105 protein-coding genes and 5 tRNA genes (2 of these 110 cut by a window edge) are annotated in these 115,343 nt (G+C 36.0%); 36 read left to right on the top strand and 74 right to left on the bottom strand.

Annotated elements, in window-relative coordinates; all coding sequences use genetic code 11:
- Positions 1 to 90, bottom strand: partial view of an MFS transporter gene (locus J3U74_RS01025; RefSeq protein ID WP_220217970.1) — the 5' portion only. 1,422 nt of this gene lie to the left of the window's left edge; the window shows 90 of its 1,512 coding nt (coding positions 1-90); its start codon is at positions 88 to 90; its stop codon lies off the left edge, out of view.
- Between the two features lie 158 nt (positions 91 to 248).
- On the bottom strand, positions 249 to 599 hold the full coding sequence (locus tag J3U74_RS01020; RefSeq protein ID WP_267329959.1) for a hypothetical protein: 351 nt from the start codon (positions 597 to 599) through the stop codon (positions 249 to 251).
- 532 nt (positions 600 to 1,131) lie between these two features.
- Here J3U74_RS01020 and J3U74_RS01015 point away from each other — a divergent pair.
- Both J3U74_RS01015 and pabB read left to right on the top strand, forming a co-directional pair.
- Positions 1,132 to 1,707, top strand: a complete 576-nt coding sequence (locus J3U74_RS01015) for an anthranilate synthase component II (protein WP_267329958.1) — start codon at positions 1,132 to 1,134, stop codon at positions 1,705 to 1,707.
- Position 1,708: 1 nt separating this feature from the next.
- Positions 1,709 to 3,445: an aminodeoxychorismate synthase component I gene (pabB, locus tag J3U74_RS01010; protein WP_267329957.1), complete on the top strand. Its 1,737-nt coding sequence runs from the start codon at positions 1,709 to 1,711 to the stop codon at positions 3,443 to 3,445.
- Positions 3,446 to 3,511: 66 nt separating this feature from the next.
- Here the strand turns inward: pabB and J3U74_RS01005 are convergent, their stop codons facing one another.
- The 3 genes from J3U74_RS01005 to J3U74_RS00995 are packed head-to-tail and all read right to left on the bottom strand — an operon-like array spanning position 3,512 to position 6,990.
- Positions 3,512 to 4,096, bottom strand: coding sequence for a PqiC family protein (locus tag J3U74_RS01005; RefSeq protein WP_220217974.1), 585 nt, complete (start codon positions 4,094 to 4,096; stop codon positions 3,512 to 3,514).
- Complete coding sequence (gene pqiB / locus J3U74_RS01000; protein WP_267329956.1) at positions 4,089 to 5,732, bottom strand: intermembrane transport protein PqiB; 1,644 nt, start codon at positions 5,730 to 5,732, stop codon at positions 4,089 to 4,091. The genes J3U74_RS01005 and pqiB overlap by 8 nt, the downstream gene beginning before the upstream one ends.
- A gap of 10 nt (positions 5,733 to 5,742) precedes the next feature.
- Entirely contained in the window at positions 5,743 to 6,990 is a 1,248-nt protein-coding gene (locus tag J3U74_RS00995; RefSeq protein ID WP_267329955.1) for a PqiA/YebS family transporter subunit, read from the bottom strand.
- Between the two features lie 518 nt (positions 6,991 to 7,508).
- Here J3U74_RS00995 and recA point away from each other — a divergent pair.
- From recA to J3U74_RS00955, 8 genes are all read left to right on the top strand, one after another.
- Positions 7,509 to 8,552, top strand: a complete 1,044-nt coding sequence (recA, locus tag J3U74_RS00990; protein ID WP_220217977.1) for a recombinase RecA — start codon at positions 7,509 to 7,511, stop codon at positions 8,550 to 8,552.
- Positions 8,553 to 8,554: 2 nt separating this feature from the next.
- Entirely contained in the window at positions 8,555 to 9,055 is a 501-nt protein-coding gene (locus J3U74_RS00985) for a regulatory protein RecX (RefSeq protein ID WP_267329954.1), read from the top strand.
- Between the two features lie 204 nt (positions 9,056 to 9,259).
- Positions 9,260 to 11,893 (top strand): alanine--tRNA ligase, encoded by a 2,634-nt coding sequence (gene alaS / locus J3U74_RS00980; RefSeq protein ID WP_267329953.1) that lies wholly within the window; start codon positions 9,260 to 9,262, stop codon positions 11,891 to 11,893.
- 140 nt (positions 11,894 to 12,033) lie between these two features.
- Positions 12,034 to 12,234, top strand: a complete 201-nt coding sequence (csrA, locus tag J3U74_RS00975) for a carbon storage regulator CsrA (RefSeq protein ID WP_220217980.1) — start codon at positions 12,034 to 12,036, stop codon at positions 12,232 to 12,234.
- Positions 12,235 to 12,355: 121 nt separating this feature from the next.
- Positions 12,356 to 12,448: transfer RNA gene (locus J3U74_RS00970), tRNA-Ser, on the top strand.
- A gap of 20 nt (positions 12,449 to 12,468) precedes the next feature.
- Positions 12,469 to 12,545, top strand: a tRNA-Arg gene (locus J3U74_RS00965).
- A gap of 18 nt (positions 12,546 to 12,563) precedes the next feature.
- Positions 12,564 to 12,640: transfer RNA gene (locus J3U74_RS00960), tRNA-Arg, on the top strand.
- Between the two features lie 20 nt (positions 12,641 to 12,660).
- A tRNA-Arg gene (locus J3U74_RS00955) sits at positions 12,661 to 12,737 on the top strand.
- A gap of 496 nt (positions 12,738 to 13,233) precedes the next feature.
- On the opposite strand, the gene J3U74_RS00950 is transcribed toward J3U74_RS00955, so the two are convergent.
- Positions 13,234 to 13,515 (bottom strand): DUF4190 domain-containing protein, encoded by a 282-nt coding sequence (locus J3U74_RS00950; protein WP_267329952.1) that lies wholly within the window; start codon positions 13,513 to 13,515, stop codon positions 13,234 to 13,236.
- Between the two features lie 593 nt (positions 13,516 to 14,108).
- On the opposite strand from J3U74_RS00950, the gene serS reads away from it, so the two are divergent.
- Both serS and rarD read left to right on the top strand, forming a co-directional pair.
- Entirely contained in the window at positions 14,109 to 15,401 is a 1,293-nt protein-coding gene (serS, locus tag J3U74_RS00945; protein WP_220217982.1) for a serine--tRNA ligase, read from the top strand.
- 78 nt (positions 15,402 to 15,479) lie between these two features.
- Positions 15,480 to 16,376 (top strand): EamA family transporter RarD, encoded by an 897-nt coding sequence (gene rarD / locus J3U74_RS00940; protein ID WP_267329951.1) that lies wholly within the window; start codon positions 15,480 to 15,482, stop codon positions 16,374 to 16,376.
- Between the two features lie 52 nt (positions 16,377 to 16,428).
- On the opposite strand, the gene pflA is transcribed toward rarD, so the two are convergent.
- From pflA to J3U74_RS00915, 5 genes are all read right to left on the bottom strand, one after another.
- Positions 16,429 to 17,187: a pyruvate formate lyase 1-activating protein gene (gene pflA / locus J3U74_RS00935; protein WP_267329950.1), complete on the bottom strand. Its 759-nt coding sequence runs from the start codon at positions 17,185 to 17,187 to the stop codon at positions 16,429 to 16,431.
- A gap of 274 nt (positions 17,188 to 17,461) precedes the next feature.
- On the bottom strand, positions 17,462 to 19,744 hold the full coding sequence (pflB, locus tag J3U74_RS00930; protein WP_220217985.1) for a formate C-acetyltransferase: 2,283 nt from the start codon (positions 19,742 to 19,744) through the stop codon (positions 17,462 to 17,464).
- Between the two features lie 64 nt (positions 19,745 to 19,808).
- On the bottom strand, positions 19,809 to 20,657 hold the full coding sequence (gene focA / locus J3U74_RS00925) for a formate transporter FocA (protein WP_220217986.1): 849 nt from the start codon (positions 20,655 to 20,657) through the stop codon (positions 19,809 to 19,811).
- Positions 20,658 to 20,857: 200 nt separating this feature from the next.
- Positions 20,858 to 21,928, bottom strand: a complete 1,071-nt coding sequence (mltC, locus tag J3U74_RS00920; RefSeq protein ID WP_220217987.1) for a membrane-bound lytic murein transglycosylase MltC — start codon at positions 21,926 to 21,928, stop codon at positions 20,858 to 20,860.
- Between the two features lie 8 nt (positions 21,929 to 21,936).
- Positions 21,937 to 22,206 carry an oxidative damage protection protein gene (locus J3U74_RS00915; protein WP_220217988.1) on the bottom strand — a complete coding sequence of 90 codons (270 nt, stop codon included), beginning with the start codon at positions 22,204 to 22,206 and terminating at the stop codon, positions 21,937 to 21,939.
- 217 nt (positions 22,207 to 22,423) lie between these two features.
- Between J3U74_RS00915 and argD the strand changes: the two genes are divergently transcribed.
- The 3 genes from argD (at position 22,424) to J3U74_RS00900 (ending at position 25,313) form a co-directional block, all read left to right on the top strand.
- Positions 22,424 to 23,635 (top strand): bifunctional acetylornithine/succinyldiaminopimelate transaminase, encoded by a 1,212-nt coding sequence (argD, locus tag J3U74_RS00910; RefSeq protein WP_267329949.1) that lies wholly within the window; start codon positions 22,424 to 22,426, stop codon positions 23,633 to 23,635.
- A 67-nt stretch (positions 23,636 to 23,702) separates the two neighbouring features.
- Positions 23,703 to 24,314, top strand: a complete 612-nt coding sequence (yihA, locus tag J3U74_RS00905; protein ID WP_065562307.1) for a ribosome biogenesis GTP-binding protein YihA/YsxC — start codon at positions 23,703 to 23,705, stop codon at positions 24,312 to 24,314.
- 12 nt (positions 24,315 to 24,326) lie between these two features.
- Complete coding sequence (locus J3U74_RS00900; protein ID WP_267329948.1) at positions 24,327 to 25,313, top strand: serine/threonine protein kinase; 987 nt, start codon at positions 24,327 to 24,329, stop codon at positions 25,311 to 25,313.
- An 89-nt stretch (positions 25,314 to 25,402) separates the two neighbouring features.
- Here the strand turns inward: J3U74_RS00900 and J3U74_RS00895 are convergent, their stop codons facing one another.
- The 10 genes from J3U74_RS00895 to J3U74_RS00850 all read right to left on the bottom strand — a co-directional run bounded on the left by J3U74_RS00895 (position 25,403) and on the right by J3U74_RS00850 (position 33,353).
- Positions 25,403 to 25,699 carry a GIY-YIG nuclease family protein gene (locus tag J3U74_RS00895; RefSeq protein WP_267329947.1) on the bottom strand — a complete coding sequence of 99 codons (297 nt, stop codon included), beginning with the start codon at positions 25,697 to 25,699 and terminating at the stop codon, positions 25,403 to 25,405.
- Positions 25,700 to 25,782: 83 nt separating this feature from the next.
- Complete coding sequence (locus J3U74_RS00890) at positions 25,783 to 26,418, bottom strand: histidine phosphatase family protein (protein WP_267329946.1); 636 nt, start codon at positions 26,416 to 26,418, stop codon at positions 25,783 to 25,785.
- A gap of 14 nt (positions 26,419 to 26,432) precedes the next feature.
- Entirely contained in the window at positions 26,433 to 26,804 is a 372-nt protein-coding gene (locus J3U74_RS00885; RefSeq protein WP_267329945.1) for a hypothetical protein, read from the bottom strand.
- Positions 26,805 to 26,886: 82 nt separating this feature from the next.
- Complete coding sequence (locus tag J3U74_RS00880; RefSeq protein WP_267329944.1) at positions 26,887 to 27,921, bottom strand: zinc-dependent dehydrogenase; 1,035 nt, start codon at positions 27,919 to 27,921, stop codon at positions 26,887 to 26,889.
- Complete coding sequence (locus tag J3U74_RS00875) at positions 27,899 to 29,431, bottom strand: FGGY-family carbohydrate kinase (protein ID WP_267329943.1); 1,533 nt, start codon at positions 29,429 to 29,431, stop codon at positions 27,899 to 27,901. The genes J3U74_RS00880 and J3U74_RS00875 overlap by 23 nt, the downstream gene beginning before the upstream one ends.
- Positions 29,432 to 29,631: 200 nt before the next feature.
- Positions 29,632 to 30,978 (bottom strand): PTS galactitol transporter subunit IIC, encoded by a 1,347-nt coding sequence (locus tag J3U74_RS00870; RefSeq protein ID WP_220217995.1) that lies wholly within the window; start codon positions 30,976 to 30,978, stop codon positions 29,632 to 29,634.
- A 2-nt stretch (positions 30,979 to 30,980) separates the two neighbouring features.
- Positions 30,981 to 31,268: a PTS sugar transporter subunit IIB gene (locus tag J3U74_RS00865; protein ID WP_220217996.1), complete on the bottom strand. Its 288-nt coding sequence runs from the start codon at positions 31,266 to 31,268 to the stop codon at positions 30,981 to 30,983.
- A gap of 11 nt (positions 31,269 to 31,279) precedes the next feature.
- Complete coding sequence (locus J3U74_RS00860) at positions 31,280 to 31,738, bottom strand: PTS sugar transporter subunit IIA (RefSeq protein ID WP_267329942.1); 459 nt, start codon at positions 31,736 to 31,738, stop codon at positions 31,280 to 31,282.
- A gap of 22 nt (positions 31,739 to 31,760) precedes the next feature.
- The gene (locus J3U74_RS00855) at positions 31,761 to 32,609 is read right to left on the bottom strand and encodes a class II aldolase (protein ID WP_220217998.1); all 849 of its coding nucleotides are present in this window, start codon (positions 32,607 to 32,609) and stop codon (positions 31,761 to 31,763) included.
- A 9-nt stretch (positions 32,610 to 32,618) separates the two neighbouring features.
- Positions 32,619 to 33,353: a GntR family transcriptional regulator gene (locus J3U74_RS00850; protein ID WP_220217999.1), complete on the bottom strand. Its 735-nt coding sequence runs from the start codon at positions 33,351 to 33,353 to the stop codon at positions 32,619 to 32,621.
- A 529-nt stretch (positions 33,354 to 33,882) separates the two neighbouring features.
- On the opposite strand from J3U74_RS00850, the gene J3U74_RS00845 reads away from it, so the two are divergent.
- From J3U74_RS00845 to J3U74_RS00810, 8 genes are all read left to right on the top strand, one after another.
- Entirely contained in the window at positions 33,883 to 34,587 is a 705-nt protein-coding gene (locus J3U74_RS00845) for a lipopolysaccharide core heptose(II) kinase RfaY (protein ID WP_220218000.1), read from the top strand.
- Positions 34,588 to 34,777: 190 nt separating this feature from the next.
- The gene (locus J3U74_RS00840; protein WP_267329941.1) at positions 34,778 to 35,362 is read left to right on the top strand and encodes a hypothetical protein; all 585 of its coding nucleotides are present in this window, start codon (positions 34,778 to 34,780) and stop codon (positions 35,360 to 35,362) included.
- Positions 35,363 to 35,462: 100 nt separating this feature from the next.
- Complete coding sequence (locus tag J3U74_RS00835; RefSeq protein ID WP_267337928.1) at positions 35,463 to 35,906, top strand: hypothetical protein; 444 nt, start codon at positions 35,463 to 35,465, stop codon at positions 35,904 to 35,906.
- Between the two features lie 235 nt (positions 35,907 to 36,141).
- On the top strand, positions 36,142 to 36,585 hold the full coding sequence (locus tag J3U74_RS00830; RefSeq protein WP_220218003.1) for a hypothetical protein: 444 nt from the start codon (positions 36,142 to 36,144) through the stop codon (positions 36,583 to 36,585).
- Between the two features lie 813 nt (positions 36,586 to 37,398).
- A complete protein-coding gene (locus J3U74_RS00825; RefSeq protein ID WP_267329939.1) occupies positions 37,399 to 38,694 on the top strand; it encodes a 2-hydroxycarboxylate transporter family protein in 1,296 nt (431 codons plus the stop codon).
- Between the two features lie 84 nt (positions 38,695 to 38,778).
- Positions 38,779 to 39,936 carry an NAD(P)-dependent malic enzyme gene (locus J3U74_RS00820; protein ID WP_267329938.1) on the top strand — a complete coding sequence of 386 codons (1,158 nt, stop codon included), beginning with the start codon at positions 38,779 to 38,781 and terminating at the stop codon, positions 39,934 to 39,936.
- 119 nt (positions 39,937 to 40,055) lie between these two features.
- Positions 40,056 to 41,699 (top strand): DcuS/MalK family sensor histidine kinase, encoded by a 1,644-nt coding sequence (dcuS, locus tag J3U74_RS00815; protein ID WP_267329937.1) that lies wholly within the window; start codon positions 40,056 to 40,058, stop codon positions 41,697 to 41,699.
- Positions 41,677 to 42,348, top strand: coding sequence for a response regulator (locus J3U74_RS00810; protein WP_220218007.1), 672 nt, complete (start codon positions 41,677 to 41,679; stop codon positions 42,346 to 42,348). Before dcuS ends, J3U74_RS00810 begins: the two co-directional genes overlap by 23 nt.
- A gap of 111 nt (positions 42,349 to 42,459) precedes the next feature.
- Here the strand turns inward: J3U74_RS00810 and yfbR are convergent, their stop codons facing one another.
- From yfbR to J3U74_RS00705, 21 genes are all read right to left on the bottom strand, one after another.
- Positions 42,460 to 43,050, bottom strand: a complete 591-nt coding sequence (yfbR, locus tag J3U74_RS00805) for a 5'-deoxynucleotidase (protein ID WP_220218008.1) — start codon at positions 43,048 to 43,050, stop codon at positions 42,460 to 42,462.
- A gap of 79 nt (positions 43,051 to 43,129) precedes the next feature.
- Positions 43,130 to 44,044: a UDP-3-O-acyl-N-acetylglucosamine deacetylase gene (lpxC, locus tag J3U74_RS00800; RefSeq protein ID WP_220218009.1), complete on the bottom strand. Its 915-nt coding sequence runs from the start codon at positions 44,042 to 44,044 to the stop codon at positions 43,130 to 43,132.
- A gap of 65 nt (positions 44,045 to 44,109) precedes the next feature.
- Positions 44,110 to 45,237 carry a cell division protein FtsZ gene (ftsZ, locus tag J3U74_RS00795; protein ID WP_370634068.1) on the bottom strand — a complete coding sequence of 376 codons (1,128 nt, stop codon included), beginning with the start codon at positions 45,235 to 45,237 and terminating at the stop codon, positions 44,110 to 44,112.
- A gap of 92 nt (positions 45,238 to 45,329) precedes the next feature.
- Positions 45,330 to 46,583: a cell division protein FtsA gene (gene ftsA / locus J3U74_RS00790; RefSeq protein ID WP_220218011.1), complete on the bottom strand. Its 1,254-nt coding sequence runs from the start codon at positions 46,581 to 46,583 to the stop codon at positions 45,330 to 45,332.
- Between the two features lie 21 nt (positions 46,584 to 46,604).
- Complete coding sequence (locus tag J3U74_RS00785; RefSeq protein WP_220218012.1) at positions 46,605 to 47,438, bottom strand: FtsQ-type POTRA domain-containing protein; 834 nt, start codon at positions 47,436 to 47,438, stop codon at positions 46,605 to 46,607.
- Positions 47,439 to 47,452: 14 nt separating this feature from the next.
- Positions 47,453 to 48,361: a D-alanine--D-alanine ligase gene (locus J3U74_RS00780; RefSeq protein ID WP_267329936.1), complete on the bottom strand. Its 909-nt coding sequence runs from the start codon at positions 48,359 to 48,361 to the stop codon at positions 47,453 to 47,455.
- Positions 48,362 to 48,363: 2 nt separating this feature from the next.
- On the bottom strand, positions 48,364 to 49,812 hold the full coding sequence (murC, locus tag J3U74_RS00775) for a UDP-N-acetylmuramate--L-alanine ligase (RefSeq protein WP_366518667.1): 1,449 nt from the start codon (positions 49,810 to 49,812) through the stop codon (positions 48,364 to 48,366).
- A 169-nt stretch (positions 49,813 to 49,981) separates the two neighbouring features.
- Positions 49,982 to 51,034 (bottom strand): undecaprenyldiphospho-muramoylpentapeptide beta-N-acetylglucosaminyltransferase, encoded by a 1,053-nt coding sequence (murG, locus tag J3U74_RS00770; RefSeq protein WP_220218014.1) that lies wholly within the window; start codon positions 51,032 to 51,034, stop codon positions 49,982 to 49,984.
- Positions 51,034 to 52,185, bottom strand: coding sequence for a cell division protein FtsW (ftsW, locus tag J3U74_RS00765; RefSeq protein ID WP_267329935.1), 1,152 nt, complete (start codon positions 52,183 to 52,185; stop codon positions 51,034 to 51,036). Before ftsW ends, murG begins: the two co-directional genes overlap by 1 nt.
- A complete protein-coding gene (murD, locus tag J3U74_RS00760) occupies positions 52,182 to 53,516 on the bottom strand; it encodes a UDP-N-acetylmuramoyl-L-alanine--D-glutamate ligase (protein ID WP_267329934.1) in 1,335 nt (444 codons plus the stop codon). The genes ftsW and murD overlap by 4 nt, the downstream gene beginning before the upstream one ends.
- Positions 53,517 to 53,540: 24 nt before the next feature.
- Positions 53,541 to 54,623: a phospho-N-acetylmuramoyl-pentapeptide-transferase gene (mraY, locus tag J3U74_RS00755; RefSeq protein ID WP_267329933.1), complete on the bottom strand. Its 1,083-nt coding sequence runs from the start codon at positions 54,621 to 54,623 to the stop codon at positions 53,541 to 53,543.
- Positions 54,624 to 54,645: 22 nt separating this feature from the next.
- Positions 54,646 to 56,001: a UDP-N-acetylmuramoyl-tripeptide--D-alanyl-D-alanine ligase gene (murF, locus tag J3U74_RS00750; RefSeq protein WP_267329932.1), complete on the bottom strand. Its 1,356-nt coding sequence runs from the start codon at positions 55,999 to 56,001 to the stop codon at positions 54,646 to 54,648.
- The gene (murE, locus tag J3U74_RS00745; RefSeq protein WP_220218019.1) at positions 55,998 to 57,551 is read right to left on the bottom strand and encodes a UDP-N-acetylmuramoyl-L-alanyl-D-glutamate--2,6-diaminopimelate ligase; all 1,554 of its coding nucleotides are present in this window, start codon (positions 57,549 to 57,551) and stop codon (positions 55,998 to 56,000) included. Before murE ends, murF begins: the two co-directional genes overlap by 4 nt.
- 12 nt (positions 57,552 to 57,563) lie before the next feature.
- The gene (gene ftsI, locus J3U74_RS00740) at positions 57,564 to 59,336 is read right to left on the bottom strand and encodes a peptidoglycan glycosyltransferase FtsI (protein WP_267329931.1); all 1,773 of its coding nucleotides are present in this window, start codon (positions 59,334 to 59,336) and stop codon (positions 57,564 to 57,566) included.
- The gene (gene ftsL, locus J3U74_RS00735; protein ID WP_220218021.1) at positions 59,336 to 59,698 is read right to left on the bottom strand and encodes a cell division protein FtsL; all 363 of its coding nucleotides are present in this window, start codon (positions 59,696 to 59,698) and stop codon (positions 59,336 to 59,338) included. The genes ftsI and ftsL overlap by 1 nt, the downstream gene beginning before the upstream one ends.
- Entirely contained in the window at positions 59,688 to 60,626 is a 939-nt protein-coding gene (rsmH, locus tag J3U74_RS00730) for a 16S rRNA (cytosine(1402)-N(4))-methyltransferase RsmH (protein ID WP_267329930.1), read from the bottom strand. The genes ftsL and rsmH overlap by 11 nt, the downstream gene beginning before the upstream one ends.
- A 15-nt stretch (positions 60,627 to 60,641) precedes the next feature.
- Positions 60,642 to 61,088 carry a division/cell wall cluster transcriptional repressor MraZ gene (gene mraZ / locus J3U74_RS00725; protein ID WP_220218022.1) on the bottom strand — a complete coding sequence of 149 codons (447 nt, stop codon included), beginning with the start codon at positions 61,086 to 61,088 and terminating at the stop codon, positions 60,642 to 60,644.
- 371 nt (positions 61,089 to 61,459) lie between these two features.
- Complete coding sequence (gene pgl, locus J3U74_RS00720) at positions 61,460 to 62,158, bottom strand: 6-phosphogluconolactonase (RefSeq protein ID WP_220218023.1); 699 nt, start codon at positions 62,156 to 62,158, stop codon at positions 61,460 to 61,462.
- 12 nt (positions 62,159 to 62,170) lie between these two features.
- Positions 62,171 to 63,631: a glucose-6-phosphate dehydrogenase gene (gene zwf, locus J3U74_RS00715; protein ID WP_220218024.1), complete on the bottom strand. Its 1,461-nt coding sequence runs from the start codon at positions 63,629 to 63,631 to the stop codon at positions 62,171 to 62,173.
- Positions 63,632 to 63,813: 182 nt separating this feature from the next.
- Positions 63,814 to 64,098: a 50S ribosomal protein L25 gene (gene rplY / locus J3U74_RS00710; RefSeq protein ID WP_220218025.1), complete on the bottom strand. Its 285-nt coding sequence runs from the start codon at positions 64,096 to 64,098 to the stop codon at positions 63,814 to 63,816.
- 186 nt (positions 64,099 to 64,284) lie between these two features.
- Complete coding sequence (locus tag J3U74_RS00705) at positions 64,285 to 65,157, bottom strand: D-hexose-6-phosphate mutarotase (RefSeq protein WP_267329929.1); 873 nt, start codon at positions 65,155 to 65,157, stop codon at positions 64,285 to 64,287.
- A gap of 203 nt (positions 65,158 to 65,360) precedes the next feature.
- Here J3U74_RS00705 and hemW point away from each other — a divergent pair, with 203 nt between their 5' ends.
- Positions 65,361 to 66,494, top strand: a complete 1,134-nt coding sequence (gene hemW / locus J3U74_RS00700) for a radical SAM family heme chaperone HemW (RefSeq protein WP_267329928.1) — start codon at positions 65,361 to 65,363, stop codon at positions 66,492 to 66,494.
- A 240-nt stretch (positions 66,495 to 66,734) separates the two neighbouring features.
- On the opposite strand, the gene J3U74_RS00695 is transcribed toward hemW, so the two are convergent.
- Together J3U74_RS00695 and J3U74_RS00690 are read right to left on the bottom strand one after the other, a co-directional pair.
- Positions 66,735 to 67,700 (bottom strand): sugar kinase, encoded by a 966-nt coding sequence (locus J3U74_RS00695; protein WP_220218028.1) that lies wholly within the window; start codon positions 67,698 to 67,700, stop codon positions 66,735 to 66,737.
- A gap of 1 nt (position 67,701) precedes the next feature.
- A complete protein-coding gene (locus J3U74_RS00690) occupies positions 67,702 to 68,526 on the bottom strand; it encodes a DeoR/GlpR family DNA-binding transcription regulator (RefSeq protein ID WP_267329927.1) in 825 nt (274 codons plus the stop codon).
- A gap of 333 nt (positions 68,527 to 68,859) precedes the next feature.
- Here J3U74_RS00690 and J3U74_RS00685 point away from each other — a divergent pair, with 333 nt between their 5' ends.
- The 4 genes from J3U74_RS00685 (at position 68,860) to J3U74_RS00670 (ending at position 72,565) form a co-directional block, all read left to right on the top strand.
- The gene (locus tag J3U74_RS00685) at positions 68,860 to 69,714 is read left to right on the top strand and encodes a tagatose bisphosphate family class II aldolase (RefSeq protein ID WP_220218030.1); all 855 of its coding nucleotides are present in this window, start codon (positions 68,860 to 68,862) and stop codon (positions 69,712 to 69,714) included.
- Between the two features lie 8 nt (positions 69,715 to 69,722).
- Positions 69,723 to 70,646 carry a 1-phosphofructokinase family hexose kinase gene (locus J3U74_RS00680; protein WP_220218031.1) on the top strand — a complete coding sequence of 308 codons (924 nt, stop codon included), beginning with the start codon at positions 69,723 to 69,725 and terminating at the stop codon, positions 70,644 to 70,646.
- An 11-nt stretch (positions 70,647 to 70,657) separates the two neighbouring features.
- Positions 70,658 to 72,061, top strand: coding sequence for a PTS fructose transporter subunit IIC (locus tag J3U74_RS00675; protein WP_220218032.1), 1,404 nt, complete (start codon positions 70,658 to 70,660; stop codon positions 72,059 to 72,061).
- 66 nt (positions 72,062 to 72,127) lie between these two features.
- On the top strand, positions 72,128 to 72,565 hold the full coding sequence (locus tag J3U74_RS00670) for a PTS sugar transporter subunit IIA (protein WP_267329926.1): 438 nt from the start codon (positions 72,128 to 72,130) through the stop codon (positions 72,563 to 72,565).
- A gap of 156 nt (positions 72,566 to 72,721) precedes the next feature.
- Here the strand turns inward: J3U74_RS00670 and ribD are convergent, their stop codons facing one another.
- From ribD to rpsU, 13 genes are all read right to left on the bottom strand, one after another.
- Entirely contained in the window at positions 72,722 to 73,828 is a 1,107-nt protein-coding gene (gene ribD, locus J3U74_RS00665; RefSeq protein ID WP_267329925.1) for a bifunctional diaminohydroxyphosphoribosylaminopyrimidine deaminase/5-amino-6-(5-phosphoribosylamino)uracil reductase RibD, read from the bottom strand.
- A gap of 17 nt (positions 73,829 to 73,845) precedes the next feature.
- Positions 73,846 to 74,298, bottom strand: a complete 453-nt coding sequence (nrdR, locus tag J3U74_RS00660) for a transcriptional regulator NrdR (RefSeq protein WP_220218035.1) — start codon at positions 74,296 to 74,298, stop codon at positions 73,846 to 73,848.
- Between the two features lie 162 nt (positions 74,299 to 74,460).
- Positions 74,461 to 75,750: a threonine synthase gene (thrC, locus tag J3U74_RS00655; RefSeq protein WP_267329924.1), complete on the bottom strand. Its 1,290-nt coding sequence runs from the start codon at positions 75,748 to 75,750 to the stop codon at positions 74,461 to 74,463.
- A 112-nt stretch (positions 75,751 to 75,862) separates the two neighbouring features.
- Complete coding sequence (thrB, locus tag J3U74_RS00650) at positions 75,863 to 76,801, bottom strand: homoserine kinase (RefSeq protein WP_220218037.1); 939 nt, start codon at positions 76,799 to 76,801, stop codon at positions 75,863 to 75,865.
- The gene (gene thrA / locus J3U74_RS00645; RefSeq protein ID WP_220218038.1) at positions 76,802 to 79,258 is read right to left on the bottom strand and encodes a bifunctional aspartate kinase/homoserine dehydrogenase I; all 2,457 of its coding nucleotides are present in this window, start codon (positions 79,256 to 79,258) and stop codon (positions 76,802 to 76,804) included.
- A 291-nt stretch (positions 79,259 to 79,549) separates the two neighbouring features.
- Complete coding sequence (locus J3U74_RS00640) at positions 79,550 to 79,879, bottom strand: hypothetical protein (protein WP_220218039.1); 330 nt, start codon at positions 79,877 to 79,879, stop codon at positions 79,550 to 79,552.
- Positions 79,880 to 80,025: 146 nt separating this feature from the next.
- The gene (locus J3U74_RS00635) at positions 80,026 to 80,778 is read right to left on the bottom strand and encodes an SDR family NAD(P)-dependent oxidoreductase (RefSeq protein WP_220218040.1); all 753 of its coding nucleotides are present in this window, start codon (positions 80,776 to 80,778) and stop codon (positions 80,026 to 80,028) included.
- A 178-nt stretch (positions 80,779 to 80,956) separates the two neighbouring features.
- Complete coding sequence (uspA, locus tag J3U74_RS00630) at positions 80,957 to 81,409, bottom strand: universal stress protein UspA (RefSeq protein ID WP_220218041.1); 453 nt, start codon at positions 81,407 to 81,409, stop codon at positions 80,957 to 80,959.
- A 66-nt stretch (positions 81,410 to 81,475) separates the two neighbouring features.
- Entirely contained in the window at positions 81,476 to 82,990 is a 1,515-nt protein-coding gene (pitA, locus tag J3U74_RS00625; protein ID WP_220218042.1) for an inorganic phosphate transporter PitA, read from the bottom strand.
- A 68-nt stretch (positions 82,991 to 83,058) separates the two neighbouring features.
- Complete coding sequence (locus tag J3U74_RS00620; RefSeq protein WP_267329923.1) at positions 83,059 to 84,030, bottom strand: bile acid:sodium symporter family protein; 972 nt, start codon at positions 84,028 to 84,030, stop codon at positions 83,059 to 83,061.
- A 64-nt stretch (positions 84,031 to 84,094) separates the two neighbouring features.
- Positions 84,095 to 85,933: an RNA polymerase sigma factor RpoD gene (rpoD, locus tag J3U74_RS00615; protein WP_267329922.1), complete on the bottom strand. Its 1,839-nt coding sequence runs from the start codon at positions 85,931 to 85,933 to the stop codon at positions 84,095 to 84,097.
- A gap of 83 nt (positions 85,934 to 86,016) precedes the next feature.
- Positions 86,017 to 87,798 carry a DNA primase gene (gene dnaG, locus J3U74_RS00610; RefSeq protein WP_220218045.1) on the bottom strand — a complete coding sequence of 594 codons (1,782 nt, stop codon included), beginning with the start codon at positions 87,796 to 87,798 and terminating at the stop codon, positions 86,017 to 86,019.
- Between the two features lie 134 nt (positions 87,799 to 87,932).
- A complete protein-coding gene (rpsU, locus tag J3U74_RS00605; protein WP_024495180.1) occupies positions 87,933 to 88,148 on the bottom strand; it encodes a 30S ribosomal protein S21 in 216 nt (71 codons plus the stop codon).
- A 183-nt stretch (positions 88,149 to 88,331) separates the two neighbouring features.
- Here rpsU and hemB point away from each other — a divergent pair, with 183 nt between their 5' ends.
- The 3 genes from hemB (at position 88,332) to J3U74_RS00590 (ending at position 91,417) form a co-directional block, all read left to right on the top strand.
- Entirely contained in the window at positions 88,332 to 89,342 is a 1,011-nt protein-coding gene (gene hemB / locus J3U74_RS00600) for a porphobilinogen synthase (protein ID WP_267329921.1), read from the top strand.
- A 306-nt stretch (positions 89,343 to 89,648) separates the two neighbouring features.
- Entirely contained in the window at positions 89,649 to 90,419 is a 771-nt protein-coding gene (locus J3U74_RS00595; RefSeq protein WP_220218047.1) for a hypothetical protein, read from the top strand.
- A gap of 101 nt (positions 90,420 to 90,520) precedes the next feature.
- Positions 90,521 to 91,417, top strand: a complete 897-nt coding sequence (locus J3U74_RS00590) for a hypothetical protein (RefSeq protein ID WP_220218048.1) — start codon at positions 90,521 to 90,523, stop codon at positions 91,415 to 91,417.
- Positions 91,418 to 91,448: 31 nt separating this feature from the next.
- Here J3U74_RS00590 and nudC read toward each other — a convergent pair whose 3' ends face one another.
- The 6 genes from nudC to epmB form a co-directional block, all read right to left on the bottom strand.
- On the bottom strand, positions 91,449 to 92,252 hold the full coding sequence (gene nudC, locus J3U74_RS00585; protein WP_267329920.1) for an NAD(+) diphosphatase: 804 nt from the start codon (positions 92,250 to 92,252) through the stop codon (positions 91,449 to 91,451).
- 66 nt (positions 92,253 to 92,318) lie between these two features.
- On the bottom strand, positions 92,319 to 93,947 hold the full coding sequence (gene yidC / locus J3U74_RS00580) for a membrane protein insertase YidC (RefSeq protein WP_267329919.1): 1,629 nt from the start codon (positions 93,945 to 93,947) through the stop codon (positions 92,319 to 92,321).
- Positions 93,947 to 94,189 (bottom strand): membrane protein insertion efficiency factor YidD, encoded by a 243-nt coding sequence (gene yidD, locus J3U74_RS00575; protein WP_255556236.1) that lies wholly within the window; start codon positions 94,187 to 94,189, stop codon positions 93,947 to 93,949. The genes yidC and yidD overlap by 1 nt, the downstream gene beginning before the upstream one ends.
- Positions 94,190 to 94,236: 47 nt before the next feature.
- Entirely contained in the window at positions 94,237 to 94,593 is a 357-nt protein-coding gene (gene rnpA, locus J3U74_RS00570; RefSeq protein ID WP_267329918.1) for a ribonuclease P protein component, read from the bottom strand.
- An 11-nt stretch (positions 94,594 to 94,604) separates the two neighbouring features.
- A complete protein-coding gene (rpmH, locus tag J3U74_RS00565; protein ID WP_034944344.1) occupies positions 94,605 to 94,745 on the bottom strand; it encodes a 50S ribosomal protein L34 in 141 nt (46 codons plus the stop codon).
- Between the two features lie 304 nt (positions 94,746 to 95,049).
- Positions 95,050 to 96,075, bottom strand: a complete 1,026-nt coding sequence (gene epmB, locus J3U74_RS00560) for an EF-P beta-lysylation protein EpmB (RefSeq protein ID WP_267329917.1) — start codon at positions 96,073 to 96,075, stop codon at positions 95,050 to 95,052.
- Between the two features lie 32 nt (positions 96,076 to 96,107).
- On the opposite strand from epmB, the gene efp reads away from it, so the two are divergent.
- Complete coding sequence (efp, locus tag J3U74_RS00555) at positions 96,108 to 96,674, top strand: elongation factor P (RefSeq protein ID WP_034882790.1); 567 nt, start codon at positions 96,108 to 96,110, stop codon at positions 96,672 to 96,674.
- A 114-nt stretch (positions 96,675 to 96,788) separates the two neighbouring features.
- Here efp and trmL read toward each other — a convergent pair whose 3' ends face one another.
- The 4 genes from trmL to thiI all read right to left on the bottom strand — a co-directional run bounded on the left by trmL (position 96,789) and on the right by thiI (position 100,994).
- Positions 96,789 to 97,274 (bottom strand): tRNA (uridine(34)/cytosine(34)/5-carboxymethylaminomethyluridine(34)-2'-O)-methyltransferase TrmL, encoded by a 486-nt coding sequence (gene trmL, locus J3U74_RS00550; RefSeq protein ID WP_324099774.1) that lies wholly within the window; start codon positions 97,272 to 97,274, stop codon positions 96,789 to 96,791.
- A 19-nt stretch (positions 97,275 to 97,293) separates the two neighbouring features.
- On the bottom strand, positions 97,294 to 98,670 hold the full coding sequence (cpxA, locus tag J3U74_RS00545; protein WP_267329979.1) for an envelope stress sensor histidine kinase CpxA: 1,377 nt from the start codon (positions 98,668 to 98,670) through the stop codon (positions 97,294 to 97,296).
- Between the two features lie 38 nt (positions 98,671 to 98,708).
- Positions 98,709 to 99,419 (bottom strand): response regulator, encoded by a 711-nt coding sequence (locus tag J3U74_RS00540; RefSeq protein WP_220218055.1) that lies wholly within the window; start codon positions 99,417 to 99,419, stop codon positions 98,709 to 98,711.
- Between the two features lie 126 nt (positions 99,420 to 99,545).
- Positions 99,546 to 100,994 (bottom strand): tRNA uracil 4-sulfurtransferase ThiI, encoded by a 1,449-nt coding sequence (thiI, locus tag J3U74_RS00535; protein ID WP_220218056.1) that lies wholly within the window; start codon positions 100,992 to 100,994, stop codon positions 99,546 to 99,548.
- Between the two features lie 177 nt (positions 100,995 to 101,171).
- Between thiI and secG the strand changes: the two genes are divergently transcribed.
- The 4 genes from secG to J3U74_RS00515 all read left to right on the top strand — a co-directional run bounded on the left by secG (position 101,172) and on the right by J3U74_RS00515 (position 103,049).
- Positions 101,172 to 101,546 carry a preprotein translocase subunit SecG gene (secG, locus tag J3U74_RS00530; protein ID WP_220218057.1) on the top strand — a complete coding sequence of 125 codons (375 nt, stop codon included), beginning with the start codon at positions 101,172 to 101,174 and terminating at the stop codon, positions 101,544 to 101,546.
- Positions 101,547 to 101,554: 8 nt separating this feature from the next.
- Positions 101,555 to 101,639: transfer RNA gene (locus J3U74_RS00525), tRNA-Leu, on the top strand.
- A 609-nt stretch (positions 101,640 to 102,248) separates the two neighbouring features.
- Entirely contained in the window at positions 102,249 to 102,509 is a 261-nt protein-coding gene (locus J3U74_RS00520) for an EexN family lipoprotein (protein WP_267329916.1), read from the top strand.
- A gap of 162 nt (positions 102,510 to 102,671) precedes the next feature.
- On the top strand, positions 102,672 to 103,049 hold the full coding sequence (locus tag J3U74_RS00515) for a hypothetical protein (protein WP_267329915.1): 378 nt from the start codon (positions 102,672 to 102,674) through the stop codon (positions 103,047 to 103,049).
- Between the two features lie 350 nt (positions 103,050 to 103,399).
- Here the strand turns inward: J3U74_RS00515 and J3U74_RS00510 are convergent, their stop codons facing one another.
- The 7 genes from J3U74_RS00510 to mukB all read right to left on the bottom strand — a co-directional run.
- On the bottom strand, positions 103,400 to 104,638 hold the full coding sequence (locus tag J3U74_RS00510; protein ID WP_267329914.1) for a hypothetical protein: 1,239 nt from the start codon (positions 104,636 to 104,638) through the stop codon (positions 103,400 to 103,402).
- Entirely contained in the window at positions 104,638 to 104,910 is a 273-nt protein-coding gene (locus tag J3U74_RS00505; RefSeq protein ID WP_220218061.1) for a PAAR domain-containing protein, read from the bottom strand. The genes J3U74_RS00510 and J3U74_RS00505 overlap by 1 nt, the downstream gene beginning before the upstream one ends.
- A 23-nt stretch (positions 104,911 to 104,933) precedes the next feature.
- Positions 104,934 to 105,755 carry a DUF6708 domain-containing protein gene (locus tag J3U74_RS00500; RefSeq protein ID WP_267329913.1) on the bottom strand — a complete coding sequence of 274 codons (822 nt, stop codon included), beginning with the start codon at positions 105,753 to 105,755 and terminating at the stop codon, positions 104,934 to 104,936.
- A 25-nt stretch (positions 105,756 to 105,780) separates the two neighbouring features.
- A complete protein-coding gene (locus tag J3U74_RS00495; protein ID WP_267368621.1) occupies positions 105,781 to 109,446 on the bottom strand; it encodes a toxin VasX in 3,666 nt (1,221 codons plus the stop codon).
- Between the two features lie 15 nt (positions 109,447 to 109,461).
- Positions 109,462 to 110,343 (bottom strand): hypothetical protein, encoded by an 882-nt coding sequence (locus tag J3U74_RS00490; RefSeq protein WP_267329911.1) that lies wholly within the window; start codon positions 110,341 to 110,343, stop codon positions 109,462 to 109,464.
- The gene (locus J3U74_RS00485; protein WP_267329910.1) at positions 110,343 to 112,754 is read right to left on the bottom strand and encodes a type VI secretion system Vgr family protein; all 2,412 of its coding nucleotides are present in this window, start codon (positions 112,752 to 112,754) and stop codon (positions 110,343 to 110,345) included. Before J3U74_RS00485 ends, J3U74_RS00490 begins: the two co-directional genes overlap by 1 nt.
- A 1,124-nt stretch (positions 112,755 to 113,878) precedes the next feature.
- Positions 113,879 to 115,343 carry the 3' end of a chromosome partition protein MukB gene (mukB, locus tag J3U74_RS00480; RefSeq protein ID WP_267329909.1) on the bottom strand. It continues 2,954 nt past the right edge of the window, so the window shows 1,465 of its 4,419 coding nt (coding positions 2,955-4,419); its start codon lies beyond the right edge, outside the window; it ends in the stop codon at positions 113,879 to 113,881.

Here is a 115,343-nt window from a genome sequence, read left to right as displayed (position 1 = left end):
AAATGCGCCCCCGCCCATGATATCTGTAAGACCATAACCAATTGCTATAGGAAGCGTTACTTTCCTATTTTTAATCATTTTAGTGTCCATTGTTAATTCCTTCCGTTTATCAAAAACATTGTGACTATTTATCTCTTCTCATCGCTTTGCTTGCTCTAGCCACTCAAAATGTAAAACCAGCTTGAGTATTTCCAGGCAATCGGTCAGGGTAAGCAATGCGGTAATCGCAAGCCAATTGACCAACAAAGTTATCTAAAAAAGTTATCTAAAATTGAGTGAGAATATTGAACAGCACCACCAACACTTAAACGTTCTAACACTGTTCGCATGCGAACATATGGCATCGATAGTTTAGGAACAGTAAGTAGGGTGAAATGCGTTTGCGCAGTTGTTTGAGTATCAATAAAGCTCCGCAGTGAACGGTTGAGTCTGTTCGATCTAGCTATTTTGATTTTTTGATAATCAACCATGGGGATTGAGTAACAATTTACGCTCCGATCAAAACCGCAATCTAACAGAAGTAAAGGTCGGTGGAACAGCAGACATGGCTTTTGATCTACTTGATTGTTTAATCGAAAAGTTTGATGAATAAAAGCCATAACCTACTCCTTTAACACCTTCACCATTTTCTTTAACTCAATGTGAAATGAATAAACCGCCTCTATTTTTCATTCTGCGCTTTGGTTGATTCGTCAGAAAGATGAGTTAATTGTCAAATAATCCTGATTAATCAATTTAATATTTAGACAGCAGTTATTTGGGGATAAACGCAGGTAACTTAGCGAAGCCATGGTAGTCATATCTTTCAGATGCGCTATTAGCGTTGATCCGTTTCATTTCAAACCGTTCATGTCAATTTCAGCAATGACAAAATAACTACCTAGACACTACCATACAAGTAGAGTTGTATATTTTTGTGAAAGCAATCACAAAAACGACGCTAATCTTGTCAAAAACTTTCAGAAAATGCAGGTGTTTAAGTAAAAAAACCATAAAACACGTATTTATTATTGGTCGTCTCTCTTTTTTTAGTGGCGTTATTTGTATAATGAAAGCTATCTGGTTAATTTTGGAGTAAATAAAATTAATCATCGACAACGCGTTAATTTGCTATTTTCAACGGATAAAACTTTGATACTACTTATTGATAACTACGATTCTTTTACCTTTAATATTTATGATTACCTATGCCGAGCGGGTGCCAATGTTGTGGTTACCAAAAATGATGAAAAAACCATTGAACAGTTAAAACAGCTCACGTTTTCTAAAATTGTTATTTCACCGGGACCGGGCGAGCCAAATAGTGCTGGCATCTCGCTGGCTGTAGTTGATGAGTTTGCCGGAAAATGCCCAATACTTGGGATCTGTTTAGGTCATCAAGTCATTGCGCAATATTATGGTTATTCAATTATCAAAGCGCCGATGCCAATGCATGGCAAGATTGATACCATTGTCCATGATGAGCAAGGACTATTTAAAGGGCTTAAAAATCCATTGTCAGTGGTGCGCTATCATTCACTGATAGCGGATAATCAGGCACCCCCGCATCAGTCACCTTTAATGGTCACCGCCCAAAATAAGCAAGGATTAATTATGGGATTGCGCCATAAAACACAGCCGATTGAATCGGTACAATTTCACCCCGAAGCGATCAAAACTGAGTTTGGTTTACAAATGATCCACAATTTTGTTAATGAGCAACCGTAATATGAAAATTTATATCGATTTTGAAGGCGAGCGTCGTTATTTTTGCGATCCGATCAAAATAGTTAAAACCGATAATCCCAACGCTATCAAACAACAGATTGATGAGATCGAAAAGTTTACCGATCAAGGTTATTATGCGGTTGGCTATCTGGCTTATGAAAGTGCGACAGGTTTTAATTTGGCAATGAAAACCAAATCCCCTTGTAAGCATGATGCCCCTCTTGTGCTATTTGGTATTTTTGACGGCTATAGTACCCAACAACCACCCTATTTTGATGACTATACCCCGCCTGCGTTTGACTTAGTCAGTGATACCACGATTGATCAATATCAGCAAAAAATAGATTATATTCGACAGCAAATCGCCTCCGGCAATACTTATCAAACTAACTATACGATTAAATTAACTGCCCCGTTTAATGATAACCCTATTGATTATTATCATTTTTTGCAAAAAAATAACCATGCCGGTTATTGTGCTTATATCGAATTTGATAATTATTGTATTTTATCCATTTCGCCGGAGCTTTTTTTTAAGTTAGATAAGCAAACTATCACCACCAAACCGATGAAGGGAACAACCCCAAGAGGCATGAGTTATCAACACGATGAGCAACAATTAGCGCTGTTGATGTCAGATAAAAATCAAGCTGAAAATATGATGATAGTTGATTTACTGCGCAATGATTTAAGCCAAATTTCCAGACCCGGTACCGTTCACGTACCTAAGCTGTTTACCGCCGAGAAATATCCAACGGTTTGGCAGCTAACCTCCACCGTTGAAGGCCAATTAAAGCCGCAGACCAATTTATATCAAATCTTTCAAGCGCTATTTCCTTGTGGCTCAATTACCGGCGCCCCCAAAACCAGCACCATGCAAATTATTGCTAATATTGAAAACTCAGCACGAGGCGTTTACTGTGGCACTATTGGGTATATTGAACCGTTAAAAAATAAAGCCATATTTAATATTCCTATTCGCACCTTAACCATACATGATGGGCAGTTACATTATGGCGTCGGCGGTGGGATCACCTGGGATTCAACATCACAAGATGAATATGACGAGGTTTTGGCTAAAAGCGCCATTTTAACTCGCACCGCTTGCACACCGGACGCGATTATTGAGTCATTATTGCTTGAAAACGGACAAATTTGGTTGCCCGATGAGCATTTAACCCGCTTAACTCAGTCTGCGCATTATTTCGACTTTAACTGTGATATTACCGATATCAAACAGCAACTGGCTCAGATTGCTAATAGTTATGCTCAAGGTCGCTATAAATTGCGTATCGAGCAACCTGCACAAGGCAATGCTTTGATCACTATCGATGCTATATCGGCGCCAATGCAGATCAATAAGCTGGCTTTTGCGCCACAGTGCGTCAATAGCAATAATGTTTATCTTTATCATAAAACCAGCAATCGCCACCATTTCCCGACGTTATCAACAGGAAAAGAGTACATTAATTTCAACCAAAACGACGAGATAACCGAATTTGTCAATGGCAATATTGTTGTACTAATCAATCAACAATGGTTTACCCCTAAAATCAGTAGTGGACTGTTGCCGGGCACTATGCGGCAATACTATTTAGATAACCAAAAAATATTGGAAAAAACCATTAGTAAAAACGAACTATTGCAAGCCGAAAAAATCGCCTTTATTAATAGTGTCAGAAAGTGGGTCGAGATTGATAACAGCGTGTTTGAAGAGTTTAAAAAAGCGTACCGATAACAATTGAATGGATATTGATTAGGTAGCACATTCCGTCAATCACTTGACGGAATGTTTAGAGCTAGCTTATTGTCTAATCGAATTAGCAAAATCGAACTCGATATCTTGCCAACCTCTTGATAGGGCTTTAACTAATGCATCATAACCATTTCTTGTTAGTGGAACATGGCGCTCAAAAGCTTTAGTATAGAGTCTATCTCGGCTATCACCCACTACCCAGCGACCTTTTATCACTGCATCACCGGTATAACTACCGTAAAAAGCATCAATATAGAGTTTTACTCTAAGTGTTGGCGTTGCGATAGCTTGATTTGATACCAAATAATTTGGCAACAATCGCATTAAGTCTTGTTCTAAACGATCGCGTAATTGTTGCGAAAGTGTTGATACCCATAAATGGTTATTGGCAGTAACATAATTTATGTCTCTTGTTTGCAAAACAATGCCCGGTTTATTGAGAAAATCGGCAACTTCAACCGACTCAATCCACATAAAGTTTTTCTTGGTTTGCATAGTTTGGGTAAGCACATTACTAATGTTACTGGAAAGTTGATAATAACTCTTACCTATCGATTTCGATGAACAGCCGGCTAATAACCCGGTTGTCGTTAAACATGCCGTGACAACTAACGTCTTGATAAATTTATTCATTGTTTATTCCTCTTGCTTTAGGTTCTTCGTCTTTTTTATTTGGGGCTGAAAAAATCAACGCATTACTTTTACTGTTAAGCGTCTTAAGTAACGGTGTTAATTCATCCATAACCTGTTGAGCTTTTTGTAAACTCTCTTTCATCTGGTTATTCAGTTCTGAACCCGGTTGCAATCCTTTCATGGTTTCATTTAAAGACCGTATTGTCTTTTGTAACTCTTTTGGCATATTTTGCATCTCTTTACTCGCCATAATTTTATTTAATGAATCCATTAAACGCTGGCTTGACGCTAAAGATTGATTAAACTCAGTCATGGTGTTATTGAGTGGTAAATTATTAAAATTATCCAACAGATGCAATATTTTAGCTTGTATTTGAGCAAATCCGGTCGACGTTGCTTCAATGGTATCATAACCATATTGATGCGCTAAATTTGGATCGTATTTATCTTTTAAGTCAGGATAAAAATCCAAATCAATATACAGCGCACCAGTGAACATGTTTGAGGTTTTCAATGAAGCTCTTAAACCATTTTTTTGCTCTTCAATAATCAAATTGGCAATGTCAATTTTATCATCGACTAATTCCGATAAACGATCCGGCTCTATTCTAATTAACACTGGCACTTTTTGATTTAAAATTGACGTGCTTTTCAACATATCCGGGGTATAAAACGGAACTTTGCTCACGGTACCAAGTCTTATACCATGATACTCAACGGATGTTCCTTCAGATAATCCCGATATTGAATCATTAAGCATGATAAGAAACTCTTTATAATTGGTATATTGAGAATCTTGAATTGATTTTTTACCTTCATACAATTTATACACATCGTACTGCTTAGCCGGGTCGCCTAATTTTGCGCCGTCAGGTAAGTCAAAACTAATACCACCGGACATAAGGACATCTAAAGAAGGTAAATCAAGGCTGGCACCTTGAGAAGATAACGAGAAATTAACGCCCCCTTCTTTCCAAAATCTGACATTTTCGGTTACTAACGAGTCATAAGGTGTAGTGATAAAAACTTGATATTTCATTCTTCGGTTTTCGACATCAAATTCAGAGGTTTCGACATTACCAACACGATAACCTTTAAACATCACCGAAGCACCACGAGGAACAACCCCATTTTGATCGCTCTCTAAATATAATCGAATGCCTTTTATACTTGGGTCAGATAACGGCGGGTTATCAGATAGGATAAAAGGATTATTTTTGAAACTATGCGTATCATTGCCAGCGGCTAATTCAATATAGACGCCCGATAAAATAGTACCTAAGCCGGTCACACCATCGCGACCAATTTCGGGTTTAACCACCCAAAAGATAGAATCATTTTTTAACAAAGGTTCCATATCATTATAGATACGACCTTTGATGACAACTTGTTTAAAATCGTCAGACAGGGTAACTTCATCGACAATACCCACATCGACACTCCGATTTTTTATCACCGTTTTACCGGCCACAATGCCACTTGCATCTTTTGCCAGTAAAGTAAAAGAGGTGCCTCGGTCAGCAAAATGAGAATAGATAATCCAAAGCCCAACAATGGCTGTAACAATAGGAATAATCCATATTGCTGAAATGGCTCTAATTTTAATAATTTTTGCTGATTTACTTGTTGTTACCATATTGTTCCTATTATTTTATTTTTTTATCGGTGTGATCCCAAATTAAACGAGGATCAAACTTTTGCGATGCGATCATAGTAATAATGACCACCGTTGCAAAAAAAGTCACACCAATATCGGGATAAACGCCCATCATTTGTTGGCTTCTGACTAATGAGCAGACGACTGATACAACAAAAATGTCAATCATTGACCATTTACCAATAAATTCAACCGCATTATATAATTTCTTCATTTTTAGGCAATCGTGTTTATTTTTATGTTTCACTGCTAAAGCAAAATAACAAAGCCAGCTTAATGATATGATCTTTAAAATGGGAATCACCACACTGGCGGTAAAAATCACCAAAGCAACAGGGATATCGCCCGCTTGCCACATATATATCACCCCATCCATAATGGTCGATGAAGATGACGAGCCAAACACGACAGTTATCATAATCCCAAATACATTCGCCGGGATGTAAATAATTAAAGAGGTAACCAATAGCGCTATTGTCCACTGTATTTTGCTTCGCCCTCTTAGTTCACTCTTTTGTTTACATCTTGGGCATTTAGCATAATGCGCCGGCAAAATAGCCTGACAACAGGTACAAAGTTTTAAATGTTGGCTAATACCGGTTTTGCCTGTCTTTAAGGTATCAGATGCAAAATTATTGGTAAGAATCTCATTCCAAATCGTTTCGGGCGTAAAAATAACCGTGGCTTTAATATAAAAAAAGACAAATAAACAAAACGCCCAAAAAGTCCCGGTTACACCGATATTGCCATAACTCATCAATTTAACAAAACTCACCAACACACCAGTCAGAAAAATTTCCGGCATACACCAGTGTTGAAATTTTTCATAAACGATTAGAAAATCTCGTTTACGATACTTTGTTAAAGTTAACTTCGAGCAAAGTAAAATAATAATTAATAAGTTTAATACAGGAAAAACTAATACGAAAAAAATAAACAGCGCTGAAATATAACTATATTTGTCTACATATAAGATCTGAGGAATGTCTAAAACACTCACGCCATTAAAATTACCGACTAATCGTATATCAATAAAGATAAAGCCGCAGGCGATAATAATCATAATTAAAGAACAAATTGCATACATGCTTGCTCGTAATTTCATCTGAATATTATTTTTGGCTAAGGTGGTATGACATCGCGGGCAAATGGCTTTGTGCCCCATACCAACATTTGTCAGTTCAATGACTAAATCACAATGCGAACATAAAGCATAATGTTGTTTATCAAAGACCATTATTTAATTTCATCTCTTAGATTGATATTTATATGTAAAGATATTTCAGAATAGTATAACGTTTATGTAGAAAACTGAATAATTAAATTTTATACAGCAATGAAGAGTGATCACCACTTTAATCGATTGTAAATGATTAAAACTTATTCACTCATCATATCAAATGGTGTTTTTTAAAGAAAGTGTTAACGGTAAAAATCGTCAAAATTGATTATTTTAGCTTGGTGATTATCGACCTTTTAGCTCATCCAATCTCATTACCAATAAAAGGTGACGGTTAAATGGCGTGTTGATAAATATTGTTACAATCACGGTCGTTCAAATTGTGGTAAAATGGTTCGATTTTCTACACGTAATATCCGTTAGCTTGTCAGATCACATATAGCCTGTCTCTCTATTAATCCCCTACTTCACCAATAAGCATTAACTAAATGATTAATGTGTATAAAAAAAGCTTGATACTGTATAACAATACAGTATAATATGCCTCATATCCTTACTCATTGGAATTTTATAATATGAATGAAAACAAACAACGTGCACTTTCAGCTGCATTAAGTCAAATCGAAAAACAATTTGGTAAAGGTTCAATTATGCGTTTAGGTGATACCCAAACGCTAGATGTTGATGCGGTTTCTACTGGCTCCTTAGGACTCGATATAGCACTAGGTATCGGTGGTTTGCCAATGGGTAGAATCGTTGAAATCTTTGGGCCAGAATCTTCCGGTAAAACAACACTAACCTTATCGGTTATTGCGCAAGCCCAAAAAGAAGGGAAAACATGTGCATTTATTGATGCTGAACATGCATTAGATCCAATTTATGCTGCTAAATTAGGCGTGCAAGTTGATGATCTATTAGTTTCACAACCTGATACTGGCGAACAAGCGCTAGAAATTTGTGATGCACTGGTTCGCTCTGGTGCTGTTGATGTCATTATTGTTGACTCCGTTGCTGCATTAACACCAAAAGCCGAAATCGAAGGCGAAATGGGTGACTCTCATATGGGCTTACAAGCAAGATTGATGTCTCAAGCATTACGAAAATTAACCGCCAATATTAAAAACGCCAACTGCTTAGTTGTTTTCATTAACCAAATTCGTATGAAAATCGGCGTTATGTTCGGTAATCCGGAAACAACAACGGGTGGTAATGCCCTAAAATTCTACGCCTCTGTGCGTTTAGATATCCGTCGTACCGGTGCTGTTAAAGAAGGCGAAGATGTGATTGGTAGTGATACCCGTGTCAAAGTCGTTAAAAATAAAGTGGCGGCGCCATTTAGACAAGCTGAATTCCAAATTCTTTATGGTTGTGGTATCTCCAAAGAAGGCGAATTAATTGATTTAGGTGTTAAACATAAATTAGTGGATAAAGCTGGTGCTTGGTACAGCTATAACGGTGAAAAAGTTGGTCAAGGTAAAGCTAATTCCATTAAGTTTTTACAAGAACACCCTGAAGTTGCTAACGAACTTGAAGCCAAACTTCGTGACTTATTACTCAACAGCCCAGCGGTATTTTCTGCTGACGACCAAGAGACAATAACCGAGGAAGAAAGCTTTTAATAATGGACCAAAAGCTCGATAAATCAATTTTAAATAAAGCTGTGCAATTACTTGCACAGCGTGATCACTCATCCTACGAATTAACCCAAAAACTCGTCTTGTTTTTTTCCCGAAAATTAAATCGTGATGATGAAGATTATCCGGAACTTAAACAGCAATTAAAACAAGAGGTTAGCCACACAATTGAATATTGCATTTGTCAAAATTGGATAAATGATACACAATATATCGAAAAATACATTACCATGCGCGCTAACAAAGGTTATGGCAGGCAAAAAATCGCAGTTGAGTTAAAACAACGTGGTTTACCAGAACAGGTAAGCCGTCAGCTTTTGAATGCATCGGATATTGATTGGGCAGCGCTGGCTTATCAACAATTACAGAAAAAGTTTAAACAAATCGATCTTAAAAATAATCTGCAAAAACAAAAAAGTATTCAGTTTTTAATTTACCGAGGTTATACACAAAGTGATGTAAAAACTATGTATACTTTATTGACTTAAATAAGTATAGTCCCTACAATACAACACATAAAACTAAGCCGTACCCATTACGAATAAAGCTCGCTAGATCATTTAATTTTATTCCTTATTTACTTATAAAAGTAACTAGATCAACCGCTGTAATAAGAATATTTACTTTTCAACTTAAGTTGTAACGGGTATATTACTATGTTTAAAAATTTATCGTTTAATATGGAAGCATAAATGAAAAGTACTGCAGAAATTCGTCAAAGTTTTCTTGACTTTTTCCATAGCAAAGGACACGAAATTGTCGCAAGTAGTTCCCTTGTTCCACACAATGATCCAACTCTTTTATTTACAAATGCGGGAATGAATCAATTTAAAGATGTTTTTCTCGGTATTGATAAACGCCCTTATACCAGAGCAACGACATCACAACGTTGTGTTCGTGCAGGCGGTAAACATAATGATTTAGATAACGTTGGTTATACAGCTCGTCACCATACATTTTTTGAAATGCTTGGAAATTTTAGTTTCGGTGACTATTTTAAACGTGACGCAATCCATTTTGCCTGGGAATTATTAACCAGCAAACAGTGGTTTAATTTACCGAAAGAAAAACTAACCGTCACTGTTTATGCTACCGATGATGAAGCTTACGATATCTGGCAAAATGAGATTGGTGTACCACAAGAGCGCATAATTCGCATCGGCGATAACAAAGGTGCGCCGTATGCATCAGATAACTTCTGGCAAATGGGTGATACCGGCCCTTGTGGTCCTTGTACTGAAATTTTCTATGACCATGGCGATCATATTTATGGTGGCCCACCGGGTAGTGCCGATGAAGACGGTGACAGATTTATCGAGATTTGGAATCTGGTGTTTATGCAATTCAATCGCTTACCAGATGGCACCATGGAGCCACTACCTAAACCGTCGGTTGATACCGGCATGGGCTTAGAACGTATTGCCGCCGTTTTACAGCATGTCAATTCTAATTACGATATTGACCTGTTTAAAAAATTAATTAAAGATGCTGCTGAAATTATTCAGACCAACGATTTAGAAAGTAAATCATTACGTGTTATTGCCGACCATATTCGCTCTTGCGCGTTTTTAGTATCTGACGGTGTGGTGCCGTCTAATGAAGGTCGTGGTTACGTTTTACGCCGCATTATTCGCCGAGCAGTACGCCACGGGCATATGCTAGGTGCTAAAGATATATTCTTCTATAAATTAGTGAAATCACTAATTGAAGTTATGGGTAGTGCTGCGGTTGAGTTAGTCAAAAACCAAAAATTGGTTGAAGACACCCTTAAAATTGAAGAAGAACAGTTCTTAAAAACGCTTGAACGCGGTTTATTGATGTTAGATCAAGAACTAGGTAAAATCTCAGATTCTGTCTTACCTGGCGATGTGGCGTTTAAACTTTATGATACTTATGGATTCCCATTAGATTTAACGGCTGATGTTTGTCGAGAAAAAAATATCACTATCGATGAAGACGGATTTAATCGATGCATGGAAGAGCAACGTAAACGAGCTCGTGAATCAAGTTCTTTTAGTGTTGATTATAGTAACGTCATTAAGCTCGACGACCAAACAGAGTTTTTAGGTTACCAAGCCACAGAAGCATCCGGCAAAGTGATCGCAATTTTCCAAAATGGCCAAAAAGTTCAAAGTATTGATAGCGGCGAACAAGCCATTGTTGTTTTAGACAAAACGCCATTTTATGGCGAATCAGGCGGCCAAGTGGGTGATAAAGGCTTACTAACGGCTGCAAACCTTGAGTTTAAAGTTACCGACAGTCAAAAATATGGTAAAAGCATTGGCCATATAGGTAAGATCGTTAAAGGATCTTTAAAAGTTGGTGATATAGTGACTGCAGCTATTGATATTGAAATACGTGATCGTATTCGTCGTAATCATTCAGCAACACATTTACTGCAAGCAGCACTACAACAAATTTTAGGTAATCATGTTCATCAGAAAGGTTCATTAGTTAATGATAGCTATCTGCGTTTTGACTTTTCACATAATCAAGCCATTACGCCGGAGCAGATCACTGAAATTGAAAACCTTGTCAATCAACAAATACGTCGTAATTTGATAGTAGATATTGAATTAATGCCAATTCAAGATGCTAAAGATAGAGGTGCTATGGCGCTATTTGGTGAGAAGTATGAGGATATAGTTAGGGTTCTGACAATGGGTGATTTCTCAATTGAACTTTGTGGAGGAACACACGTAGATAGAACTGGAGATATAGGATTATTTAAAATAACTTCTGAATCAAGCATTGCATCAGGAGTACGTCGTATTGAGGCTACAACCGGTCAAAATGCGATGGATTATATTCACCATGAATCTCATTTGTTAACGCAAATTGGACAATTGGTAAAAAGTGATAAAGCAGCCTTATTATCACGAATTGAGCAAATGCTCGAACAAACAAAACTGTTAGAAAAAACCATTGAACAGTTAAAAGCACAAAAAGCTAGCCAACAAAGTGCGCAATTACTGGATCAATGCATAACAGTTAATAATAAAAATATACTAATTGCTAAACTTGATAACGTCGAAGCTAAATTATTACGCTCAATGATTGATGATCTTAAAAATCAATTAAAAACCGGTGTTATTATTTTAGCGGCTGTTAACGACGGTAAAATCAATTTAGCGGCTGGTGTTACCAATGACTTAATCGGTATTGTTAAAGCTGGCGAATTAGTTTCTCAATTAGCATTAAAAGTAGGTGGTAAGGGCGGTGGGCGGCCTGATTTCGCCCAAGCAGGTGGAATGGATCTTTCGGCGTTACCAGAAGCGTTATCTTCTGTAAAAAAGGAAATCAGTAATAAATTACAAGCAAGTTAGCCAGATATACTCAAGTGATTGTTAATTAAACATTGGGTATATTCTGTAAAATTCCGTCTTTCTGTCTTATTGATGGAAGGCTGACGAAGCTATATCTTAAAATTGTTTGGATATATACTTAACTGATATTAGGAGATCTAATGTTAATTTTAACTAGGAGAGTAGGTGAAACACTTATCATTGGTGACGATGTTGTTATTACCATTTTAGGCGTGAAGGGTAATCAGGTCAGAATTGGTATTAACGCACCTAAAGAAGTTTCTATTCATAGAGAAGAAATCTACAATAGAATTCATCAATCGCAAGACAAAAATGATGAATCTACTGAGCCCAAAGAGTAATATTGGGCAGGAAATAAACAACTAGCGCGCATAAGCGAAAAAATGTTTGACTTATTTTTTCTAGAACGTAATATGTGCGCCACACATTATGATTTTGTTCAAACATAATCGTAGTTGTTTTGGTGAGATGGCCGAGAGGCTGAAGGCGCTCCCCTGCTAAGGGAGTATGCGGTCAAAAGCTGCATCGAGGGTTCGAATCCCTCTCTCACCGCCATTTTTAAAAAATTAAAATATGCATCCGTAGCTCAGCTGGATAGAGTACCCGGCTACGAACCGGGCGGTCAGGGGTTCGAATCCCTTCGGATGCACCATTTTAAAAAATTCAAAACGCATCCGTAGCTCAGCTGGATAGAGTACCCGGCTACGAACCGGGCGGTCAGGGGTTCGAATCCCTTCGGATGCACCATTTTTTTTACGAACTTGCACGCATCCGTAGCTCAGCTGGATAGAGCACTCGGCTTCGAACCGAGCGGTCAGGGGTTCGAATCCCTTCGGGTGCGCCATTTAAGCATCCTAAAAACCTTCTTCAATTTATAATGCCAATTAAACGTTATATTGAATATCATAAAAGGTTATACTCATTAACAATGCTATTTACTTTTTATAGCTTATTAGGACTACAAACTATTTTAAAAACGTTGAATGCTATAAATCACTATACAAAGCTTTTTCTGTTTTACCTTAAATATTACCCTACCCGCTCTTAAAAAGCTTCGTACAAGCTTAAATTTTAAATTGGCAATAATAAAATTAAAGTACATCGACTTAAAAAAATAAAGTTATAAAAAGAACATCAAGGACAAACGAAAATAATTACTTAAAAGCTTTGTTTATACTTTCAATGATGAAATTAAAGAATTAAATATTGAGAAGCCAATATATTGAATATTTGATATGAAATGCATTTATCACTGAAACTGTTGGGTATTTATTAGAATACAATCTTGTATTTATAATAAACTGACGTTGTCAGCTTTTAATTCACCGTAACTTTATTCTTTATGCATGAGAAGAAATAACTGAAAGCATTACACTGCCTATTGCCAGAATGAACAAAAACCAAAATACAAGGGTAATGACTCCACAAACTATTCCTACCGTTGCAAAACCGGAACCCCTTTTATTACTAGCTTTTATATCACTCTTAGCAACTGCACTTAATACTATAGCTATAACAGCTAATATAATGCTTATATGACCGAGAGGAATTAGTGATATAATTCCACAAGTCATCCCAGCTATAGCTAAACCACTTATTACTTGATATTGTCGTTGATTCACTTATCTTTTGCTCCGTAAAGGTTTCGAAAAGTAAGACAAAATGTGACTAAGTATATTATTATCGGTTTAGCAGATCAATTCAAGATAGATTCCACTTTACCAATGCAAATGATAATAATTTATTTTTTCCATTAAATATTTTTATAAGATTTGGATCAGCAAAAGTATACATATAACATTAAATAAATGGGTTAAAAGTTGATTTACACTTTGAAATACAGAAAAATAGACTTCAACTACAGAATGTAGCATTGGTATTATAAATTTTACTAAAAAATGATTGTTAATAACTTGTATTTGTTTTTTCTTTTATGAATAATAGTCAAGATAAAATATTCAGCAGTATAAGTAAGAAAAAATAGTTTTATAAAAATTATTTTTATCCAATTGAACTACATAGATTGACGAACATCAGTTAGATTTTTTTGGGTGTACCGCTTCGGTTGAATCCCGATATAAATCGAGTATACTAAGCTCACATTTTAAATATTTATATTTAGTCTGCTTTTTTTATTTTAAATATACTCGTTGCTATAATAAAATAACCATTAAAGTAGATAGATACCTTTAATTAATCATAATGGACTTTTTTTATGTTGGACCCAAATTTACTTCGAAATGAATTGGATCTTGTCGCTAAAAAATTAGCACGTCGTGGATTTAAGTTAGATGTTGATACCCTAGGTCAACTAGAAGAGAAACGCAAAGTATTACAAGTTGAAACTGAAAGCTTACAAGCAGAGCGTAATGCTCGTTCTAAAGCTATTGGTGAAGCTAAAGCACGTGGCGAGGATATTACTGCCGTACGTGAAGAAGTGAATAAACTCGGCGATAAACTCAATACCGCTAAAGCAGAGCTTGAAATCCTGCTTAACCAAATCAAAGATATTGCCGCAAACATACCAAATATCCCTGATGATTCTGTGCCGGACGGTAAAGACGAAAATGATAACGTTGAGATCTCACGTTTTGGTACGCCAAGAACTTTCGACTTTCCTGTTCAAGACCATGTCGCATTAGGCGAGCGTTTTGGCGGTCTCGACTTTGCAGCAGGGGTTAAGCTTACCGGCGCACGCTTTGTTGTAATGCGTTCGCAAATTGCCCGTTTACATCGTGCGATTACTCAGTTCATGTTAGATCTGCACACTGAGCAACATGGCTACGCTGAAATCTATGTACCTTACCTTGTTAACAAAGCAACCCTATTTGGTACTGGTCAATTACCGAAATTTGCCGGTGATCTGTTCCATACGAAACCTTTAGATGAAGAGGCCGATAGCAGTAATTATGCATTAATTCCGACCGCAGAAGTGCCGGTAACTAACTTAGTGCGTGATGAGATACTTGATGAAAGCCAGCTTCCGATGAAAATGACTGCTCATACACCTTGTTTCCGTTCTGAAGCAGGCTCTTATGGCAAAGATACCCGTGGCTTAATTCGTATGCATCAGTTTGATAAAGTCGAACTTGTGCAAATTGTTAAACCGGAAGAATCAATGAAAGCTTTAGAAGAGCTGACAGCGCATGCGGAAAAGGTTTTGCAGCTACTTGAATTGCCATACCGTAAAATCGTATTGTGTACCGGTGATATGGGCTTTGGTTCATGCAAAACTTACGATCTTGAAGTTTGGGTACCGGCTCAAAACACTTATCGAGAAATCTCGTCTTGTTCTAATATGTGGGATTTCCAAGCTCGCCGAATGCAAGCTCGATATCGTAATAAAGCGGATAACAAAACCTATTTAGTCCATACCTTAAATGGCTCTGGATTAGCTGTTGGGCGTACCTTAGTGGCAATCATGGAAAACTACCAACAAGCAGACGGAAGCATTAAAGTTCCTTCTGTTTTAGTGCCATATATGAATGGTGTTGAAGTGATAGGTTAACCCTGTTATTTACTAAAAGTTTGCTTACTTCATTTTAGCGCTATTAATTAGCGCTATTTTTTTATGAAAGGTGAAAAAATGATTAAAGGTGTTGTTCTTTCAATACTCGCATCATGCCTTTTTGGCTTACTTTACTACTATCCGGTTTTACTACAGCCTCTTCCTGTGGTTGACATCTTTTGCTGGCGTTTATTAACCTCGTTTCCAGCCATAGTAGTGTTAGTCTTTATTGAACACCAGTGGCCTGCAATTGGGGCTCTATTTAAGCGTATTAGAGAGCAACCGATGATTTTAGTCGGATTGATCTTTTCCTCCCTATTGTTAACTATTCAGATGTTAATTTTCATTTGGGCACCGCTTAATGGGCATGGATTATCGGCTTCTTTAGGTTATTTCTTATTACCATTAACCATGGTGATTTCAGGTCAGATTTTTTACCAGGAAAAACTCAGCTTTTTGCAAAAAATTGCTGTTTGCCTTGCTGCTATCGGCGTAGCCGTTGAAATCTATACCACAGGCGCATTTTCGTGGGAAACAGCAGTGGTTGCATTGGGTTACCCCATTTACTTTATTACACGCCGTAAATTGCAAATAGAAGGGATTTGTGGCACCTTTTCCGACTTCTTTTTTATATTTATTGGCTGCGTGATTTATTTCGCCTTTAATTACCCATTTAGCCAGATTGTGAGAGATATTACGCACTTTCACATTTTTATCCCAATGCTGGGGATCATTACTGCTATCGCTTTTGCTATGTACTTTTTAGCAAGACGACTATTACCTTTGGGATTATTTGGTTTGCTTGGATATGTTGAACCCGTTTTATTAACGCTTGTGTCAGTCCTATTTTTGCATGAATCGATCTCGGCACAACATATTATCTCTTACGGCTTTATTTGGTTGTCAGTATGTGTACTTGCGTTGGAGGGAACGATTTTTGTTTTGCGGGCAATAAAGCGTAAAAGAATTAAATAAAAAAGATAGCAACTAAAAAGGCACCCTAGCTGGTACCTTTTTTATTATCATGTTATTTACTAAATGTAACCGATTGACCATAACTTTCTATGATCTGTTGTATTCTGTCTAAGGTTTCTCGTGGTGGCGCCTCTACCCCTTCTAACTGATATTTATCCCCTATTGTATCCCATTTGTAAGCGCCCATTTTATGATAGGGTAATAACTCTACTCGCTCAATATTCTCCATACCTTGAATAAATTGCCCTAAAAGATGTGCTGAATTATCATCATCAGTCCACCCCGGAACGACCACATATCGTATCCATGTTCGCTTATTAATTTTTTGTAGATATTTAGCAAACTCAAGCACACGTTTATTAGGTACGCCAACTAGTTTCTGATGTATTTCATCATTGATTTGTTTAAGATCTAACATGACTAAGTCTGTCACTTCCATAAGTGCTTCAACTGTGTGATCTAACTGTCTTGCATAACCATTGGTATCTAAGCATGTATGAATACCTTCTTGATGACAAGCTTTAAACCATTCAGTGATAAACTCAGATTGTAGTGTCGCTTCGCCGCCAGAAGCGGTTACGCCCCCGCCATTAGGCATAATAAAACTTTTGTAAGTAACGATCTCTTTCATTAGTTCGTCAACAGTGACTTCACGGCCAGCTTTTAAATCCCAGGTATCACGGTTGTGGCAGTACAAGCAACGCATCAAGCAACCCTGAAAAAAAACAATGAAACGTATACCCGGCCCATCTACAGTACCAAATGACTCATAGGAGTGGATGCGACCTTTGATTGGTTGCTTTGTTGTCATAATAATATTTTGTTCCATAAAAGTTCTCTAGTAATTGCTCATATTACTTTTTTTATCGTTTTAGGTATTTTAACTCATATGATACTTTCTTACACCAATTGTATTAATCGGATAATCGCTTATTAAAACCAATGATGAAAATAACGCTCAATATCGGTTAAAAAACGCTATTTTTTTATAGCGTTGTTATGGTGTTTGCAAAGCTTAAGCTTATGCTGATAAAAAAATAGCGCCTTAATGAGGCGCTATTTCAAGTCAGTATCAGTTAACTAAATTACATTGACTGAGTAAAAGTACGTGTAATAACGTCTTTTTGTTGTTCTTTAGTTAATGAGTTAAAACGTACTGCATATCCAGAAACACGAATAGTTAATTGTGGATATTTTTCAGGATGTTCCATTGCATCTAATAATGTTTCACGGTTTAAAACGTTAACATTTAAGTGCTGACCACCTTCAACAGTTGCTTCGTGGTGGAAGTAACCATCCATTAAACCAGCTAAGTTACGTTTACGTGCACTATCATCTTTACCTAATGCATTTGGTACGATAGAGAAAGTATAAGAAATACCGTCTTTAGCATAAGCAAATGGTAGTTTAGCAACAGATGTTAATGAAGCAACCGCACCTTTTTGGTCACGTCCGTGCATTGGGTTAGCACCTGGTCCAAATGGTGCACCAGCACGACGACCGTCTGGAGTGTTACCTGTTTTCTTACCATAAACAACGTTTGAAGTAATGGTTAAAACAGATTGTGTAGGAATTGCATTACGATAAGTTTTAAGTTTTTGAATTTTCTTCATGAAACGTTCAACTAAATCAACTGCGATATCATCTACACGTGGATCGTTGTTACCGAATTGTGGGTATTCACCTTCGATTTCAAAATCTACAGCTAAACCGTCTTCATCACGAATCGTTTTCACTTTTGCATATTTAATAGCAGATAATGAGTCAGCAGCAACCGATAGACCAGCAATACCACATGCCATTGTACGAATAACGTCACGATCGTGTAGTGCCATTAATGATGCTTCGTAGCTGTATTTGTCATGCATATAGTGAATTGCATTTAGTGCAGTTACGTATTGTTTTGCTAACCAATCCATAAAGTGATCTAAACGAGCAAATACTTTGTCAAAATCAAGGTATTCGTCAGTGATTGGATCTTCTTTTGGTCCAACTTGCATTTTAAGTTTTTCGTCCACACCGCCATTGATTGCGTATAGAAGAGTTTTAGCAAGGTTGGCACGTGCGCCGAAGAATTGCATTTGTTTACCAACAATCATCGGGCTTACACAACATGCGATTGCATAGTCATCGTTATTAAAGTCAGGACGCATTAAATCATCATTTTCATATTGTAATGATGAGGTATCAATAGATACTTTAGATGCGAACTCTTTAAATCCACTTGGTAACTGTTCTGACCAAAGAATAGTCATGTTAGGCTCAGGTGAAGGACCCATTGTATATAGTGTATTTAAGAAACGGAATGAAGTTTTAGTAACTAAAGTACGTCCGTCAACACCCATACCTGCGATTGATTCAGTTGCCCAAATTGGGTCACCAGAGAATAATTCATCATATTCAGGCGTACGTAAGAAACGAACCATGCGTAATTTCATAACGAAATGGTCAACAATTTCTTGAGCGTCTTGTTCAGTAATTAAGCCTGCTTCAAGGTCACGTTGGAAGTAGATATCAAAGAATGTAGAAGTACGACCAAGAGACATTGCCGCACCGTTTTGAGATTTAACTGCCGCTAAGTAACCGAAGTATGTCCATTGCACCGCTTCTTGAGCTGTTTTAGCTGGACCAGAGATATCGTAGCCATATTTAGCTGCCATTTCTTTGATTTGACCAAGAGCACGATGTTGTTCAGCGATTTCTTCACGACGTTGCATAGTCATAGCTAAGTCAACACCATTTTCGAAATCAGCTTGTAATGAGTTGAATTGTGCAAATTTATCTTGCATTAAAAAGTCGATACCGTAAAGCGCAACACGACGGTAGTCACCAATGATACGACCACGACCATAAGCATCTGGAAGACCAGTGATAACACCTGATTTACGACAACGAAGGATATCCGGAGTATAGATGTCAAACACACCTTGGTTATGTGTTTTACGATAGTCAGTAAAGATTTTTTTGACTAATGGATCAAGCGTTCTGTTGTATGCTTTACAAGAATTCTCGATCATTTTGATTCCACCAAACGGGATAATCGCACGTTTTAATGGTTTTTCAGTTTGTAAGCCAACAATCTTTTCTAAATCTTTTTCAATGTAACCTGCATCATGAGCAGTAATTGTCGAAATAACACTTGTATCAAAATCCACAGGAGCATGGGTAGCATTTTCAACTTTAATGCCTTCCATTACCTTAGCCCATAACTTAGTTGTCGCATCCGTTGCGCCCGCTAAGAAAGACTCATCACCTTCATATGGCGTGTAGTTCTTTTGAATGAAATCGCGGACATTAACATTATTTTGCCAATCACCATCTTTAAATCCTTTCCAAGCAGTTGCTTGTACTTCGTTTAAATTACTCATAGTTTTTCACCTCAGGTTTACAAAAATATCTATCTACTCATACATAAGGGCAGATATTATAAAATCAATGTGGCTTACGTAAATATAAAGCCCAATAAGGTAGCGCTACTGCTAAACCACCCAAAATATTCCCGATTGTCACAGGAATTAAATTATTCAATATAAAATGCTCAACTGTTAATTCTTTAAACGCATCGGGTGAAACGCCAACTGCCGTCCAAAACTCAGGAGAAGCAAAATTATTAATCACAATACCCATAGGGATCATAAACATATTGGCAATACTATGTTCAAAACCACTTGCAACAAACATCGCCACCGGTAATACCATGATTAACATCTTATCTAATAAACTGCGACCAGCATAACTCATCCAAGCCGCTAAACACACCATTAAGTTAGCAAGTAAGCCCAGAAATACGGCTTCAACAAATGTGTGATGTAATTTATGATCAGCGGTCTGTAGTACATTTAAACCCCACAATCCGTTAGCTACCATATACTGTCCGGAAAACCAGATAACTGCAACAAACAGTATAGCACCAATAAAGTTACCAATATACACAAAAATCCAATTGCGTATCATTTTAAACCAACTGACTTTGTGCGTCATTCTCGGCAAAATTGTCAGTACGGTAGAAGTAAAAAGATCAGCGCCACAACAAACAACAAGCATCAGTCCTAACGAGAAACAGATACCACCAACCAATTTGGCTAAACCAAAAGCAACGGTTGCCGTTCCGGTTGTAACAGTGATATAAAAAACAAAAGCGATTGAAATGAAAACACCGGCAATGATGGCTGAAAGAATTGTGCTACTAGGGTGTTTATTTACTTTGTAATTGCCAATCTCTTCGGCAATTTGGGTCATTTGTGCGGGAGATAACGAGTCCACAAGCTTATCATTACTCAAGTTGACATCCTCAAAAAAACTAGGGTTTTATGAGACGCATAGTATACTCAAAATTTGAAGCAGATCACGTTTTTTTTGTTAAAAAACTTTAAAACTTAAAAAAACATTGTGAGAGCGAAAATCAAGGCTCAACCGCATAACCACCTTATCTAACCATGATTAGGGAAGATAAAATGGCTTACGGCGATTACTAGCAAAGATTATCTATTGTCGAGTATCTTACTGACTTTTATTAAATAGTTACGTGACTCTTGAGATACGTGCGATGTTACCAGTTTTCGATACACTTGTTGTGGGGTCATTGAGTTAATTATATTAATAGCCTCATTACGATCACTTGAGAAAGTTCTTAATACACTTCCTGCACCACCATTGTAAGATGTGATCATGGCATATCTTAATGAGATAGGATTATTAATACCGGCTAAATATTTCGTTTTCAGCAATGACAAATAAGCTGTTCCCATATCGACATTATTACGAGGGTCAAGTAAATATTGTCGGCTCGGTTCACCCGATTTACCCCGTAACTTGAAGATATCACGACCAGCGGTATGTTGTTGAACTTGCATAAGCCCTAGCGCATCAGTTCGACTTACCGCAAATGGGTTAAATGCTGATTCAACTTCCATAATAGCTAAAATTAATCGCTCATCAATTAAGTAGCGGTTAGAAGCTTGAGTGACAAGCGGTAGGAATTTTCGAGCACGTTGGTTGATATGGTTGGGAACGAGTTTAATTTCAACGTAAGTGATTCTATGTGAACCGGAGTTACGGGTTTTCATGTTATTGCTTATCAGATAATCAGCAAAACTATTGGCTCGCCCGCTCCAACGTATTGGTTGGCGATCTTGGTCTAATACCTGATTATATAAAAAGGGTTCTTCTGATAAATCTTGGCTAACTTTATCTCGTCGAATAATCTCGACCGGTTCAGGCATCAATAGTGTTGAGACAATTGCCTCTTTTAAATTAATTTCCGGCGTATCGGATAACGTTTCAATGGTAATAACGCCGGAAACAAAGTTAATATGCACCCGTGTTCTTAAATTATCTTCATATTGCACATAATCTTTGGGCCCAGCAATAAGCACTTCTTTTGGTCCCCAAATCTGTTCTATATTATTCGCATATTGACTTATTAAGATATTAAATGCATTGGTATCTTTAACATAATAATCTTCATCTTCTTTCTTTGAATTAGGACCGGGACAAGCGGTTAAAAGACTTACTGTTACCAGCAGTGTAATGATTTTTATTTTATTTTTCATGTTAGCTCTCAATGTTCTGGTTTATACCCATCAATAACGACATCTTCACCTTCAAATAAAAACTTAACCATTTCAGATTCAATTTTTTTACGATGCTCAGCATTCATCATATTAAGTTTGTTTTCGTTAATTAACATTGTTTGTTTTTTAAGCCATTCTTGCCAAGCTGTTTTGGAAATCTCATTGTAGATACGTTTACCAAGCTCACCAGGATAGAGCTGAAAGTCTAAGCCTTCGGCATCTTTTTTTAAATAATGACAATAAATAATACGACTCATATTTAATCCTGTTTTAGAAACTATTATTTGTTAAGCGCTGATTATAACCGAAAATAAATCGAGAAAAGAATAAAATTATTTAATATCTCAATTTATACCGAATCGTTACATAAATGAATTTTAATTCAAAATAAATGAATAAATATTTACTTTACACCCTTATAAAAAGGCATAAAATAGAATAAAAAGGCTTAAAACAGAATATAAGGACTGAATAATGCAATCCAATGTGACTCGAGAATTATTTGATAAAGTGATATTACCCGTTTATGCTCCTGCTCAATTTATTCCGGTAAAAGGAAGTGGTAGTCGTGTTTGGGATCAAAATGGCGAAGAGTATATTGATTTTGCCGGTGGCATTGCAGTTAACGCTTTGGGGCACTGTCATCCACGATTGATCAAAGCTCTACAACAACAAAGTGAAAAGTTATGGCATGTTAGCAATGTGTTTACTAATGAACCGGCTTTAAGTTTAGCCAAAAAGCTTATCGATAATACCTTTGCTGATCGTGTTTTTTTTGCTAACTCAGGTGCCGAAGCCAATGAAGCAGCTTTCAAATTGGCTCGTTATTATGCCACGCAAAAATACAGTCCTTATAAAACCAAAATCATCGCTTTCAATCAGTCTTTTCATGGGCGAACTTTTTTTACTGTTTCAGTCGGTGGGCAGGCTAAATATTCCGACGGTTTTGGACCCAAACCGGCAGATATTATCCATGTACCTTTTAATGATCTTGATGCAGTTAAAGCGGTTATGGATGATCATACTTGTGCAGTTGTACTGGAACCGGTACAAGGTGAAGGAGGTTTAAGTTCAGCAACAACTGAATTTTTAACCGGCGTTCGAGCGTTATGCGATGAATATAAAGCGCTACTGGTATTTGATGAAGTGCAGTGCGGAATGGGACGAACCGGCAGCTTGTATACCTATCAACAATATGGCGTTATACCCGATATCTTAACTTCAGCAAAAGCATTAGGTGGCGGTTTTCCGATAAGTGCGATGTTAACAACCGAAGATATTGCATCAGTTATGCATCCGGGTGTACATGGCACCACTTATGGCGGAAATCCTTTAGCTTGCGCTGTAGGCTGTGAAGCGTTTGATATTATCAACTCACCAGAAGTACTTGCAGGTGTAGAAAAGCGTCGAGCAATATTTATTGAGCATCTTGAAAATATAAATCAACAATTTAACGTATTTAGGGAGTATCGTGGCAAAGGTCTATTATTAGGTGCTTACTTACAACCTGAATATCACAGTAAAGCCCGCGACTTTTTAAATGCCGCAGCTGAATGTAAAGTAATGATTTTAAATGCTGGCCCGGATGTATTGCGTTTTACACCGTCTTTAATTATAAGTGAAAACGAAATTCAAGCCGGAATGGAACGCTTGTCAAAAGCAGTCGAAAAAGTTGTCAATTCCTAAGTTTTTCTATACAGTAACGGCATTTTAAGTGATTAAGTGCCGTTAATGCACTTAAAGGACATTTTTTATGACCGACATTCGACCATTAAACTATGCTAAAACGCATTTTATTTTAAGTGCACCCGATATTTCACATTTACCAATTGATAGTGGCGTTGAAGTTGCCTTTGCCGGCAGATCTAATGCCGGTAAATCAAGTGCACTTAACACATTAACCAATCAAAAATCTTTAGCAAGAACCAGTAAAACACCGGGACGAACGCAACTTATTAACCTATTTGAAGTGGAAGAAAATTGTCGTTTAGTCGATTTACCGGGCTATGGTTATGCACAAGTTCCGGAAGCGATTAAACGCAAATGGCAAAAATCATTAGGCGAATATCTGCAAAAACGAGAAAGCTTAAAAGGCTTAATTGTATTAATGGATGTTCGGCATCCGCTTAAAGATCTCGACCAACAAATGATTGAGTGGGCTGTATCAGTTGATATTCCTGTTATGCTACTGTTAACTAAAGCCGATAAACTCGCTTCAGGCGCATTAAAAAAACAGGTTAACATGGTTAAAGAAGCTATCTTACCTTTTCAAGGTGATATTACTGTTGCACCGTTTTCATCGCCAAAACGTATCGGCTTAGAGCCTTTGAAACAGAAATTAGACCAATGGTTCAGCCAGCAATAAAGGAACGTTAAAATGGATAGTTCAGCCTTTTCATTTCAATCATTATCACCCGACGTTATTTTTGCTAGTTTGGCAACCGTTGGTATTCGGGTTGATTCGGGGCTGACTGCTTTAAATAGTTATGAAAATCGTGTCTATCAATTTTCTGATGAGGATCGCATACGATATGTCGCCAAATACTATCGCCCCTATCGTTGGAATCAGGCACAAATTCTTGAAGAGCATCAATTTACTAAGCAACTATCAGAAGCTGATATTCCTGTCGCTGCGCCATTAACCTTTAATGGTCAAACTTTGCATGAATATGAAGGCTACCTATTTGCTCTGTTCCCAAGTGTGGGTGGACGGCAATATGAAAGTGATAATATCGAGCAAATGGAATCGGTAGCCACTTTGCTGGGACGTATTCATCAAATTGGTGCAAAACAACCTTTTATTTATCGCCCTACAATTGGACTGGAAGCATATCTTTATCAGCCTAAAGAAGTTTTGTTAACCTCTAATTTGATCCCTATGAAAATCCATGACGAACTCAAGACCCGTTTAACCCACTTAATACAGATTGTTGAGCAGCATTGGCATACCGATTGGAAACCAATTCGCCTGCATGCTGATTGCCATGCCGGTAATATATTATGGCGTGATAGTGCCATGTTTGTCGATTTTGATGATGCACGTAATGGACCAGCGATTCAAGATATTTGGATGTTACTCAATGGCGATCGAAAAGCGCAACAATTGCAACTTGATAGCATTCTTGAATGCTATCAAGAGTTTTATCATTTTGATATAAACCAACTGAGTTTAATTGAACCACTTAGAGCAATGAGAATGGTGCACTACCTAGCTTGGATAGTTCAGCGTTGGCAAGACAGAGCTTTTCCAATCGCATTTCCTTGGATACGCGATGCTGATTTTTGGTATCAGCAATTAGCTGAATTTAATCGGCAAAGTCAAGCCATTAAAGCGCCACCGCTACAATTGATGTCAATGTTTTAAATTGAGCAGTATCAAGAATCAATCACGCCAAATAACCTCTATTGCAAATCAGGACAATAATATCATTCAATATTCTGCAATTGAGCAAATCATCGATTGATCAAGGTTAATAAATTCACTAAGTCGGGAGCGTTTGCCACCAGTTGCTCTTTTTTCTGTTTAGAAAGCTGTTTTATACGATACTCAAGTTTCAATGCGGTTGATCTGTCACCGACACTGATTTGATAAACAACGGTTAAACTATGATGCCCTTTAAGGTGTTTAGCACCTTTACCATTTTGATGCTGGCGTAAACGCCTGGCGACATCAGTTGTGATACCGGTATATAAAGAGTGTTTAGCCGTTCTGATAATATACAAAAACCAAATAGCAGAATGATTACCCATAACCAACTTTAAAACGCAGATGTAATTTAGATGGATATAATACGCTGTTTAACCAATTTAATCAGTAAAGTCCCGTTCAATTATTAGAGATGATTGGTTTGATTAATCGATGTCAACGTAAAATAACCACACGAGTCAATATCATCTTGTTTATAATTAATAATGCTAATGCTGGTATTTGCTAAAATTTCTGTATTTTGTAAATGTTCTTGCCAATTTCCACCCGTAAGAACATAAATCAGTTGTCTTAACAATGAACCATGCGAAACAATTAAAATATTTCCATGATGATTTTCAGTTATGATATCGTCAATTGCCTGTATGGAACGCATAAATACACTTCTAAAATCTTCTCCTTGATTGTCAGCTATTGAATATTTTTGGGCATCAGTTTGTAAATAGATAAAGTTTGGATCAGCATAATAATCGGGCACAAATTTACCCTCCCATTGACCAAAATCAATCTCTTTTAATCCTTCATGCAAATTTAAGGAAATATCTCGGTTATTAATAATAAGCTTTGCAGTATCAACAGCCCTCTTTTGTGGGCTTACGTAAGCGTTAACAAAATTCACCTTGTCTACTGCTTTAGCAGTTAATTTTGCTTGATTAATACCATTTAAAGTGAGTTGAGAATCTGATGATCCTTGAAATAACTGTAATTGATTCCATTTTGTTTCACCATGGCGGACAAAATAAAGATTGATGTTTTTAAACATAAAGTTGTTACCTTTCAATTTTTTGAAGTAGAGAAATATTTTTTAAGGCTGATTGATTTGATGACATAAATAAATAGTGAAAAATAGATCAAAAAATAAATCATATTGTTACCTGTACCGATTTGCTGTGAAGATAAATAGATAATCTCTACCGTTGTGGTAATTAAGCAAAGAAAAAAGTAAAAAGTGAGATAAATTGGCGTGTTCTGATTTTTTTTGATAATCAAATAAATCAACAGCGCAATACAGCACAGTATGACCAAGTAAAGCAGTGTTGAAAAAACATCTAATTGAGAATGAGCAAAATTCGAATATAAACCATAACTGATAGAATAAAAGTTAATCAACAACACAACTAAAATAAGAATAATCGATACTTTTTTCATCTGTTCTACCTTATTAATACTAAATTTTGCTCATCTCATCATTGCCAATGATTGTGCTGTTTTAAACAAAGTAATTGGCTTGTTATAGTTCAGTTTTTATGACAACTTTTAATACTGATTGTTTAGGATCAGTCGATAAGTCAATCGCTTCGCTTAATTTATCTAAAGGAAAAACGTGCGTTATCATTTCTTGAGTGTTGAGTTTTTTCTTCTCAAGCAGATCTAACGCTTCCGGGAACTCATAAGGAGTCACCGAATAAGTGCCGATAATACTAATTTCATCCTTAAAGAAACGGCTGGCATCAATATTCACCATTTTATTTTTATCAAACCCGGAAAAGACAATGATTTTCCCCGCCCTTCTTACCAGATTAATTGCATCAGACACTAATGATGAAACCCCGGCAGCAATAACAACGACATCAACACCTTGCCCATGGGTAATTTTATTCACTTCTTCAAAAATATTTTTCTCTGCAATATTAATTGCATAATCACATCCTACTTTTAGTGCTGTTTGTAATTTAAATTCAGACATATCACTAATAATGACTTTATTTGCGCCTTTAATTTTGGCTAACTGCGCATGTAAGATGCCGATTGTTCCGGCGCCCATAATAAGTACACTATCATTAGTTCTAATATCTGCTTGCTTAAGACCATGCAAACAACAAGCAATAGGTTCAATTAAGGTAGCTTCTTCATCTGTAACACTATCGGAAACCTTATGGGTCAAATGCTTTAAATGTAATTCGGGAATACGAATAAATTGGGCAAAACCACCGGGATCGATATTATTTGTTCTAAATTGCTCACAAATTGTGTAATGTCCTTTATTACAATAGTGGCAAGTAAAACAAGGAACATGTATTGCGGTGATAACTCTATCGCCCAGCTCAAAACGATCAACGTTTTGGCCTTTTTTAACAATCTCACCGACTACTTCATGTCCTAGCACGGTAGGCTTATTAACACTATCGCCCCTAATTTTTTGAGTATCGGTACCACACAAACCACAGGCGAGCATTTTTATCAATACTTCATTATCAGAAATATCAGGAATCGGAAGATCCTCTGTTCTTAAATCGTTTTGTTTATAACATACTGACGCTTTCATCTTTATTGTCCTTTTTACTTTGAAATTCTAAACGGTTTTTTAAATCAAAAAATGGCTGGTAATAGTGTTTAAAAACGGAATTGTAATAGTGATTTATTTGCAAATTAGGGATATACCGAACCATATAGTTATCACTCTGCTTATCTGAATGTTTATCAATATAGTGATTTTGATATCCGGCTAACATGACTGCACCTTTGCAAACCGCTTCTTTGATATTACACGATATGATTTCTCGACCAAGAATGTCGGCTTTTAACTGCAACCACAGTGGATTTTTTGCCGCCGCACCGATTACCTTTATTATGGGGTGATAGCTTGCAGTTAATTGCTCAATAGTGGTCAAGGTATTTTTTAATTCAAAACACAATCCTTGAAAAACAGCCAATAATATATTTGATAAAGTGCTGTTTTCATCAAACCCATACCAAAGCCCTTTGGCATCAATGTTACGCTTAGGTGGTCCACTTCCCCGCAAATGCGGAATAAAGATTGATAGGTTTGCTTTGAGGTAAGGTAAATCGGTCAGTTTGCCAAGCAATGAATCGATTAATTGATTAAATTCATCATCACTCACCGAAAAAGATCGTTTAAACCACTCAATGCTATATCCCGCTGACGGAAGCGAAGCATAAAGCGTATATAAATCATCAATAACATATTGCCCATTTGATAGATGACTATCTAAAAAACCGTTGTCAAAATTGGCTTGATTACGTAATAACAGTAATCCTTCAGTGGTGCCGGTTGAGTTTAGAATTTCACCCGGTTTAAGTTCGGCTGCGATCGAACCACACATATGGTCATGACCACCAATTGAAACCATGATTGACTGACTACAATTGAGTTTTTGGGCCAACGCTGGTTTAAGTTTCGCAATATTTTTGCCGGATTGAACAAGATCGCAAAATAGACGATTGAGCGCAAAAGCTGACGCAATTTTTTGTGACCAACAATGATTTTTCAGATCATAAACCAGCGTTCTTGACGCAAGTGAAGGCTCTGCTCTTTTTACATCAGTCAATTTATAAGCCATATATTCGGCAATACATAACCATTTAACTTTATCGATATCCAAATCAATGTTTTTTCGAATCCATAAGATTTTAGTTAAACTATAGTTACTATGCACAGGAATACCGGTAATTGCATAAAGCTCATCATCGGTGAATTTTTGATTAATTTCTGCTACATTTTTCTTAGTTCTGGTGTCATACCAAGTAATTGCCGGGCCTACCACCTCACCTTTTTCATTAATCAGTACACCTGATTCACCTACGCTTGCAATAACGATATTTTTGACATTTTGCGCTTGAGAAGATGAACCAATAAGCGTAATGATAGCCTTTTCAAGCTGGTTATATAACGATGTAATATCAAAGTCCGATCCATATTCTGAAATCACTTTAGGGGTTTGAAAAGCAACGCTATCAACCAGTTTTAGTGAAGGCAATTCAAAAACACATAATTTACAATTTGTTGTCCCGATATCGATCCCAATCGAGTACATATTAACCTCCTTACTTACCCTTGCGCTCGATAGTTTTCAAGCAAATTGAGTGTACACCCACTATAAAATAACAAATTAATCATATAGTTAAATTTATTCATCTTGAAAAAAAGTGTAGCTGTCTCCATTCCGATAAGTTGCCTTATCAAATTCATTACCTTAATTAAAAGTGTTATTTATAGTGGGTATACGTTATTTTTTTAGGCCAGATCCCATGTTTTTTTAGTGTGGCGATACAATAAAAGACAAGTGATGAAAATTATTGGAATTAACGCTAAAGCGATATAATTTCCTTCAAATACTTTCACTGCCCAAAAACGGTAGGGATTACCACCATCTAATAAGCTTGAAAATTCACCGTCGGTTTTTACCGGGAAATTAATACTTTTTGCAATGTTGGTAATTATCGGCGCCACTGCTGAAGCAACATAAAGATTCACAATTAAGCAAGGTATGCCGATAATAAATGATCTCACAATATTGCCACGACAAGCCAATACCACCATGGAAATAGGTACCCAAATATTGGTTAAATCGCCAAGTGGTAATAACCTATTACCGGGTAATATGATTGATAAAATCAATCCAACGGGAATAAGTAAAAGTGCAGTAGAAAGCACCGATGGATGCCCAACAGCAACAGCAATATCTAAACCAATGTATAAATTTTTTCGGTTAGGAAATTTTTTATTTAAAAATTGCTTCACTGCATCGGATAATGGTAACAATCCTTCCATGAGTAATTTAACCATTCTTGGCATAATTAACATGACAGCACCAAGATTAATCGCTAAGTTTAAAATCCCTTTAACATCATAACCCGCCGCTATACCAATTGCGCCACCTATGACAAATCCAATCATCATCGGTTCGCCAAAGATACCAAATCTTTTTTGTATCGTTTGAGGATCGGCATGCAATTTTTGTAATCCCGGTATTTTATCTAAGATAAGATTACCTAACACACCAATAGGAAAGAAGATAACAGATGATAGTGTCGGAAGTGATATACCGGGTAACTCAAAATACTTTTGAATCATAGGCGCACACCAGTCAGCCAAAACAAAAGTTATCACGGCAGTAACCCCTGCTATAATCAATCCATAGACAAAGCTGCCAGTACTGCTATAAACCAGCGCACCAACAAAGGTAAAATGCCAGAAATTCCATAAATCAATATCGACAGTTTTAGTCCAATTAACGGTTAACATCACAATATTGATAATAATGGTCATTGGAATTACAAAAGGGGCAATCGGTGAAGCCCAAGCAATTGCTGCTAACGGTGGCCACCCAAGATCAATGACGGGTAAATCAATTCCGGCATGTTCAACTAAATCAGTTGTTGCACTGCCAAGACTGGTTCCTAACAAGTCAAAAATAACAAAGATACCAACAAAGCCCATTCCAATGGTTAATGATGAACGAATTGCCCGCCCTATTTTTACCCCTAAACACAGTGCCATTATAAAGATGACAACAGGTAACATGACGGTCGGCCCGAAGCCCAAAATATATTGGACAACTTCAAGTAACTTATCAGCCATAATCAATCTCCTTGCAAGATCCTAACGATTTCGGCTAAGACTTCTTCTTCACCTATAGTGGTAATTAAAGGTACGCCATTGATAATTGGTGTTTTCTCTAATTGATAAGACACTTTAGAAGTCACGATAATTAAATCAGCCATACCGTCTTGAGATTGTACAGTTGCGACATCAGACTGAATGTTTTCAACCTCAATACCATGCTCGGCACAATAATTTTTAACTTTCTCAGTTGCAATAGTTGAAGTTGCAATACCACTGGTACAGGCAAAAATGATTCTTTTTTTCATAATAAAGCTCCTTATTTCAAAATATCTTTTAAGATTTTTTTGATTTCAAATTTGTTATTACTTTCAACTATTTTTTGCAAAATCTGATCATTGCTGAACGATGATGCTAATTTCATTAAAAAAGTTAAGTGGGTATCGGATTGTTTTAACAGTAAACCAAATACGATATTGACGGAGAGGTCTTCATCAGTTTCGGCATTTTTAAAAATAATGCCTTGTTTACTGGTCACAACAAACATGCCATCTTTTTTTACAAACTCACTGTCAACATGAGGCATCGCAACATTAAGGGTTTTTAATTTAAATCCGGTTGGATGTTCATTTTCTCGTTCAATAACTTTTTGTAAGTATTGTTCTGTAACATAATGATTTGCTAATAATTCATGGCTAATGGCTTCAAACATTGCTTCTCGGCTTTCAAAGCTTTTGTTTAAAAAAATAATATTGTCATCCAATTGTTCTAATTGCATATTTACCACCTATGACGTTAGTTTAACGATGAATGTTTAATAAATTCATAGATAGTATTTTGTTGTAAACAACTTGCTTCACATCGCCTTTTGCTTTTAACAATACTTTAATAAGATTATATTCATTATTATTAGCGACATATTGTTTACCAATTGAACTGATATAAGCTCTACGCAAATCACCACCGACATTGAGTTTAACAACATTATATTGGCTAATTTTTTGCAAAGTTTGATCATCAATTCCTGAACCACCATGGATGACCAATGATACGGGGGAAATGTCGGATAGTTTGCCAAGTAAATCAAAGTCTATTTTGGGCTGTTGTTCAAAACCGTGCACATTACCAACTGATACAGCCAAAGTTGCACAGCCAGTTCGTTTAACAAATTCTTGAACTTGGTTAGGATCGGTTTTGCGATCGGCTTCATTAACTTCATCGTCCTCTTTACCGGTGATGGCGCCTAACTCTGCTTCTACCGGAATATTGTATCCACCACAAAAATCGACCACTTTTTTTGTCAATTGAATATTTTCTTCAAAAGGTAAATGAGAGCCGTCAATCATAATTGAGGTAAAACCAGCCTCAACCGCTTGCTTAACATCTTCAAAAGTTTTGCCATGATCCAAATGCAGACAAAATGGTGTCTTCATGGTACTAGCTCGATTACGAACCATATCGACAATATATTTATAACCCGATAATACGATGTTTGTCGGTGCAATCTGCACCATGCTTGGTATGTTGCTCTCTTCAATTGCATCTAATATGGCTAAAGTTGTTTCCAAATTTGTTGTATTAAATGCGCCAGCTAATGTTTTTTGTTTTTTAGCTTCACCTAATAAAGTATACCCATTGACTAATGCCATAACTAACTCCTACTTTCGTCTAAGTGTTGTCCCCAAGTAGTTTACGTTTGATTTTAGCCATACATTACCAAACTCGATTGGTAGACCATTATCAAGGTAAACTAATTGTTCTAAATGAAGAACGGGGGAGATATCACTAATATTTAATATATCTGCCCGCTCCTTACCTACCACTCGGGCTGAATAACGGCAGTCCGAATGATCTATTTTTTTATGGGTAATGCGTTCAATTTGGTTAAATAAACTATGTTTAGTAAAATCGACCTGCTCTATTTCAGGACATAAAGCTAAATTGATTCGGTTTTCAATAAACATGATTTTTTCACCATTGACGCTTCTTACCCTTTCCATATAAAAAATATTTGCGTTAAGCGGAACTTGTAATTTTCCACTAATATATTCGTTTGCTTTCTCTACTCTTTTGGTGATAACCTCGGTGGTGAACTTGACGTGCTGCATTTCTAACGATTCGGCAAATGACTGTAGTCCATAACCTAATTGATAAGAGATGTTTTCAGCTTTTACATACGTTCCTTTACCTTGAATCTGTTCCAGCACAGATTCATTAATCAGTAACTCTACCGCTTTTCGAACTGTGCCTCGACTAACAGAAAGTAGGCTCATGATCTCGTTTTCCGACGGGATTCTGTCGCCCGCTTTTAAATCATTACGATAAATCTGATTTCTTATCCACTCTTTGACTTGTACATAAAGAGGTGTGCTAGAAAATTTGTTGATACTCATTGGTTACCCCAAATATTAGTTAAGTTAAATATACATCCATAGACAACTATGTACAACTATGGACAACTGGTTTTTAAACAAAATGTGAGTTTAATCACATTTTAATATTTATCAATAAAATTTAGATAATTGACTGTATTTAGTTCTGATATAACTTAAAGATAATAAGATGCTAAATAACAATAAGGAATTGTTGAAGAAATAAAATTATTTTGCAAATAAAAAAGTCATATTTCAAAGCGCTATTTAGCGATAAGTTTATTTTTATTCGATAGCCAGGCTAAATTACTTGGCAGATTAAAGATAGATTTAACATTATTAATAGTAAACACACGGAGGCATAAATAAAAACGGCATCCAACAAATGGGTTACTTACCTTTAACAATTTTTAAGCTAATTACATTTGAGCTAGCTAGTAACCGATATCTTTTCGTATGCATCGCCCGTTAATATCGACTGTTTCATTTACTTTAAGCTTGATAGTGTTTAAGATAAACTCATTTTTGATGTATCTTAGGACTTTAAAACTTGAATAACTTTGCAAACATTATTGAAATCGAGCGCGGCAATATGAAGTTCGCTTACGTACAAAATGATGAGATAAATTATTTGGAACTTTTTGACCAATTTTTGTCCGAAGAAGGACATCATGAGCTACTCGATCCAAGTGATAAAATTGAGAGATATACTTATCTAATTAATCACAATCAATCTAAATTTATTTTCAAAATAGATGGCGGTGTTGAGCATCGTTTAGAACGTCGACTTATTGCTAAAATCACTGGTGATTTTTATTTTAATCTAATTCGTAAGCTGGCTAAAATTTCGTTGGATAAATGCGATATCGCTTATGAACTCTATTTAGTCGCTTTTGATAAAACCACCAATCGCCACTATATGATCTTTAATTTTATAGAAGGACGTTCATTAACATGGGATGAAATGCGTGAATATGGAGAGCAAGTTAAAGCATGTATTGAAAAACTGCATAGTTATAATCTTGTTTCAAACGATGTTCATGGTGGTAACTTTATTTTAACTCCAGAGGGTAAAATCAAAGCAATCGACTTAACTAACTCCGGTTTTATTTGGTTAACTAAAGCCAATGATGCAATCGAATTGCGTGAGCGTTTTGGCATTAAAATTAACGTTCCTTTCCTGGCTATGGCAATTAAAAAATTTACTCACGGATTTAAACGGTTATCACGTAAAATTCGCGGTAAAGAAGATTAATAAATCAAATGAGAGAAAAACAAACTTCTCTCATTTTTCTTTAAAAAATTATAACTAATTCACTATAATAAATAGAATTTTTTTGATAGTTTCTAGTGCTAAAAAATATCTAAATCCTTCTGTTTTAAATACTGGTAAATACTTTTATAACCGTTTAGAATTAAACTAATCAAGCAAAGAAGGATGAGTTATGAGAAAGTTAATTGGTTTTACTGTTTTAGTTGCGTTGCTAACTGGTTGTTCTTCTCAGAAAATGCTGTCAATCTATCAAATAGAAGGTGTAGAAATTACTCAAAACACGTCTGGTGTGGATATCATAAATAAATACAGTACTTCACAACCTATTACGGTCCTTCATTCTTCTTTATCACTCTGTATTGCGCAAGAACTTGATAATAGCCCAGTGGTTTTGAACCGTGAAAACTATCTCAGTTCAGCATGGTGGCCATATTATAATATGCCTACTCAACAAGCAATTACGATAAATGGTGGCGATACTATCAAATTAGTTGAAGGTAATAATGTTGTTGCTAACGCTGTTACCAATTATCAATCACAATCCAAATACTTTGTTAGTTATACATTAACCGCTACTCGCAATGCCAAAAATATCCGTTACCTATTTAGCAATATCAAACAAGCTCAACAATATACTGGTTCTATTGGCAATGAAGGGTTTGAAAATGTAAAAACCTTAGAAAGAGCCCACCCAGATTTAGTTATTGATGCACTCAATAAAGAAGTCGATAAAATTCAAGCTTGTTTATTACATTAATACTGCATCCTCAAAAAAAGTTACAGTTGAGGAACGGTTTTTTTTAGTCTAAAATCTATACACAATTCTTATCAAGACTTTTTAAAAAGTAAAACTCATTATGAAAAAAATTCTTTTTTTATTATTGGTTCCATTTTATGGCTTTGCACAAAATGACATAAATGACTTTTGGAAAAATGATCTTTGGCAAATTAATAAAGTAGTAAATCATGAATTGGATTTATTTGAGTTATCCAATCCCCCCGCTGAAAGATTACAGATACGTTCAGATGGAACGAAATTTATTTACGGTAACTCTTTAACTTTTAATACTAATGGTACTTTCATATCAAAATACTCTGCTGATTGCGGTAACGATTGTTTTAACCGTTCGGAAGGTACTTTTGAAAAAATTGATGAAACACATCTTCGATTACAAATCAATTTATTCGCGCGTTCTGGCTGGTGTGAAGGCGTAGAAGATAGAACACTTCGAGATTTAGGAACTTTTGAAATTAAACCAACTAAAAATGGCTATCAATTAGTTAAATTAAAGGATGAATGAAGACTAGCTATAAAATAATAAGCTAAGAAGCTAATAAGCAAGTAATATCCTTCTTTTCAGTATATTAATTAAACTAACTCCTTAATTTATTATTCCCTAAATTATTATTTATCTATTAGATAAATAATACAAAAATAGTTGATTCATTGATGTATAAAAAGTTGAGGAACGGTTTTTTTTAGTCTAAAATCTATACACAATTCTTATCAAGACTTATTAAAAAGTAAAACTCATCATGAAAAAAATTCTTTTTTTATTATTGCTTCCATTTTATAGCTTTGCACAAAATGACATAAATGACTTTTGGAAAAATGATCTTTGGCAAATTAATAAAGTAGTAAATCATGAATTGGATTTATTTGAGTTATCCAATCCCCCCGCTGAAAGATTACATATAAGTTCGGATGGAACGAAATTTATTTACGGTAACTCTTTAACTTTTAATACTAATGGTACTTTCTTATCAAAATACTCTGCTAGGTGTGGTAACGATTGTTTTACCGGTTCGGAAGGTACTTTTGAAAAAATTGATGAAACACATCTTCGATTACAGATCAATTTATTCCAGCGTTCTGGCGACTGTGAAGGCGTAGAAGATAAAACAGTTCGAGATTTAGGAACCTTTGAAATTAAACCAACTGAAAATGGCTTTCAATTAATTAAAATAAGGGATGAATAAAAAACTTGTCATTCAGTTATAAGTTAACAAGCAAGCAAATATCTTTTTTTTTACATTAATTGAACTAAACTTTTAACTATTTTTACATCTTTCCTTATTACTCATTATCTGCAGGACAAAAAAGCAAAACTGTCGGACATTTGATTTAAAATTTTGCGGTGCATGGTTTTTAAATGATAAATAGGCAAAATTAGGCATCAATCCATTTTTTAATTAAAATGCTTATAACACTCTTTCTTTTCTATTACATTAGTCATTACTAATTTCTTCCATTTTAAAGATAGCTAAAACTTAAAAGTCTCGATAAATCAATCATAAAATTAATAAGACACTTAATTTAATTACTAAACTAATTATACTAACTTTCTTATTTTTATAATTTCTTTCTGCATTGCTTTACTGCATGCTATAAAAATCGTTTCAGTATAAATTATGGACTAATATGCGCTCTCGTTTCTGATGTTTATCTTTTTTTAAGAAATTGGATAATCTTCCCCATTACCATGTAATAAAATTAATCGAACACCTATGCCACTCTTATGATAAAACAAGTTGGCACTGTCAATATAAATATAGCTTATTGCTCTTTTCCTTTTGCATCTAATAATCAGGCTAATTAAATATTTTTTTGATTTAATTCAAATTTTATACACTTATTAAACCCACTTTAATGACTGTTACTGCTGCTAATTATTTAAACTAACTTACATTAATTACAAAACTAGTTAGTTAACTTTCTTAATCTTCTGATTTCTTGTTCCTTAACTATACTAGATTTGTACTATAAAAAACTATCTTACAAGAGGTTTAGCTATGAGCATGATGCAACAGTTAAAAGAAAACAAAATCTACATCGGATCATTACCCCTACCTATTTTTATCGTTTGTTCAATTATCGTTATCATCGCCGCACAATTAGATATGCTACCAAGAACATTAATTGGTGGTTTCGCGGTGATTTTACCACTCGGTTGGTGCCTAGGTACCTTAGGACAAAATATTCCTTTTTTCAAAAAATTTGGTGCACCTGCAATATTATCGTTAATTGTGCCCTCTTTATTAGTCTATTATGGCGTATTTGATGACAATACCTTAGCAGCAACTAAAATGCTAATGAAGGAATCTAATTTTCTGTTGTTTTATATTGCAAGTTTAGTTTGTGGCAGTATTCTTGGCATGCATCGCGTTATTTTGATACAAGGTTTTATTCGCATGATGATCCCAATGTTGCTCGGCATGTGCTTGGCAGCATTAGTTGGGGTGTCAGTCGCAGTAGCGTTTGGCGATACGTGGGAACATGCTTTTTTCTATACGGTATCACCGGTTATGGCTGGTGGAATTGGTGAAGGTGTATTACAACTTTCTAATGCCTATAGTAATATTTTAAACCAAGATTATGATTCATTTGTCAGTGCATTAATACCAGCAACTGTTGTGGGTAACTTTTTTGCTATCACCTTCACCGCTATTATCAGCCGAATTGGTGAAGTTAAACCTCATTTGAGTGGTCAAGGTCAATTGGTCAAAATCGAATTTGACGGGCTAGCTGATGCCCTAAAAGAAGACAAAACACCATTGGATGCTCGGGCAATGAGTGGGGCTGTTATGATTTTAGCTACACTAATTATTTTTGGTATGATTTTAGAAAAAATCACTCACTTTCCGGGACCAGTGTTAATGATTATTGCAACGGCTGTGGTGAAATATTTTCGCTTATTACCACAAAGCGTTGAGCGCGGTAGCCAGCAATGGTACAAATTTATCTCAGGCAACTTTACCTTTCCATTAATGGCGGGATTAGGCTTGTTATATATTGATCTAGCAAGTGTAGTTAAAGTACTAACCATCCCATATTTTATTACCATTATCTCGGTTGTATTTACCGTTTCTATGACTGGTTTTGTCTGTAGCTTCTTCTTAAAAATGCATCCGGTTGAAGCCTCTATTATTTCGTCTTGCCAAAGCGGCATGGGCGGAACAGGTGATGTAGCAATACTTTCAACCGCAAATCGAATGAACTTAATGCCTTTTGCACAGGTTGCAACAAGGTTAGGTGGAGCGTTAATGGTGATTTGTACTACTGCGCTATTAAGATACCTACATATGTAATAGCAAAATTTAACAATGTAGATTAAATGTAAAATATTCTAAGTTTGATTAGGATTTATTAAGTGTAATTAGAAGGGAAGAATCATGACAACAGTTCAAGAAAAAGCGTTAGCAATTAGTAAACAAATGCACGGGAAGTTTGAAGTTCACTCAAAAGTACCGGTTAATTCAATGTCAGATCTTAGTGTCGCTTACACCCCAGGCGTTGCAGCGGTGTGTACCGAAATTGCTAAAAATCCCGAATCTGTGTATGAATATACCAGCAAACGTAATTTAGTTGCTGTAATTACTGACGGCTCAGCGGTATTAGGATTGGGTAATATTGGGCCTGAAGCAGCAATTCCGGTTATGGAAGGAAAAGCAATATTATTTAAACAGTTTGCCAATGTTGATGCAATCCCATTATCGCTTAATACTCAAGACCCAGATGAACTTGTAAGCCATATTGCGGCGCTGGCCCCGTCCTTTGGCGGCATCAATCTTGAAGATATTAGTGCGCCACGTTGTTTTGAAATAGAAAAAAGATTGCAGGAAATTCTAGATATCCCTGTTTTTCATGATGATCAACATGGCACTGCAATTGTAGTTTTAGCGGCATTATATAATGCACTTAAAGTTGCAGGGAAAACAATTGAATCAGCAAAAATTGTGATAAATGGTGGTGGCGCAGCCGGTTTAGCAATAGCTGATATGCTTTTGGCGGCAGGCGTTACCGATTTAAAAATTGTCGATAAAATCGGTATTTTATCGGAGGATGATGCATCGTTACCGCCACACCATTTGGCTATGGCTCGTCGAACCAACCATTCAAAACAAAAAGGCACTTTACAAGATGCCATTAAAGGTGCCGATGTGTTTATTGGTGTCTCTGCGCCGGGTGTATTAAAACCGGAATGGGTATCAACTATGGCAGAAAAATCGATAGTTTTTGCCATGGCTAATCCAACACCAGAAATATTCCCTGAGGAAGCCAAAGCAGCAGGCGCTTTTGTGGTGGGCACCGGAAGGAGCGATTATCCAAATCAAATCAATAATGTGTTAGCTTTCCCGGGTATTTTCAGAGGAGCTTTAGATGCCAGAGCAAAAAACATCACTTTAGCTATGCAACTAGCAGCTGCTAAAGGGTTGGCCAATATTGTTACTCAAGACAAATTATCCGAAAACTGCATATTACCTAACGCATTTGAACCTAACGTTGCCAAAGTGGTTGCCGAAAGTGTTAGAAACGCAGCGGTAGACTAATCATTACCGACCTTAATTGAACTTGAAAAAAACCTACTGATAAAAACAAATTATTAGTAGGTTTTCTTATCAATCTGTTTATATTAGTATGCATAAGGATTTCGTCTTGAGTTTGTAATATGAACTACTTTTTTAATCGGTTATCGCTTAAAGTCAAATTAATCAGTTTAATTTGTTTGGTTTTTATATTATCAGTTATTGCACAGAATATTTATATTATTCATGTTGTTAACGATGAATACTTAAACCTTTCTCGCCAGCGCACCGAAAATATAGCCACTATCATCTCTACATCAGATAGCATTATTGAAAATTTACAAAATCCGACGGCCAATAATCTTGAATTTATTCAGAACTATACCGAGCAAGCCAGAACATTTGCTCAAGTAGATTATATCGTTATTTTTAATATGCAAGGCATACGATATTCTCATCCAAATAAAGATAAAATTGGTCAACTTATTGTTGGCGGGGACGAGCAAAGAGCGTTACAAGGCGAGTCTTATACATCGATAGCCAAAGGTACGTTAGGTGATGCGATACGTGCATTTAGCCCTATTTATAATAAGCAACAACAACAAATTGGAGCGGTTTTAGTTGGGCAAACACTGCAAAAAATTAATCATTTAGTAGCCAGAACAAGTCAGCCTATATGGCTGTCACTTATTGCATCATTAGCCATTGCGATTTTATTAGCCTCATTATTATCCCGTAACATAAAAAAGATATTGTATGGACTTGAACCGTTAGAAATGGCTCAACTTTTTGAAGAAAGAGATGCAATTATTAGAACGGTCAAAGAAGGAATTGTTGTGATTAACCGAGAAGGTTGTATCACTCAAATAAATAATGAGGCAAGAAGAATATTACGTATTGAAGGTAAAAAAGAAAATATTATTGGTCAACAAATTGCTGATGTGATCCCTAATACCCGTTTATACGAAGTTATGATGACCGGCATAGCCGAATATGATTGTGAACAAAATATTAATGGGGTTGTAATTTTAACTAATCGTACTCCTTTATTTGTTAACGATTCGTTAGTTGGGGCAATTGCCTCATTCAGAGATATGACAGAAGTTCGATCACTGGCAGAAAACCTTACCGGCGTCAATCGTTATGCTGATGCTTTACGTTCACAGTCGCATGAATTTAATAACAAATTACATGTAATTTACGGATTGGCATTTAACAATAATAAACAGGAACTTATCGATTATCTTGAAGAGATAATTGGTAACAAACAAGCTGAATCGAATATCATCAGCCAAGCAATTAAAGATCCGATCGTGGCAGGTTTTCTTAATAGTAAATTTAGTCGAGCACGTGAATTAGGTGTGTCATTATCTTTTAATGTGAGTGGGATCTTAGCACCGATTCCCGATTCTCAAGTTACCCATAGTCTGGTGACTATTTTTGGTAACCTTATCGATAATGGCTTAGATGCAGTCCAATTTTTAGATAATAAACAGATTCAAGTAAATTTATCGATTAATGAAGAAGCGTTTATCTTTGAAGTCAATGATAATGGAGAAGGCATTAGCGAAAAAGATATGCAGCATATCTTCAAAAAAGGTTTTTCAACCAAAGGAGACAATCGAGGGATTGGTCTCTACTTAGTTGTAGCTAGTATTGATGAGCTTAATGGTCATATTCAATTATGTGATCAAATTAATAAAAAAGGAACGTGTTTTAAAGTATCATTACCACTTAAACAGCTTTATAGAGGAAAAAACTGTCATGGTAGACGTACTGATTGTTGAAGATGACCCAATGGTGGCAGAATTAAATAAAAAGTATTTGCATATGGTACCGGGTTTTAATTTAGTTGCTAATGTGGTTAATGGTGAACAAGCTTTACATTTTATTCATGATAATCATGTTGACTTAATCTTGCTTGATGTATTTATGCCCAAATTAAACGGGCTTGAGCTATTACAACATATTCGTATTAGTTACCCTAAAATTGATATTATTATGGTAACAGCCGCTTGTAATACCAATGATATTCAAGCAGCTTTACGTCTGGGCGTGATTGATTATATCGTAAAACCATTCACATTTGGCAGGCTCAGAACAGCACTTATTTCTTATCAAGAACGGATACGGTTATTGTCCTCAAGCAAAATATTAAATCAAGATCAGTTAGATGATCGCATTTTTGCCAAACCCGTTAGCCAAAATAAAAGTCTACCCAAAGGGATTGATAGACAGACATTGAAAAAAGTGCGGGAAGTAATCATCGAATATAATAAAGAATTTTCAATGAGCGATATTGTCGAATTAATCCCATTATCTCGTATATCATTGAAAAAATATCTCGATTATTTGGAAGATCTTGGCGAACTGGAAAGCCATTTAACTTACTTATCAATAGGTCGACCAGTTAAATGTTATATTTATCAAAAATAAAGTATTTATGTTGTCAATTTGCCTATGAACGAATTCAATGATAATAATCAGTGATTCAATCAATGACAATTGAATTAACTCGTGGGTAAAATCGCTTATTTAATAGCATATTTATTCCATGCTTATTTCGTCTAATGACAGGCTAAAACTAGGTACAAATACTTCCAAAAAGTAGTCCATTTCCGGGCTATTTCGTTCTGATAATGTTTTTTTCAATCTTTGTTCGGCTAATCGAAATTCATTGTTACCAGCGCTAAGCTCTTCTATAGTCTTTAAATAAGCACATAAGGCATCAGCTTGCTTGACAATACTTTTCTCTGACTCGTCATAATAATCATCATCAATCAACGTTCTAAAGTCGTCTTGTAACTCTTGTGGCAACATATCGATAAGTTTATGTTGTGCAATTTTTTCAATCTTTTTATATTCAGTTGTGATTTGCGGATTGTAATATTTAGTGGGTGTCGGTAAATCACCGGTTAACACCTCTGATGCATCATGATACATAGCAAGCAATGCTATGCGCTCAGGATTGACTTTGCCATTAAATCGTTTATTTTTGATAATTGCTAATGCGTGTGCCACAAAAGCGACTTGAAGGCTATGCTCAGAAACATTTTCAGTACGGACATTTCGCATTAATGGCCAACGGCTAATCAATTTTAATCGTGAAAGATGAGCAAAAAAATGGCTATTATTCATAATAATTATCTCATGCGGTTAAAAATAAAAAACGCCCCCAAATGGAAGCGTTTATATTGTTATCAACGTTATATTTGATTTAGGCTAAAACAAGTTGTTGTGTACCTAATGCTAATGGAACAGGCTGATCTTCTGTAAAAGTAACATATTCCCAAGCTTCTTGTTTTGCTAATAACGCCTGTAATAACTGATTATTCAAAGCATGACCAGATTTATAACAAACCACTTCACCGATCATGTTATGACCACTCATGTATAAATCACCAATAGTATCAAGCATTTTATGACGTACAAACTCGTCTTCAAAACGTAAACCGTCTTCATTTAAAACTTTATAGTCATCAACTACAATCGCACAATCTAAGCTACCACCAAGGCATAAGCCTTTTGATTGCAATGCTTCGATATCACGCATAAAACCGAATGTTCTTGCGCGACTAATTTGGCGAATAAAAGATTCAGATGAAAAATCCAATTGATAACGTTGTGAACTGCTATCGATAGCAGGATGATGAAAATCAATGGTAAAATCTAATCTAAATCCACTATATGGTCTAACTTCTGCCCATTTGTCGCCGTTCTCAACTCGTACAGTTTGTTTAACTCGTAAGAATTTTTTCAGTGCATTTTGTTCAGTAATGCCTGCATCTAACAACAAATAAACAAAAGGGCTTGCGCTACCATCCATAATTGGAATTTCTGGCGCATCAACTTCGATAATAATATTATCAATACCAAGTCCAGCTAATGCCGAATTGATATGCTCAACAGTAGAAATACGCACATTATCTTCGTTAACTAAACAAGTACAAAGCATAGTATCACGTACTGATTTAGCATCAACCGGAAAATCGACATACGGATTTAAATCTGTACGACGATAGATAACGCCTGTATTTTCTGGTGCAGGACGTAATGTCAAAGTAACTTTTTTACCGGTATGTAAACCTACACCAGTTGCTTGAATCGTCTTTTTTAAGGTTCTTTGTTTCACTTTGCACCTACTCTTTTATTTGTTTCTATTGATATTTGACAATAAAAAACCAAATAAGTTCAATACTAATTAGCCTGCTTACGGATGAAAGCAGGGATATCTAAAATTTTGTGTTCTTCAAGAGGAGAAACAGCGGGTTCATTAACTACTTTCGCTAATTTTTCTTCTTGTTGCCCAAGTGTATTACTTTGGGTAAATAATGAGTTATGAGCCATTGGCTTAGAGATTTTTGCTTCCGGACGTTTATCCATGCCAATACCTGTAGCAACAACAGTAACACGAATCTCATCAGACATGTCAGGGTCAAAAGTTGTACCCACAACCACAGTTGCATTATCAGATGCAAACGCTCTCACTGTACTACCAACGGTTTCGAACTCTTCTAAACCTAAATCTAAGCCAGCGGTGACATTGACTAAAACACCACGTGCACCAGATAAATCAATATCTTCAAGTAACGGGCTTGAAATAGCCATTTCTGCTGCTTCTTCGGCACGGTTATCACCGCTTGCACGACCAGATCCCATCATAGCATAACCCATTTCAGACATCACTGTTCTTACGTCAGCAAAGTCAACATTGATATGACCAGGTTTAGTAATAAGCTCGGCAATCCCTTGTACAGCACCTTTTAATACGCCGTTAGCGGCAGCAAAAGCATCAAGTAGTTTAACACCACGACCTAATACTTTTAATAATTTATCATTTGGAATCGTAATTAATGAGTCAACATGTTTTGCTAATTCAGCGATACCTTGTTCAGCAAAAGCCATACGCTTTTTACCTTCAAAACCAAAAGGTTTAGTAACGACTGCAACAGTTAAAATACCGAGTTCTTTAGCAATTTCAGCGACAACTGGAGCTGCACCGGTTCCGGTACCACCGCCCATACCTGCTGCAATAAAAACCATATCGGCACCTTCAATCGCATTACGAATGACTTCACGATCTTCTTCTGCAGAGTTTCGACCAACTTCCGGATTAGCACCTGCACCAAGCCCTTTAGTAACATTAGTACCAATTTGGATAGTTTGACCTACCTTTATTCTTTTCAATGCTTGTGCATCAGTATTTGCCGCAAAAAACTCAACACCCTCAATATGCTCAGCAATCATATGCTCGACAGCATTACCGCCGCCACCACCGACACCAATAACTTTAATGACTGCTGCTGGTTCATCATCTGCAACCATAGGCTCAAACATAACTTATCTCCAAATTTACGATCTAATAACATTGTACAGATAACGGTCTACAATGTCCACGAAGTTCTTAAATATATTAGCTAAAATTCTTTTTTAAACCAACCGGTCAATCGTTTAGCTATCCCTTTTAATGATGATTTATGACTATCTTTAGCATCATCACTTAATAAACTTTGTTTTCCGTAATGCAATAACCCAACTGTTGTTGAACAATAAGGCTTTTGTACATAATCGGTTAAACCAGATATATTTAATGGTTGCCCAATACGAACTTGATTTTGAAAAACTTTCTCAGCACACTCAACCATTCCTTTAATTTGTGCTGCTCCACCGGTTAAAACAATCCCTGCTGCCAATTGATATTTAACATTTTGTTTTTTCAGTTCATCTTGCAAAACAAGTAACTCTTTTTGCACAAGTGAAAGCAACTCAGAATAACGAGGCTCAATCACATCTGCTAATGTTTGTCTTTGTAATGAACGTGAAGGTCGTCCACCAACACTTGGCACATCGATAACTTCATCTTTGCCGACTAATGAACCAACAGCACAACCATAACGAATCTTGATATTTTCCGCATCCATTGGTGGTGCACCAAATGCGTAAGCGATATCACTCGTAACAACATTGCCAGCGTAAGGAATAACCACCGAATGGCGTAATGCGCCACCAGTATAGACAGTAACATCCATTGTACCGCCGCCAATATCAATAACACATACACCTAGCTCTTTTTCATCGTCGGTCAATACAGCATAACTCGATGCCAGACCAGAAAATATGAGCTGATCAACTTTTAGTCCACAACGCTCAACCGCTTTAACAATGTTTCTTGCCATATCATTATGACAGGTGATCAAGTGAACTTTTGCTTTCATCCGCACGCCTGAAAGACCAATTGGATTTTTAATTCCTTCTTGCAGGTCAATTGAATACTCTTGGGCTATTACATGTAATATCCGATGTTCATCAAGAATTCTGACCGATTTAGCAGTATGCACGACATTGTCGACATCTTCAGCCGTCACTTCTTCGTCAGCAATTGGCACCATGCCAATTTCGTTTTGGCAACGAATATGTTTACCCGATAGGCTTAAATAAACAGAAGATATTTGACAATCAGCCATAAGCTCGGCTTGGTCAATTGCACGTTGAATTGACTTGACCACAGATTCAAGATCGTTTACACCACCTTTATCCACACCTTTTGATGGGCAATGACCTACGCCGATAATATTGACAATACCATCAGGAAGAACTTCACCAACAAGGGCAAGAACTTTGGATGTACCAACTTCTAGTCCGACAACCAATTTTTTTTCTGTTGCTTTCATACTTCAGCCTTTATTTATTCCTTACTGCGCTAGTTTTTCTCTTTGCACTGATATACCATTTTCATAACGTAAATCAGCCACCGTGATTTTTTCGTCTACCGGTATTCTAGATTGAATTTCAGGGAATAATTTAATAAATCGGTTATAACGTTCTTCAATATGTTCGCTTCCTAGCATTAATTTAATATCCTGATTTTCTAAACATAAACCGGCTATACATTGTTTTACCATCAGTTGCCATGCATTACGTTCATCTGATATTGCAGCAGTGATTTGTAATGCTAACTGATTATTAGCTAATTTCTTAGAAAGATTTTCTAAACTATAATATGTTTCAAGCATTGACTTAGCCTTACCTTCAGGCCCATAAATCCTTGGTAATGGCAATTCACCTATTCTATCTAGTGGCACACTAAACACATTGCCACTTTTATCTAATAAAAATAAGTCATTCCAATAAAAAGCAGGTTTGTACTCTTCGATGTAAACAACTAATCTATCTGGCCATTGTTTACGAACACTTACTTGTTTTACCCATGGAAATCGCATGACTTCTTGCTGGATATCATCAACATCTTGCCCAATATAGGTATTGGGTAATCCTAATCCTAAAATTGCCTCTCTTAAATCATCTTCGGTTGTATAAGTATGTTCACCACTTAGTGTTAACTGGGACAAAACCATTTGTTCAGGGTCGTCCATCCAATTTTTAAAACTATGTACGACCCAAGTACTGATAAATATAATCATAATAAAGAACAAAAAACCTATCAACTGTTCTGTATTACGAAAAACAAGCAACCGCCGTCTATTTCTACTTTCTCGTCGATGCGCTGCTTGTCTGACTTGTTTCATAAAGATTTAGCCAATTATATTGTTGCCAAATTTAGAATACGATTAACAAGCTCACTGAAAGACCAACCGTGCTGTTTTGCAGCCATTGGTACCAGACTGTGATCTGTCATACCCGGAGCAGTATTGACCTCAAGTAAATAAGGTTTTTCGTTTTGATCGAACATAATATCTACTCGACCCCAGCCCCGACAGCCTACAGCTTTATAGGCTTCAAGTGCTAATTGGCGTATTTCACGCTCTTTATCTTCAGTTAAACCACTTGGGCAAAAATATTGGGTTGAGTCAGATAAATACTTTGCATCATAATCATAAAAATTTGTAGCAGGCTTAATGTAAATAGAAGGTAAAACTTCTTCACCAACTATTGCTACAGTAAATTCCGGACCGGCTAGAAATGATTCAACCATGACAACATCATCGTATTGAAAAGCAACCTCGATGGCAGCTTTTAATTCAGATACTTCATTTACACGAGTCATGCCAACGCTTGACCCTTCATGACTTGGTTTTACAAATAGCGGTAAATTAAGTTGTTTAACAATAGCATTGACATCTATAGATTGAGACTTGTCTACCATGACATAATCAGCTACTGGCAAGCCTAACGCTTTCCAGACTAATTTTGTTTTTAATTTATCCATTGTAAGCGCTGAAGATAAAACATCGCTTCCAGTATAAGGTATTTTTTGATAAGTTAAAATGGCTTGTGCAATTCCATCTTCTCCACCACGACCATGTAAAATAATAAAGGCTTTAGTATATCCTTCATCTTTTAAACTAGTTATAGGGTGATCTTTAGTATCAATAAGATGTGCATCAATACCATTTGCTAATAATCCTGCTAATACAGCCTTACCCGATTTGAGCGATACTTCTCGCTCAGCAGAGGTTCCACCATACAATACAGCAACTTTATCAACCATTTTTATAAAACCTCTTTTGCAAATAATTGAGAGTTGGCTAATTGGCGAGCAATTCGACCAACACTACCAGCACCTTGTGTAATTAATAAATCGCCACCTTGTAATATTTCTTGCATTATTTCCGGTAGCAGATCTAAGTCAGAAACATAAATAGGATCAACTTTACCTCGATTACGAATCGAACGGCATAATGATCGGCTATCTGCACCAGCAATTGGTTGTTCACCAGCTGAATACACATCTAACATAACCAGCGCATCGACTTGTGAAAGCACTTGCGCAAAATCATCAAATAAGTCTCGAGTACGTGTATATCGGTGCGGCTGAAATATCATTACCAAACGGCGGTCTGCCCAACCATTTCTGGCTGCTTGAATCGTAGCATTCACTTCACTTGGGTGATGTCCATAATCATCAACCATCATAATATCTTTGCCATTAGCATGTGGAAAATGGCCTATCAAATCGAAACGTCGACTTGTTCCGGCAAATTTTGCTAATGCATTGATAATTGATTGATCATCAATCCCATCTTCAGTGGCGGCAATAATAGCAGCCGCAGAATTTAATGCATTATGTTTACCCGGAGCATTTAATTCAATTTGCAGATCATCACGATCCGGACGACATACCGTGTAATAACTAACCCCACGTTCTTGACGGTAATTTTTGATAACAACATCAGCTTCTTCGCTAAACCCATAAGTAATAATCTTACGTCCAACTACCGGCAATAATTCCCGATTAATCGGATCGTCGTAGCACATAATTGCCAGACCATAAAAAGGAAGATTACGCAAAAACGAAATAAAGGTCTGTTTAAGATTCTCAACACTACCTTGGTAAGTATCCATATGGTCTGGTTCAATATTTGTAACAATTGAGACCATTGGTTGCAAATGCAAAAATGAAGCATCACTCTCATCAGCTTCAGCAATAAAGTAACGGCTTGTACCTAATTTCGCATGCGTTCCAGCCGCTTTTACTAATCCACCGTTTACAAAAGTTGGATCAAGTTTAGCTTCCGCATAAATGGCGGTAACCATTGCGGTTGTTGTGGTTTTACCATGTGTACCTGCAATAGCAATACCATAGCGAAAACGCATTAGCTCAGCTAACATTTCAGCACGTTGAATGACAGGAATACGTGCCTCACGCGCAGCGATGACTTCAATATTATCTTGTGATATAGCCGAAGATATCACAACCACACTTGAATTAAGTACATTTTCCGCTGCATGTCCTATAATGATTTTTGCACCTAAAGTTTCTAAATGTTCTGTTACGGCATTTTGAGCGATGTCAGACCCACTTATTTGATACCCTTCATTAGCAAGAACTTCAGCAATACCTCCCATGCCGGCTCCACCGATACCGACAAAATGGATATGTTTGACTCGTTTCATTTCTGGAATAATTGCTCTTAATTCAGCTAATTCCTTTGTATTCACAATCTAACCCCTAATTCGTCTATTTTTGCCTGAAGTTTTCATCTAATATAATCGATTTTGCATTTATAGAATTATTATTTGAGATAACTCAATTTATTATTGACTCAAACATATACTAAACTTGAAATCTTTTGACAAGATTATTACACAAAATTGGATATAAAACTAACTATTTTACCACTGATACCAGTGTTTCCGCCACTTTTTCTGTGGAATCCAGGACAGCCAAACTTTTAGCTTTAACCGCCATTTCAAGCAAATCTTCTCTAGTCAAATTTGCAAGTAAATTAAGTAGTGACTCTACATTAAAATCGGGTTGTTCTATTATTTTAGCTGCACCAATATCAGCCAACGATTTTGCATTCCAAAATTGTTGGCGATCTTTATGCATAAATGGCACAAAAATCGCACCAATACCCACTGCTTCAATTTCACTTACCGTTAAAGCACCACTACGACATATCACAATGTCTGCCCAACTATAAGCCTCTTTCACATCAGTAATAAACTCGGTAACTTTATTATTCGTCATATCACAATGTTGATAAGCTTTAATCACCTCATCAAGCATCCCTTTACCGGTTTGGTGCCAGACTATATATTTATCGGACAATTTCGTTATCACTTGAGGTACAACATCATTAATTACTTTTGCACCTTGACTACCACCCATAACTAATACACGTATAGGACCTTGTCGCTGTTTAAATCTTTCTGTTGGCTCTGCAACGGTTAATAAATCACGACGCACCGGGTTACCAACGACTTGTGCATTAGCAAACGCCGTTGGGAAAGCTTGTAAAACCTTAGTTGCAATTTTAGCGAGCGATTTATTCGTTAAACCAGCTATCCCATTTTGTTCGTGTAAAACAACAGGTATACCTAACGTTTTAGCGGCTATACCGCCGGGTCCAGATACATACCCGCCCATTCCTAGCACAACATCGGGTTTATAAGCTTTTAAAATTTTTCTAGCTTGAAAAACCGCTTTTGATATTTTGTACGGCGCTTTTAATAATGCCATTATCCCTTTGCCACGCAGGCCTGAAATTTCTATAAAATCAATATCAATACCATTTTCAGGCACGAGTTGTGCTTCCATTCTGTCAGCGGTACCTAACCACCTTACTTGCCAGCCCTGCTTCATTAAATAATGCGCAACTGCAATTCCTGGAAAAACATGACCGCCGGTACCCCCAGCCATTACTAATAACTTTTTCATTATTTTATTGACCTTATTCTTGCTTGCGCTTGTTGTTGTCTAAATTCAAAATCGATTCGCAATAAGATTGCGACCGCAATACTCATTACAATAAGACTAGAGCCACCATAACTAATAAATGGTAGTGTTAGCCCCTTAGTGGGTAACATGCCAGATGTCACACCGACATTGACAAAAGTTTGGAAACCAAACCATATTCCAATTTCACAAGCTAAATAACCGGAAAATTGAGAACCTTCATTGAGTGCGCGGTAACCAATAGCTAGCGCTTTGAATGTCAATAAAAATAATAATGACAATAACGCTACTACGCCGATATATCCGTATTCTTCAGAGATAATTGAAAATATGAAATCTGTATGACATTCAGGTAAATAACCTAATTTTAGGATAGAATTGCCCATGCCTTGGCCACTTATTCCGCCACTACCTATCGCCATTAAAGAAGCTACAAGCTGATACCCCGATCCTGTTGCATCTTGCCATGGATCAAGAAACGTTAATAATCGTGTTAAACGGTAGGATTCATATAATATAAGGCAAATTACGGCGCCAACGCCTGTTAATAATATTGCAATAAATTGCCATAATTGTGCACCAGCAATAAATAAAATACCAATTGTGACCATAAATAACACAATAACGGTGCCCAAATCGGGTTGTTTTAATAACAAAATAGAAAGAACGGCCATAACCACCATTGGTTTAAAAAAGCCCCAAAATCTATTTTGCACTTCATCTGATTTTCGAGTTAAATAACTGGCTAAAAATATAAATAATGATAACTTAGCAAGTTCTGCTGGCTGAAAATTAAAAACGCCAAGCGGAATCCAACGAGAAGCACCATTAATCGATGATCCAATCCCCAACACCATTACTAACATAATAATGGCGATAATTAATAGTATTGAGCCAAATTGTTGCCAGCGTTGCATTGGGATATAGAGCGTAATGAACATTAAAAACAGCGAAATACCCAGCTGAATAAGTTCACGTTGCGTATAAAAGAAAGGGTTACTTTCACTAAATGACATAGACGAAGAAGTCACCATAATTAACCCAAATATCATTAAGCCAATTACCGTCCAGAGTAATTGGTTATCAAAAGGTATATTCGGATTAACTTGTTTTTTGATGGCAAACAGTGTCATTTTCCACTCCTGTGACCGTACTGCTTAGCAAGTTGCGTAAATTGATTTCCGCGATCAATATAGTTTTTGAATTGATCTAAGCTCGCACAAGCAGGCGACAGTAATACCACATCATTTTTTTCTACTTTTTGAGCAATAATTTCTATCGCTTGAGCCATTGTCTCGGTAACTGTGGTGTTATCCGGCAATAATTTGGCTAATAAATTGCGATCTCGTCCAAAACAGAAAATTTCAATATTTCTATTTTGTAAGTATCGAATTAATGGAGAAAAATCAGCCGCTTTCCCATCCCCACCTAAGAGCAAGAAAAGCTTACCATGACACACAACGCTTTTTAATGCAGCTTCAGTGCTACCGACATTCGTCGCTTTAGAGTCGTTGATCCAGATAACACCATTGTCTTCAAATACCTGTTCAAAGCGATGCGGTAAACCTTGAAATGAAGCTATTGTTGCCAAGCTTGAAGTGCGAGGAATATTTAATTTATCGCTGATTGCTAACGCAGCCAATGCATTAAGATAGTTATGGCAACCGATTAATTTCATATCCTTAGTTGATAACACCGGACATTGTTGAGCAATTAAATGTTGATACTGACTATCTAAGTGGTAATCGCCATGAATTAACCCAAAAGAAACACATTGATGATGATTCACCGTAGGCACAGTTAGTTTATCATCAGCGTTAATGACACAATATTTTGCATTTTGATAAATACGTTGTTTTGCTTGTGTATATTGCATCAATCCTTGCGGATAACGATCCATATGATCTTCGGTAATATTTAATATTGTTGCAACAGTTGCATGCAAACTATAAGTGGTTTCTAATTGAAAGCTCGATAGTTCAAGCACATATATATCACAATTTTGCTGTAACAATGTTAGAGCTGGTTGACCAATATTTCCACCGACTCCAACTTTAATACCTGCAGATTTGATAATATCGCCAACTAATGTAGTGACAGTGGTTTTACCATTAGCGCCAGTAATTGCCACAATTTTTTTATTGGTTTGAAGATTCACTTCCCGACAAAAAAGTTCAATATCACCGACTATCTCAATTCCCTTTTCAGCAGCTAGTTGTAATTCTGGAGTAGATAAAGCCATTCCGGGACTGGCAATAATTAAATCAGCTTCATATAACCAATCAACATTTAAATCGCCTAAGTGATAAATAACACGCTCATCTAGTTGATCTAAACCGGATGGTGATAATCGAGTATCAATTACTTTTGGAATAACATTTTGAGCAAGGAAATAATTAACACAAGAAAGCCCTGTGATACCTAATCCAATAATAACAATATTTTTACCCTGATAACTCACCATGATTCAATCCTACTCTTGTTTTTACTAACGTAGTTTTAAGGTTAATAAACCAATTAGTACCAGCATTAACGAAATAATCCAGAAACGGACAATAACTCGAGGCTCCGGCCAGCCTTTTAATTCATAATGATGATGAATAGGCGCCATTCTAAATATTCGTTTACCACGTAATTTAAACGAACCAACTTGCAAAATCACCGATACGGTTTCAATCACAAAAATGCCACCCATGATGAATAATAAAAATTCTTGACGCAGTAAAACCGCAATAATACCAAACACACCACCTAATGCTAATGAACCAACATCACCCATGAAAACCATTGCAGGGTAAGTGTTAAACCATAAAAAACCTAATCCAGCACCAATAATAGCTGTACAAACAATCATTAATTCGCCACTAAATTTGATATAAGGTATATGTAAATAGGCTGCAAAATTGACATTACCCGTCGCCCATGAAACCAAAGCAAAACCGGCTGCAACAAAAACTGTTGGCATAATGGCTAGCCCATCGAGTCCGTCAGTTAAATTAACAGCATTGCCAGCCCCAACTATTACCACGTAAGCTACTAAGATGTACCATAATCCTAACTGTGGCATCACATCTTTAAAAAATGGCACAACCAGTACTGTCACTGAAGTATCTTTACCATAAGCATAAAGTCCAAAAGCAACAATTAATGCAATTAGCGATTGCCAAAAATATTTCCAACGAGCAATCAAGCCGTCAGTATTTTTACGAATCACTTTTAAGTAATCATCAGCAAATCCAATAATTCCATAACCGATTAAAACAAATAGCGTTACCCAAACATAAGGATTACGAAGATCTGCCCATAAAAAAACGGATAATGTAATTGACGCTAAAATAAGCGTTCCACCCATGGTTGGTGTGCCTTTTTTACTTAAATGAGATTCAGGCCCGTCATGACGAATGACTTGACCGATTTGTAATTTTTGCAACCAATCAATAACTTTTTGCCCAAAGATTAATGAAATGGTTAATGAGGTTAATAACCCTAATATTGCTCTAACAGTTAGATAAGAGAGCACATTAAAAAAGGAAAAATATTTAATTAAATATTCTGAAATCCAAACCAACATAGTTTTAATCCTGACTTATATTTTATTGTTCATTTTTAATTTGTTCTATCACATCTTCCATTTTGGCACTACGAGAACCTTTAACTAACATAGTTAAAGTGAAATGTTGATGTAACAGTGTTAACAGATATTTCACAGCATCTTGTTTGTGGGTAAAATGGTGACCAACACCACTGTAATCACTAATATATTGACTTAACTGCCCGACACTCACAACACAATCAATTTTTTGACGTTGTGCCAATTCACCAATTTGTTGATGATATTTAGCTGCATCATTGCCAAGCTCAGCCATATCACCAACTACTAACACTTTAAATCCTGGTTGAGTAGATAAAACATCAATGGCTGCTGACATCGAGCCGACATTGGCATTATAAGAGTCATCCCAAATTAGTTGATTTTGTTTTAATCTTATTGGGTATAACCGCCCTTTAACAGGTTGCAATGTTTGTAAACCTTGCTTAATTTGATCAAAGCTCGCCCCGACAGAAATCGCTAAAGCCGAAGCAGCAATAGCATTGGATATGTTATGTTTACCAACTAAAGGTAAAACAATTTCACATTCACCATGAGGCGTATGTAAGGTAAACAGACTCTTTTCACCAAATTGAATATTGCTAGCATAAAAATTTGCTGCTGAATTATTTAATGAAAAAGTCCATACTGTTTTATCTTTTAACTGATCAAACCATTTATCACTGCAACTATCTAAATTGATAATGGCTATGCCATTTTCTGGTAGCCCTAAAAAAATCTCACCTTTAGCACTTGCCACACCAGCAAGAGAACCAAAACCTTCAATATGTGCTTCAGCAATATTATTAATTAATGCTGTTTGAGGTTTAACTAGCTTGGTGGTATAAGCAATCTCACCAATATGATTTGCCCCTAATTCAATTACGGCATACTGATCTTGTTTAGTTAAACGAAATAGTGTTAAAGGAACACCTATATCATTATTAAAGTTGCCTTGTGTATAAAGGGTCGGTCCGCAACACTGTAAAATAGCAGCAGTCATCTCTTTAACCGAAGTTTTACCGGATGATCCTGTCAATGCAACAATTTTAGCTGAGCATTGTTGACGAATATAAGTAGCAATAGCGCCAAGTGCCCAATGGGTATCTTTTACAACGATTTGAGGAATATTACTGTCAATTTTATGATTGACAACAACAGCTATTGCCCCCGCTTTTATCGCTTGCTCGGCAAATAAATGTCCATCAAAATTTTCACCGACTAACGCAATAAATAATGATTTAGCAACAATCTTTCTCGAATCAGTGCATATACTATCAATAGCAACGCTTTGATCTTCTATAGCATAACTTTCGCCATTAACGACTGTTATAATCTGCCCAATATTTAAAGGAATCATACTTGATTCTCTACTCCTAAAAGCTGTTTGACTGTTTGTTGATCCGAAAAGTGGTGTTTTGTTTTACCAATAATTTGATAATCTTCATGTCCTTTACCGGAAATTAATATCACATCATTTACATCCGCTTGTGCCAATGTTTGTTTAATCGCTTGAACTCTATCAGTAATCACTTGAACATCTTTTTTAACAGCTTGAAAACCTTGTTCAATATCGTGGATAATTTTCATTTCATCTTCTGTGCGTGGATTATCATTAGTAAGCACAATCTTATCGGCAAACTGTTCAGCCACTTGAGCCATCAGCGGTCTTTTGCCAGTATCTCTGTCACCACCACAACCGAAAATCACCCATAAATTTCCTTTGCAATGAATACGGCTGGCTTGCAATGCTTTTTGTAGTGCATCAGGCGTATGGGCGTAATCAACAATCACTGTTGGACTATTGTTAACATGAATAACTTCCATTCGCCCACAGATAGGTTTAAGAAAAGAAGCCATATTAACAACTGCATAAAATGGGTAATTAAGCGTTAAAAGTGTGGCGACAGCTAATAATAAGTTTGATACATTAAATTCACCTAACAATCGACTATTGATAACTGCATTGCCCCAACTCGATTCCATATGAATCTTGGCACCCTTATCATGATATTCAATCATTGACACACCAACATACTCCATATTAAGTGCCTTTAATCGTCGTAATGACTTAGGTTGACATGATACAGCGGTAACCTGTGACAGTTTTTCAATCCAGCGTTTACCATACGGATCATCATAATTGATGATCGGTTTTCCTGAACTTATAACTTGCCTTTCTTTCTCATCCGGACTGAATAATGACCATTTCGCCTTAGCGTATTTATTCATCGTTTTATGATAATCAAGATGATCACGGCTTAAATTACTAAACACAGTCGCACTAAAGTGTAACCCTTTTACTCTATTCATGGATAAGCCATGGGAAGATATTTCCATGGTAGCGACTGTAACATCTTTTTTTACAAAATCAGCTAATAAAGATTGAATATCAACAGCAGATAAAGTTGTGTTAGTGGAAGGTTCAAGTTTATCGTAAATACCATTACCTATCGTGCCCATAATTGCAACTTTTTCATTTAATAATGCTGTACATTGAGCAATCAACTGCGTGATAGTTGTTTTGCCATTTGTTCCGGTCACGCCAATCAATGATAAGTGATTTGATGGTGAGTGATAATAATCATTAGCAATAGTTGAAACTTTTTGAGCAAGACGATAAACACTAATTTGCGGAACCACTGGCTTGTTGTCTTGTTTAATATAACTGATTTTTAAATCATTCAACTTTCTATTTGTTTCAGTTAAAACAACTACTGCTCCGGCTGAAATAGCTTGCGGTATAAAATCCCGACCATCAACGGTGAAACCTTTAATAGCAATAAACACATCATCTTTATTTACATTGCGACTATCTATTTTCAAATTATTGAGTGGAAAATCATTGACCTTGATTTTCTGATTTACACCCAATAATTTAAGTAAATTTTTAAAAGTGTTTATAGCCATCACTACCACCTATTAATATATAATCATTTGCCCATCGACTTGGCGATCGGGTTTTACATTCATTGTTCTCAGTACGCCGCCCATAATACGACTAAATACTGGAGCGGAAACTGAGCCGCCATAATACTGTCCGGCTTTTGGGTTATCGATCACTACCACCAAAGAGTATTTTGGTGCTGAAGCAGGTGCAATACCTGCTGTATAAGCTAAATATTGATTAACATACCTGCCACCCGACAATTTTTTCGCTGTACCGGTTTTTACACCAACGCTGTAGCCGGGCACTGATGCTTTAGTTCCGCCACCAGTTACAGCTACGGCTTCCATTAATTGAACAACCGTTTTAGCAATTTTTTCAGAAACCACTCGTTCGCCTTCAACAGATTGCGTTACTTTTAAAATAGAAACCGGTCGATAAATACCATAACTGCCAATAGTTGCATAAGCTCTGGCTAGTTGCACTGGAGTTACACTTAATCCATAGCCGAAAGCAAAAGTCGCACGTTCAATATCCGCCCATTTACGCGTTCTATCGGCTGCAATTGATCCACTCACTTCGCCGCCCAAGCCTAACTCGGTAGGTTGTCCTAACCCAAAGCGACTATAAAATTCGACTAAGTCACCGGACTGCATTTTTAAAGCCAACTTACTTACGCCAACGTTACTCGATTTTTCTAAAATACCTGCTAGATTAAGTGATTTCTGATATGACACATCTTTAATTTCATATCGATTAACTAAAAAAGGTCTGGTATCAATGACAGTATTTAAATCTGCAATTTTTTTCTCTAAAGCTGCCATAACAACAAGAGGTTTAACTGTTGACCCTGGCTCAAAAGCGTCTGTTACGGCACGATTTCTCAGTAAGCTATAATCAATTGATGATCGGTTATTTGGGTTATAAGACGGGCTTGTGGCCATAGCTAATATTTCACCCGTATGCACATCAACTAGTACCGCAGTTCCACTATCTGCTTTATTAAATTCAACTGCTTGGCTAAGCTCGCTATAAACTAAAGATTGCAATCGTTCATCAATACTTAATGTTAAATCAGAAGCTACTTCACTTTCTGTTCGTTGTAGTTCTTCAATAACACGACCCAGTCGGTCACGTCTAACTACACGTTGTCCTGACTCACCAGTTAACCACTTATTAAAGCTTTTTTCGATTCCTTCTGAACCTTTTTCAGTGCCATTTTGATCAATATCGGTTAGTCCAATTAACTGAGCAATATTTTGCGCTGCGGGGTAATAACGTTTTGATGTTTTAGCAAACGAAATTCCCGGTAATTTCAACTTTTTTAAGTAATCCGATATTGTCGGTGTTATTTGCTTAGACAAATAAACAAAACGCATAGAGGGATTGCTTAATTTCTCTTCAAGCGTCGACATAGGTATATTTAATGTTTTTGCTAAACCTTGCCACCTTATATCATCAGCTTTTACACCACCTTTTTGTACAACAATTTTTGGATCTGCCCAAACATCATACATAGGCACACTAACAGCAAGTGCTCGACCATTACGATCGGTAATCATTGCCCTTGGTGCGTCCATTTCCTGATGACGGATTGAACGTTTGTTGCCTTCTGAAATTAACCTCTCCGGCTCAATAATCTGTAAAATTGCCATTCGAACAATCAAGCTAATAATGGCAACTATGATAAAACCGTAAACTATATAAAAGCGATTAGGTGTAAAAAACTGTTTTTTACTGTTTAGTTTATTCGGTTTATTTGTCCTTACTGAGTTCTTATCTTTTTTATGTTTAGTGACAGATTTCATCATTTACTCTTTATCACAATAACGGTTTCATTTTGAGGTGTCACATAAGACATCCCTAATTGATTTTTCGCTTTATCTTCAACTCGTTTTGGATCTGCAAGAACATTTTCTTCAATAACTAAATTTCGCCACTCGCTTTCTAGCACATCCTGTTCTAATAAAAGCTGCTCTCTTTCAAATAATTGTTTACGCACTTGTTGCGTTGTGATTAAAACCGCACCAGCAGAAAGAACAACAAAAATAAGCAATAATAGAGACAATTTTTGGTGACCAAAAAGATCACCTACAATCAAACCAAATAAACTTTGAATTGGTCTTTTTGTGTTGTCTACATAATGACTATTATTTTGATTACTGTTCATGTTTTCTTTCAGCTACCCTCAATATTGCACTACGTGAACGTGGATTATTATCAATTTCAACAGTAGTTGGCTTAATTTTGCCTAGTGAAGCTAACTTAGCAGTACCATATTGTTTTATCTGCTGTTGAGTTAATGGTAATCCCGCAGGAATATCTGGCCCTTTACTCTGTTTATTCATAAATTGTTTAACAATTCTATCTTCTAAAGAGTGAAAACTAATTATGGCTAATCTTCCCTTATCGGCAAGTACGGACAAGCTACTATCTAATGCTTGTTCAACTTCTTCCAATTCACTATTAATGTAAATACGAATAGCTTGAAAACTACGTGTAGCAGGGTGTTTGTGCTTATCTTTTTTGGGTGTTGCTTTCTCAATTAAATTAGCTAACTCTAATGTGCGCGTTATTGGTGTAACTTTGTTTTGTTCCACAATTGCTCGGGCAATACGCTTGGCAAATTTTTCTTCGCCAAATGTTTTCAATACCCATGCAATATCATCTTCATCACTTCTTAATAACCATTCGCTAGCAGTTAAGCCTTTATGATTATTCATACGCATATCAAGTGGACCATCTCGCATAAATGAAAACCCTCTTTGAGGATCATCTAATTGTGGAGATGAGACACCAAGATCGAGCAAAAATCCGTCTATTTTACCGATTAATCCTAAATCATCGAGATATTGATAAATATTTGAAAACTCACCTCGAATAAAATGAAATCGGGGATCATCTATTTTTTCAGCCTCTTGCTGTGCTCGCTCATCACGATCTATCGCAATAAGTTTTCCGTTTTTACCTAGTTTTTCGAGTATAAGACGAGAATGCCCACCACGACCGAAAGTACCATCAACATAAATACCATTTTCTTTGATATTTAATGCAGAAACAGCTTCATTTAATAGTACCGTTGTATGTTGATAATTCATCACGCTTTTACTCTTTTAAATTGTTAAATTTTTTAAATTATCGGATAAGTTTTCAACATCTGCTGATATCGCAGCGATATCATCACTAATTTGTTGATACCAAATCGCTTCATCCCAAATTTCAAATTTGTTAGATTGGCCAACAAACATTGTATGTTTTTCTAATTTTGCATAGGTGCGTAGAGTTGGTGGCAACAATATTCTTCCGGCACTGTCCATTGGGCACTCTGTTGCATAACCGAGTAATAACCTTTTAATTCGCCGTTCAGCTTCAACAACAGAGGATAAAGTTGATAATTGTTTCTCTATTTGTTGCCATTCTGAAAGTGAGTAAAGTGTTAAACATGGGTGGTATAAGCCAATGGTACATACCATACCTTCGGACAAAAATTCACGATAACGAGTGGGAATAGCCATTCGCCCTTTGCTATCTAAATTGACCGAAATTGCACCACTAAACATGAAAGCACCATTTGTTATTAATTTTATTATTTTTAAAATGATTTAAAATCAAACAGTTAAATATTTTTTATATTTTTACCACTTAACCCCACTTTTTACCACAAAAGTAACAAAAATAATAGGTATTTAATCAATTAATTTCAGACGTTTTATTTATAAAGATCATGATTGATGTTTATTTAATAAAATTCAAACTTGAATTAGAAATTAATTATTTAAAATCAAAATATTACTAAATATCGAATGGCTATTTTATTCAAGATAAAAAATCACATTTTCTTAATAAGAAAGAGTTGGATTAGATTTAATGTTCAATCGAGATAGGAGGATTTAATTTAGTTAGCCGACTTTTGTCGGCTAATCTGACTAATTTATGAAGCAGCCCAAAATCCAATAACATTGACTATATTTTGTTTTATCACTGCACGTATCGGCATCTCATCAATATCATCACCTTTTTCTGCCCGTTCAAGTACATCTAATTTACTTTCACCAACTAAATGTAAATAGATATTTTTACTATCTAAAATTGTTGGTAAAGTTAAGGTAATGCGATCAAGAGGTGCAGTTAATGGAGTCATGCCAATAACTTTTCGACCAGAGTTCATATCCAATCCAGCCATTAAGTTAGCCGCTCCAGGGAATAGTGATGCCGTATGCCCGTCTTCTCCCATACCTAGAATGACTACATCTAAAGGCATTGGCACTTTAGTTAACTCTTTTTCAGTCAATTGAGCACCATCAAATGGGTTATCGCAACTGTTTTTTAAGCCGACAAAATTAGCCAGCTTTGCTTTATTTTGCAACAGATAAGTCATCACTAATTTTTCATTACTGGCATCATCAGTATCATCTACCCATCTATCATCCACCAAAGTAATAAAAATACGATTCCATTCTAAATCTTGCTCACTGAGCATAGTAAATAAAGGAATAGGTGTTTTTCCGCCAGAAACAGCTAGAGAAGCATGCCCCTTTTCAGCAATCGCTTGTTTTAACGCATTGACAATATGTGAAATAAGGTCTTTATTAAGTAATTGGCTATTATCATATTTATTTAATGTAAACATAGTTATGTTCCTTTATTCAAATTCATGCCATGAATAACCATCTTTAGTAACCAAAGCAACTGAAGCAACAGGGCCCCATGTGCCAGCCTGATAGGTTTTAGGTGATTCGTTATCAGCATTCCACGCCTTAATGATTGAGTCAACCCATTTCCATGCAGCTTCTACTTCATCACGATGTACAAATAGAGCTTGTCGCCCTCGCATTACTTCCAGTAATAAACGCTCGTAAGCATCCGCACTAGGTTGGTGGAAAGTCTCACTAAAACTTAAATCGAGTTTAGTTGTTTGAAGATTATGAGTACTATCTAAACCAGGCACTTTATTTAAAATTTCAATATCCATGCCTTCATCCGGTTGCAACCGAATCGTTAATTTATTTTGTGGAAGCTTAGAATAAGATTCACTAAATAAGTTAAGTGGTAATGGCTTAAAGTAAACGACAACTTCTGAGCATTTGCTTGGCAATCGTTTTCCGGTTCGCAAATAGAATGGTACACCAGCCCAACGCCAATTATCAATATCAACACGAATAGCAACAAATGTTTCAGTATGGCTTTCTTTATTTGCTCCGTCTTCTTCTAAATAGCCCGGAACATTAATACCATTTACAAAGCCTGCGGTATATTGCCCACGTACAACTTTTTCATGAAGATTGCTTTTATTGATCGGCCTTAATGCATTTAATACCGCTATTTTTTCATTGCGTAAACTATCATCGGCAAGATTAGCTGGTGGCGACATAGCAATCATAGTTAAAATTTGTAATAAATGATTTTGCACCATATCCCGCATTTGACCAGCTTTATCGAAATATCCCCAACGACCTTCAATACCAACTTGCTCAGCAACGGTTATTTCTACATGATCAATTGAGTTACGATCCCAAAAAGAGGCAAAAATCGGGTTAGCAAAACGCAATGCGAGTAAATTTAAAACCGACTCTTTACCCAGATAATGGTCAATACGATAAACTTGTGATTCGCTGAAAAATTTGGCCACAGAATCATTAATCTCACGAGAAGATTGTAAATCAAACCCTAATGGTTTTTCCATTACTATGCGATTTTTAGATTGATTTAACCCAGCTTCAGCCAAACCATGACAAATGGTGCCAAATGCATTTGGATGCATAGCAAAATAGAAGATAGCCGGATGATTCTGATCCAGTTTAGTTTTTAATGCTTGAAAACCTGAGGTGTCATTTACATCTAATTTATGAAAATTGAGTCGTTGACTAAAACGACGCCAAACTGTTTCATCTAATGGTTCTGACATAAATGTCGTTAATGCATCTTTTGCTACTTCAGTGTAAGCAGCTTGATCCCACTCAGCTCGCCCTACGCCTAAAATTTTGGTCTGCTTTGGCAGTTTTCCACATTTTTCTAATTGGTATAGAGACGGTAAAAGTTTACGCCTCGTCAAATCCCCTTTTGCACCGAAAATAACTAAATCGCAGGCTGGGATATCAGACATGGTGTTCTCCTAAAAATGGTATTGATTGACTTATTCTATTATTTTTTGTTACCAGTATACACCCTGTTAATAGTATAAATCATAATAATAGGTATTTGCCCTATTTTACACTAAAACAAAAGGTCACCATTTAGGTGACCTTTACTTGAAGCTATATTGGATAAATTCCAACAAACGGTTGATTAAACGCGCACAAAGTCCATATGAACTAATTTTGGTTTAAATGCGTGGCGTTGAACTGCTTGTACTTTAACTTTGATTTCTTTACCGTCAACTTCAATAGTAAGTACTTCAGAATAGAATTCTGGTTTTTCTTGCATATTGAAAATTTGGTTGTGATCTAACACAACAGAAATCGCAGGCTCAGTTCCACCATAAACAATGGCTGGAAATTGACCAGCGTGACGCAGGCGGCGGCTCGCACCCTTACCATGCTCTTTTCTTACTTCTGCTTTAAATTTAAACATGTTTGATTCTCTTAATAATTTTAAATAAAAAAACCAATTACAGGCGACCCAGTAGTTGGCTATCAATTTGGTGCTTTAAAAGCGCTAGCGATTATAAAGTGTTATGTTGATAAACGCAATCAAATAATCAGCTCATAACAAGATAAAGCTAACCTTTGATTGCGTTAAAAAGCAATGGTAAAACAGTTAAATCAATTCAATCTTAAAGCCATAGGCTGTTTTAGCGTTTGGCGATAATTTTAACGGTTTGTTGATACAACTGGTTTCAACACAAACCATTGATTGATACTCTTCATCAGCAAAATCAGCCATAGCTTTGGCTTTATCGATCCATGGATTCCATGTCACCACATCACTGGCTCCTATATTGGTCAATTCAATGGTTCTTTTACCATCCGCAATAGTTATTTTGTCACTAGGGTGAGTATAAATACGATCAACTTCTTGATTGAAAGTTAACTGACCCGCCGTTGTTGGTTTATTTTCAACCGATAAACGTTCTTGATAGTTTTCACCTAAACCTTTAACCACAACATCATGAATATTATTAATACCAAAATAGGTATGTAATGCGCTTGTTGCATCAAAATCACCTTGACAACTTAGTGTTACATGACAAGTGTGTCCGACATGAATATTTAGCCAAACATGGAAAGGTTGAGTAAAAAATGGTTCGGTTTGCTGATTGTTAGTTAGCGATAACACTAAATCAACACCATTATCATCCTCATGACACGAGTCAAGTTGCCAATCAACTATTCGAGCAAAACCATGAGCAGGATCACCTAGTTGACCAAACCAAGGCCAACAAATCGGCACACCGCCTCGGATAGCTTTTTGCTTTTTAAAATGTGTTTTTTGGCTCAACCAGATAACCGGGGAAGATTGGGTTGAAGGTTGCCAAAATAATAGATGTGCGCCTTGTAAGGCAACAGCCGCACGACAAGTTTTGTGAGTAATAACTAATACCGGTAGTTCACCAAATGTGATTTGATTAACCGACGGACTTAATGATTTTTCTGCTGAATGACTCTCTAAAATTTGCTTAATAATACTCATACCTACTCCTGAATAATTTTTACTAACTTTTTTGGCTAACTATGCAAGTTAACTTGAAAAAATAAATTTAAAAACTGGCATTGATTTTACGCTTTTTAGGCACATTATAAAGACGGAATAAATGTAAAACAGCTTTTTTTAGTAAATTAGAGTAATATAGGCGGCTATTTGAATAACATGTCAAAAGATTTCAGGAAAGGTATATGTTTGAGTATAAAATCCCTTTAAGTTTGTATATACATATGCCATGGTGTGTACAAAAATGTCCTTATTGTGATTTCAATTCTCATACATTGAAAGCTACCCCAGACTATGAAAATTACATTGATCATTTAATTAACGATTTAAAACAGGATGTATCACTTTGTCAGAATCGATCTATTCATTCTATTTTTATTGGTGGCGGTACACCAAGCCTCTTTTCTGCCGAACTGATCGATAAATTATTAACGAACATAAATAAAGTTATTCCTATAGATAGTGATGCCGAAATCACTATAGAAGCAAACCCGAATTCGGTTGATGTTGAGCGATTTAATGGATATCAACAAGCGGGGATAAATCGTATCTCAATTGGTGTACAAAGTTTTCAAGCAGATAAATTGTTAAAGTTAGGACGTATCCATAATCAACAAGAAGCCATTGATGCCGGGAAACTAGCACACAATTTAAATTTACGCAGCTTCAATTTAGATTTAATGCATGGTTTACCAAATCAAACATTAGATGATGCTTTATATGATTTAAAACAGGCAATTGATATTGCCCCACCGCATTTGTCTTGGTACCAGTTAACGATTGAACCTAATACACTGTTTGGATCTAAACCTCCGGTTTTACCTGATGATGATATGCTTTGGGCGATCTATCAAGCAGGTCATCAACTTTTAACGGAAAATGGTTACCAACAATACGAAACATCTGCTTATGCAAAAACGAATTATCAATGTCAGCATAATCTTAATTATTGGCGATTTGGTGACTATATAGGTATTGGATGTGGTGCTCATGGAAAAATAACGCAATCTGACGGTAAAATAATTCGAACAGTGAAGACCAAACACCCTAAAGGCTATCTTGAAGGTCGTTATTTAGATAAGCTTAATACCGTTGAACAAGCCGATTTACCATTTGAGTTTTTTATGAATCGCTTCAGGCTATTTGAACCGACCCCGAAACATGAATTTGAACAACGAACTTTTTTACCTTTACAGACTATAGATCAACAAATAACGCAAGCTATTGATAAAAATTATATTATTGAAGATAACCAGCATTGGCAAATTACCGATCATGGGAAGTTATTTCTTAATTCGCTATTAGAGCTTTTTTTATAAATTCACTTGAAAAGTTTTTTTAATTAAGCCAAAAACCAATCTTTACTATAATTTTACATAATAATCGCTTACTTTTTAATCAATCATATGTATCTCTTTACATACTTTTAGAGGAAAAGGGTGCATAATAGTATCCGACAATGCATAAATTCATTGTTTTCCTATTCCTTATGTTTTCCCAATAACTCTGTTATTGGGATTTTTTTTCGCTAAAATTTTTAAATAAGGAAAACAACTATTTTAGCAGGTTTGATATTTAGATAAGAATGCTTCGATCTCTAACAATGTTGTAGTGCCTTCCATTGGTCCTTTTTTCGATACCGCTAAAGCGCCACTTGCATTAGCATATTGTAAAGCCATTTCAACCGAAAATCCTGCCAACATCAAACTAACAAATGTCGCACAAAAGCAGTCTCCTGCCCCAGTTGGATCAATTGAATCTATCGGAAAACCATCAACATGAAGTTTTTTTAAATTACTATTTTCATCTAAGCCATAGTAATTTGCGCCCTTAGCGCCGCTTTTTACAACGATGTGCTTAACACCACGTTCGAGTAAAGCTCTCATCGTCTGCTCTTCGCTTTCATTATTATGAGTAAAATAGCTGACTTCATTTTCACTAGGCAAAAATATATCGGTATATTCCAAAATGTAATCGAAAGATTGTTCCATTTCTTGAATGTTAAACATCTCTTTGCGTAAATTAGGATCAAATGAGATCGTCCCACCTTTTCTTTTGATTCTATCGAGAGCCTTGCGCATTGCATCAATCGCTCGAAAAGAGTAAAGCGATGAACCCATAACGTGTAAATGGTTACAATCTTTGAGTAAACCCTCATCGATATGATCAAAGGATAATAAGCCACAAGCACTATTAGGTATATTGAATATGAAATCACGCTCATTATAGTCTTGATAAGTTACAAATGCGCTGCCAGTATTAGCCCGGCTGTGGGATGTGATACCTTCAATATTCACACCATCTTTTTTTAGCCGATTAATACACATCTGGCCAAAGCTGTCCTTACCGACACAACTAAAAAATACAACAGGAAATCCTAATTTAGCCACCTGATCGGCAAAAATTGCTGGTGCTCCACTTGGAAAAGGCCCAATAAACTCACCAGTTTGATCAAAGCGCTGATGTTGTTTTTTAGCTAGAAATTCAACAAGTAGCTCTCCGATTGTGCAAATTTTAAAACTCATATTATGCTCCTGGTAAATTATGATACTTGACGCAATATTTATTCATAGCATATTGTTTAAAATTAGATTTTAACAATTGTTGATGATATTCTGTCACTGCTGGTTTTGATAAGATTGCAACATCCATTTGTTTCAATTTTCCAATACTATTATTATCTTCTGAAATACCTCTTTGCGATAATATGCCAATTGTATGATTAGCATGTTTTAATAATCGTTTATAAATTTCTTTTTGTTCAATGTTTTCAATAATTAATTGATTATTTACACTGATTGCCGCTAACTCAAGAATAAAATGCGTGATAGGATATTGCTCACATATAATCGCTAATTGATTATAACTTTTAATCACAATATCATCATGTAATACACCGCCAATTAAAATCACTTCTGCATCTGAGAACTCTTTCACCAATTGCGCATTATTAATATCATTCATAATGATTCTTAGTGATTTTTTGCTATGTAAAAAAGGGATAAGTTTGCGAATTAAATCGCCATGACTTAAAAAAATAGTATCGCCGTCATTGATATAATTTAAACAAGTTTTAACTAAATCAATATCACCACCTTCAATACCTGAAGGGTAATTTGACGTTAGGAGAGTTGAGTTATTAGTTATTTTGCTAGGAGAAATATAGATAGCACCACCAAAAGAGCGCTTTAAATATCCTTGCTGTTCTAAATATGTAAGATCTTGTCTAATAGTAACATTCGAAACTTGAAGCTGATCTGATAATTCGTCGACTTTAACTTCACCTTGTTTTCGAACAATTTCTGCGATATCCAATCGACGTTTTAATAGAGTAGAAGATGCTCTAGCCAATTCTCACTTCCTATGTAATTGGTAAATAGTACGAATAAATTTAACATACATGCGGTCAATAACAAACAATCTAGACCTTTAATTACTAAATTATATTATTTTTATATTAATATTTGAGCGCTGACTTTTGTTAAAGGAAAGTAAATTTTTTTTCGATATTTTGTAATCAATCTTTTTTTTTAAACAATAAAAAGTGCAATTTTGTGATCTATATCACTCTAATTCTGCTGGCATAACCTTCATTTTGCAATAATAATTAGACCAAATAACTTTCGATTTGAAAGAGTGTATTAAAATTTAAATAGTATTGACAAAAAGTTAAGGAGTAGCCGAATGTCTATTATTTCAAGCAATAACATGTTAAAAAAAGCCCAAAAGGAAAACTACGCAGTCCCCGCTTTTAATATCCACAATCTGGAAACCATGCAAGTTGTGGTCGAAACAGTCGCTGAACTGCAATCGCCGGTTATATTAGCGGGAACACCAGGAACTTATAGCTATGCCGGGACAGAAAATATCATCGCAATAGCCTACGAACTTTCCAAAAAACATAACGTCCCTTTAGCCCTTCATTTAGACCACCATGAAAGTTACCAAGATATTATCAACAAAATTGATGCTGGTGTTCGCTCAGTTATGATAGATGGATCCCATTTCCCATTTGAAGAAAATATTAATATTGTCAAACAAGTTGTTGAATATGCTCATCGTTACGATGTTAGCGTTGAAGCCGAATTAGGTCGCCTTGGTGGTATTGAAGATGATCTAGTGGTTGATGCAAAAGATGCATTATATACCAATCCACAACAGGCAGTTGAATTTATTGAGAAAACAGGAATTGACTCTTTAGCTATCGCAATCGGTACAGCACATGGGCTTTATAAATCAGATCCTAAGCTTGACTTTGATCGTTTATCTGAAATTCGTTCAATAGTTGATATACCTCTTGTTTTACATGGTGCATCGGGTGTGCCGGATAAAGATGTACGTGAATGTATCAAGCGAGGGATTTGTAAAGTCAATGTTGCCACCGAACTAAAAATTGCTTTTGCTGATGCGTTAAAAAGTTATCTCATTGAAAATCCCGATGCTAACGACCCACGCCATTATATGAAACCGGCAAAACTGGCGATGAAAGAAATTGTCAAAAAAATCATTACTACCTGTGGATGTGCTGGCAAATTATAGAGGTCGATATGCTAATTTACACATTAACCCTCAATACTGCAATTGATATGAATATACGTTGTGACGGACTCAATCCAAATTGTGTCAACCGCACTTCACTCACGCAATACAGTCCGAATGGTAAAGCCGTCAATGTTTCAATTGTATTACATAAATTTAACAAGCCAACTTGCGCATTGGGTTTCTTTGGTGGATTTTCCGGTAAATACATTGTTGATGAACTAACTAAAATGCAAATTCAAACAATTCCTTGTTTCATTGATGATATTACTCGCATCAATGTGTTTATCAATGACGGACAAAATGAATACAAATTAGTGGGTAAAGGACCTTTTGTTCCGGATGATAAAAAAGCTGAAATGTTAGCCTTGATTGAATCATTAACAGCAGGTAGTTATTTAGTCATAAGCGGGAGTTTGCCAAATAATGTTGAACCAGAGTACTACCAAACAATTTTAGCTAAATGCAAAAACAAAAATATTCAGGTCATTTTAGATATTAGCCATCCAATACTCAGTAACTTGCTGAGCTATCAACCGCTACTAATCAAACCTAATGATGATGAATTAAAAGATATATTTGGTTTTGAATGTAAAACAACACAACAAGTTGTTTCGGCATTAGAGTCTGTTCACGCGAAAGGTGCGCAAAATATCTTATTAACTATGGGAGACAAAGGACTTTATTTTTCAAATGGAGAACACATTTGGTTTTGTAATTCTGTAGCCATAAAGCTGGTCAGTTCGGCCTGCGCAGGCGACTCATCACTTGCGGCATTTCTAAGCGAATGGCTACCAGATCAAAACAACATTGCCACAGCAATGAAAAAGGCCTCTGCAACAGGTGCTAATGTTGCTGAATCCGACGGATTAGGCCTATTAGATAAAATCAGTACTTATATGGATAAATTGGAAGTTACCCAAATCAAGTAAGGGAGATGACGATGAAAAAAATATTAGCCGTAACAGGTTGCCCTACCGGTATTGCACATACCTATATGGCAGAAGAAGCACTCAAATCAGCGGCGCAAAAAGCCGGGGTTGAGATTAAAGTTGAAACAAACGGTGCTGGCGGTATCGATAATCTTATTACCGATGCTGATATTGCCGACGCAATTGGTGTTATTATTGCCGCAGATAAAGATGTCAATGCGGATCGTTTTAATGGATTACCCGTAATTGAAGTACCCGTTAAAGACGGCATTCACAAAGCAGCAGCATTAATTGAACAAATTTCCTCCGGCAATGTATCAATACGTAATGCAGATAAAGCAAGTATCAAACAATCTAATTCTGCCAATCAAAGCGAAGTAAAAGAGTCTATTGGTCGCCAGATTTATAAACATTTAATGAGTGGCGTATCAAACATGTTGCCATTTGTTGTCGCAGGTGGTGTGCTGATTGCAATATCTTTTTTATGGGGTATTTATTCCGCTAACCCAGAAAATGAACAATATAATGAATTTGCCGCATTACTAATGAAAATCGGTGGGCAAGCATTTGGTATTATGGTGCCTATTTTTACCGGTTTCTTAGCTTATTCAATTAGTGGTAGACCGGGAATGGTTGCCGGTTTTGTTGGTGGTTTAATTGCCAATATCACTGGAGCGGGATTCTTAGGTGGAATTATTGCCGGCTTCGCAGCAGGTTATTTAATGCTAGCTGTCAAAAAATTATTAGATGGCCTACCTCGTTCATTTGAAGGCTTAAAATCTATTTTTATAATGCCACTTATTGGTGTATTTGTGATTGGTAGCGGTATGTTTTTACTCGGTGAACCGATTGCCAGTATTAATAATGCCATGAAATCTTTCCTTGAATCATTACAATCTGCGAACCCTATTTTGTTAGGTGTTGTAATTGGTGCGATGTGTTCATTCGACTTTGGTGGACCAGTAAATAAAGCGGCCTATGTGACAGGCACAATGTTACTTGGTGAAGGTAATTTTTATTTTATGGCAGGCGTTTCAGCTGCTTGTATTGCACCACCATTTGTTATTGCATTTTCAACCACAATATTTCGTGCTAAAGCCTTTAACGAAGAAGAAAGAGCAGCCGGTATTGTCAATTACGTTTTAGGATCGACTCACATTACTGAAGGTGCGATTCCATTTGCCGCTAAAGACCCGTTACGAGTTATCCCTATTATGATGTTATCTTCAGCTATTGCATCGGTATTAACTTTTATCTGTCAAATTCAAGTGCCGGCTCCGCATGGAGGTTTTTTAGTCTTACCACTAGTCAATAAACCACTATTATGGGTAGGCTGTATTTTTGTTGGTGCATTAGTCGGCGCAATTTTATTAGGCTTATTACGTATTCATGAAAAAAGAAAGAGCAATGAATAAATTCGCTAGGTAATCAATTCGATATGCTGATTTTATCGGTATATCGACTCAAACAAGGAAGGAAATATGAGTAATTTAAAATTAACCCCCGAAGATATCGCCATTATTGAAGGTGCATACAGCAAACAACAAGCAATTGAATTGGTGTCTAACAATATGATTCAAGCCGGATTCGTGGCGCAAGATTATACTCAAGCAATGCTTGACCGTGATTCACAAATCTCAACTTTTTTAGGAAATGGTATTGCTATCCCTCATGGGACAACAGAAAAGCGTGATAGTGTGCTAAAAACAGGATTGAAAGTTATCTACTTTCCGCAAGGTATCAATTGGGATGAGGACAATAATACTGCATACGTTGTGATTGGAATTGCCGCTAAAGCAAATGAGCATTTAGATATATTACGTCAATTAACCCGAGCTGTGATTGCTGAAGATACGCTTGAAAGAATCAAACGGGTTAAAACACCTGATGATTTATTAGCCATTATTCAAGGTAACTAATAGCCAATAATCCCATGAGCATAATTATTCATACTCATGGGATTTTTTAGTCACATTTCAAATCGCTTATATTTTTTAGTAACCGTTAAAGAAAATATTAAGCTTAAAAATGCCAATCGATACTAGGTTATTTGTTAACTCTCTTAAAGAAGACCGTTATTTTCTTTTCAACATAACACGCAAATCTTCACCAATCATTGCCACTGATTCAAATTGGAAATTTGGCGCCATAGATAACTGGTGTAAATTAGGTAATATACACATATCTTGTGCATGATGACCTAATAGTTTCGGTGCATAATAGATAATAAGTTCATCAACTAGATCTTGCTCTATTAAGGTTCCAGCTAAATGAGCACCCGCTTCAACCCAAACGGAATTAATTTGATTGTCAGCCAATTGCTTGAATAATTGGGTTAAATCAATATGATTATGGTTTGAGGATTCAATGATTAACTGAGTATTTGGTTGATTAATGGCAATATCTTGTTTGCGGGCAACCCATGTCTCGCCTGGCTGCTGAAAAATATTTTCATCGCCAGTTAGTTGGTTTTGACTATCGATAATAACGCGAATGGGTTGTCTGATGTTTTCCGGCTGATAGATCTGTTTAATATCGTTAGGCAAATCGGCATAGCGTACAGTGAGGCTAGCATTATCGGCTTGCACTGTTGCACGGGTGCTTAAAATACAACTCGCTTGCGCTCTAAATTGCTGTACATCTTGCCTTGCAGCTATCGATGTTATCCATTGACTTTCACCGGAAGCCATTGCGATCTTACCGTCTAAAGATGCGGCAAGTTTGAGTTGTACATAAGGTCGACCTGTTCGCATTCGTTTTAAAAAGCCTTTATTAAGCGCTTCGGCTTGTTCGGTCAAAACACCTAATGTTACCAAAATTCCCGCATCAACCAACCGTTTTATGCCTTGACCGGCAACGGTTGGATTAGGATCTTGCATCGCAATAACAACACGAGCCACCCCAGCTTTAATAAGAGCATCAGCACATGGTGGAGTTCGTCCATAATGGCTACAGGGTTCTAACGTGACATAAACAGTTGCACCTTGCGCCGCTTTGCCCGCCATTTTAAGTGCATACACTTCGGCGTGTGGCTGCCCTGCTTTAAAGTGGTAGCCTTTACCAATAATCTGATCGTGTTTAACGATAACGCAACCGACATTTGGATTAGGTGTCGTTGTAAAGCGCCCGAGCTTAGCAAGTTCGATAGCTTGCTGCATGTAATGCTGATCTTTATCGCTCATAAGTGTCATATTGCAGTTTATTTCTGTTGTAACTTGGCAATTTCATTACTAAATTGTTCAATATCATCAAAGCTAAAGTAGACAGAAGCAAAACGGATATAAGCCACTTTATCAAGACTTTTTAGCTCTTCAATCACATAATCACCGATCAATTTAGCTGGAATTTCACGTTCGCCAGTTGCACGCAGTTTTGATTTTATACGGGTTATTGCATCTTCAATTGCATCAAAACTTACCGGGCGTTTTTCTAATGCTCGTTTGATACCATTACGTAATTTATCTTCATCAAATGGCTCACGAACTTTATTGCTTTTGATGACATTAGGCATAATTAATTCAGCTACTTCAAATGTGGTAAAACGTTCATTACATACCACACATTGCCGACGACGACGCACCTGAAATCCTTCACCGACCAGGCGTGAATCAATCACCTTGGTATCATCTGCATTACAAAACGGACAGTACATAATAATATCCTTATAATGACATAATTGGCATTACAATAGCTGAAAATATAGATTTAAACAAGATTTCAGTTATCTAATGCACATCACATTAGTTTATTCAACGTTTGTTTGAATGGTGATAATAAAAAAACGCCGCTAAATTAGCGGCGATCTCAGAGTAATCTACCAATCTAACTTAATTAGAAAATCGCGTAATTTGGTAAAATCATCGGACATATAATGCGAAAGTAATGGCATATCAGCACGCTCAGCAAGTTCTTTCGGTAGTGGTATTGATTGCCCCAAAATCTCTTCCACAACCTCTTTAAATTTAGCTGGGTGAGCTGTACCTAAAAATAAACCATATTCACCTTCTTGCAGCTGGTCACGAAGTACACGATAAGCAATGGCGCCATGTGGCTCAGAGAGATAACCTTTTTGGGCTAATTCACGGACACTTTGTTTGGAAACCTCATCGGAAACGGCAGCGTGTCCTAATGATTTTAACACCCAGTTTTCTCTTTTGTAGATTTCTTCAATCCGAGGCCAATTGTTTGGTTGGCTCACATCCATAGCGTTAGACAAAGTTGCCACAGTAGCATGAGGTTCCCATTTACCCGTGTCTAAATAGCGTGGAACAGTATCATTAGCATTGGTGGCAGCAATAAAACGTTTAACTGGTAATCCCATGGTTTTCGCCAGTAAGCCTGCGGTTAAGTCGCCAAAATTACCACTTGGCACCGAAATAACTAACTGCTCACGCTGTTTTGGCGTTAACTGAGCATACGCTTCAAAATAATAACAAATTTGCGCTAATAATCGACTGATATTGATAGAGTTAGCTGAGTTTAACCCTATAGCTGATTTTAATGCTTCATCATCGAACGCTTGTTTAACTAATGATTGGCAAGCATCAAAATCGCTTTGAATTGCGATTGTATGAATATTATCACCGAGGGTACAAAATAGTTTCTCTTGAAGTGGGCTGATTTTACCTTCAGGGTATAAAATAACGACCCGAATATTTGGTAAATGATAAAATGCATGGGCAACTGCCGCACCGGTATCGCCAGAAGTGGCGGTTAAAATAGTGATTTTTTTATCGGCAGCTACTTGAACTAAGGCTTGAGCCATAAAACGCCCACCAAAATCTTTAAATGCTAAGGTAGGACCATGGTAGAGTTCCAACGTTCCGATATCTTCTTCAACTGATTTGACTGGTGCAGGAAACTCAAAGGCATTTTTGACTAATCGTTGCATATCTTCATGACTAATTTCATCGCCAATAAAAGCAGATAAAATTTTGGCACTTCGAGTAACAAAATCAAGTTTTAACAGAGACTCAATTTCATTAGCTGAGAATTTAGGTAATTGCTCAGGGAAAAACAGACCTTGATTTTTTCCTAGCCCTTGCTCAACCGCTTGGGCAAAACTAACTTGCTGACTGTGATCTTTTAAGTTATACAATTTCATAATATGTTCCGATTATCTTTATACTTTAATTGTGGGTTGTTTGGGATTTCAACTTCACCAAAAACCATTGGAATCTTTTAATTTCACTAATATTTTGTTTTCTTAATCAAGCTTAAATAACTCTTGCACCTTGCGTATCGATTTTACAAATATGTGTAAAACCTTCATCATTTTGCAAATAGTCGCTTTTCAGTAATGATTCTACTTGCTCAGCTGTATCAAGATTATCCGTAATGACAAACATGGTTGGTCCTGAGCCGGAAATACCCGAAGCAAGTGCGCCAAGTTGTTTCACCCGTTTTTGTGTTTCATCAAAGTTTGGTAATAATTGTTTACGGTAAGGCTCGGCAATGTTATCCACTAACATCGCGGCGGCCAATTTTGGTTGCTGAGTATAACAGGCATGTAAAAAACCACCGACATAACGACCATGCGCAACACAATCTGCTTTTTGATACTGAGCAGGTAATATGGCTCGTGCTTCTGCTGTCGATACTTTAATGCCGGGATAAGCCATTACCCAATACCAATTTTCAAAATGTGGAATGGTTTGGCTAATGATGCCCATTTCATCAAGGATAAATTGCATGCCACCTAAGTAACAAGGCGCAACATTATCATAATGCACACTACCGGATATCCGTCCTTCAAGTTCCCCCATCATTGAAAGCATTTCAAACTCATTAAAAGGTTTATCGAAAAACGTATTTAAAGCAACAAATGCCCCGACAACAGAACAAGCACTCGACCCCAATCCAGAACCAATTGGCATATTTTTTTCAAGCGTGATGCTCACCGGCAACGTTTTCCCCATTGCTTTACAAAAACGCTGCCAACATTGATAAACAATATTGTATTTAGGATCACGAGGCAGTTTTTTTACAAATTGCCCTTTGCTAATCAAATTAAATTCATTAGCCGATTCAACCGTTATACAATCCCCAAGCATTGCCCCACTAATCGGATTAATGGCAGCACCTAAAATATCAAAACCAACACTAATATTAGCCATTGATGCAGGTGCGTAGACAGTTATAGATTTATGGCTCATTTATCCTCCAATTTTACCTGATGTTGTACGTAAAATATCCGCAAAAACACCTGCTGCGGTAACATCATTGCCAGCACCATAGCCACGTAAAACCAGTGGAATTGGTTGATAGTATCTTGTATAAAATGCCAATGCATTTTCGCCATTTTTGACTTTATAAAGAGGATCTTCACTATCCACCGCTTCAATCTTAACGCTACATTGATTACCATCAATACTGCCGACATAACGTAATACTTTCCCCTCTTTGGCTGCCTGCTCAGATTTTGCTTTAAACTGAGCATCGAGCTGAGGTAATTTTGCCATAAATTCATCAATGCTACCTTGCGCATACTCTGCAGGTAAAACAGACTCGACATTGATTTGATCAAGTTCTAACTGTAATCCTGCTTCTCGCGCTAGAATTAACAATTTTCTTGCCACATCGGTGCCCGATAAATCATCACGTGGATCAGGCTCTGTAAAACCTTTTTCCTTAGCTAATTTGGTAGCTTCAGACAATGACATCCCTTCGTCAAGCTTACCGAAAATAAACGATAATGACCCAGATAAGATGCCTGAGAACTTAATCAATTCATCACCAGCGTTAAGTAAATTTTGTAGATTTTCAATAACCGGTAAACCAGCACCTACATTGGTATCATATTGGAACTTACGCTTACTTTTTGCCGCTTCTTGACGTAAGCGTAAATAGTAAGCCATGGAGCTGGTATTAGCTTTTTTATTAGGGGTGACAACATGAAAACCGTTTGCTAAAAAATCAGCATACTTATCGGAAACTTCATTACTGGAAGTACAATCAACTAATATAGGATTCAGTAATCGATTATTTTTCGCAAACTCTATAATACTGTCTAATGTATAAGGTATTTGACTCTGTTTTATCTGCTCACGCCAATTGGTCAAATCAATACCATCACGATTAAGTACGCTATGTTTAGAGTTAAATAAACCACAAACACGCAGATCGACCTGTTTGTTTTTGAGCCATTGTTGTTGGCGACCAATTTGATCAACTAAGGCACCGCCAACACCACCAACACCCACCACAAAAACATCTAACATTTTATCGGTGCCAAATAACATTTGATGAGTGACCCGAACGCCCATTACCGCCACATCATTATCGACAACAACTGAAATAGAACGCTCAGAAGAACCCTGCGCTATAGCAACGATATTAATGTTTGCTCGAGCTAATGCGGTAAAGAAATTAGCCGACAGACCACGCAACGTGCGCATTCCGTCACCCACGACGGAGATGATAGCTAGTTTATCAATCACCTCAATTGGCTCAAGTAAACCGTCTTTAAGCTCTAAATAAAATTCATCACTTAATGCTTCTTCCGCTCGATATAGCTCAGTTTGTGGAATGCAAAAACTGATGCTATATTCGGATGATGATTGGGTAATAAGTACAACAGAAATACCCGCATAGGACATGGCTGAAAAAACACGGGCTGACATGCCAACCATACCTTTTAATCCCGGTCCGGATACATTAATCATTGCCATATTGTTGAGATTAGTTATACCTTTTACCGGTGTTGTTGAATCAACAACATTTGCCCCAATTAATGTACCGGGTGCATCAGGATTGTTGGTATTTTTAATTAAACAAGGAATTTGGAACTGAGCTATCGGTAAGATTGTTCTTGGATGAAGCACCTTAGCACCAAAATAAGAAAGCTCCATTGCTTCTTGATAAGACATTGTTTTTAATAATTTAGCATCGGGCACAATACGAGGATCACAAGTGTAAACGCCATCAACATCTGTCCAAATTTCGCAGCAACTTGCCCTTAAACATGCAGCCAACACGGAGGCTGAATAGTCTGAACCATTACGACCAAGCACGACTAATTCACCTTTGTCATTACCCGCTGTAAAACCAGCCATTAAGATAATGTTTTCAGGTGGAATATGCATTTCACTAATTCGATGTGATGACTCAACAATATCGACAGTCGATTCAAGGTAATCGCCTTGAGCAATTAACATTGTAACAGGATTGATGACCGTTACGGCATGACCTTTTGCTATTAGTAACTGTTGCATAATAGCAATAGAAAGTTTTTCACCACGACAAATGATTGAAGCATTAATACTGTCAGGGCACTGACCTAATAGCCCAATCCCCTCTAGCAACTGTTTAAGGTTATTAAGCTCATTGAGTGCAAACCGTTTCATTTCGTCATAGGCAAAATTAGGTACTGCTTTTGAGATACCTTCTAATAGATCGGCAAAAATTTTCTCTGCATCATAAATGTTAGTTTCAACATCCTGCCCTGCGACCGTTTTTTCGACCATTGCAACCAAATGGTTGGTAATTTTAGCGGGTGCCGATAAAACAGTTGCTGTCTGCTCTTGCTTTGCATTATTTTCAATAATCTCTGCAACACGCAAAAAACGTTCTGCGTTAGCGACAGATGTACCTCCAAATTTTAAAACTTTCATATCACACCTTTACTTATTATCCTAATTTATGCCAGTTCTTATTCAAAATATTAGTTTGTAACTTTTAAGATTTTGAACCTATTTTGTATATAAAGTAAAAAACCCGCCTTTTTTGGCGGGTTTTTCAATATTTTTAAGGAAAAATCAACCCGCCCTATATTTAATAATAGTGCCTGTGGTGCCAATCATGCTAATAATGGTCATGATAATGTTCATTATTTTTCCTTGAATAAAATTCTATATTAAACTTAAAACAAAACAGCCCGACATTTTCATGTCAGGCTGTATTAATTAAAAAACTTTTTTGCTGTTTTCGTACTCATTGACTACCTTGTTTAAAGCTTGGTAGATACTTTGAGCATCTTGTTTCTTTAATGCTTCATCAAGAATATTGAGATACGATAACATCAATTTTTGATTATCTTCGGCAAACTGTGGCGAAACTTCCTGATCTTCATATAACATGACATAAGTGCGAGCAAAGCCAAAGATCAAAAAATAGACCGATGCATTTTTTGGATCTTCTTGAATTAAAGTTCGCATAGCTTTACGCAGTTTTACATAACTGTCTGTACCTGGCAAACTTGTCGCAAATGTATTTGTTACTTCAGTAAATGTCATTACCCATAAACCTCAATCAAAATTACAAGAAGAAAGAATATCAATCCATTAGCATAAGTGCAAGTCTATTTTGTTGACAAAATCCATTTTTTTACAATTTAACAGCATCGAGATCCATAATCTCAATGCCAATGCTGGTTTGACTATTACAGTGATTTACTCACCGCTAACCCTGCCGAAGCTTGTGCAACAGGCATAATTTCAATGGAATTAACATTAAAATGTGCAGGTGTGTTAACCAACCATGACACCGTATTGGCAATATCTTCCGGCGTGATGTAATCAACACCTTCATAGACAGCTGCGGCTTGTTCATTGTTACCATGGAAACGGACATTAGAAAACTCAGTGCCACCACATAACCCCGGCTCAATATTTGTCACTCTGACTTTTTTTCCCAAAAGGTCAGTACGTAAATTTGCACTAAATTGTTTAACAAATGCTTTGGTAGCGCCGTAAACATTACCGCCTTTATAAGCGTATGTTCCGGCTACCGATCCAAGATTAATGATATAGCCAAAATTACGCTCAACCATACCCGGTAAAATTTGATGGGTTAAATGAACTAAACCAATAATATTGGTTTCAATCATGGTTTCCCAATCATCATAATTAGCTTGATCAGCTGTTTCTAATCCTAAGGCTAACCCTGCATTATTAATCAGGATATCAACTGGCTGAAACTCTTTAGGCAATTGTAATAATATTGTCTCAACCGAATCTTTCTTTGTGACATCTAAAGATAATCCAAAAAAATTGGTACCTAACTCTGTTGCCAGCTTTTGCAATTTATCTATACGCCGAGCAGCACCGACAACTTTATAACCGTCAGCAATAAGCTTACGACAGATTGCTTGACCAAACCCTGAAGATGCACCGGTAACTAAAGCGATATTCATACTCAATCTCCTTGTATATTAAGAATTATCTGAGTATTTTTTAGAATACTTTACAGGTTAACTAGAAAATTATTCTTTAAATTATACTCAAACGTATAGTATTTCTGAAAGTTCTTGACAAAAATATTATCTTTTTAATAAAAAAACCCGCTTATAAAGCGGGTTGATGTTTAACATTTCATTTTGCTGGCTCTTGCGCTGGCTCATCATCTTTTAATGGCACGATTAATGTGTCGATGTGAGTATTATTGATGAGTTGGCGAGCAGAAGACATTAATTTGCTCCAAAAATCTTGGTGATGACCACAAACAACTAAATCAACCCCATATTCATGGATAGCTTCAATTAATACTTGACCAAATTCACCATTTCCGGAGAGGGTATGTGCAATTGGATAACCTGCTTCATCAGCCAATTTATTTAAAGCAATGTGCGCATCTTCAGTAATACGATCTTTCATATCATTCATATTGATATCAACTAAACCGGTGTAAAGATCTGAATAATTAATACCAACGTGAATCAATGAGATTTGAGCATTATATGGTCGGGCCATAGAAACTGCTTTTTCGACAAGCACTTCACTTTCTGGTGATAAATCAACTGCGACTAATATATGTTTATAAGCCATGATACTTTACTCCTTCCTATTTTTAACTTCCTAGTTAAATTGATAATCAGTACTCTATTTTTACTACTAAATCAATTTTTGAGCAAGCCAAAAAAGTGACCCAGATAACAAAATTGATATTGGAAGTGTTAAAACCCATGTCAGCGCAATATTTTTTATTGTCTTACTTTGTACACCGCCGCCGTCAACAATCATAGTACCGGCTACTGAAGATGAAAGCACTTGAGTTGTCGAAACCGGCATACCGGTATAACTTGCAATCCCAATTGATAAAGCAGTGGTAATTTGTGCTGAGACGCCTTGTGCATAAGTCATGCCTTTTTTACCAATTTTCTCACCTATGGTAATAGCAACACGTCGCCAACCAATCATGGTACCAACAGCCAGCGCTGATGCGACAGCAATAATGATCCAAATTGGCGCATATTCAACAGTTTTAAGTAAATCATTGTTTAATGATTTTAAGTATTGCTTATCTTGTGAAGACACATTAGGTTGTTTAGCCACATGTGATACCGTATCAGATAAACATAGTAAAATGCGTCTGGTTTGTGAACGTTGGTCTACTGTTAGCGTTTCATAATCATTGAGTTTATTAAATAAGTTATTAGCAATACCTAAGGTGGTAAAAGAGCGAGAATAATCGCAATGATATTTATTTAAATCAGTTTCAGGAATAGTTGTATCAACAGCAGTTTGTGAACCAATCACTGAATTAAGCTCTTGGTTATGCGTGACAAAATACTCTTCAATATTATGGATAGCATTACGAGTATTGGTAATGTCATAAGTAGAAGCCTGCATATTAACAATAAAGCCGGCCGGCGCAATACCCATTAATACCAGCATTAATAAACCAATCCCTTTTTGTCCGTCATTAGCGCCATGAGAAAAACTCACTCCCGCCGCCGAAATAATTAGCATAATACGGATCCAAAATGGCGGTTTCTTTTTACCATAAAGCTTTTCACGCTGTTCAGGCGTCATGAAAATACGTTCTCTTTTTTTGCGGCTCTTTTTACTTTGACCTTTGCGAGTCCAATATTTTCTCAGTAAAAAGATCATCAACCCGGCAATCACAAGCCCAACAACAGGGGAAATAATCAATGATAAAAAGATTGAAATCATTTTAGGTATATTAAGTGCATCAATGATCGATGTATCTGTAATAAAAGCATTAGCCAGTGCCACACCGATAATCGATCCAATTAAGGTATGTGAACTTGATGCAGGAATACCTACATACCAAGTGCCTAAATTCCAAATGATTGCGGCAAATAAGATGGAAAATACCATCGCAAGCCCGTGCGCTGAGCTTACGTTAAGTAAAAGATCTGTCGGTAAAAGGTGAACAATAGCATAAGCGACACTCAGCCCGCCGAGCAATACGCCAAAAAAGTTAAACATACCTGCCATAAAAACGGCAAGTTGTTCTTTCAATGCCCTTGTATATATTACTGTTGCCACAGCATTAGCTGTGTCATGGAAACCATTAATTGCCTCATAAAAAAGAACAAAAAATAGTGCCAAAACTAATAATACAATGGTTGTAAATTCTAAATCAGCAAATAGATGAAACATAATATATCTTTCTGTTGTTAATAGCCCAGCTATTATCCTTGAGAATCAAGCAATGAGCAAAACAATTTTTACATTTTTCGCTTTGCATAACGTGCAGCCAGTACAGCACAGATCATGAGTTGTACTTGATGAAAAATCATTAAAGGCAAAATCATAATGCCCATTATCGACATTGGGAAGATAACACTTGCCATTGGAATGCCACTAGCAAGGCTTTTTTTCGAACCACAAAACACAATGGTAATCTCATCTTCTTTATTAAAACCTAATAGTCGCGACCCATATGTGGTCGCCAACAATACAATGGTTAATAAGACGATAGAATAAAAGATAATCTCTATAAGTGATAGCAAACTAATTTTAGACCAAATCCCGTTAGCAACCGCATCACTAAAGGCAACATAAACAACTAACAAAATGGATAAGCGATCTGTTTTAGCAATCACTGTTTTATATTTATCGACCCATTTACCAATAAATCGCCGTGAGAGATGACCGAGTACAAATGGTAACATCAGTTTGAGCATAATTGATGAGATAGCATCAAGCAAATTCATTGATCCTGCCGCTTGAGTATGCATAAGTAAACCCACTAATACAGGCGTTATAAATACCCCTAATAAAGTAGATGCTGATGCACTACAAATTGCAGCCGCAACATTACCTTTGGCTATGGATGTAAAGGCGATTGCTGATTGAACAGTGGCGGGTAAAACACAAAGATAGACAAATCCAAGATAGAGTTCATAAGGTAAGAAAGTAGGGACTAAAAATTGCATTAGTACGCCTAAAATAGGGAAAAGAATAAAAGTCGTAGCAAAGATGAATAGATGCAGTCGCCAATTTTTAATCCCGACAACGATGGCCTGAAATGATAACTTAGCGCCATGCATAAAAAATAATAAGCCAATAGCAAACGTTGTTAAGTATTCAAAAACAACTTTAGTTTGCCCTTCACAAGGAAATACACTGGCAGTCAGCACCACACAAATTAAAATTAATAGAAACGGATCGATTTTAAAACGTTGTAGTAGGTTCATGGCTTCTAGCGTGATAAGTTAAAAAAAATCGCCACAAAAGTGGCGATAGATAAGATAGTAAGATTTACTCTAAGAAACTGCGAAGCACATCAGAACGGCTTGGATGACGTAATTTACGTAATGCCTTAGCCTCGATTTGACGGATACGTTCACGTGTAACATCAAACTGTTTACCGACCTCTTCAAGTGTATGGTCAGTATTCATATCGATACCAAAACGCATACGTAGTACCTTCGCTTCCCTCGGTGTTAATCCTGATAAGATATCACGAGTTGCGCTTCGTAAACTCTCTGATGTCGCTGCATCTAATGGTTGCTCAAGCGCTGTATCTTCAATAAAGTCACCTAAGTGTGAATCTTCATCATCACCGACCGGCGTTTCCATGGAAATTGGCTCTTTGGCAATTTTCAGCACTTTACGTATTTTCTCTTCTGGCATCTGCATGCGCTCAGACAACTCTTCTGGAGTTGGCTCACGCCCAATCTCTTGTAACATTTGACGAGAGATTCGGTTTAGCTTATTGATTGTTTCAATCATATGCACCGGAATACGAATCGTTCTGGCTTGGTCAGCAATAGAACGAGTAATGGCTTGCCTGATCCACCATGTAGCATAAGTTGAGAATTTATAACCACGACGGTATTCAAATTTATCAACAGCTTTCATCAAACCGATATTACCTTCTTGAATAAGATCTAAGAATTGTAATCCTCGATTGGTGTATTTTTTCGCAATAGAGATAACCAAACGTAAATTCGCTTCAACCATCTCTTTTTTAGCTCGACGAGCTTTTGCTTCACCAATAGACATACGTCGGTTGATATCTTTAATCTGTTCTATAGATAAATTAGTTTCCGTTTCAATTTGCTGCAAACAATTAATTTCAGCTTCAATAGGCTCTTCAAACTCTTTTAAATTTGCGGCAAAAGCACCCTTAGCCGTTAAGGCTTTTTTAAACCAGCTCATGTTATTTTCATTGCCGGTAAAATGGGTCATAAACTGTTTTTTCGGCATCTTGCACTGCTCAACGCAGATCTTCATAATCACACGCTCATGTGCTCTTACGCGATCCATCATGCTGCGCATATTATTTACAAGAATATCGAATTGTTTACCCACTAAACGAAATTGTTTAAAGATTTCGGATAGATTTTCAATCTCTTGTTGTGCTTTTTTATGTGCACGTCCATATTTTTTGATAGCGGCTGAAGTTTTATCGTGCTGTTCTTTTAATTCAGCAAACTTAGCTCTGGCAACTTCCGGATCGATAGAGACATCGTCATCAGCAGAATCACTGTCTTCCTCTTCGTTTTCATCGTCGCTATCATCAATTTCGATCTCTTCTTCGTTATCATCTAACTCTTCCGGCAACTCTTCTGCTGATTCTTCAGCATTCGGATCAACAAAGCCAGTAATAAGATCAGACAGACGTACTTCACCACTTTCAATTAAATTATATTGTTCTAAAAGATAAGTAATCGCTTCTGGATATTCTGAAACAGAGGTTTGAACTTGGTTAATCCCATCTTCAATACGTTTTGCGATGTCAATTTCGCCTTCACGGGTTAAAAGTTCAACCGCCCCCATTTCGCGCATGTACATACGCACAGGATCGGTAGTTCGACCTATTTCTGATTCAACATTAGAAAGTACCAATGCTGTCGCTGCTTCAACAGCTTCTTCATCAGGAACATTATCTGAAAGTAATAACTCATCAGAATCAGGGGCTTCTTCAAGAACTTGAATCCCCATATCATTGATCATTTGGATAATATCTTCAATCTGATCTGAATCAATAATTTCTTCTGGCAAGTGATCGTTGACATCAGCATAGGTCAGGTATCCCAGTTCCTTACCTCGAATGATCAGAAGTTTTAACTGTGATTGAGAATTTTGCTCCATAAAAGGTATCCACATTTAGTTATTCGGTAATGTATAATATATATGTAAGACAAAATGATATTGTCTCCATATACCCTATATATTTAGTCTTTTTTTGATAAAACAAGTATTAGTGTCGCTAATTCTTTTTTCTCTGCGGTACTTAAGCCGGAGACTCTCTCTTTTGCGATCAGTTCATCTTGCCTTTGGGCGAGTATATTATCATATAACTCTTTTAAAGTATGAGAAAATATTGTGCTTATTTCATCATCTTGATAATGGTGTTCCCAGCTTGCTAGACGATTAAGTTGCTTATAAAACGGTCTATCAATACATTGCGTTAATATCTGGGCTGTAGTTATATTTGGGTAATGTTGGCATAATTCAAGTAATTCAATAAAAATATCAATCCCCGCTAACTTGGCTTGACGCATAATATTGATATCCGAGACTTGTTTAGCAAGGTTTGGATACTGTATTAACAAACCAATTAAAATACGCATAATTGTTAATTTCATTTGAATTGAAGGCTTAACTTCAGCCGTCTTATCTTCACTTTTTTGACGATTATCACGAATTAATTGTTCAATTTGCGCAACATCAAGTAAGCCTAAATAACGCCCCAGTTGTTGAAGTAAATTCAACCTGAAAGCTTTCGCTTTTACTTGCTCAAGCATTGGTATAGCAAGTGCACTCAATTTTGCTTTGCCTTCAGAGCTACTTAAATCAACTTGTTTTAATAATTCATCAAATAAAAATTGAGATAAGTTAGGCGCTGATTGTAAATGCGATTCAAAACCTTGTTTGCCCACTTTACGTACAAAACTATCCGGATCTTCATCCTGTGGCAAAAAAACAAATGTAATTTGTTTACCGTCAATCAAGCAAGGCAGTAACACATTAAGCGCACGCCAAGCTGCACTACGACCCGCTTTATCACCGTCATAACAAAATATGACAGAATCAGTTGCCCTAAATAGTAACTTGATGTGTTGTTCTGATGTTGATGTTCCTAATGCTGCCACAGCATAATCAATGCCATATTGCGCTAGCGAAACAACATCCATATACCCCTCAACCACCATGAGTTTATCGGGGTTACGATTAATCTCTTGTGCTTCATAAAGCCCATATAATTGGAATCCTTTATGAAAGATTGGGGTTTCTGGCGAATTGATATATTTAGCCGAATCATTGATTATCGTGCGCCCACCAAAAGCAATCACATTGCCTTGCCTGTCTCGAATAGGAAACATAATTCGACCACGAAAACGATCATATTGATTACCACCGTCACTGGTCACTAACATGCCAGCTTGATCATAAAGATGAGTTTCCGCTTTCGTTTTTGCCACACTTTGGAAAGTTGAACGCCATTCGTTAGGTGCGTAACCTATTTTGTACCGAGCAATAATTTCACTGTTAAGCCCTCGCTGTAAAAGATACTGTTGCGCATCTTTTGACGTGGTTAATGTTAATTGCTGCTGGTAAAAATTGGTGATTTTTGCCATTAGTGTATAAAGGTCACGGCGAACATTACGCGATTCAATCTGTTTTGAATTATCAAGTTGGCTGTTATCGCTATCAGTATAAGGAACTTGTATCCCTTGCATGCTAGCGATTTCTTCAATTGCTTCGGGGAAAGATAAACGGTCGTACTGCATAAGAAAATTCACTACCGAACCGGATGCACCACATCCAAAACAATAGTAAATTTGTTTTTTTTCATTTAGTGAAAAAGAGGCGGTTTTTTCATCATGAAAAGGACAACAACCAAAGTAGTTATTTCCTTTCTTTTTCATTTTAACGCGTTTACTGATCACATCAAGAATACTTGTGCGAGCAATTAAATCTAAAATAAAATCATTAGGAATACGACCTTTCATGATAAAATTCAACCAATATTGGTATTACCCAAAGACAACAAGCCGTATCGAAATGTACGGCTTGTTAAAATCTCTTTATATTAAAAATAGATAAAATTGATAGTTAGTATCAATTAAAATTTTCAGTATAAATCTTAGTATAGACGAGTGCGACGAGCGTTTTCTCTTTCTAATTTTTTAGCATGGCGTTTAACAGCTGCTGCTTTTGCGCGTTTACGAATAGTTGTTGGTTTTTCGTAAAATTCACGGTTACGAACTTCAGCTAAAATCCCTGCTTTCTCGCAAGAACGTTTGAAACGACGTAATGCTACATCGAAAGGTTCATTTTCACGTACTTTAATTACTGGCATGTGCCTCTCACCTCAAATTTGTTTAATATCACAAAGGACTAAAAATTAGTGCGCAATTTTACCTCTAATCGATATATGTTGTAAAGTAAAATATCGAATAATTACCACAGAGCAAATTAATTTGCTAATCTACAAGCTCAGTCAGATAATAAACGATAGTTATTCAAAATAAATAGGTGTTTTATGTCATTATTTTTTACCGGTCAATACCCTCAACGCCGCTTACGTCGCAATCGAGCACATGATTTTAGCCGCCGTCTAGTTGCTCAAAATCATTTAACAGTTAATGATTTAATTTATCCTGTCTTTATTGTTGAAGGTAAAAACATAACTCAATCTGTTTCATCAATGCCTAATGTGAATCGCATGAGTATCGATGTATTATTAAAAGAAGCAGAAGAAGTGGTTAAATTAGGCATACCTGTTTTAGCGTTATTTCCGGCTATCGATGCATCAAAAAAATCATTATTGGCACAAGAAGCTTATAACGAAAATGGCTTAGTTCCCCGAGCAATTAGCGCCCTAAAAAAAGCCTTTCCCCAACTAGGCATTTTATCCGATGTTGCGCTCGATCCTTATACTACACATGGGCAAGATGGCATTATTGACGATCAAGGCTATGTTCTAAACGATATTTCAGTCGAAACGTTGATTAAGCAAGCCTTAGTTCAAGCGCAAGCTGGCGTCGATATTATTGCACCTAGCGATATGATGGATGGTCGCATCGGCGCTATACGTAATGCGCTTGAATCGCATGGATTTGTGAATACCCAAATTATGGCATATTCAGCCAAATATGCATCAAGCTTTTATGGCCCTTTCCGTGACGCAGTCGGATCGGCATCGAATATAAAAGGTGGCAATAAAAAAACTTACCAACTCGATCCCGCTAACAGTGATGAAGCACTACAAGAAATTTATCAAGACTTGAGCGAAGGAGCGGATATGGTAATGGTTAAACCAGGACTGCCTTATCTTGATATTGTCACGAAAGTTAAACAAACTTTTGCCGTACCTACCTTTGCTTATCAAGTATCCGGTGAATACGCTATGCTCAAAGCTGCCATTGAAAATGGTTGGCTAGATGAAAAATCGACTATCATGGAATCGTTACTATGCTTTAAACGAGCGGGCGCTGATGGCGTGCTAACCTATTTTGCCAAACAAGCTGCCCAGTGGTTACAAAACCCATAATATCATCAAGTTATAAACTAAAATCGACTGGCTAAAACCCTGTCGATTTTTTACATAAATTAACTAAATTTGTCTAAAAAATGTTTATTATTTATGATTAAATTTTAGACTAATGATTATTAACATTATCCATTCAACATTTTTAAATAAATAACCCACCAATAGCAGCCCTAAAATTCAAATTAGTTAATGACCTAAATTTAATAACGATCTGGCAGTTCTAAATGTAAAAAAGTTTCAGTAAAACTATATGTTTGTGTAAAAATCTGATAATATTTACAAAGTTAAGCGATTTGGGAGTAGAAAATGATATATGAACTTGTTCCAATTGAATTGCATGATGAACTGAATAAATTTCGTCATGATTTAGAAAAAATGGCTTCACAACATATAGAAGTTTGTCCTTTTTGCCAACAAAATGAATTCTATCTGATTCGTTCAAAACCAACAAATACCTATCGTTGCAAAGCTTGTGACAAATATTTCAATGTAGCATCTAACACCTCTTTTAATCGATTATCACCATTTGATTGGTTAGAAACGATATTTACTAGCCGTATAGCGAATAAAAGTTACCAAACTATTGCAAAAAAATTAGGCTGTACGTTAGAAAAAGTCATGCGGCGAGATCAAGCTATTGTTGATCATTTGAAGTCTTACTATCCATTACTAAACAAATGGTATACCGGTGCAAAACAATTAAAAATCACCCCGACACTTACCAAACAACATCAAACACTGATTGAAAAAGTCACGTCTTTATTAAATGAACAATCGCCAGTTTGTTTATATTGTAGTTCAACAGAAACAACCAAAGTTGGTAAACGCACTTGTTATCGTTGTAAGCGTTGCCGACGTAGCTTTAACATTTTAAGTGACACAATTCTTAATCGTCTTCCTAAGTCTGAACTATGGATTGAATTTATTAATTTGCTTGTTTCCGGAAAAAATAATATGCAAATCCAAACTGAATTAGGTTTTAATGGTAATACAGTAAATCATTGGCGAAACGCATGGTGTGAAATGATGAAACGTTGGAACTTAGAAGATTTGGCAAATTGGTGTCAATGCCATTAATAAATGCCATTAATAGAAGTAACATAATAGTGAACTAGGTAAAAAATCTACGTTTAATCACATTCATTTTCTTACAATAACATGAAATAGAAGCCTAAATTATGAATAAATCATTATTTTATTTATCAATATGTTCATTAAGCTTTTTATTAGTATTAACAGGATGTGATGAAGAACAGTCATCCCAGATAGCATCTTCATCTCAAACAAACAACAACCAAAATAATAATTTAAATGTTGATAGCCTAAGTTCAGACACGTTTGATGAAGAGGTTCAATCCCTGTCATACTTACCTGTTACTATAATCAATAGTTATCTTTTCCATAATGAACCGGAATTACTACCAAATCATAAATTAATTAAACAACAAAAAATTGAAGGAGCATCAGATAAGCTCATCAATTATAATGAACAAGGTTATGTTGCTAATTATGATTTAGAAGGTTTTTATGGCGAACTCGATTATAAGAACGCTAAATATTTTTACGGAACAAAAGAAAACCGCAATGATTATAAAATCACATTTGATGCCAGCAAAAATATACTCGGTATGAAAAATAGCAAAGGCGATATTGTTGCAAGAAATGAATTTGATGAAGATGGTCGTTTGGTTGAAATGACACTATCGCATTTTGCAGAAAATAATGTCATTTTTAATAGTAAAATTGTTTATGACCAATATGATCGCGTTGAGCTAGTTTTATACAGCGCATATGTGCCAGTTGATAATAAAGTCAATTTCCCAATTTTGCTACAAGAGAAAACTTTAGTTTATAGTAATATTAATCAGTTAGAAAAATCGATTACAAAAACATTTAAACTTTCATCAAGTGGTGAAATTATTGTAAACGATAAAAATGAACAAGAAGTTGAAATCAATGAAACTTGTTCATATTCTGATTATACCGTCTATAGCGACTGGACTAAGGCCGTTTGTGTAACAACCGGTGATGAATCAAAAACAACAAATTTAATCCGAACTATCGACTATCAGTAAACAAATACGGCCATTAACTTCGTGAATATGATTAGTCTTCACCAAACTCATCATATTCACGGCATAATACAATCGTATCTTCAATTAAGCGCCTTGCTATCGTCCCATACTCTGGAATTTTAGGTAACTGAGAATAATGGAACCAATCAGCTTGTACTAACTCATTTTTGTCGATACAGATTTCACCGCTCTCGTAATCAGCCAAATAAGCCATCATTAGTGAATTAGGAAATGGCCAAGGTTGCGATCCTACATACCGGATATTTTTAATTTTGATTTTTGACTCTTCATATACTTCACGTTCAACAGCATTTTCCATTGTTTCACCTATTTCAGTAAAACCCGCTAAAACCGTATATAAGTCATCTTGATTATGTCTGACATGCTTAGCCAATAAAATTTTATTTTGATGTCGGATTGCAACAATAATAGAAGGTGATATCTGAGGATAATAACGTTCTTTGCAGTTATGGCACAAACAACACCATTCTGAACTACTAATATACATTTGATGACCACAATAGCCACAATATTTGTGGGAGCGATAAAACTCAGCCAATTGCACCGCTCGACCGGCCATATTAAATAGCGATTGATCAGTTTTATTAAGCAGTGGACGTATGACACTCATCGAGCTTTTCATTTCATAACAAATCAGCCAAGCAGTTTGACCATTCCATTCGCCAATTGGTTGAGCTAATTGGTTAGTAAAACCAAACTCTTTAGCATAACCCGTTGGCACTTCGCCATTAGGTAACCACAATCGTCCATTGGCGCTGACAAACCAGTATCCGGTTTCATTGCCGGTTAAATTAAATTGTTGCTGTATATTCATTTCCATTCTTACCTAAAAGCAAAACAAAAAAGGAGGGTTTAACACCTCCTTTTTCTAATACGATTTCTATTTCTTTTTCTTTTCGTGAAGTCCCTTTTTCTCAAGCTCCCAGTAGATAATACGTTGCTGAGCAATGGTAAATAAATTACTCACGATATAGTATAAAACCAGACCTGACGGGAACCATAAGAAGAACACAGTGAAAATTAACGGCATAAAAGTCATTAATTTTTGTTGTAATGGATCTGTGACCGCTGTTGGTGACATTTTCTGTATTAAGAACATCGTCGCACCCATTAATAACGGGAATATATAATAAGGATCTTGCGCTGACAAGTCATGAATCCATAACGCAAATGGTGCATGACGAAGTTCAACGGTATTACCTAACATATAAAATAGCGATAAGAAGATAGGCATTTGAATAATCAATGGCAAACAACCGCCCAAAGGATTAACCTTCTCTTGCTTATAAAGAGCCATTGTTTCCATACTCATCTTCTGTCTATCATCACCATAACGCTCTTTTAACGCTTGTAAACGAGGTTGTAATAACTTCATTTTAGCCATTGAACGATATTGCGCACGTGTTAACGGGAATAAAATTCCACGCACAATAAAGGTAATAATAATAATCGACACACCCCAGTTACTGACAAAACCTTGAATAAATTTCAATAAGTAAAATAACGGTTGTGACAAGAACCATAACCAACCATAATCAACAATCAAATCAAGATGATTTGCCGTTTCTTTCAATTGACTTTGGATTTCCGGACCTAACCATAGCTTAGCGCCAATTGATTGGCTAGCACCTGCCGGGATAACAGTTGATTGACCTTTGAAACCAATAGTTGCTTGCGTATTTTTAGCAGTTACACGTGAATAAAAAAGGTTATTTTGATCCTGTGTTGGCACCCATGCTGAAGCAAAATAGTGTTGCAACATAGCAATCCAACCAGTTTGCGTTTCTACCGCTAATGCTTTATCTTTAATATCATCAAAACTATATTTGCTATAATTTGTACTTGAGCTTGAATATGCAGTTCCACGGAATGCACTTAATCCAAGTCCGCCCCCACCTTCAGTGACAGCATCTTCTGGTAATTTGATAGTTTGTTTCAATTGACCATACATCGCGACATCAATCGGCCCATTACTTTGGTTATTGATATCATATTGCACATCAATAGCATAGTTTCCACGTTGTAAAATGTAGTATTTAATATAAGTAATGCCATTAATCTGATAAGTTAACGGAACACGTAATTCATTTTGTCCGTCAGCTAACACATATTCTGTTTGCGCAGTTTGGTATACCGGACGTTTCGCATCTTGAATAGCGTTATCAGGTCCGTCTTTACCTGTTAAACCACTTTCAGCAATATAAACAAAATCAGGACGAGATGTTAATAATTGGAAAGGTGTACCTGAATGAAGCGTTTGATCATATTTCAATAATTGTGCTGCTTGAACATCACCACCATAAGTATTAATTGTGAGTAACAATACGTCAGACTTAATGGTAATGGTTTTACCTAAAGCTAAATTGCCTGTTGAATCATCATCACTTATTTGTTGAGTCATTTGGTTAGTCATTGGTGGTTTAGGTGCATGATCATCCACCCATGCCTTCCAAATTAAAAAAGAGACAAAAAGTAAAGCAATGACTAAGATATTACGTTGAGATCCCATTAATGTTTTTCTCTATTGGTTTTAGTTTTTGGAGGAACAAAATCTTCTCCTCCTTCATGTAAAGGATGACATTTTAATACACGTTTGACCGTTAGCCAACCACCTTTTACTAATCCAAAGCGTCGTAGTGCAATTATTGCATACTGAGAGCAAGTAGGTGTGAAGCGACATTTAGGACCAAACAACGGGCTTATAATCCGTTGATAAGCGCGAATAAATAAAATAAAAAAATTAATTATCAATGATTTAGCCGCATAGACATGCTGTTTGATAATCAATTTAAGTTTATTCAAACTTTTTGTTTGGCGATAATTCGTTGGCATAATTTATCTAATGTTGCAACTAACTGTTTATTATCCAATTCGATAACAGAATGTTTAGCCATTAAAATAAAATCAATATTAGGAAGCTGATGTTGATGAAGACGAAAATATTCTTTCGTTAAACGCTTAATACGGTTGCGCTCATGTGCACGTTTAACCTGTTTTTTTGCTATAGCAAATCCTAAACGAGGATGATTTAAATCATTTATTCGTGCAACTAATGTAAGAAAGGGTGAGCCAGCTCTAACGGACTCTTGAAAGACATAATTGAAATCAAAGGGAGTTAACAAACGTAACTCCCGAGGAAAAGTGAAATTAATCACTCAACTTAAAATCAGCTAGCAACAGTTAAACGAGCACGGCCTTTAGCACGACGGCGAGCAAGAACTTGACGACCGTTTTTAGTTGCCATACGAGCACGGAAACCGTGAGTTCTATTGCGTTTTAATACTGATGGTTGAAATGTGCGTTTCATGACGATTTATATCCAAATCTAATTTATCAACAGGTTGCAGAGTAAAAACTCTACATCATTAATTAAAGAGGTCGGAATTATAGAAGCTATTTTATTTTTCGTCAATGAGATTTTCAAAGATAAGTGTAACAGATATGATCTAAAATTTATTTATAGCACAATAATATAAAAACTGACGATTGAATAATACCTAATCAATAAATGTCGGTAAGTGCTAACCTGCATGGACGATCAGCAGCGCGACAATTGAACAAATCATCATCCAATCAACACCAGATTATTTGATACCATAAGTAAAACAAAATCAATCAGCAACAGCAAGTACCCGCTTACTTTTTTCTCCACCAATCTCACGAGCCAGTTTTGGCACTAAATAACCGGATACTTTTTCAGCAAGCTGTTTCATCAATTGTTTGGCGGTTTTATCATCAACGAAAAAATGTGCAGCGCCTTGAACTTTATCAAGCAGATGAATGTAATAAGGTAAAATACCGCTATCAAACAGCTTATTACTTAATTGGGCTAAAACCTCAACATTATCATTAATATTTTTTAACATCACGCTTTGATTAAGCACTAATACATTACTTTGTTTTAATTGCCAAATCGCACGGGTAACTTCATTATCAATCTCATTGGGGTGATTAATATGTGTAACCACAATTATCTGTAATCGACTTTGCGCAAATAATCGAGATAATTGTTGGGTTATTCTTGACGGAATCACTACTGCCAAACGAGTATGAATGCGTAACCGCTTGATATGTGGAATCTTTTCTAATTCACTTATCAAAAATGCGATCTCATTATCTTTCGCCATTAATGGATCGCCGCCCGATAAAATAATCTCATCGAGTTCAGGATGAGTGGCAATATAGTTAAGCGCTATATTTAAGTTTTTTTTGCTGCTCTGGTTTTCATGATAAGGAAAGTGACGTCTAAAACAGTAACGGCAATTGATCGCACAAGCGGTTTTAGTTATTAACAGTGCTCGATTATGATATTTATGCAGTAATCCCGGGATTGCATTATTTTGCTCTTGTAACGGATCATCACTGTATCCCGCGACTTGCAACATTTCGTTATCATCACAAAGCACCTGCAACAAAAGAGGATCATGACTATCGCCCTTTTTCATACGATTAATAAAAGCTAAAGGCACACGCAGCGGGAATTGTTTCTTTGCTTGTAACATAGACAAAGAAATCGTATCAGGATCTAAATCTAAACAACGATAGAGGGTTTTAATATCCGTCACAACGTTGGCAAGATCAAAAATCCATGCTTCTTTATTTGGTTGTTCAACTTTTTGCTGTATAATGTGGCTCATTTTTGTAATTCAGAATGATAGTTGGAGCTTTTATGGCATCTTATAGTACTAATGAGTTTAAAGCCGGTCTTAAAATAATGCAAGATGGCGAGCCGTGTGTAATTGTTGAAAATGAGTTTTATAAACCAGGTAAAGGGCAAGCAATTAACCGCGTTAAAATTAAAAAATTACTTTCAGGTAAAACTGTTGATAAAACATTCAAATCAGGTGAATCTGTTGAAGCTGCTGATGTTGTTGATATGAATTTAACTTACTTGTATACCGACGGTGAGTTCTGGCATTTTATGAACAACGATACTTTTGAGCAACTTTCTGCCGATGCAAAAGCAGTGGGTGATAATGCTAAATGGTTAGTCGATCAAGCTGAATGTATTTTAACATTATGGAATGGTCAACCGATTGCTGTTACACCACCAAACTTTGTTGAACTTGAAGTTATTGAAACAGATCCGGGCTTGAAAGGTGATACAGCCGGAACTGGTGGTAAACCCGCTACACTTTCAACCGGTGCCGTTGTACGTGTTCCACTATTTGTACAAATTGGTGAAGTGCTTAAAGTTGATACACGTTCAGGTGAATACGTTTCACGTGTAAAATAAACGTGTTTATTATCAATATCACGCTTATTGCACGACAAAAAGAGAGGAATTGACTTACCTCTCTTTTTGTTATCTAACTGCTATCTATTATCGACCTAAAAATATCAAGGCTATTTACTTAGCCCCAGCATAATTAAGCTGACGCCAAGATTCATATACAACTACCGCTACTGAATTGGATAAGTTCATACTACGACTGGTTGCTAACATAGGAATGCGGATTTTATTATCCTGTGGTAACGCATCGAGTATTGCAGCTGGTAGACCTCGTGTTTCAGGCCCAAACATTAAAAAATCATTTGATTGATAATTCACGGCACTATGCGGCTTTTGACCTTTTGTAGTCAATGCATAAACCTGTTTAGTCAAATCCAATTGATTAATATCTAAGAACTGTTCAAGATTTTTGTAACGTTTGACATTGACAAATTCTTGATAATCCAGCCCTGCTCGCCGTAGTTTTTTATCATCCCAATAAAATCCCATTGGCTCAATAATATGCAAATTATATCCTGTATTAGCACACAGACGAATAATATTGCCAGTGTTCGCTGGAATCTCTGGCTCAAACAGTACAATATTCAATGCGGAATTTGACACAATGACTACTCTTTATTTTTTAATGTTTTTGACTTGTCGGTAATACTATCACAATTCTCAGCCCACCTAAGTGACTTTTCTGTGCTTTAACAGTTCCGTGATCGCGAGTGATCGCATTTGCTACAATGGCTAATCCTAGTCCGGTACCACCCGTCTGGCGATCTCGTGCTTCACTGGTTCGATAAAAAGGTCTGAAAATTTGTTCTAATTCGTTATCAGCCACACCGGGACCATCATCATCAATGGTAATTGTCATTTGTTGTGGTTGCTGACTAAAATTAATCACAATTTGGTGTTTAGAATAACGAAAAGCATTACGAATAACGTTTTCCAGAGCGCTACATAAAGCAGTCGGATAACACAACACAACATGATTAGTTGGCGGATTTTGAATTAAAAATGTTTTGCCAATTTGCTCCGCTTCAAACGTAGCATTATCTAATACATTTTTAAATAAAACATTTAATTTATGGTAGTTGCGAACTTCATTATTATCATATTGATGACGGGCTAAAGAGAGCAACTCACCAATCATTGCATCAAGTTTTAATGCTTCATCATTAATACGAATCACTTCGTTACTTTCGCCCTGTTTGCGGCGTAATAATGATGTGGCTAATTGCAAACGAGTCAAAGGCGTGCGTAATTCATGAGAAATATCAGAAAACAAGCGTTGTTGTAACTCCTGCATCCGTTTTAATTCCCTTAACATATGATTAAAACTCGCTCCGGTTGCTTTATACTCATAAGATCCGATTTTTTCTAACTCAGGCCATTGTTGCAAATTCCCTTTGGCAACTTGTTCGGCTGCCAGTTTTAAACCACGTGCAGGTTTTGCAATACTCCAAGATAACCAAAGCAAAAAAGGAGAGCTGGCTAACATTGTTAGTGTTAATAATAAAAAGGGATGATCAAAGATTAAGTTAACAAATTGAGATTGAATATCTGAGGCTGGTTGCAATAAGTATAATTGGTAATCTTCATTAGCATAATGAATCAGAAAAGGGCCTATAATCTCTTGAGATTCGTAAATTTTCTTTGCCGGATCAGCGACATTATTAGATTTTTCACTAAAGTTTCTAACTAAATCAATATTTTTAGTATCAGCGGTAATTATTTGTTTATTGGGTGTGAAAATGAATAAAAATTGCCCGGGTTTTTGGTGACCGTCCATCACCACGATAAAACGCATCCACCAACGAAAACTATCTTTAGGTACATTTGAAAGCTCTTTTTCTATTTGATTAGCAAGCACATTGCCTGCTTCTTTATCTTTATTTGCTAAATAAGTTAAATTTCGAGCGTCAAGATTAGGCAAAGCCATAATCAACATTAGAAAAAAAGCGATAGTAAGTAAAAATATTGTGAAAATTCTAATAGTTAACCTGTCAAAAATCCACATATAATTTTACCTTTATAAGATGTATTCGACCCTTAATGTACATTATCATTTTGATCGACAACAAACAGGTAGCCTTTCGATCTCAATGTTTTTATCCAGGGTAACCCATCACTGCGTGGTGGCAATTTTTTTCTCAAATTAGACACATGAACATCAATTGAACGAGCCAGCGGAATAAACTCTTTACCAAGTACAGTTTCACTTAAAGTATCTCGGGAAATTGTTTGGCCTGCACTTTCAAGCAATTTGAGTAATACTTGGAACTCAGTACCCGTTAATTCGAGATACTGGTCATCAAAAAAAGCAGTTTGTTGCTTTCGATTAACCGTTAGTTTATCAATAGTAAGTTGAAGCGGTTTTTCTTCACTTTCTTCTGAGTTATCCCAACGGGTTCTTCGTAGCAAGGCATTGATTCGAGCAACCAACTCTCTATCATTAAAAGGTTTAAGAATATAATCATCAGCCCCTAACTCAAGTCCAATCACCTTATCAAATTCGTCGTCTTTAGCTGTCAGAAAAATAACCGGAACAGTAAAGTCATTTCTTAATTTAGATAACATACTAAGCCCGTTCATCTCTGGCATCATTATATCGAGCAGTATAAGATCAATGGTACTATCGAATTTTTCTAAAGCTTGTACTCCATTATTTGCTGTTTCAACGTCAAAACCTTCTAATTCAAGTAATTCACGTAATAATGAGGCTATTTCAGGATCATCATCAACTACAAGTAATTTACTCATTGCCTTCCTCTTTAACTTAATTAAATCATTAATTTGTAATTATTTTGATTATAAAAAATATCTGATCTTATCAAATCATGATTATAAAAGCCAAATACTACCAATATCATAACTATTTGTTAAGTATTATATTTTAAAAATTTTCACATTCGAAAACCCTTGCTCAATCAGATAGAGTGCTTGTAACTTGCTCATAACGCCTTTAGCACAATAAAGAAGATATTGTTTTGATTGATCTAAATCTCCAAATTGTGTAGCCAATTTATAAAATGGAATGACTTTAATATCAACATTATTTAATTCCAGCGGTTTATCTTCCTGCTCTTCCGGCGCACGAATATCAATCACAATTTGATTATCACCCAATGAAGTCACAGTATCAACTTGAATAACCGTGTTACTTGCTTGTTTGGCAATTTCACGAATATCAATATTTTCTGCCTCTTCCACTGCTTTATCTAAAATTGAGAAATCAAAATTAAGCTCTTGTTCCTCTATTTTTTCTTTAACGGCTTTGACCGTTGGACTTTTCGAAATTACACCACAAAATTCTGGCATAGTTTTAGCAATATCTTCAGTCCCTATCTGACGAGCCAGATTAATAATCGTTTCTTTATCATGAGTAATTAGCGGACGTAAAATTAAGGTATCACTCACATTGTCAATCAAACGTAAATTAGTCAACGTTTGACTTGAAACCTGACCTAGTGCTTCACCGGTTACAAGTGCTTGAACATTATATCGTTGAGCGATTTTGGAAGCGGCACGTATCATCATCCGTTTTAAAATAACGCCCATTTGGCCATCCTCGATTTTTTCAAGAATTTCACCAACAACATCTGAAAAATCGATCGCAATAAAACGCACTTTATGAGAACTACCAAAGCGCTCCCATAAATAATGTGCCATCTGCTTAACACCAATTTCATGGGTTTTACCGCCCAAATTAAAAAAGCAGTAGTGAACCCGGCTACCCCGTCTAATTAGCTTATAACTCGATACACCAGAATCAAACCCACCAGATATAAGAGAAAGTACATCTTCTTGTGTACCTGTTGGAAAGCCACCTATCCCAGCATGGCGCTCTTTTACCAGCAATAATACATCTTTCTCTATTTCTAAATTAACAGTAACCTCAGGGCGGGTTAATTTGACTTTAGATGAGGCAACAAACTGATTGAGCCCACCGCCCACATAACGTTCGACATCGATTGAAGAGAAATCGTGCTTACCTCGGCGTTTAACACGTACACAAAAGGTTTTATTTTCAATTAAAGGCGCATAATGCTCACGAGCTTTTTCATAGATATCGTGCATATCAACAAAAGAGTGCTCTTGAACAACCAAAATATGATGGATACCAGGAATACGGGTGAGTAATTGTAAAATCTGAGTTTCGCTATTTACAACTTTAGGGCGTACTTCAATAAAATCCCAATGACGTATAACAGCGACATCTTCGATATGATGTTTTAAGATATTACGAATATTGCTGGTCAATATTTTTATAAAACGTAATCGAACAGATTCACTTTTAATGGTAATCTCAGGAAAAAGCTTAACAATGAATTTCATACAACTAAATTTACTAGAATAAAAATGGCGACATTATACTGGTTTTTCCTTAAAAACGAACAATTGATTACGATAAATACAGAAAATCACAAAATCTTCTTGCTTGTTGCTCACTCTTTCGCTAATATTTCGCATCAATAAATTCTGTTGTATAACTTATAAAATTGACAGGTTGAAATGTATAAACTTTTAATTCTAGGTTATTTACTTATCGCTGTTGTGATAATCGTTTTAGTGCTAATACAGCGCGGTAAAGGTGCCGACATGGGTTCATCTTTTGGTGCTGGAGCATCTGCGACGTTGTTTGGCTCATCAGGTAGTGGGAACTTTTTAACACGTTCTACAACCATACTTGGGGTTTTGTTTTTTATACTAAGTATCGTTTTATCGAATCTTGGTAGTCGTAGTGCTATAAATTCTAGCGATGAATTTACAAATTTCGATGATATACCGCCTGCAACGACTCAACAAAACACAGGTGAAACCGCACCGACAACAGATCCTGTTATACAACCGGAATCGGTAAATCCTACATCGGATATTCCTGAATAAATAACGGCGCCGTGGTGGTGAAATTGGTAGACACGCTATCTTGAGGGGGTAGTGCTTCACGGCGTGCGGGTTCAAGTCCCGCCCACGGCACCAAATCAATATTCAGAAATATTCTTTCAATTCCTTAAAATCATATCAAATTAAAAAAGCTAAGGCGCAAAGCCTGATTTGTTATTTTCAAAATATCCAATAAGCATATTTATCACCGCATGTTTTTGCTATATGCTTCGAATATATCTATATTCTCTATACCTAACTAGGACTACCACTATTGCAAATGCGCAAAATTAAGCTAGTGAACTGTTAACACCACTACGCACATCCTATTTGATTTACATTTTCAATAATCAAAATTATCCCCTCCTCTAATGAGAGAGCGTCTTTTTACAAAAAATACTTTTTTATTAATGTAACTACATCTGACTGATTAGGATTATAATTTTGTCAGTACATAAAAAAGCAATGGTACTATATAGCTTGAGAATTTAGAAATACGTTAGGAAAGAATGAAGCAAAAAATCAAAAGATTAATCGTTATTTTCAAGGTATACCAGACATAAGGTTAATTGTATTGATTAAACAATCAATAGATGACGAAATAGACTGTAATATTAAACATAATAGAAGTCATCCAGCTAATAAAAACAGTTCTGAGTTTGTCAGATTGGCGATGATTGAGAAGCTGAATAGAGATATTAATACATGAAAAAATTTAATTTATTTTTAGTAATGAGTATTTTTCTTATTGGGTGTGGTGAAAAAATATATTCAGTTGAAGAATTCATAAATGACCGTCAATTGAGAAATAAATATTTAAAAAAATGTTTAGATGAACAAGGAATATTTCGTTCTAGAAATTGTAAAAATCTTTCAAAGGCTTTTTTTAGCTCTGAAATAAAAATTTTTCCAGATACTTATGAAGAATGGAAAGAATGGTTAAATGAGTATGATTCAGAAAAATAATAATTTAATATAAAAAGAAAAAGATTTATATATGTATATAAATACAGTTTTATAATTTAGCTAACTGTATACTAAAGTATGATTTGCGTCTAGGTTAATCCCCGAACATTCGCAACCCTAGTGAACTGGCGCAAATATCTATTAGGGCGTGAGGGGCATTTTATGTCTAACAAAATAACAAATTCGAAGGAGACATTTTATTGGTTAGATCACGAAAAGTATGATAATTCACTTAAAGCACTAGATTTATATCAATGGTGCGATTTAATAGTGACAAGAATGGATTTATTAAATTATACCCAACAAGAAAACTTCAGTGAATATATATCGTCATGCGTGGCAGCAATAAAAGATAACTCTATTTTAAATATTGAATCAGATTCTAAAAATCCAGAGTTATATTACCCTAGCCCTGTTGAATTGTTAGATTATTCTGATTTAGGGGCTGAATTTTTATTACATTCAATCCCTTCAATGAAAAAAAAGACAAATAATAAAGCTTTTTATCGGCAACGGATAAAACTATTATGGAATCATTAACGCAGGCGCTAGTAGTCATGAGGGAAAAATAGAAATTTAAGCCCTACAAAAAATAACACTTTAATTAATATGGATTGGGATTACAATAAACGAAAAGCGAAACTCATCAAGTTATCACAAAACTACAAGCTTCAGTTATGAGGTTAACAAGCATAAAGATTTAACAAATCTATTAAAGCAATTTTAATGCCCTAGCAATAGGGCATTCTATTCAAACATTAAATAATTATTTAGGCGCTATCTATCACACAATTAGAATAGATAGAGCACAAGCAAAAGGCTTATAAAAAAATTATACCCACTTGGGTTTACATTTTAGTTAACTTTCAAATTTACCTATCTGAAAAATGTTAAACATTTCTATTATAGTTACTAATTCTATTACTTTGTTGTAAACAAGAAACAGCAGAAGCGGTAACTTCTGGTTTTCCTATTACTATCAATTGGTTATTTTTAGACAAAAATGCATTTTCAATTGCTAAAGACAAACCTAACCAATAGGAACAAAGCCCCGCATACCCAAAAGCACCTTCAATATTCATAAGATTCTTTGGCTTAAATTCAATTTGATTAAAATGATTAACAATATTATTTTTCAACTCATAAGATACACCGTTATACCACACGGTATCATAACTTGTATTGTCAGTACTACCCCATAATAGCGCATTGTTGATAGTTTGATTTAAAGATGAAGTTTGTTCACTACGATGCACTTTAACTAATGTTGGTTCTCGGTGCAATAACAATTTAGGGTTCACTTTTTCACCCGCTAAAAAAAACCATGCAGCAAATTCACCTTCATTTTTTGTAGGAATATCGAACAAGTGTAGGGTTAGTATTAAGAGTAAATCGTTACTATATTCCTCATTATCTAACCATGATTCTATAAACGTATTCGAATTACCTGGCTCATCAAATATAATGCTAGCCGGATAAGGAATAACCGTTCCGATTGTTTCAGCCCATAAAGTCTTTAATCTATCTACTTCTACACTTTTACCTAATTCAATAAACAAACGAACGTGAATATTTTTATGTGATAATAGGTTAGAAAATTGATTTTTGATATCTTTTTTCCATTGATTAAATAGAGAAGCTAAATATCCATTAATATCATTGATATCAATTTCGCTATTGAAAAATAAAGAAGTATGAGGAATAACAGCTGCGCAAGTAGGATATGGCTTTGAAGTTATTAAAAAACTGTTATTGATTAAAGCAGCCGCATTCCCCTGCCTTCCTCTTTCCGTTGTAAGAGAATACCCCAAAACATATAGCCCTTGTTGGCCTTTATCTATCAGTTCCTGCCTACGCTGTTGTTGAAATAAATTCAATTCTTGATGATAAGTCTTGCGATATTTATAGACAAAAAAACAACATAAAAATAGCACACTCCAAATAAGAACAGGAAAACCAACTACACCGGATAAAAAAAGCTCATTTGGCATACTATGAAAAAAACTTAGCGTACCGGTTATAATAAATCCCAACAAAATAAATATAATTAGCAATAGTCCCCACAACCACAAATTCAATTTTTTAACTTTGGGCGCCGACTTTGTAAATGATGATAAATCTATAGACATTATCCTATTCCTACTTCTGATAATGAAGAAATTAAGGAACAACCACATGCACTTTTATGTCCATCTAATGCAACTTGTTTACCTTGGTCAGTAAAAGCTGTCTGACCTTCAATAATAGGATTAACGCCATGCCCTTTAATAGGGCAAGAAACTAAATCACCCACCCGTGCAACAGGTTTACCTAAAACTGTCATTGTGGATGAAGCTGTAATTACTGTACCACCGTGATCTGTCGAATCCCCTAATCGAATAATTCCTTTTAAACTTATCATTTTTATTTCCTGCTTATTAATACTTAATTTTTATACTCACCATTGATCCGGTTATAATCTTCAAGTGAACTGGCTTTAGATTTCTTATCTATTTCTTCGGGCCAATTAACTTTTATTGGCCATGAAAATTCTTCCTCTGGCATAAAATCCGCATCCAAATTATTATCTGAAAATGCCATATAACTATTTATCCACATCCATTCGTCATAACTCAAACTATTATCTGCAGCCAGTAAAAAGTGGTCAATAACATAAGTGGTATTAGGTTCACATACCACACACTCAATACGGTAATTTCTGATCATACCTCCATTAACCATTGGAGCAGAAAACGAACACATTACGCCATGAATATCTGACCAATTGAACTCTTTAACCATTATATTTTTTGCTTTAAATGGTGAGCTAGTTAGCATTTTCCATGAACCCAAATATAAAATAAAATGCTCATAAATATAAACTTTACCTGTTTTGCGATTTAAACGAATAGGACAATCTTGAGGAGCTAGCAATATATATAAAAATAATATAGTAACTAAGTAACCACAACACATAACAAACATGAGAAGACCTATTGTTAATTCAATAGATAACGATGAAGTAAATCTAACATATAAAATTAACCATATTAAGGATATACACAAACTACTTAATATAAAAAGTGATATTACAATGAACCACCGAATAAAAAACTTTAAATCTACCGGGTTACGTGAAAATTCACAATAATCATCGTTAGCATAACGTAGTTTTTTATTATTTCTCAAATGCGATTTGGTAGTATAAACACCTTTATGCAAATCTTGGCGCCAGCATGATAGTTGCGGTTGATACTTAGACAGCATTTTTTAGTTCTCCTTTTCTAACCTTTTAATTGATAATATGTTCAATAATTAAAGGTAATTTTGCGTCTTTACCTTGCCAGTAATGTAATATTCCTATGACCTTTTTTGCTTTACACTTTAATTCGGCAACTTTTTGATCTACTACCAAGGTTGATAAATCAGTTTGATGTTTAGTTGCATTTGACATAATCGGATAAGTTTTCGATTCCACCCAGCGTACTTGGGAATGATCACATTGATTAGATTCTACCTCAACTTGCAAATGTTGATTGTCTTTACCTTGCAGTATTTTGACTCTACCTGATTGTCCGCTATCGTCAGTTACAGCGACCAGACACGTATAACGACTTTGCGCATCAAAATTAGGAAGTTTGAGATGTACATGCAGTCCACCAGCATACATTAAAACAGAGTTTTCGTGATAATCAGATCTTATATCTTCAATAAATAGCCCTACGTCACTTGAGTGATAATTTAGAGCTAAATAAACTCCTGAAAGATAGGCATAATAGTCGTTTAACGCCATACTAGTGCCAAAAGCGGTGAGCGAATAAGGTAATCCTTTTTCACGATGTTGTTGTTTACCGAAGTAGCAACGATTAAACCAAATTTCCATAGGTGACCAACGTTCAGCTTCCGAGCCAATATAGACCAAAATAGCACCAATTACAGATATAATTATTGCCGCAACAAATAAATGGGGTGATAATATTAAAAAGGTACTTAAAAAATATATGGATCCAGAAACTAAGATTCCTAAACCTCCAACTGTAACTAATATACCATCAATATTATCGCCATTTTTCAAATAATTATATCCTTTATACATTTCTTTAGCCCCTTCATATATTGTGATAACTGATAACGCTCTCCCTGTTACTTTTAAAAATTTATCGCAACTTGGTATCATAGTAGAAAAAATATTTGTTTTAGGTAAAGCACCAATTAATTTAACGGTATGGGCTACAACTTCAGTTGACAATAGTGACATGATTACACAGGATTTAACAATATCAGCTCGAATTTGTTCTTTTATTTCTTCCCGCATTTCATTTCCTTGCTCATTTAGTGTTTGCATATTTTCACTGACTAAATAACCTACCAAAAAAATCATTAAAGCATTTAAAGCAATACTTTTGGTAGAATCAATACGAATTCTTTTTCGGTATTGAGAAACGGCGGCTTCAAGATCAGCTATCGTTAATTCTCCGCTAAATTGGTGAGCATGCTTGATTTCAGCGCCTAATATGTTTTTGGTTTTAGCAAGTGTTTTTTCTTTTAAATACCCCCCTCTTTTTAAGGTATGAATCATTTTATCCATCGAGGCAATATCGTCTGCCACAATCATAAATTCCATATTAACGGTTTTTTCAAGCTGTGATTTGGTCATTTTGCTTTCGAATTGCCAGCGCTTATCAGTATCAGATACTCTAGATAGATTATACAGTTTAGAATTTTTTTCGATGCTGACAGAAGATAAATCAGTATGTTCCATTAAAATCTCATAAACTTTGGGTAAATTTTTAAATTTTACCGGCACTTTCATAATTCTGTGTTCTATTCCGGAATAAATTTTAAGTTGTTCTATACTATGCTCTTTCATTAATACTTGATTAATTAGCTTTGAATTGTGAACTCGATTAGCAAAAGCAGCATCTTTCCAACTAAACAATTCTTCCATTCTGTCAATAAATAGTGTTGTGTTTTTGCTATCAATAGGAAGATTCATGACACTATTAATTTTACTAACTAATTCATTTAGATTACTTACGTTATTGTTTTTATTTGCATCATTTTGATTTTGCAGCATTTCATCGATTCGTTGTTTTAGCAGCAATTCATAAAGATTATTATCCTGACCTTTTAACACATAAAAGTAGATCGAATTCTCATCCCTAAATAAGCTGTCCCATAAACCAAACTGTTCCGGTAAATTTGCCATGGAAATATTCCCTTGAAGCATGGTGATAATATCTTCCATATAGCCGAGGTGATCTTTAGAATAGTCGTTTTCTTGTTCATGTTTCCAAAACTCAACTTGATTGTAATCAGTCAGTTCAGAAGGTGCATATTGAGAAGGTTTATCTTTGGAACCAAAAAGCCATGTCACATATATTAAATAATCGATAGATATTTTACGGATATCTCCGATGATTTCTTTAAATTTTTGATTATCATCCTTACAAAATTGATCTAGTTTTTTTAAGTCTAATCGCGCTTCAAGTTTAGCCCATTCCCTATTTAATTTACTTTCAGCCGCATAATCCAATGTCCACTCAAATCGTCTAACATCAATAACTGGTACGGCTGATTTATGTTTTTCTAGTAGCTCTTTTTTTTCTGTGATTGATAAAGCGACCTCTTTATATCCATTATCTTGTAAAGTTTTTATAGTTTGATAATAAGAAGTTTTCGCACCTTGATAATTAGAGCCAGGTTCATAGACATCAGAATACCTCGGCTGAGTATTAAGTCCTTTATAATCTTGGTTTATAGTGTCATTAAAATAATTTCTTAATCCCTTTTTGTAACTCTCTATACAAGAGACAATCCTACGTTTGTAAGCTCGCTCTCTGGAAAAGTATTCATGAATATATTTTTGATCATGTTCATTAGGTTTAAGTGGAACTGATGTTGTTTGCGCTTGTGATGTGTCACTTTGATCGTTATCAATGTTTTGAGTAAATATGCTTTCGAAATAACCTTTAGCATAAGGAAATAAGTCTTGAGCTTTATCAGGCGAGGTTAACCACTCGTCTGAAGGAGTAAAATCAGCTATTTTTTCATTGAAAGCATCAGCTAATTCTTTTTCTATTGTCTGTTCGTGCTCTAAAAATGCATTATTGATTGGATCAAAATTTCTTAAGCGTTGAGCATTAAGTTCTTCGGCTATGCCAAAAGTGTCTTCTAAAACAATGCAACCTATTTTACATTGATATTTTTCTTCCATTGTTTCCGACACCTGTTTTATTGCTGCTAAATCATCTTTATGCGAATAGTCATAAAATTCGTGAGCGCTCGGAAATCTGACATCAAAATCTTTTTTTTGGAATATAAATTCAGGCAAATAAGGGGCAGAATTATTGTTTAATAAATCGCTGAAAGCAAAACTCCGCCCTTCGGTTAATAAAGTTGGATCTTTACGAGTATTGTCATTTACAGTGACTTTGGTAAAACGTTTTAAGTTAGCTTCGGGTGAACGATAATAATCTTCCACATTCTTTGACCATGCACGGCGACTATAGGCTATCCATACCGTAGAATTTAAAATATCAACATTGGCAAAAATGGCCGGAACATAGTGGTTTATTGCTGTGCACTGTTCAGCAAGATCTTCAATTTCATGCTTTTTCATATAATAAATGGAGCGATGTCGTAATGCGCCTTTTGAAGTCACTTCATAGCCAAGTAATTTTCTTTCACCATCTTTTTCCATTAATACATAAACATAACCTTTACGTAACATTCTTAGTGCATACTTATGTTGTTTTAATTGTGCAGAAGGTTGCCTACCCGTTAATTGGGGTACACCTTCTGACCAGTCTTTACTTGTATCAATCCTTGGGTTAATTACCGATTGGCGAACTAAAAAAAATGGCATGCCGTTACGTTGACAAGTTCCGCACCCGTTTTTTGCCATAGCTGAAGCATTCTTGGCTTCTCCCAAAATATTAATATCGAACTTTTCCATAAAGTATTCCTTACATTATTCTGCTATGTCTATTTCACTTAAATAATTCGCTAAAGTGCCAGGCTCTTCTTTCGCTTTTTCGATTGCATCTTTTAGTTTTGTTTGCTTAGATAAGTTTGGATAACTTATCAACGCTAACGCTAAAGAAAATCTGTCGTAAGTATCCTCAAGTCCCGATATTTTTGCTGTCTTATAAAATTCAGCTAATTGTATAATGTCATCATCTGTTACATTTTTATTTTTTCTCTCACATAAATTTTTCCATGCGATAGCTAAATGATATAAATTGCTTGATTCTTTCAAATAGAATTTAACTTCTTCGGTAACAAAAATATCTTGTGGTTTCGGGGTATAGGTTAATGATTGGATTACATATAAATGATTGGTAAATGAGGTAAAACAATATGTACTACAGCAACCTAATAAAGTTGATAACCACTCAGGACAAATTTTGTTACCTTCTAGCATCAGAAATGTCTTGAATGGTTCATAAAATGGTACAAAATTGGTTTGAATTAATTTCGCTAACTTTAATCCTATATTAATCAATTGTTCGCTTAACTTTTTCGGATCATTTTTACTGACAATACACGCCGAAATATAGCGTTTTTCAATCGATCCATCGTCCAGCATTTCATTACTAATATGGTGCAATAATTTTTTGTTTATAGGTTCATTGGGTTTCGCAATAACAACAAGTTTAGGGCAATGAGCCAAGTCGTGCGCAAGATCAGTTCTTGGCACCACTTCGACAGCTTCCTTTCCTAGATTTTCTTGCAAACTTTGAATCGATAATATATGAAAATAGCTAAGAGATACTAAATTATCAATGAGTAAATATCGATATTGTTTCCGTGCGTCTGGGTTATCTAATAAGTTTAATAATTGTTTTTCCATTATGCTGATTCCGAACAATTTTTCCCTTCAGGTAATTTAACTTTTGGTACATCATAAGTTGATGGGCTAAATACGCCAAAACTTGCCGCTTCTACTTTTACATCCCCCGGAGCGAGTATCTTTACTCCACCACCTTCAATGATAATAGCAGCCCCATTACATTCTAAGGTGAGCTTTTTCTTGGCTGATATGATTACTTCACTGTCAGTACTAGTGATTTTCATGTCTTGCTTAGAGCTTAATAACATTTCATTATTCTGCGCTTGTAAATCGACATTACCTTTTGAGGCTGTGATTTTTATGCCCAATTTATTAGCAAATAAACTTATTGTGTTGCCAGCCGTTACGATAAAACGTTTAAAGGCGCTGACATCAATATTATTTTGTGCGGTTTGGATGATATTCTCACCTGCGGTGTGTTGAATTGAGTTTGGTGTCACATCAGCCATGCCTGCTGGTGCATAAGTGAGAATACCGGGTTGTTTTAATTGTTTTAAACTTTGTTCAAATAGCTGTTTTTGAACTTGTAGATCCGCAAGCTCAGTTTTAGCTGCTTGAGCAAGTTCATTGAGCCTTTTTACCATTTCACAGGCTTGCGCGAGCTCTTTTACAGCATTGTCCATTTGCAACTGCAAACCACCAGCTTGAGTCTGTTCTTCACTGGTGATATATAGGCCTTGACCTGCTCTTATAGCCCCCCAGTCATCGGTGCGAAGTTCTAACCCTTCGCCTCGTTTTTCTTTATTTTTATTTACTAAATGCCCAATGTTAAGCTGAGTTTTACCGTATTCAGTGGCAAGTTTTATATGCTCTTGATCACGTTTGTCATCCATCCGTAATTTGTTATTGGCAGGAGTACGAATCACGTTTCGATGTTTGTTAAAAGCAGAAACATGATCAGGATGAACACTATCGTGCATGGCATGAGCAATATATGGCCGATCAGGGTTACTGTCTGTAAAAGCAATAGCAACTTCGGTGCCATCTATTAAGGGAAAGTGGAAACCATATGTGTCCCCAGCATAAGGTTTGGCAAGCCGAACCCATAAACTTTCATTGCCTTTTTTCCAGTTTTTTAAATCAAAATTAAATTTTACCCGGTAGCGTCCTTGAGTATCGATATAGCCATAGATATCATTGTCGGGGCTTGTTACTCGTGCGGGTACTGTTCCACCAATTTGTGGATATGCAATTGGTATTGGACGATACGGTTTTAATACATTAAACGGAATGGCGGTAAAACTAAGTTCATAAGCATCGGTGCGATTCCCTTTACCCGTTACACTTAAAACGATGATACCTTCATCTATATTGGTTAGCTGATTATCAGTAATACGAATCACTTGACCGGGTTCTAAATTATAACGATTAGTTTTACCGGTTATAACTATCTGCTTACTTATTGCATATTCATGGCGAATACGTGCATACCAACTGCCACTTTCAGCGGTAATATTATTATCTTGATTACTCGAATTAGAACTATTTAAATTTTTATGATTTTCACCATAACGATAGTTAGTACCATAAGTTGTATGGTCGTCAGGTTGTGAGTTTTCTGAGGTAAGTAAATCGGTTCGTGCTTTTCGATAGTTGTAATCCTGCACTTGTACCGACGACTCGACCATCTGACTTTGCATAGAAAGATCCCAGACACTTTCTATTTTGCCGTCATGCGTGCCGCTTGGTAGTTTGTAATCAATCTCTGCAACGTGTTCAAATCCTTGTTCATAATCACTAATGACCATGACCTCGCAATCATGTTCAGCATGGCTTTCGAAACGGAACCATATTCCAACATCAGCCATCAATCTTTGGATAAATTCAAGATCACTTTCTTGCCATTGGGTGATAAATTCTCTTGTTGGATATTGTTCCTTCAGCTCCAGCCGGTAGTCTATGCCGGTAAATTCATGGCTTCTAAGTACCTCTTCAACGACGCTAACAACATTTTGATTTTGAAATATTGCGCAATTTCGATTAAGCCTTAATCTGGCAACTCTTGGAGATAATACAACTTGATAATGCGCTTCGTCTTTATTGACCGATATTTGACTAAATTCAGTGATGATTCCATGTATCTTACGTCCATTGTCATCACCTATAAAATCCCCTAAAGCTCGTAAAGCGGCATTTAAACTTAACGCTTCGCTCATAACCGGATTGAACGAAAACGATGCCTTTTTATTTAAAAAGCTATCAACTGATAATGTTTTATCGACACTGGTAAAAGTAATAGTATAACGCCATGGGTGGTTTAGTTGTTCTTCACCGGTAACATTCAAAATAGAAATGGGAGAGTTGAGCTCATCGATTGTTAATGTATACCTGTTATGGCTAGTAGAATCGATTGATTGGTTTATTAAGCTATGACCGATTTGGTCAATAATTTTATTTATTCCTTTTGCCATTATTTAATCCTTTAACTCACTTTTTTCACCTTAATTTACGGTGAAACTCCTTGTGTATTTATTATTGATTAACGATTTTCAGACATGGTCAATCAATGGCTATTTAAAATAAAAAAAGATGAGTCGCGAATTTGTTTAGCCATAAACAAAGAAGGGATATTAAAGTTAGTTGGTTTTAAAATTTTTAAATTAATTAAAGTTTAATGCAATACATTGCAAAATCGATAAACTAAAGATTTCAATATCCTTATTTTTACGGCTGACTCAAGTTTAGTTAATTTTATAACACCCAAATATTTTATAGTTAATTCAATAACTGAAAACGATAACAAAAATAGTATATAAAATTTATACACTTTTCAATATTAACTCTAAATAAAAAGCTATTTTAATTAATTGGTATGAATCATTTGCTAAAAATTAATCTAAATTTCAGTTTAAAGTAACTTAGAGTTTACTTATAGTTGAAAAGCATTATAGAAATGCTTTTATAAAATAAGCGGACAATGGGTTCGGACATGCCAGTTTTATACTTAAACACCTATATTTTCTGAAACTTCTTGTTAAGGTTGGATTATTTTATATTGGAAAAAATGATTATTAATGGTTGATAATAACAGAAGTTAATTACCTAGTTTTTTACTTAAACACCTATATTTTCTGAAACTTCTTGTCAAGGTTGGATTATTTTATATTAAAAGAATGATTATTAATGGCTGATAATAACAGAAGTTAATTACCTAGTTTTTTACTTAAACACCTGTTTTTTCTGAAACTTATTGTCAAGGTTGGATTATTTTATATTGGGAAGAATGCATTATTATTGGTTGATAATAACAGAAGTAAATTACCTAGTTTTTATACTTAAACACCCATATTTTCTGAAAGTTTTTGTCAAGATCAGATTACTTGATATTGGGAAGAATGCATTATTAATGGCTGATAATAACAGAAGTTAATTACCTAGTTTTTTACTTAAACACCTATATTTTCTGAAAGTTCTTGTCAAAGATAGATAACATTTACAACGCTGTTTTTATGAATTATAAAACTAATAACTACATATTAATAATCCGCCGACAAATGTCGGCGAATTTATACCATAAACAATAAGTTTAATTAAATTAAGCAAAGCCTTTTAGACCAACTACATGCACATGTTCTTGGTTATTCATGACTTTACGTACCAGTTTATAGGTTGTGCCTTTTTCCGGGCTGATATTTTCCGGCGCTGCAATAATAAGTTGCATCTCTAATCTTTCACAAAGTTCAAAGAGCGTTGCAATTGATTTGGCATCAAGTCGGGCTGCTTCGTCTAAGAATAATAGACGGCATGGTGAGATATCTTTATTACGCAAGCGTTTAGATTCTTCTTCCCAACTTTGAATAACCATTAAGAGAATTGACATACCGGTACCGATTGCTTCACCAGTTGATAGTGCACCACTTTCTGCCCGTAACCATCCATCGGCACCACGATTCACTTCAACATCGAGCTCGAGATAGTTTCGGTAATCAAGCAGCTCTTCACCGATATTTTGCGCTGTACGTTGTCCCATATCAATATGCGGATTTAAACGCTGATAAAGTTTTGCTAACGCTTCAGAGAAGGTAATGCGATTGTTACTAAACAGATCTTGATGCTCATTTTGGTCATCGGCTAATGCCGCTAACAGTGTGGAGTGAGCTTCACGAATGGTGACATTTAATCGTACGCCATTAACCTGTCCAAATGCGACCGCTTGTAAACCTTGGTTAAGCATACGGATACGGTTTTGTTCACGCTGAATGGTTTTACGAATAATATTGGCCACACTTTTTGAGCTGATAGCTAATTGCTGTTCACGTGAAGTTAACTCTTCAGTTAAGCGTGATAATTCAATTTCCATTTGCTCAATAGCTTCAATTGGATCATCTGTTTTCACAATGTCTTGGCGAATTCGTTCACGCAGATGCTTGTAAACGGCAATATAAAATTGAATTTTACGTTCCGGTCGTTTTGGATCTTCAGATAATCTTAATACATCACGTAAGTGCTCATTGTCGTTGACAGCTAAGCGTAGTGAACCTAACGCTTTATCCGACATAGAACGCAGTTCATCAGCACTTAAATAAGCAAGCTCCCGACGGTGTAATCGGCGTTCAACACTGTTTTCTTTAACCAGACGCAAGACTAAGCACCACCCTGCTTTAGCTTCAACTACTTGTTCTCGTAGTTGTTTATAATCACGCAGTGTTTGTGTTAAGCGTTTTTGCAGTTGTGTCATTTCGCTTTCACACATGATCAATTGTTTTTCAAGCGAGGTACAATGTTGACGGTTGTTATTCAGTTTTTGATGAATTTCATCCCGACGAACTCTGGCACGCTCTTCGGTGATTGCATCAGCTTTAACACCAATTTGATCAATCTCTTTATGCAGTTCATTGAGCATATCACGTTTGGTTTCAAAAGCACTTTTTAATGAAGCGAGCGTTTGATTATATTGATTATACTTATCTTGATATTGCATCATTTGGCGGCGAGACTCAGTTCGCTGAGCTTCAACCACTTCTAATCGAGCACGCAATTTTTCATTCAAATCGCTGTTT

The organism is Gilliamella sp. B3892 (assembly GCF_026536305.1).
GTDB lineage: Bacteria > Pseudomonadota > Gammaproteobacteria > Enterobacterales > Orbaceae > Gilliamella.
Note: the sequence above shows the minus strand (reverse complement) of the source record. Positions and strands in the feature narration are given on the sequence as shown.

Coding starts and splice junctions, on each gene's coding strand:
- J3U74_RS00915 (WP_220217988.1), bottom strand. CDS start 22,206: ATGAGTCGTATTATTTATTGTCATTATTTAAAAAAAGATGCCGAAGGC.
- efp (WP_034882790.1), top strand. CDS start 96,108: ATGGCATCTTATAGTACTAATGAGTTTAAAGCCGGTCTTAAAATAATG.
- J3U74_RS00505 (WP_220218061.1), bottom strand. CDS start 104,910: ATGATAAGTTTAAAAGGAATTATTCGATTAGGGGATTCGACAGATCAC.
- J3U74_RS00640 (WP_220218039.1), bottom strand. CDS start 79,879: ATGACATTTACTGAAGTAACAAATACATTTGCGACAAGTTTGCCAGGT.
- mraZ (WP_220218022.1), bottom strand. CDS start 61,088: ATGTTTAGTGGTGCAATTTCGGTCAATTTAGATAGCAAAGGGCGAATG.
- J3U74_RS00810 (WP_220218007.1), top strand. CDS start 41,677: ATGGTAGACGTACTGATTGTTGAAGATGACCCAATGGTGGCAGAATTA.
- ribD (WP_267329925.1), bottom strand. CDS start 73,828: ATGAGCGATAAAGATCAGCATTACATGCAGCAAGCTATCGAACTTGCT.
- J3U74_RS00515 (WP_267329915.1), top strand. CDS start 102,672: ATGTCTAACAAAATAACAAATTCGAAGGAGACATTTTATTGGTTAGAT.
- J3U74_RS00670 (WP_267329926.1), top strand. CDS start 72,128: ATGAGTAATTTAAAATTAACCCCCGAAGATATCGCCATTATTGAAGGT.
- csrA (WP_220217980.1), top strand. CDS start 12,034: ATGTTAATTTTAACTAGGAGAGTAGGTGAAACACTTATCATTGGTGAC.
- serS (WP_220217982.1), top strand. CDS start 14,109: ATGTTGGACCCAAATTTACTTCGAAATGAATTGGATCTTGTCGCTAAA.
- rpmH (WP_034944344.1), bottom strand. CDS start 94,745: ATGAAACGCACATTTCAACCATCAGTATTAAAACGCAATAGAACTCAC.
- J3U74_RS00510 (WP_267329914.1), bottom strand. CDS start 104,638: ATGTCTATAGATTTATCATCATTTACAAAGTCGGCGCCCAAAGTTAAA.
- thrC (WP_267329924.1), bottom strand. CDS start 75,750: ATGAAATTGTATAACTTAAAAGATCACAGTCAGCAAGTTAGTTTTGCC.
- J3U74_RS00885 (WP_267329945.1), bottom strand. CDS start 26,804: ATGAAAAAAGTATCGATTATTCTTATTTTAGTTGTGTTGTTGATTAAC.
- argD (WP_267329949.1), top strand. CDS start 22,424: ATGCAATCCAATGTGACTCGAGAATTATTTGATAAAGTGATATTACCC.
- J3U74_RS00870 (WP_220217995.1), bottom strand. CDS start 30,978: ATGGCTGATAAGTTACTTGAAGTTGTCCAATATATTTTGGGCTTCGGG.
- J3U74_RS00890 (WP_267329946.1), bottom strand. CDS start 26,418: ATGTTTAAAAACATCAATCTTTATTTTGTCCGCCATGGTGAAACAAAA.
- pabB (WP_267329957.1), top strand. CDS start 1,709: ATGAAAATTTATATCGATTTTGAAGGCGAGCGTCGTTATTTTTGCGAT.
- uspA (WP_220218041.1), bottom strand. CDS start 81,409: ATGGCTTATAAACATATATTAGTCGCAGTTGATTTATCACCAGAAAGT.
- J3U74_RS00785 (WP_220218012.1), bottom strand. CDS start 47,438: ATGAAACAAGTCAGACAAGCAGCGCATCGACGAGAAAGTAGAAATAGA.
- J3U74_RS00685 (WP_220218030.1), top strand. CDS start 68,860: ATGTCTATTATTTCAAGCAATAACATGTTAAAAAAAGCCCAAAAGGAA.
- yidC (WP_267329919.1), bottom strand. CDS start 93,947: ATGGGATCTCAACGTAATATCTTAGTCATTGCTTTACTTTTTGTCTCT.
- pgl (WP_220218023.1), bottom strand. CDS start 62,158: ATGTTTACATTAAATAAATATGATAATAGCCAATTACTTAATAAAGAC.
- pflA (WP_267329950.1), bottom strand. CDS start 17,187: ATGACAACAAAGCAACCAATCAAAGGTCGCATCCACTCCTATGAGTCA.
- J3U74_RS00680 (WP_220218031.1), top strand. CDS start 69,723: ATGCTAATTTACACATTAACCCTCAATACTGCAATTGATATGAATATA.
- J3U74_RS00995 (WP_267329955.1), bottom strand. CDS start 6,990: ATGGTCTTTGATAAACAACATTATGCTTTATGTTCGCATTGTGATTTA.
- hemW (WP_267329928.1), top strand. CDS start 65,361: ATGTTTGAGTATAAAATCCCTTTAAGTTTGTATATACATATGCCATGG.
- pqiB (WP_267329956.1), bottom strand. CDS start 5,732: ATGGTAACAACAAGTAAATCAGCAAAAATTATTAAAATTAGAGCCATT.
- J3U74_RS00820 (WP_267329938.1), top strand. CDS start 38,779: ATGACAACAGTTCAAGAAAAAGCGTTAGCAATTAGTAAACAAATGCAC.
- mraY (WP_267329933.1), bottom strand. CDS start 54,623: ATGTTGGTTTGGATTTCAGAATATTTAATTAAATATTTTTCCTTTTTT.
- murD (WP_267329934.1), bottom strand. CDS start 53,516: ATGGTGAGTTATCAGGGTAAAAATATTGTTATTATTGGATTAGGTATC.
- J3U74_RS00850 (WP_220217999.1), bottom strand. CDS start 33,353: ATGAGTATCAACAAATTTTCTAGCACACCTCTTTATGTACAAGTCAAA.
- J3U74_RS00840 (WP_267329941.1), top strand. CDS start 34,778: ATGAGAAAGTTAATTGGTTTTACTGTTTTAGTTGCGTTGCTAACTGGT.
- murF (WP_267329932.1), bottom strand. CDS start 56,001: ATGATTCCTTTAAATATTGGGCAGATTATAACAGTCGTTAATGGCGAA.
- J3U74_RS00590 (WP_220218048.1), top strand. CDS start 90,521: ATGAATAAATCATTATTTTATTTATCAATATGTTCATTAAGCTTTTTA.
- J3U74_RS01020 (WP_267329959.1), bottom strand. CDS start 599: ATGGCTTTTATTCATCAAACTTTTCGATTAAACAATCAAGTAGATCAA.
- J3U74_RS00495 (WP_267368621.1), bottom strand. CDS start 109,446: ATGGAAAAGTTCGATATTAATATTTTGGGAGAAGCCAAGAATGCTTCA.
- pflB (WP_220217985.1), bottom strand. CDS start 19,744: ATGAGTAATTTAAACGAAGTACAAGCAACTGCTTGGAAAGGATTTAAA.
- J3U74_RS00895 (WP_267329947.1), bottom strand. CDS start 25,699: ATGGGTAATCATTCTGCTATTTGGTTTTTGTATATTATCAGAACGGCT.
- J3U74_RS00705 (WP_267329929.1), bottom strand. CDS start 65,157: ATGAGTATTATTAAGCAAATTTTAGAGAGTCATTCAGCAGAAAAATCA.
- recA (WP_220217977.1), top strand. CDS start 7,509: ATGAATGAAAACAAACAACGTGCACTTTCAGCTGCATTAAGTCAAATC.
- thrA (WP_220218038.1), bottom strand. CDS start 79,258: ATGAAAGTTTTAAAATTTGGAGGTACATCTGTCGCTAACGCAGAACGT.
- murE (WP_220218019.1), bottom strand. CDS start 57,551: ATGGCTATAAACACTTTTAAAAATTTACTTAAATTATTGGGTGTAAAT.
- J3U74_RS00830 (WP_220218003.1), top strand. CDS start 36,142: ATGAAAAAAATTCTTTTTTTATTATTGCTTCCATTTTATAGCTTTGCA.
- ftsL (WP_220218021.1), bottom strand. CDS start 59,698: ATGAACAGTAATCAAAATAATAGTCATTATGTAGACAACACAAAAAGA.
- ftsA (WP_220218011.1), bottom strand. CDS start 46,583: ATGAAAGCAACAGAAAAAAAATTGGTTGTCGGACTAGAAGTTGGTACA.
- J3U74_RS00695 (WP_220218028.1), bottom strand. CDS start 67,700: ATGAGTTTTAAAATTTGCACAATCGGAGAGCTACTTGTTGAATTTCTA.
- ftsI (WP_267329931.1), bottom strand. CDS start 59,336: ATGAAATCTGTCACTAAACATAAAAAAGATAAGAACTCAGTAAGGACA.
- J3U74_RS00485 (WP_267329910.1), bottom strand. CDS start 112,754: ATGGCAAAAGGAATAAATAAAATTATTGACCAAATCGGTCATAGCTTA.
- zwf (WP_220218024.1), bottom strand. CDS start 63,631: ATGTCTGATATCCCAGCCTGCGATTTAGTTATTTTCGGTGCAAAAGGG.
- J3U74_RS00500 (WP_267329913.1), bottom strand. CDS start 105,755: ATGCTGTCTAAGTATCAACCGCAACTATCATGCTGGCGCCAAGATTTG.
- J3U74_RS00780 (WP_267329936.1), bottom strand. CDS start 48,361: ATGGTTGATAAAGTTGCTGTATTGTATGGTGGAACCTCTGCTGAGCGA.
- J3U74_RS00620 (WP_267329923.1), bottom strand. CDS start 84,030: ATGAACCTACTACAACGTTTTAAAATCGATCCGTTTCTATTAATTTTA.
- rplY (WP_220218025.1), bottom strand. CDS start 64,098: ATGTTTAAATTTAAAGCAGAAGTAAGAAAAGAGCATGGTAAGGGTGCG.
- rsmH (WP_267329930.1), bottom strand. CDS start 60,626: ATGAATTATCAACATACAACGGTACTATTAAATGAAGCTGTTTCTGCA.
- epmB (WP_267329917.1), bottom strand. CDS start 96,075: ATGAGCCACATTATACAGCAAAAAGTTGAACAACCAAATAAAGAAGCA.
- J3U74_RS00595 (WP_220218047.1), top strand. CDS start 89,649: ATGATATATGAACTTGTTCCAATTGAATTGCATGATGAACTGAATAAA.
- J3U74_RS00875 (WP_267329943.1), bottom strand. CDS start 29,431: ATGTACTCGATTGGGATCGATATCGGGACAACAAATTGTAAATTATGT.
- J3U74_RS00520 (WP_267329916.1), top strand. CDS start 102,249: ATGAAAAAATTTAATTTATTTTTAGTAATGAGTATTTTTCTTATTGGG.
- nudC (WP_267329920.1), bottom strand. CDS start 92,252: ATGAATATACAGCAACAATTTAATTTAACCGGCAATGAAACCGGATAC.
- J3U74_RS00825 (WP_267329939.1), top strand. CDS start 37,399: ATGAGCATGATGCAACAGTTAAAAGAAAACAAAATCTACATCGGATCA.
- pitA (WP_220218042.1), bottom strand. CDS start 82,990: ATGTTTCATCTATTTGCTGATTTAGAATTTACAACCATTGTATTATTA.
- ftsZ (WP_370634068.1), bottom strand. CDS start 45,237: ATGGTTGCAGATGATGAACCAGCAGCAGTCATTAAAGTTATTGGTGTC.
- dcuS (WP_267329937.1), top strand. CDS start 40,056: ATGAACTACTTTTTTAATCGGTTATCGCTTAAAGTCAAATTAATCAGT.
- J3U74_RS00860 (WP_267329942.1), bottom strand. CDS start 31,738: ATGCAATTAGAACAATTGGATGACAATATTATTTTTTTAAACAAAAGC.
- murG (WP_220218014.1), bottom strand. CDS start 51,034: ATGAAAAAGTTATTAGTAATGGCTGGGGGTACCGGCGGTCATGTTTTT.
- J3U74_RS00900 (WP_267329948.1), top strand. CDS start 24,327: ATGGATAGTTCAGCCTTTTCATTTCAATCATTATCACCCGACGTTATT.
- J3U74_RS00490 (WP_267329911.1), bottom strand. CDS start 110,343: ATGGAAAAACAATTATTAAACTTATTAGATAACCCAGACGCACGGAAA.
- secG (WP_220218057.1), top strand. CDS start 101,172: ATGTATAAACTTTTAATTCTAGGTTATTTACTTATCGCTGTTGTGATA.
- J3U74_RS00880 (WP_267329944.1), bottom strand. CDS start 27,921: ATGAAAGCGTCAGTATGTTATAAACAAAACGATTTAAGAACAGAGGAT.
- thiI (WP_220218056.1), bottom strand. CDS start 100,994: ATGAAATTCATTGTTAAGCTTTTTCCTGAGATTACCATTAAAAGTGAA.
- yihA (WP_065562307.1), top strand. CDS start 23,703: ATGACCGACATTCGACCATTAAACTATGCTAAAACGCATTTTATTTTA.
- J3U74_RS00540 (WP_220218055.1), bottom strand. CDS start 99,419: ATGAGTAAATTACTTGTAGTTGATGATGATCCTGAAATAGCCTCATTA.
- rarD (WP_267329951.1), top strand. CDS start 15,480: ATGATTAAAGGTGTTGTTCTTTCAATACTCGCATCATGCCTTTTTGGC.
- dnaG (WP_220218045.1), bottom strand. CDS start 87,798: ATGAAAGGTCGTATTCCTAATGATTTTATTTTAGATTTAATTGCTCGC.
- J3U74_RS00865 (WP_220217996.1), bottom strand. CDS start 31,268: ATGAAAAAAAGAATCATTTTTGCCTGTACCAGTGGTATTGCAACTTCA.
- rpsU (WP_024495180.1), bottom strand. CDS start 88,148: ATGCCAGTAATTAAAGTACGTGAAAATGAACCTTTCGATGTAGCATTA.
- J3U74_RS00985 (WP_267329954.1), top strand. CDS start 8,555: ATGGACCAAAAGCTCGATAAATCAATTTTAAATAAAGCTGTGCAATTA.
- mltC (WP_220217987.1), bottom strand. CDS start 21,928: ATGAAAAATAAAATAAAAATCATTACACTGCTGGTAACAGTAAGTCTT.
- J3U74_RS00855 (WP_220217998.1), bottom strand. CDS start 32,609: ATGGCATTAGTCAATGGGTATACTTTATTAGGTGAAGCTAAAAAACAA.
- hemB (WP_267329921.1), top strand. CDS start 88,332: ATGTCATTATTTTTTACCGGTCAATACCCTCAACGCCGCTTACGTCGC.
- J3U74_RS00675 (WP_220218032.1), top strand. CDS start 70,658: ATGAAAAAAATATTAGCCGTAACAGGTTGCCCTACCGGTATTGCACAT.
- alaS (WP_267329953.1), top strand. CDS start 9,260: ATGAAAAGTACTGCAGAAATTCGTCAAAGTTTTCTTGACTTTTTCCAT.
- nrdR (WP_220218035.1), bottom strand. CDS start 74,298: ATGTACTGTCCGTTTTGTAATGCAGATGATACCAAGGTGATTGATTCA.
- J3U74_RS00835 (WP_267337928.1), top strand. CDS start 35,463: ATGAAAAAAATTCTTTTTTTATTATTGGTTCCATTTTATGGCTTTGCA.
- J3U74_RS01005 (WP_220217974.1), bottom strand. CDS start 4,096: ATGAATAAATTTATCAAGACGTTAGTTGTCACGGCATGTTTAACGACA.
- rpoD (WP_267329922.1), bottom strand. CDS start 85,933: ATGGAGCAAAATTCTCAATCACAGTTAAAACTTCTGATCATTCGAGGT.
- yfbR (WP_220218008.1), bottom strand. CDS start 43,050: ATGAATAATAGCCATTTTTTTGCTCATCTTTCACGATTAAAATTGATT.
- ftsW (WP_267329935.1), bottom strand. CDS start 52,185: ATGACACTGTTTGCCATCAAAAAACAAGTTAATCCGAATATACCTTTT.
- thrB (WP_220218037.1), bottom strand. CDS start 76,801: ATGAGCCATAAATCTATAACTGTCTACGCACCTGCATCAATGGCTAAT.
- J3U74_RS00635 (WP_220218040.1), bottom strand. CDS start 80,778: ATGAATATCGCTTTAGTTACCGGTGCATCTTCAGGGTTTGGTCAAGCA.